Genomic DNA, 115,343 nt, shown 5'->3' with positions numbered 1-115,343 from the left:
CTAGCCTCGGGTTGTACTTGGCTTGATCAGCACAGTTTGAGAAATTCACATATTTTAGCTGATTATTTAAAAAGCTACTCAAATGTTAAAGCGATGCTATGTGGCCATATTCACCAAGAAATGGATGAAAACTGGCACGGTATTCGGTTGTTGGCAACGCCTTCTACCTGTGTGCAATTTAAGCCTCACTGTACTAATTTTGCGCTTGATACCGTCGCGCCAGGTTGGCGATATTTAGAATTAAGTATTAATGAACAAGGGCAAAGGCATATTACAACCCGCGTTCATCGCTTAGATACAAGGGAATTTAGCCCTGACCTTGACTCAGACGGTTATTAATTCGCTTATGTCAACTCTACTTTATATTCATGGTTTTAATAGTTCTCCTCAATCAGCTAAAGCTAATAACTTAAAGCAATGGATTGAGGTGAATTATCCGCAAATTAATATGATTGTACCGCAGTTACCGAATTACCCTCAGCAAGCTCAAGCTATGTTGGATGATATTGTCCAACAGCATCCGCATGAGAAAATGGGGTTAGTCGGCTCTTCGCTCGGCGGTTATTTTTCAATTTGGTTTTCAGAGCGTTATCAGCTTCCTGCTGTCGTCGTAAACCCTGCGGTACGTCCTTTTGATTTACTGCAAGATTACTTAGGCGACAATACAAACCCATATACTCATGAACAATATGTGTTGGAAGAAAAGCACATTAATGAGCTAAAATCCTTATACATTGAAAGATTAACATCCCCTCAGCTTATCTGGTTGTTACAACAAATGGGCGATGAAGTACTTGATTATCGAGAGGCTGTTGCCTATCTTTCAAAGTGCAAACAAACTGTGGAACCTGACGGTAATCATGCCTTTATTGGTTTTGACGCTTACTTTTCTCAAATTGTTGATTTCCTACAATTGGCAGAGAAATAGTGTCAAAACGTATGAACACTGTTATTATCAACAGTAACTCACTGATTGAATAGTTCAATTAATCACCTATTACCGCAGAATGACAACATGACTCAATCTAGTTATAACGCAGAGGCCATTGAAGTCCTCAGTGGTTTAGAGCCTGTTCGCCGTCGTCCGGGGATGTATACCGATACCAGTCGACCGAACCATTTGGCTCAAGAAGTAATTGATAATAGCGTCGATGAAGCGCTTGCGGGGCACGCGAGCCATATTGAGGTTATTTTACATGCCGATCAATCCCTTGAAGTAATTGATGATGGGCGCGGTATGCCTGTCGATATTCACCCAGAAATGAAAGTGTCAGCGGTTGAGCTGATCCTGGGGCAATTACATGCGGGGGGGAAATTCTCCAATAAAAACTACCAATTCTCAGGTGGTTTGCATGGTGTCGGGATTTCTGTCGTCAATGCGTTATCAAAACGTATTGAAGTTACTGTTCGTCGTGATAGCCAAGTGTATCAAATTGCCTTTGAAAATGGCGATAAGGTTGAAGATTTACATGTAATAGGGACTTGTGGAAAACGCAACACAGGGACTAGCGTGCATTTTTGGCCAGATGGCAGCTATTTTGATAGTCCAAAATTTTCAGTAACTCGTTTAACTCATAATTTAAAAGCCAAAGCTGTTTTATGCCCTGGCGTGAAAATCACGTTTAAGGATAAGCTCAACGATACAGAGCAAAGTTGGTGCTACAGTGACGGGTTGACCGATTACCTAATGGAGTCAATTGACGGCCTTGAAGCGTTACCTCCAAAGCCATTTACAGGTGAATTTTCAGGGGAAACAGAAGCCGCACAATGGGCGTTGCTCTGGTTGCCTGAAGGTGGTGAATTACTGACGGAAAGCTACGTTAACCTTATCCCAACAGCACTAGGTGGAACCCATGTTAATGGTTTACGCCAAGGGTTGCTCGATGCGATGCGTGAATTTTGCGAATTCCGCAATATATTGCCTCGTGGTGTTAAGCTCTCAGCAGATGATATTTGGGAGCGTTGTACTTATGTGCTTTCCGTTAAAATGCAAGACCCACAATTTGCGGGGCAAACCAAAGAGCGTCTGTCTTCTCGTCAATGCGCTGCGTTTGTTTCAGGCGTGGTAAAAGATGCCTTCAGTTTATGGCTTAACCAAAACGTGCAAGTGGCTGAACAGCTTGCAGAAATGGCAATTTCTAGCGCGCAGCGTCGAATGCGTGCAGCGAAAAAAGTGGTGCGTAAAAAACTCACCAGTGGCCCTGCTTTACCGGGTAAATTAGCTGATTGTAGCTCGCAAGACCTGAGTATGACGGAATTGTTCCTTGTAGAAGGGGACTCCGCAGGGGGCTCTGCAAAACAAGCGCGTGACCGCGAATACCAAGCTATCATGCCGCTACGCGGTAAAATTCTCAATACATGGGAAGTGTCTTCTGATGAGGTTTTAGCTTCCCAAGAGGTACATGATATCTCTGTTGCCATTGGAATAGACCCTGATAGCGAAGACCTTAGCCAATTACGCTATGGGAAAATTTGCATCCTTGCGGATGCGGACTCCGACGGCTTGCACATTGCTACATTGCTATGTGCGTTATTTGTCCGTCATTTCCCAACATTAGTAAAAGCAGGGCATGTCTATATGGCAATGCCGCCGTTATATCGTATCGATTTAGGCAAAGAAACGTTTTACGCCCTTGATGAAAGCGAAAAAAATGCTGTACTTGAACGCCTTAGCCGCAAGCGAGGTAAACCCAATGTTCAGCGATTTAAAGGGCTGGGGGAAATGAACCCACTGCAATTACGTGAAACGACATTAGATCCAAATACTCGTCGTCTTGTACAGCTAATTATCGATGATGAAAACTACCAAGAAACACTTGCGGTCATGGATATGCTTCTTGCGAAAAAACGCTCTGAAGATCGCCGTAATTGGCTGCAAGAAAAAGGCGATATGGCTGAAATTGATGTCTAATATCCGAATTGCGATGAGAAAGGAACGAATTGAATGAGTGAAATTACTCATGATGGCGTAGAGCGCTTACCGCTTCATGCTTTCACTGAAAATGCCTATCTGAACTATTCGATGTACGTCATCATGGATAGGGCATTACCGTTTATTGGCGATGGGCTTAAACCTGTTCAGCGCCGTATTGTGTATGCAATGTCAGAACTTGGCTTAAGCAACACTGCAAAATATAAAAAATCCGCCAGAACTGTGGGTGATGTTCTCGGTAAATATCATCCACACGGTGATATCGCTTGTTATGAAGCGATGGTCTTGATGGCGCAGCCGTTTTCTTACCGTTATCCGCTGGTGGATGGTCAAGGAAACTGGGGGGCACCGGATGACCCTAAATCATTCGCAGCAATGCGTTATACCGAATCACGACTATCCAAATACGCTGAAATTTTACTCAGTGAACTTGGTCATGGCACCGTCGATTGGGTACCAAACTTTGATGGTACGCTAAACGAGCCCAAAATGTTGCCTGCACGTTTGCCAAATATTTTGTTAAACGGTACAACGGGTATTGCGGTTGGGATGGCGACAGATATTCCACCACATAACGCCCGAGAAGTGGCTCAAGCTTTGGTTGCTTTATTGGATAAACCTACGCTAAATCTTGATGACATCATGGCATTTGTGCCGGGACCCGATTTCCCTACAGAAGCAGAAATTATTTCTTCCCGTGATGATATTCGTAAGATTTATCAAAATGGGCGCGGCTCTGTACGCATGCGTGCGGTGTGGGAAAAAGAAGATGGTAATGCTGTTATCACGGCTCTACCTCATCAAGTTTCTGGGGCGAAAGTTTTAGAACAAATCGCCAGCCAAATGCGCGCGAAAAAATTGCCTATGGTTGAAGATTTACGCGATGAATCTAACCATGAAAACCCAACACGTTTGGTGATAGTTCCACGTAGTAATCGTGTTGACCTTGAACAGGTTATGACGCATTTATTTGCTACAACGGATTTAGAGCGTAGTTATCGCGTTAACCTTAATATGATTGGTTTAGATAACCGACCTGCGGTAAAAGGGCTTGTTGAGATCTTAAATGAGTGGATTGCTTACCGTCGCCAAACTGTACGTAATCGCTTAAATCACAGGTTAGAAAAAGTATTAAGACGCTTACATATTTTAGATGGTTTATTGATTGCTTATCTGAATATTGATGAAGTCATTGAAATTATTCGTACAGAAGATGAACCCAAAGCGGTTTTAATGTCACGTTTTAATATCAGTGATACCCAAGCTGAAGCTATTTTAGAGTTAAAATTACGCCATTTAGCCAAGCTCGAAGAAATGAAAATTCGTGGCGAGCAAGATGAATTAGCCAAAGAGCGCGATGATTTACAAGCGATTCTTGGGTCTGAAAGACGTTTAAATACGCTGATTAAAAAAGAGATTCAAGCTGACGCCAAAGATTACGGTGATGACCGTCGCTCCCCATTGCATGAGCGTGAAGAAGCGAAAGCAATGAGCGAACATGAAATTTTACCGTCAGAACCGATTACCGTTGTGCTTTCTGATATGGGGTGGGTGCGAAGTGCTAAAGGGCATGATATCGAGCCGACTAACCTAAATTATAAAGCGGGAGATGGTTTTAAAGGGGCTGCGCGAGGTAAGTCAAATCAGGCGGCGGTGTTCCTTGATACGACAGGGCGCAGCTATTCTGTGGACCCACTGGAATTACCTTCAGCGCGTAGTCAAGGTGAGCCTCTAACGGGTAAATTAACTCTGCCTCCAGGTGCATCCATTGAACATGTATTGATGGCGCCTGACGAGCAAAAATATTTAATGGCTTCTGATGCAGGGTACGGTTTTATTTGTACCTTCAATGACTTAGTCACTAAAAATAAAACTGGTAAGGCCTTAATTTCTTTGCCTGAAAATGCAAAAGTATTGGCACCAATTGAACTGCATAATGAACAGGAAGATTTGCTGTTGGCAATTACCAAGGCAGGGCGTATGTTAATATTCCCTGTGGCGGATTTACCCCAACTTTCAAAAGGTAAAGGGAATAAGATTATCAATATTGCAGGTGCGCAAGCGGCAACTGGCGATGATTTATTGACTTGGTTGATGATTTTGCCTGTGGGGGCATCAATGACCTTGCATTTCGGTAAGCGGAAGCTGAAGTTTAAAGCAGAAGACTTACAAAAATATCGTTCAGAACGAGGTCGTAAAGGGACGTCGTTACCGCGTGGAATGCACAATATTGAGCGTATTGATATTGAGCCAGTAGAGTCTGAATAATTAACAAAGAACAAACCTTATAAACCTTTTTAGTATGAACTTCAAAAGGTTTATAAGTAGATAATATTTATCATGGAGCTGAAAAGCTTCTTACAATTTGGGGTTAGTATGTTAGCGCTTATTAGAGCGATCATTGTTATTATTTATACGATTGCGGTGTGTGTAGGGGGGGGGATTTACTGTCTATTTAGCCCTCGTAACCCAAAACACGTAATGACATTTGGTCACATGTTCGGGCGGTTATCAGTCGTTTTTGGGGTTAACATTATAAATCGTGTACCCGAGAAAGCTAAGAGCTATGGCCCGAGTATTTATATTGGTAATCACCAAAACAATTACGATATGGTGACTATGTCAAATGGGGTATTACCAAGAACGGTAACCGTTGGTAAAAAAAGCTTGGTTTATATACCTTTTTTTGGCTTTTTATATTGGATAACGGGTAATATTTTAATTGACCGCGCTAATCGCTCTAAAGCCCATAACACAATCACGCAAGTTGCTGACCAGATTAAAAAACGTAAAATTTCTGTGTGGATGTTTCCTGAAGGTACTCGCAGCCGTGGTCGTGGTTTACTGCCATTTAAAACGGGGGCATTTCATGCAGCGATTGCAGCAGGGGTACCGATTGTGCCTGTTTGCGTTTCTAGTACACAAGGTAAAATTAAGTTAAACCGTTGGAATAACGGTAGTGTCATTATTGAAATGTTAGACCCGATCGATACATCGCGTTATAGTCGAGAGCAAGTGAGGGAATTATCTGAACATTGCCATGCTTTAATGGAAGCAAAAATTAAAGAACTCGATCTCGAGGTTGAAGAAATGGCAAAGCAAGGGAAATAACCCTAACTAATTGAATTTATTTTAAAAATAGGCAATATATAAATATTGCCTATTTTTTTAGGTTGAACACAGAATACACCGACTTGATTATCGTCTACTCTTCTTATCTTCCCTTTTTAATTACTTACCTTACTATTTATAATTCTATTAATTAAATTTTTACATATTAGATAGATATTTTTAGAATTTAGCCTTTTTTCGCGATATCATGGCTCACAAATTATTATGGTCTTAAGTTGTTGCATCTAAGTAGTTATATTACTAGCGCCAACCTGAAATTAGCCATCTTATTGGCTGAAAATTTATAATATTAAATAATAAAATGCGCTGGAATTTTGTTTAGCGGAGAATTTATGTCATTCAATCGATGCCAAACCCTGATAGCGGCAGGGATGGCTCTATGTTTGTCTTATGCACCTATTTATGCGAGTGCAGAAGGGGCGACAGTTTTACCTGTGCCACCGTTATTAGAATCACGGTCGGGACAGCCATTATTTTTAACATTACAAAAAATTCATTGGTCTTTTGATGGAAAATATTCGGCTGATATTTGGGGAGTAAATGGTTCTTCCCCTGGGCCGACAGTCAAAGTAAAAAATGGTGATGATATTAAACTGATTTATAGTAATCGCTTACCTGAAGCGGTTTCGATGACAATCAGTGGGTTGCAAATACCAGGAACACAAATTGGTGGAGCGGCAAGGTTAATTTCACCTAATGCAGACTGGTCTCCGGTGATCCCAATACGCCAAAACGCGGCAACGCTTTGGTATCATGCCAACACTCAAGGAAAAATGGGTGAACAAGTCTATAATGGCTTATTGGGTATGTGGATCATCGAAGATGATGTGACGAAAAACCTGCGTTTACCTAAACACTATGGTGTTGATGATTTTCCTGTCATTATTCAAGATAAGCGTTTAGATAATTTTGGCGTCCCTGAATACAAAGCCGATGAAAATGGGTTTTTAGGCGATTCATTACTGGTTAATGGCGTACAAAATCCATACATTGAAGTTTCTCGAGGGTGGGTACGTCTACGGTTATTAAATGCGTCGAACTCCCGTTATTATGTAATGAAAATCAGTGATGGTCGCCCATTTTCATTGATTGCATCTGATCAAGGGTTATTAACCGTACCTGTTAGTGTTCAGGAACTCCCATTAGCGCCGGGTGAACGGCGTGAAGTCTTGATTGATATGGCGAAAACGCAAGAGTTAACCATTACTGCGGGCGAGTCGGCTACCTTTATGGACCGTTTAAAAGGGCTATTTGAACCATCGAATAGCTTAATTTCAACCAATGTATTAACTATCAAGGCAACTGGATTAATGTCATTGGTAACGGATGGTTTACCGGCACAATTAGTTGAAGATAAAACGCAAGTCACATCCAGTATTACACAACGTAATATTCACCTTAATGATGGTTTTGGTATTAACAATGCGACTATTGATACAAACAGGGTTGATTTTTCAAGCCGCCAAGGCAATTGGGAGCGTTGGGTTGTGACGACGAATGAACCGCAAGCATTTCATATTGAAGGTGTGCGCTTTAAGGTCTTAAACCGTAATGGTAAACCAACACCGCCAGAAGATTATGGCTGGAAAGATACAGTGTGGGTTGATAGCCGAGTTGAATTATTAGTTCAAATGATGCAACCGTCCTATAACCATTTCCCGTTCTTATTTTATAGCCACAATTTAGAGAAGGCGGATTTAGGGTCTGTAGGGCAGTTGGTTGTTGCACCGCAAGACACCATGCAATAATTCGTATTACAACAATATTGAATATCCAATAAGCAGGCATTTAGCCTGCTTTAGGTTGTTGACAAAGCTAGCTTAGCGCCACTCGAATACCAAAGGCGATTAATACAACGCCGAGAACCTTATCAACATATTTTTGCACTTTTGCTAGGCCTTTTCTTACAGGGGCACTTTGGATTAAAAACACTAAAATAGGCCAGTAGATGACGGCTAAACCCCAAATAATAAAGGCAAACCACAGCTTTTCGCCAACAGTGGAATTAATATCTAGCACTTGGGTAAAAACCGCTAAAAAGAACAGCGTGGCTTTTGGGTTTAATACATTACAGAGAAAACCTTGCATAAAGGCTTTTTTGAATGAAACAATTTCGTGTTTACTGGTCGTAAGATCAACGCTATGGCCGGATTGCGGAAGTAAGCTTTTGACACCGATCCAAATTAAATAGGCCGCACCTGCGTATTTTAAGATATTAAACAGCCAAGGTGTGGTGGTAATTAAAACAGCTAGGCCCGCAACGCAGTAGGACATATGCAACGCGATAGCGACTATCACACCACATGCAGACATTAATGCCGCAGAGCGTTGATAGCGAGCTGAGTTTTTGACAATTAAAAAGAAGTCAGGCCCTGGAGAAAGCATACCGAGTGCCGCGATGGTCGCAACCATAATACTCGTTTCGTACATTTTTGATCTTTTTTCCCGTTCAATGTTGGTAAATAAAAATGACCGACTAAATACTCGTATTTAGGCTGATATCAGAGGGTTCATTTTGTTTTTTCATGTTATTTTTAGTCGTAAGTTTATCAATTTGAGTATAAGTGATTCAAACCTGTTTAAGGAAGCTTAAATTTAGTCGACGAAACAATTCTCTTTCCGTATAGTGTGCTCAATTTTTATATCTTGTTTCTAAGGTGAATAGATGAATATTAGCTTAATCGCAGCAATGGCGATCGATCAGGTTATCGGCATGGAAAAAGCGATGCCTTGGAATTTGCCGGGGGATCTAGCGTGGTTCAAACGAAATACGTTAAACAAACCGGTTATCATGGGCCGTGTTACCTATGAATCAATTGGGCGCCCATTGCCACAACGTGTGAATATTGTATTAAGTAGTGCTCCTGGTACTGATTCTGATGTTATTTGGGTAACGTCAGTTGAAGAAGCATTAGCTGCAGCACAAGCAATTGAAAATGTTGAAGAAGTGATGGTAATTGGCGGTGGTAAAGTTTATCAACAATTTTTACCGCTAGCGAATAAATTATATTTGACTCACGTTGATGCTGAAGTTATCGGAGATACTCATTTTCCGGCTTATGAGCCTGATGAATGGGATTCTATTTTTACCGAATACCATGAGGCTGACGAAAACAATACCCATGGTTATTGTTTTGAGATCTTAACTAAAAGAGACTAATTTTTAGTTAGAATGCAAAAATGGCGCTTAATTGCGCCATTTTGCCATAACTTGCAATTAACTAGGCAAAAAATTACTCTTTACGGCTTTTTTGATATGACTTTTGCCGATGGTACTGCTTAGTTTCCCAATGGAATAGCGTTAATTCCCCTCCCCAGCAGCAACCCGTATCTAAAGCATAAACGTCATCAGGAGTGCATTTCCCTTCAAGGGATGCCCAGTGACCAAAAAACACTGAGTAATCCTCAGGAATTTTACTGGGTAGATCGAACCAGGGTTTTAGCGGAGCGGGCGCTTTTTTAGGGTTTTCCTTGCAAATCATATCTAGCTGTCCGTTTGGAAAACAGTAGCGCAGGCGTGTTAAGGCATTGGTACTAAAACGCAAACGAGCTAGCCCCATTAAGCTTTCAGACCAGTTATTTGGCATGTCACCATACATGGAGTCGATGAATAATGGATATGCATCACTAGACAGCACGGCTTCAACTTCCCTTGCACACATTCGTGCTGTTTCGATATCCCATTGTGGTGTTATACCTGCATGGGTCATCAAGATCTTTTTTTCTTCATCAATTTGTAATAAAGGTTGGCGACGTAACCAATTGATCAGTTCGTCAAGATCAGGTGCATGTAATAACTCATCGAGGTGATCTTTCGGCTTGTTACGACTAATTTTACAGTAAATACCCAACAGATGGAGATCGTGGTTACCAAGCACTAAACGTGCGGCAGAACCAAGGCTTTTTACATAGCGTAAAACTTGCAGTGATTCAGTTCCGCGGGCAATGAGATCGCCTGTTAACCACAATGTGTCTTTGGTTGGATCAAAATGGACACTTTCCATCAAGTCACGGAGCTCACGATAACAACCGTGAATATCACCTACTAAATATGTCGACATAATTAATTAATCAGTGTTGGGATAGCAAGACGAAAAGCAGGGATATCAACGTGGAAACTGTCCCCTTGTGTGCTTATCATCACATAATAACCTTCCATTGTACCCATTGGTGTTTCAAGGATTGCGCCACTGGTATAACGGTATTCTTTTCCTGGTGGGATAAGCGGTTGTTCACCAACCACGCCTTCACCTTGAACTTCGGTCTTATGGCCATCACTGTTAGTAATGAGCCAATAACGGCTCATTAATTGAATAGGCTCTCGTCCTAAATTACGAATGCAGATAGTGTAAGCAAACACATATCTCGCAATATCGGGTTGAGATTGGCTTTCTATATAGACACTCTGAACTTGGATGCTTACATTCGGCTCATTAAGCATAGTGCCTCCTTCAACAGACTATTCTGAACGGTTAGAGAGATAGTTTGCCATTTTACAATATTGTTCAACAGAAATATTTTCTGCTCGTGTGCTTAAATCAATACCCAGTTCTGTTAACTCTTCAACGCTGAATAAATCCCCTAAACTATTACGAATCGTTTTACGGCGTTGGTTGAAAGCTTGTGTGGTAATACGGCTTAAAAATTTAATATCTTTTACCGGATACGGGTTTTCACGATGAGGAATCAACCTAACAATGGCTGAATCTACTTTTGGCGCTGGTGTAAATGCGGTTGGTGGTACTTCCAACACAGGCACCACGTTGCAATAATATTGCGCCATAACACTCAAGCGCCCAAAGGCTTTGCTACCTGGTCCTGCAACCAGACGATTCACCACTTCTTTTTGTAACATGAAATTCATGTCAGAAATAGAATTGGTGAATGTGAATAAGTGAAACATTAACGGTGTGGAGATGTTGTAAGGCAAGTTACCAAAAACGCGCAGGGGTTGACCTGCTTGTTTGGCTAATTCACCAAAATCCACTGTCATTGCATCTTGCTGAATGATAGTCAATTTATCTTTTAGTTGAGGATGAACGTGTAAACGTGCAGCAAGGTCACGGTCAAGTTCAACTACGGTCATTTTATCGATTCGGCTACCGACAGGTTCGGTTAAGGCACCTAAGCCGGGACCAATTTCTACAATGGACTGACCTGGCTGCGGGTTCATGGCATCCACGATGCTGTCGATAATAAATTGGTCAGTTAAAAAGTTCTGCCCGAAACGTTTGCGGGCAAAGTGCCCCTGATGGACTCGATTATTCATGTATTCTTAGATGTCATTTGGATAGCTAACTTTAATGCGGTGATAAAACTTCCCGCATCAGCATGACCCGTCCCCGCAAGCTCAAGGGCTGTCCCATGGTCGAGAGAGGTACGGATAAAAGGCAGGCCGAGAGTGATATTTACTGCTCTGCCAAAACCTTGGTATTTTAACACAGGAAGGCCCTGATCGTGATACATTGCTAACACTGCGTCTGCATGGTCTAAATACTTAGCTTGAAATAGGGTATCTGCAGGCAATGGCCCAATCAAATTAATCCCTTTTGTACGTAGGCTTTCAAGTGCAGGCTCTATAGTATCAATTTCTTCGGTACCCATATGGCCGCCTTCTCCTGCATGTGGATTTAAACCACAAACATAGATGGCCGGTTTTTCAATACCAAATTTGGTTTGTAAATCATGGTGTAAAATGGTGATGACTTCATGAAGGCTTTGTTGGGTAATAGCGGCCGACACGTCCTTGAGTGGCAGATGCGTTGTGGCTAATGCAACACGCAGTTCTTCGGTAGCTAGCATCATAACAACGCGTTCACAGTCACTTCGTTGTGCAAAGAATTCCGTGTGACCACTAAATGACATGCCTGCATCATTAATAATCCCTTTATGTACGGGACCTGTTACAAGCGCTGAAAATTCGCCATTTAAACAGCCGTCACATGCTTTTGCTAAGCTCTCCACAACATAGTGGCCATTATCAACATTAAGTACACCTGCCTTTGCAGGCGTTACTAAATGAACAGGTAGAACGGATAAGTGACCTGCAGGCTGTTCTTCATTAATTGAATTGGGGGAATATTCAGTTAATGTCAGAGGCAAATTTAGCGCTTTGGCACGCTGGAGTAATAAATCAGGATCGGCACAAGCAACCAACTCAACAGGCCATTGCTGTTGAGCTAGCTGAATAAGTAGGTCTGGACCAACCCCGGCTGGCTCGCCGGGGGTGATAACAATAGGATTAATTTGTTTTTTCATCTGTAGATTGGCTGTCACGACCATCAACCATTTTCACGTAAGCAGAAGCGCGTTGTTCTTGCATCCAGCTTTGTGCTTCTTCGTTAAATTTACGATTAAACAGTAAACGGTAAGCTTGATCTTTTTGCGCCGCGTCTGTTTTATCAACGTTGCGTGTGTCTTCTAATTGAATTAGGTGCCATCCAAAGTTTGATTGAACAGGTTGGCTTAATTCGCCTTTATTCAGTCTCATTAGCGCATCGCGGAAAGCTGGGTCATAGATATCAGGCATATTCCAACCTAATTCACCCCCTTTTAACGCACTACCTGGGTCTTCAGAGTTTTCTTTTGCTGCATCTTCAAATGAGATTTTGCCTGAACGAATCTCCTGAGCAATTTTGGTTAATTTTTGTCTTGCCTGTGCATCATCCATAATTGGTGATGACTTAATCAAGATGTGGCGTGCTTTCACTTCTGTGACAGAAATAGGTTGGCTGCCACCACTGACATCGTTAACACGTAAAATATGGTAGCCGACACCAGAGCGAATAGGGCCGACAACATCACCTTTTTTCGCATTTTTCAGTTGTTCAGCAAACACAACGGGTAATTCTTGCAGGCGTGACCAACCCATATTACCGCCTTTCAGTGCTTGAGGATCTGCTGAATAAGCGATAGCTAACTTACCGAAATCTCCGCCTTTTTTCAGTTCAGCTAAAATTTTATCCACTAATGCTTCAGCGGTTTTTAGTTGTTCCTGTGTTGGATTTTCTGCTAATGGAATCAAGATATGGCTTAAATTAACGCCCATCTCATAATTTGCTTGTGAGCTCATTTGTTCAGCAAGAGAATCAACCTCTTGAGGTAAAATGGTCACTCGGCGGCGAACTTCATTGTTACGCACTTCAGCGATCAGCATCTCTTTACGAATTTCGCTACGATACTGATTCATATTGATGCCATCAGCGGTTAAACGTTGTTGCATTTGCTGTAGTGTTAAACCGTTTTGACGAGCGATATCAGTAATAGTTGCATCCACGGCTTCATCTGGAATATTGATTTGCATTTGGCTAGCCATTTGCAAAATGATGTTATCCATAACGAGACGCTCAAGGATCTGATGACGCAGAGTTTGATCATCAGGCACCTGTTGACGTGCGTTCTGAGCATTCAGTTTTACTGTGTTGATCATATTCTGGACGTCACTTTCCAGCACAACACCGTTATTGACGACCGCAGCCACTTTATCCATTTGCTGAGGCGCAGCCAAAGCAGTGGAGCTTGCGAACATCAGTCCCAGAATAAGCGTTCTCCAATTCTTCATAATGGTCCTATAAATATTGACTTTGATTCCGCAAAAGCGGGCTAATCTCTTTTTACTCGTCATACTTCAAGTTGCAGTGTTGTTGACTGCGCTCACTCGCACTAGTCACATACTTGTGTATGCTCCTAGCGACTCAGTCACTTGTCGCCTAACTGCCCCTGAGTTATTGACAGTAACTCTATGTTATTTTTATCAGAAAGCACGTTGATAAGGCATAATGCCACTTTCTAACATCTTCTGACTACCTAAACTATGATTGTTATTTAGGCCTCTAAGTTCCACATTGATTGACCATTTATTGTCATATTCACTGCTAAACTTCTCTTTTTGCCAACCAACTATCTTACGTTCATAGCCAAGATTGACTGCCCAGCAACAAGTATTGTATTGCAAACCAACAAGTTGGCTCGCAGGTTGCTGTTGTTTGGTATCATAATAATATGAGCCCACAAAACCCCAGCGCTCGCTTAATGGCCAACTCATGACAGCACCCACTTGTGAAATACCGCGTTGGTATTCAGGCAGTGTATAGGTATAGCCACCATTCGCAGTATCTTCACGACGGAAGGTTGCTTGAATATAATCGCGGTCAACGAAACGGTAGTTCAACTGAACTAAACGATCGGCATCTAAACGGTATTCTGCAACCGCATTCCCCATTGTGACATTACCGAGACGGCGGTCATATTGTAACCCACCACGCAAGCCCCAGTTATCATCAATTCGCCACATAGAGTCAGTGGCCCACAATAATGAACCTGTGTTGCTTTTATCATCTATTGGGCGATTTGAATCACCAGCACGTGGGCGTTCAAAGTAATAAATTTGCCCCACAGAGAAGTTAAAGCGCTCAGCTAAAGTATCGTCATAAACACGTGTTGTGACACCTGTGGTGAACTGGTTTGCAGAGGCGATACGGTCAAGGCCACTGTAAATCCGGTCACGGAATAAACCGCTATAGTCTGACTGCAGCAATGAAGAGTCAAAGTTATTGATATTATCTTGATCTTTATACGGAATATACAAATATTGGACACGTGGTTCTAATGTTTGAACGAAATCGCTGCCTTGGAAAAGGTCTCGTTCGAAGACAACTTTTGCATCGCTTTTAAACATGGGTAGAACACGCGTAACATTTTTTTCTAAGCTAGTATCCGTATTCGAGCGAGGAATATCTTGGTCGTAATGAGTCGCATACAATTTGATGCTGTTATTCATATTTGCCCAACCATTAGACAATGGCAGGTTTACTTCTGGCTCAATGTGTAAGCGAGTTGCGTCTGGGTTATTTTTACCCACACTCGTAAAACGAGCAGCTTGTGCGTAAGTATGCACATCAAAGGCACCTAAATTATTTTTATAATAATTGAAGTCCACTTGTGGCTCTGCTTTATAAGCGCGCTTGTTGGGGTTATCCGCAAAAATTTGGAATTGCTTGTGAGTGACTTTCGCATTCCAGTTTGTATCTGAATAACCTGCACTGAATTTTTGCGTAGCGTAGCCATCAGTGGTGCTACCGTACTGGGAACTAAAGTCAGTAAAATAGCTAGGGTCGCTCACTTTGGTATAGTCAGAGCTGAAGTTCCAATGCCCCGCGTAAGTCCCAGAATGGCGCCAGTAGAATAACCAACGGTCATCGCTATCACGATCTTCACGCTTACCACGTTCTTTGTCTTTGATATAAGCACGGTCATGATTTAGAAAATCAAAGGCCACGGTGCCTGTACCTGGAGCAATAAGGTAGCGGAATTCATTATTTAATTTTACACCACGGTGGGTCATAAATTGCGGTGTAATTGTGGCATCGTAGTTTGGTGCAATATTCCAATAATAGGGTAATGAGAACTCTAGCCCATCGTTACTTGAATAACTTCCCGTCGGAATTAAAAAACCTGAACGGCGCTTATTGCCAATCGGTAATTGCATATATGGGCTATAGAAAATAGGCACGTCACCCACTTTAAAGCGCGCATGCCAAATTTCAGCCACTTCTTCTTCGCGGTCGATAATGACTTCAGAGCCCGCGACGCTCCAGCTATTATTACCGGGTAAACAGGTTGTGAATGTACCGTTTTCCATAATAGAGTAACGGTTTTCACCACGCATTTTCATTTTCGTCGCATCACCACGTCCCTGACGGCCTACCATCATGTAGTTACCGTCATTCACATCAGTGTTTTTATTATCTAAGTTAGACCACGCAGAAGGGCCTTTTAAGATAATTTGTGGGTCATCGTAGTGCACATTACCAGTGGCTGTTACTTCACGCACAGGGAGTTCACCCGCTGTTTCTGTTTGGGTGAGTTTAACCTTATCAGCGGTTAATGTTTGGTTCCCTTGTTGAATATCGACATTACCTTCATATTCAACAAAATTAGGGTATTCACCACGGACATCTTCAGCGGTAATGTGAATCGGCAGGTCGTTAGGGTCACCTTTTACAATCGGTTTGGTGTAAACAGGGACACCCAGCATACACTGCTGTGCAAGGTCAGCATGCGCTTGCTGACTATAAATTGCCGCCCATACCATGGTGGCGAGTAGTGTTGGATAGCTTTTTTTCATCATTAAATATGGGGTTCCGTCATCATTGGCATCGCCAGCAAACGCTCAAAGACTAACTTAGCCAACCACTTTGCGCCAGTATAATGTAAGAAACTTTACGCGCGGGTAGTTATGCATAGAGCTGAATGAATAGTATGATAATGCAAAATTGCATTTTGAGCATTGAAGAATTGAGGGATATATGCACTATTGGGGCAAAATTATTGGCGTTATACTCGCAATCGTCTCTGGATTGGGTTTTTGGGGGGCGCTAGTTGGGTTAATTATTGGGCATGGTTTTGATAAAGCATCGATTCAACGTAAATTTGCAGGAAGAATGAATAAGCGAGATCGCCAAATCATTTTCTTTGCGAGCACCTTCCAAATTTTGGGGCATTTAACGAAGTCCAAAGGCCGTGTAACCGAGACAGATATTCAGCTTGCGACTAATTTAATGGACAGAATGCAATTACATGGAGAAACACGAAAAGCGGCTCAACAAGCGTTTAGAGAAGGCAAATCCCCTAACTTTCCATTGCGTGATGTATTAAAGCAATTACGTATGGCCTGTTATGGCCGTTTTGACTTGATTCAGATGTTTCTGGAAATTCAATTACAAGCTGCTTTTGCTGATGGGCAATTACACCCGAACGAACGAAAAGTGTTGTTTATTATTGCCGAAGAGCTCGGTATTTCTAAGGTTCAGTTTGAACAGTTCTTGGATATGATTCAAAGTGGTCGCCAATTTGGCCAAGGTTACTCTCAGCAGCAATCAGGAGGGTATTATCAGCAATCAAATGGCCCAACCCTTGAAGATGCTTGTAAAGTGCTTGGCGTGTCCCCGAGTGATGATCCAACAAAAATTAAGCGTGCCTATCGTAAATTAATGAGCGAACATCATCCAGATAAATTGGTTGCGAAAGGTTTGCCGCCAGAAATGATGGAAATAGCGAAGCAGAAAGCGCAATCAATCCAAGCAGCTTATGACTTAGTTAAGAAGGAGCTCGGCTTCAAATAAATTTCCCCGTCATATTTCGCGCCGCAGCGTTGTTGGCTGCGCTCGCGAACCCTAGTCACATATTACTGTATGCTCCTAGGAATTCGCTCTCTTGCCGCCTAGCTGCATCACGAACTATTTAGGGGAAATCAGGGGAATAATTAAAATGGATTATTTCGCTCCCGTTTTTTGTTGGCTGCGCTCGCGAACCCTAGTTACATAGTTATGTATGTTCTTAGGATAAAAACAAACGGAAAAATAATCAGCGCAAAAACAGAGTGAGTTAATTTCTGCACTGGTAATATTGAAATCTAATCAATCGATTAGAGACCGTTAAAAATCCGGTGGGCAGGTAAAATGCATTGGTGTGCCATATTCAGGATGGGTGATATATAACTCCTGAGCATGTAATTGTAAGCGAGGGGCGAGCGCTTTGGCTTCATCGTGAGCATAGAAACGGTCGCCTAATATTGGGTGGCCTAAAGCTAACATATGGACTCTAAGTTGGTGCGAACGACCCGTAATAGGGGAAAGCTTTACGCGAGTGGCTTGTTCTTCATATTGTAAAACTTGGTATTCAGTTTGTGCCGATTTACCCGTTTCAAAGCACACCTTTTGCTTAGGGCGGTTTGGCCAATCACAAATCAGCGGTAAATCAATCAAACCTTCTTCTTTTTCTAAATGACCCCAAACACGAGCAATATAGACTTTTTTAGGCTCACGCTCCCTAAATTGGCGTTTAAGCTCTCGCTCAGCCTTTTTGTGTAGCGCCACAACCATGACACCACTTGTCGCCATATCTAAGCGATGTACAGATTCAGCTACGGGAAAATCACGCTGAACACGGCTCATAATGCTGTCGTGGTGCTCAGGGGCTTTTCCGGGCACAGAAAGTAGCCCACTAGGCTTATTCACCGCAATAATATGGTCATCTTGGTATAGCACATGCAGCCAAGGTTCAACGGAGGGATGGTAGGGTTCCATCATAAGGTATATCGCTCCCAAAGCTCTTAAAATAAATTCTCCCTCTAATGAGGGAGAAATTGGTAATGATTTTAAGCTACGCTCATCATAATTTAAACAGCTAATAATAAGTGCATGAATGGTTTAGCACGTAATACGCTTATTGATGAGTCACCACAACTAAGCGGATGGCATCTAGTCGCCATGTAGCTTGGTCGATATTAGTCATCAGTTGTTGGCGTTCTTCCTCAATAATATCAAGTTCTTCATCACGGATATTTGGGTTGACCGCTTTTAGTGCTTCTAAACGAGAAAGCTCCAACGTTAGCGCCTTATCAGCCGCTTCTTTTGCATTCTCTATCAATGCTTTGGCTTCTTTTTCGATCATTGGCTCAGATAAGCGTAATACCGAATGAACCTCATTTTGTACTGCATTGACCAGTTTGCTTGCCATATGGCGGTTAATGGCATTTAATTGGCGGTTAAAACTTTCAAACTCAACTTGAGATGATAAGTTATTACCTTTTAAATCAATTAATAAGCGTACCGGAGTTGCGGGTAAGAAACGGCTAATTTGCAGGTTCTTAGGTGCTTGAGCTTCCACAACGTAAATCAGTTCAGTCAATAAGGTGCCAACAGGCAGCGCTTTGTTTTTCAATAAAGAAACCGCACAGCTGCCGGTATCGCCAGATAGCACTAAATCTAAACCATTACGAATAATAGGGTGCTCCCAGCTGATAAACTGCGTATCTTCACGAGAAAGTGCTTGCTCTCTATCAAACGTGATGGTGCAACCATCTTGAGGAAGCCCTGGGAAATCAGGGACTAACATATGGTCTGAAGGCGTTAGGATAATCAAGTTATCACTTTTATCTTCTTGATTAATACCCACGATATCAAAAAGATTGAGTGCAAAGTTAACCAATTCGGTATCGTTATCACCTTCACCAATTTCTTCAGCCAACAGATTGCCAGACTCGCCACCGTTTGAATGCATTTCAAGCAAACGGTCACGGCCTTGTTCCAATTGTAATTTCAAGCTGTCATGCTCTGCACGGCAGGTTTTAATAAAATCATCAAAACCTTCTGTGACTGTCGGTTCAGCCATAAATTGCAGTAATGGTTGGTAGTATTTATCGTAGATAGCTCGGCCTGTTGGGCAGGTATGTTCAAAGGCATCTAAGCCTTCGTGATACCAGCGGATCAACACAGATTGTGCGGTATTTTCTAAATAAGGCACATGAATGCTGATATCACGGCTTTGTCCAATACGGTCTAAACGGCCGATACGTTGCTCGAGTAAGTCTGGATTAAACGGCAGGTCGAACATCACCAACTGGTTAGCAAATTGGAAGTTACGCCCTTCAGAACCGATTTCAGAACATAATAGAACCTGCGCGCCTTCTTCTTGAGAGGCGAAATAGGCAGCAGCTCGGTCACGTTCTAATAACGATAACCCTTCGTGGAACACGGCAGCACGAATCGCTTCGCGTTCACGTAACACTTGCTCCAATTGTAGTGCAGTTGCGGCTTTCGCGCAGATCACTAACACTTTTTCATGGCGGTTTGCGGTCAAAAAGCCCATTAACCACTCAACCCGCGGGTCAAAGTTCCACCACGTGGCGTTTTCACCTTCGAACTCTTGGTAAATTTGCTCAGGGTAGAGCATTTCTTTTGCTCGTGTTTCAACGTCTTTTTTACTGCCCATAATACCAGCCACTTTAATTGCGGTTTGGTATTGGGTGGGCAATGGCATTTTTAACGAATGCAATTCACGACGAGGGAAGCCTTTGACGCCATTTCGGGTATTTCTGAACAACAGGCGGCTAGTACCATGGCGGTCCATTAACATGTTGATCAGCTCTTGGCGCGCGGCATTGCCATCTTCACCTTCAAGGTTTGCAGCCTTTAGCAGTGGTTCGATATCTTGTTCTTTGATTAATTCGTTAAGTAAATTTTGCTGGTCATTAGTCAGTTTGTCACCCGACAGCAACAGTGAAACCGCATCAGCAACAGGACGGTAGTTTTCTTGCTCAGCAATAAAGTCTTGGTAATCATGAAAACGGCTAGGGTCAAGTAAACGCAGGCGAGCGAAGTGGCTTTCTTGGCCAAGTTGCTCTGGTGTTGCCGTTAATAGCAAAATAGAAGGAATATTTTCAGCTAATGTTTCAATAACTTGATATTCACGGCTCGGGGCGGTCTCACTCCACTGTAAGTGATGAGCTTCGTCGACGACCATCATATCCCAGCCCGCTTCAACTAATTGGTCAAAACGCTGCTTGTTACGACGGACGAAATCCAGTGAACACAGAACGAGTTGTTCTGTTTCAAATGGGTTATCACTATCATGCTGTGCTTCACTGTAACGGCTATCATCAAACAAAGAAAAACGCAGATTAAAGCGGCGTAGCATCTCAACCAGCCATTGGTGCTGTAAGCTATCAGGAACAATAACTAAGACGCGCTCTGCACGGCCTGCCATTAATTGCTGGTGGATAATCATCCCCGCTTCAATGGTTTTACCTAAGCCGACTTCGTCAGCGAGTAATACGCGCGGATGGTGGCGTTTTCCCACTTCATTGGCAATATGTAATTGGTGTGGGATCAGGCTTGCACGAATACCGCGTAGGCCTGTCGCTTGATGTTTGACTTGCTCGCTTTGGAATTTGCGCGCACGGAAGCGTAAAGCGAAACGGTCCATACGGTCAATTTGCCCAGCAAATAGACGATCTTGCGGCTTATTGAATGTGAGCTTGCTGTCGAGGAACACTTCTCTAAGGCTCACACCGGTTTCTTGCGTATCTAAACGTGTGCCGATGTAAGTCAATAATCCTTTATCTTCTTCAATGCTTTCAACTTGAAGTTGCCAGCCTTCGTGGCTGGTAATGGTATCACCTTCATTAAACATCACTCGGGTAATAGGGGCATCACTGCTAGAGTAAAGGCGGTTTTCGCCACTAGCAGGAAAAAGCAACGTTACCATTCGGGCATCAATTGCCACGACGGCACCTAATCCAAGTTCGCTTTCTGTATCGCTGATCCAGCGTTGACCAAGAGTAAATGGCATAGATTTAACTTAATTCCATAAAATTGAGAGTTTATTTTTTAGATTTTTTAAGACAATTTTTATCAGTGTCTTCGCCCAGTGTTGGTGTAGCTCATTAATAGTTACACAAGGAAGAGTTCGAATTATTTTAAAAATAGTCGTTACCTGATGATTAATTATACACATTTTATTATTCAAATTGCAGCAAAGTGAGCACTAAGGCGTTTGCTGGGCTTGTGGCCGAGACAATGAGTCAGTCTATTTGAATTATAATGAGTATTGTTGATTATCACGCATAATTTGTGTAGCCAGACGTGCGAGACACCAAAGGGGCGATATATTAATTCAACCGAAGGCTATCGTCACCTGTTAAAAAAACATCAAAGGTAGAATAAATTTTAAAACAACAGGGTAATTTGCCCAGTTAGCAGGGTATCAAAGTCATCTTGTAAGAAAGGCAAGATAGCATCTGCTATTGGTTTGATTTGCTTGGAAATATAATGTTCGTAATCCGGTTTTGCCGTGATGATTTCCAGCGGTTCAGGCCCTGCCTGAGTGATAATATAGTTTATCCAACCACCATTTTGATATTGCAAAGGGCGCTGTAATTTTAAATTATAGCCATCAGCGGTACGAGCAGCTCGAACATGCGGAGGAACATTTTTTTGGTAATCAGTCAATTTTCGGCGCAGACGCTTACGATAAACTAAACGGTCATCATATTGGCCCGAACGAATATTTTGGACATACTCACGAATATATTCACGGTAAGGTTGGTGATAAAAAATACGAGTATAGAGCTCTTTTTGGAATATTTGAGCTAATGGTGTCCAGTCTGAACGAATGGTTTCCAGCCCTCTAAATACCATGGTGTCTTTACTCAATCCTGCATAGCGCTTTTTGCTCCCCATTTCGGCACCACGTACGGTGGGCATCAAAAATCGGCGGTAATGGGTTTCATACTCGAGCTCTAAAACACCTTCTAATTGCCATTCTTCTGCTAAATGTTTTTTCCACCAACTATTTACGTAATCACGTAAAGCAAAGCCAATTTTTTGTGCTTGTTCTTCATTGTGGGCATCACGTAACCATACAAACGTGGAGTCGGTATCTCCATAAATAACTTGGTAACCCTGTGACTCAATCAAGCGTTTGGTTGTACGCATAATTTCATGGCCACGCATGGTGATTGATGCGGTCAGTCTTGGGTCAAAAAAACGGCATCCTTCAGCTCCTAATACTCCAGCAAATGCGTTCATAATAATTTTTAGCGCTTGGGATAGTGGTGCATTATGCTCTTTTTTGGCTTTATCCCGCTCTTGCCAGATATGGCTGACAATATCGGGTAAACAGTGGGTTGTGCGAGAAAACCAAGCTTGGCGAAAACCGGGAACCGAATGTGCAAGGTTAGGGTGTGCTAACCCGTCAATCATACCTGCAGGGTCGATGAGAAAAGTTCTAATAATTGAAGGATATAGGCTTTTGTAGTCCAAAACTAATACGGAGTCATATAACCCGGGTTGGGAGTCCATGACAAAGCCCCCGGGGTTCAGTTGCATTTTTTGTTCTGTGAGGTTGGGTGCGACAAAGCCAAGGCGGTGTAGACGGGGAATATAAAGGTGTGAGAATGCTGCGACAGATCCGCCCATTTTATCAACAGCAAGGCCAGTTACTGTTGAACGTTCTTGCAAGAAAGCCATTAAATCCGTTTTTTCAAAGATCCGATGGACTAAAATACAATCTTGAATATTGTAGTGTGCTAGAGCGGGTTTATCGTGAGCAAAGCGGCGGTTGATTTCATCCATTCGGTCATAAGGGGTATCAATCGCTTTACCTTCGCCAAGGAGTTCTTGAGCGACAAACTCTAAACTAAATGATGAAAAACTCCATGTTGCTGCTTTTAATGCATCAATACCATCAATAATTAACCGGCCTTCAGCAGCGGCAAAAAATACCCCTTGCTTAAAGCCATGCTCTCGCCACTCCAATTTTTTGTTTTGTCGACCAAACAATAATTGGATGCCATAACGCTCAGCATGCTTTTGTAATACTTGTAAGTCGAATTGGATTAGGTTCCAACCAATGATGGCATCAGGGTCGTATTGGTGAAGCCATTCATTGAGCTTATGAAGTAATTGCGGGCGGCTATTCACATAGATTAAGCGATGTTCAGAGCTCAATGCAGGCCCTTGTTCTGGCCCTAACATAAATACCACATTGTCACCACAACCAGACAGCCCTATAGAATAGAGTTCACCATGTTGGCTGGTTTCGATATCAAGGGAAACAGCTTTGACTAGGGGACGGTAGCCTTCACAAGGTTTTAGTTGAAATTCTCCTTGCTGATTTTGAGAAAACCAGACAGAGGCCGCGATAAAGCGTTCCATTAGATACCGTTCACTTGGGCGAATATCTGTTTCTAATAATTCGACACCCAATTCGTTGCAGCTTTTTTCAAGATTCTGTAATTGTCGATATTGCTGGCAATAAATCGCATAGACCTTTTCACGTTTAAAATCAATTAATTCAAGAAGCCGATAGGTAATATTGGGTTGTTCATCTAATAGGTGTTTTACTCGAGGAAATTGAGATTCAGCTAAAAAACCAATCGCTTTTTGATATGGAACAGTGACCTTTTGTGGTTGGTTATCAGTGAGTAGCCAATAAGAGACCTCGACACCGTGACGGGTGTCTCTCCAGTGCCGGCTAAGAATAAAGCCTCTTTCCGCTGGGGCGATGAGTTGGGTCATTAGGCTACTCGCATAAAAAATAGTTACGATAAATATACGCGAATAGTGTGAATTTATACAGTGCTAATTATTGGAAACGCTTGTGATACTCAGTAAAGCAGACGCAGCGCTTTGTCCCTGTAATAGGTATTGAGTATCACCATCGTAGGCAATATTCCCTTCTGCAATAACCAGTGTCCGCGGGGCAATTTGTAAAGCATCATCAACATTATGCGAAATCATTAACAATGTGATTGATTTTTCTGCACAAATTTCCCTGAGTAATAGTAGCATTTCTCGGCGTAATGCAGGGTCGAGAGCAGAAAAGGGTTCATCGAGCAGTAAAATCGGTTGATTACGGATCATGCAGCGTGCTAATGCCGCACGTTGCCGTTGCCCCCCCGACAGTTGCGCCGGTAACCTATCTAAACATTCACTCAGGCTGACACGACTCGCCATTTGCTCAACTTGCTGAATTTGCGTTTTATTGAGGCGCAAATTGGGTTGTAACCCAAGGCCAATATTTTGCCGGATCGTCAGGTGTGAAAATAAATTATTTTCTTGAAATAGCATAGAAACAGGGCGCTTAGCGGGTGGGCTAAAGGTATGGTCTTCGCCATTAAGCTCAATCGTACCATTATTGGGGAATTGAAAGCCGCTAATCAAACTTAATAGCGTACTTTTCCCTGCACCACTAGGCCCCATAACAGCAACAGATTCACCAGATTGAACAGAAAAATCAAACGACATTGTCAGGTTGTCGTATTGGTAATCTAGCTGAGTCAATTTAATCATGATGTTTTCCTGAAATACGTTCAATCAAGCTAAATAAGCAAAAACAAAGCAATAACAATAGCATGGCTGTCACTGCACCATCGTTTGATCGGTAAGCCCCTATTTGCTGATAAAGATAATAAGGGAGCGTGCGGAAGTTATCATTGCCAAATAACGCGACGACACCAAAATCACCAATTGAGATAACACAAGCAAACGCAAGAGCTTGAGCGATTGGTTTGCGTAGTGCTTTCAGTTCAATAATTCGCAAACGATTAAAACCCGAAATATCGAGTGATTGGCATAACGGGTTATAGCGTTCAGCACTGTCTCGCATAGGGTTTTCTAATACTTTTAACGCATAAGGAATGGCCAACAAAGCGTTAGTCATGATAACTAATGGGTAAGGGGATTCAGGTAAGCCTATCGTTTCATTAAAAAAGATAAAAAAACCTGTCGCGAGGACGATACCCGGCATGGCTAAAATAATTAACCCGCTAAGCTCTATGGCTTGCCCTAAACGAGCTGCTTGGCGTAAGCGCAATTCGCGGCTGCTCCATAACAACATTAAGGTTAGTACCACACAGACAGCGCCAGCACACAGTGCAATAAACACAGAGGTTGCCGTGGCTTGCCATAAGGCGGGTTGCTGCAATACCGCCCAAAGTTGCCCATTTAACCCATCGAAAATAACCGCGAATAGTGGGGGAAGTAGCAATAACATGGCAGCGATAATGAGCAGCAGGTCACGAATACGACGAAATGCGTTATCAGCGGGGTCAACCCATTGTGCTTGGTGGCTAAAACCTACTGAAAATACACTATTTACTTTGTGGCAGATAAACATTAAACCGACACAGAAGAACAGCTGAATTAATGCTAAAATAGTGGCTCGCCCTAAATCAAAATCATAGTTAAGAGCTTGGTAAATAGCCAATTCGATAGTGGTTGCTGCAGGACCGCCTCCCAGAGCGAGCACAGTCGCAAAGCTGGCAAAGCACAGCATAAAAATTAACGCAGCAGTGGGTAATATTTGCCGCCGTAAATAAGGCCATTCTAAAATGGTAAATTGCTGCCACTCATTAAACCTCAGCTGTGCTGCAATTTGCCGTTGCTCAATAGCGATATTTTCTAAAGATTGTAATAGCATACGCGTTGCTAGCGGCATATTAAAGAAGACATGTGCTAGCAAAATCCCCTTTAGGCCATAAGGCGAAAAACTGTAATTAAGCCCCAATAATTGGCACAGTTTAGCCAGCCAACCCGTTTGCCCGTAAACCGATAAAATACCAAATACGGCAACTAACACAGGAAGAACCAACGTCATTGCACATAAGCGTAAAAATAGAGTTCGCCCAAAAAAACGACGGCGATGCAATGCTCTTGCAAGAAAAATAGCAGGGATTACAGAAAAAATAGCGGATAAAAAAGCCTGCCAGAAAGTAAAGCCAATCACATGCCACAAATAGCTATCGCTAATAATGTCAGTCATTGAAATTTCAGGTGCAAAAAACCACAGTGCACCAAAACTAATAAGTGCAACCGTAATCAGTAATCCGGAGGCCAACGCCCCCGGTAGTAGAGACAAATTAATTAGCGACTGACGGCGGTTTGCCATAAACGAGTCCAATTTTGGCGTTCTTTGGCCACTTCTTGAGAACTAAATTGTAAGGCTTTTTCAGGTAGAGGTAACTGGTTGTATACCTCAGGTAAGGGAATATCAATGACCGGATACATCCAGTTGGTTGTTGGTAAAGTATTTTGGAATTCAGGGGTTAAGACAAACTGTAAAAATTGTTTTGCCAATTCAGGCTCTGGACTGTTTTTTAACCTTGCAGCCACTTCAACTTGCATATAGTGCCCTTCATTAAATAAGGCGGCAGCATAGTTATCTTTTTGGTCATTAAGCATTTGATAACCCGGCGATGAGGTATAACTGAGTACAAAATCACCTTCCCCTTTTAAGAACAGGCCATAAGCTTCACTCCAACCTTTAGTTACGGTAAGTGTTTTGCCTGCCATTTTTTGCCATGCATCCGCAGACTTGTCGCCATACAGTTTTTCAATCCATAGCATTAAGCCAAGTCCGGGCGTACTGGTTCGAGGATCTTGGTAAATAATTTTCCAATTATTTTCACTATTTAATAATGCATCCATACTTGTTGGTGGTTGTTTAATTTTATTAGTGTCATATATAAATGCGAAGTAACCATAGTCATAAGGAATGAAAGTTGAGCTATCCCATGAAATAGGCAGCTTCAATGCGCTGGTATTAATGTCAGCAGGGGCAAACAGGCCTGTTTTTTCAGCAGAATCTAATAAATTATTATCTAATCCTAAAATTACATCTGCTTTACTTTTTTTTCCTTCCATTCTGAGTCTGTTTAGCAGAGCTACGCCATCCCCCAGTGCGACTATTTTTAATTCACAATCGCACTGCGCTTCGAAATTCTTTTTAATTTGTGGGCCCGGTCCCCATTCTGCTGCAAAGGAATCGTAGGTATAAACAGTAAGCGTTGGTTTATCAGCCCATGCCAATTGACTTAAACTGAGTGCACTAAAGGTAAGAATAGATGCTATAATTTTGTTTTTAAACATGCTTTTTCCTGCGCTAAAAGATAGTGACACAGGATTTGAGGAGGAACCGGTGCAGATATGCAGGCGGTGGCTCAAATCCCTACGCCGGTATTAACCGGATCAGGTTCTACGGGTTATTTCTCAGCCTAAATAAATTCGGCACCCCGTTGAGATGTTCACTATTGTAGTGACTTCAGGCATATCTGCAAACTGTATTGATATAGGTTTACCAGTTTAGGTATGTGTGAAACAATTAGGCATCTTTCAAATTTGGTTATTGAGGTAGTCTGTGATTGATGATGATGGCTACCGCCCGAATGTAGGAATTGTAATTTGTAATCGGCAAGGGCAAGTTTTATGGGCCCGCCGCTATGGTCAACACTCATGGCAGTTTCCTCAAGGAGGCATCAATCCTGGGGAATCGCCGGAACAGGCGATGTATCGTGAGCTATACGAAGAAGTCGGGCTACAGCGTAAGGATGTCAGGTTATTGGCATCTACCCGTAATTGGTTACGTTACAAATTACCCAAGCGTTTGGTGCGTTGGGATACAAAACCTGTTTGTATTGGGCAGAAACAGCGTTGGTTTTTACTTCAACTTCAATGCAATGATGCCGATATAAACGTGCAGCGCAGTAAATCGCCAGAATTTGATGGCTGGCGATGGGTCAGTTATTGGTATCCTGTTAGGCAGGTGGTTTCTTTCAAACGTGAAGTTTATCGGCGTGTCATGAAAGAATTCGCTCCCGTAGTTATGCCTTTACAGGAACAAAAATTACCACAACGGCCCTCTTTTAATAACCGTAGGCGTGGAGCAAAGTAGCCTATGTTGACGCGTTTACGTGAAATTGTCGAAAAAGTTGCAATGGCGACAAGTTTGACTGATGCGCTAGAAGTGTTGGTGAATGAGACCTGCAAAGCAATGAGAACAGACGTTTGTTCCATTTATTTAGCTGATCACCCTCGCCAATGCTATTACTTAATGGCAACCCGCGGGTTAAAAAAACCTAGCGGGATTGCTATTCGTCTAGGTTTTGATGAAGGTGTCGTAGGGGCCGTAGGGCGCCAGTCTGAGATGCTCAATCTAGCCGATATTCGTGAACACCCTCAATATAAATTCCTGCCTCAGCTTAAAGAAGAACAATTAAAAGCTTTCTTAGGTGTTCCCGTGGTATACCGTCGCCAATTATTAGGCGTGCTGGTCGTACAGCAACGGGAAAAACGGCTATTTAATGAAACCGAAGAATCTTTCATGGTAACGCTGTCGATGCAACTCGCCGTGATTTTGTCGCAAGCACAAGCAAAAGGTATTTTTGGGCAATATAGGCAAAATAGAATTAAAGCGATTCCTGTATCACAAGGAATTGCAATGGCTTATGGATGGCAAGATAGTTCCCAACCTTCTTTAGATAGTATTTTTCAAGCAAGCGCTATTGATATCGACAAAGAAAAACAACGCCTTGTCGCCGCCCTCGAAAGTGCTACAGCGGAATGTCGTCGTATTAGTAAACGTTTTATGGCGAGCTCGGCAAAAGAAAGTGCGGCGATATTTGATCTCTATAATCATTTACTGAGTGACCCGCAGCTAAAAAAACATCTGTTTGCCGCCATCAATGATAACGCAACTGCTGAATGGGCAGTTAAAACAGTTATTGAAAATTATGTAGAGCAGTTTTCTCGCCTGCGTGACCTTTATTTAAGGGAAAGAGGGGCAGATTTAAAAGCATTAGGTCAACGCTTATTATTTCATCTTGATGATTCACTTACCGAAAATGAGCAATGGCCAGAACGTTTTATTTTAGTTGCTGATGAATTAAGTGCTAGTGTATTGGCGGAGTTACCTATTGAGCAACTTGCTGGTGTGGTCGTGCGTGACGGAGCAACGCATTCTCATTCCGCTATCTTAATCAGAGCTATGGGAATTCCTGCAATTATGGGCGCGGATATTGAGCCTTCGTTATTACATAACCGCCATTTAATATTGGATGGTTACCGTGGTGAGCTCTTTATTGAACCTGAAAATTTAATTGTTCAGGAATACCAGCAAATCATTGAAGAAGAAAATGTTATTAGTCGCTTAGCGGAAGGAACTCTTGAACAAGATGCAACACTTAAAGGCGGCGAACACGTTCATATTTACCTTAATGCAGGTTTAAGTCCGCGCTACGAGCAACAGATTAACACAGGGGTTGACGGCGTTGGCCTGTATCGTACTGAACTGCCTTTTATGTTGCACAATGGTTTTCCCTCGGAAGATGAGCAAAAACAACTCTATAAAGAAGTTTTACAACTTTTCCCTACCAAGCCTGTAGTGTTAAGAACCCTTGATATAGGGGCGGACAAACAGTTGCCATACATGCCAATTAGCGAAGAAAACCCAAGCTTAGGCTGGCGCGGTATTCGCATCATGCTGGACCAGCCCGAGATTTTTTTAATCCAGCTAAGGGCTATGTTACGGGCGAATATGTTTTCAGGTAATTTACGTATTTTATTACCGATGGTGACCAGTGTTAATGAGATAGACGAAGCAATTTTGCTGATAAAAAGAGCAAGGGACGAAGTGAGTTTTTTATTAAAAATGCCAGTTGAGATGCCCCAAATTGGTATTATGCTTGAAGTTCCTTCTTTGCTATTTCTATTGCCGGAAATAAAAAAACGCGTTGATTTTATCTCTATCGGGACTAATGACTTTACACAATATTTACTTGCTGTTGACCGTAATAACACCCATGTAGCGGCGCTATATGATAATCTTCATCCCTCAATTGTGCGCTTTTTAGCAAAAGTAAGTGAAGAGTGCCAACGCCTTCAACTCCCTGTAAGTGTTTGTGGGGAAATGGCAGGGCAGCCACTCAGCGCAATGGTATTAATTGCTCTAGGATATCGCTCCTTAAGTATGAGTGGGCGTAGTGTTCCTCGCATGAAATATTTAATCCGCCAGCTTGACCCTGCCTTGATGTCGCAGTTAGTACCTAAGTTATTGGCTGCGGAAACGAGTGATAGTGTCAGGCTAGAGGCGAGTGAATTTATGGAACAACACCATTTAGGCGGTTTTGTACGTGGTGGGATTTAACTTACAACAAGATGTAAGTATTTAATTTGGTTTAGTTTGAAAAATATCAAGTATAAATGACTATACTTTTTGTTGTATGCTTCAGGGGCTTCACAAATTGAAGCCTGTTGAATACGTAATAGTCGACGAGTAGTTGGCTTAATGATTAAAAAGTGGGGAACAATGAGTAACAACTACTTAGCATTTCCGGAAATAGATCCTGTTATGTTCTCGATTGGGCCAGTATCGTTACACTGGTATGGCTTTATGTACCTTGTTGGCTTTGTTTTTGCCCTTTGGCTAGCAGGGCGTCGCGCTGCAAAACCCAATAGTGGCTGGACAAAAAACGAAGTAGAAAACTTGCTGTATGTTGGCTTTGTTGGCGTATTTGTCGGTGGTCGGTTAGGTTACGTTTTCTTTTATAATCTCCCTGTTTTTCTTGATGATCCTTTATATCTATTTAAGGTTTGGGATGGTGGCATGTCCTTCCATGGCGGCCTAATCGGTGTGATATGTGCCATGATGTGGTTTGCTCACCGTACTCGCCGTCGTTTCCTGCAAGTATCTGACTTTGTTGCACCATTGATCCCATTTGGCTTAGGCATGGGCCGTATTGGGAACTTTATTAATGGGGAGCTATGGGGACGAGTAACACTCGATACGCCATGGGCATTTTTATTCCCACATTCACGCAGTGAAGATATTCAACTTGCCGCACAGGACCCTTCGTTATTACCCATATTAGAGCAGTATGGTGTGCTACCAAGACACCCATCACAGCTTTATGAAATGTTCTTAGAGGGAATTGTTCTGTTCCTTATTTTGAACTTATTTGTGCGTAAACCTCGTCCAATGGGGAGTGTTTCTGGGTTATTCTTGATTGGTTATGGTGCATTTAGGATTATTGTTGAATTCTTTAGGCAACCAGACGCACAGCTTGGTTTATTTGGTGGTATTAGTATGGGACAAATTCTATCAATTCCGATGATTATTATTGGAGTTCTGATGATTGTTTGGGCTTACAAATATGGCAAAAATGTGCCAGCCCATAAGCCACTAAAAGAGCCTAAAAAGAGTTAATAAGTACAATTATTGGGGCTAACTTAGTCTGTTGAATATAACTATTTTGTAAATAAAGCAATGAAGTACAACAAGACAAAGGTTAGCCACTTAAGTTATTTTTTTAAAAGAGAGTCTCTATGAAGCCGTATCTTGATTTATGCCAACGTATTATTGATGAAGGGCAATGGGTTGAGAATAAACGAACAGGTGTTCGTTGTTTAACCGTTATTAACGCTGACCTTGAATATGATGTGGGCAATAATCAATTCCCCTTGATTACGACTCGTAAAAGCTTTTATAAAGCGGCGATAGCTGAGCTTCTTGGTTATCTACGTGGCTACGACAATGCGGCTCAATTTCGTGAAATTGGTTGTAATACATGGAATGCCAATGCAAATGAGAACCAAGCATGGCTGAATAACCCTTATCGCAAAGGTGAGGATGATATGGGCCGCGTATATGGTGTTCAAGGGCGCTCATGGCAACGCCCAGATGGAACACATTTAGATCAGCTGAAAAAAGTCGTCAATAACTTAAAAAATGGAATTGATGACCGCGCAGAAATTATCACTTTCTATAACCCTGGTGAATTTGAAATGGGTTGCTTGCGTCCCTGCATGCATACTCATACTTTTTCATTGTTAGGTGATACCTTACATTTAACATCTTACCAACGTAGCTGTGATGTACCGCTCGGTTTAAATTTCAACCAAGTACAATGCTTTGTTTTACTCGCTCTAATGGCTCGTATTACAGGGCATAAAGCAGGTAAGGCTTACCATAAAATTGTGAATGCACATATTTATGAAAACCAACTGACTTTAATGCGTGATGTCCAACTAAAACGTGAGCCGTTTGCTTCCCCTTCATTGTTTATTAACCCCAAAATTCAGTCATTAGAAGACCTCGAAACATGGGTGACTTCGGATGATTTTGCTCTCGAAGGGTACCAGTGCCATGAGGCTATCAAATATCCGTTTACTGTTTGATTAGCGAATAAATTGTTTACTAAGATGGTTTTATCGAAAAGCCATCTTAGTATTGTGTTTTTACATTTCATCAACCTCCCTCCTTTATCTATCCCATCTTTCTTAATGAATTTTATCTTGGTTCATAATTAATTTACTTTCTTGCATTTATTTTGAATTAACTATTTCTTTGCGAAGCAGCTCGCAAATTGACTTGTATTGTTATGCATTTATTTATTTTGTTGCGAAGCGTTATGCAGTTTGTAATGACAAACCTCGCTAGACAGATTTTTTTTGGCAATCTCTGTCTTGCATATAAAAAGTGGAGTCACAACAAAATGAAAGTTGAATTAAATACAACGCAGCGTGGTTTCACCTTAATTGAGATTATGATTGTTTTATTTATTTGTTCTTTTGTTATTTTTTCTGGTTTATATCAATGGCAACAGCAAGTAGAAAGGCAGCGGTTAATCGATGCGGCTAGGCAAGTATCTGAGTTTATTTATAGCCAAATGACAGAAGGTGTCTATTTAAATAGGTATCAAATATTATCCGTTAAGGCTGGTAGAAATGATTGGCAGCTTGATGTTAAAGATGCGAACAGCAAGCAAGAGGTTGGCAAGTTAACAGCAAAAAGGCACCAAGGAATAGAACTTAGTAAAGCAAGCCGTACTTCAATTCAGCTGTATGGTAAGCAGGGAACAATCCGTGCTTTTAGCATAGAGCTAAAAAATCAGGATCAGCAAATCACAATTTATATTTCTTCATTAGGCCGTATTAGAAGCTGTAGTCATAAAAAAATGACAGGGGTACCTAAATGTTGAATCCCTTAAATAGCGATAAATTAAAAAAACAGCAGGGATTTACACTCATTGAAATATTAATGGCAATGGCTATCAGTAGCATTGTTTGTGTATCAGCGATGAGTGCTATTCCTACATTATTTAAGCAAACCTATCGAACTTACATTCAATACCAAATAGACAAGGATATAAGGCAAACATTGATAAATATGGAAAAAGATTTTAGAAGGATAGGTTACTGTAGTAGCCTAAATTGTGGTGAAGAACCTTTAAAAATCACATCAAAATTTTTAAGCAAAGGGAATAACTCGTGCATTATTTTTGCTTATGACCAAGATTTATCGGGTAGGTGGGAAGATATTAAATCCAAATCTAAAGATTCTGATTATTTTGGTTATCGGTTAAATAATGAAAAATTAGAGTCCAATCGAAATGTCCGAAATTGTGATGGGACTCGTTGGCAATCATTATTTGATGAGAAGCTAATCAAAGTTAAAAAATTAGCATTTGATTGGCGGGAAAATACCCAATTACTTGAAATGGAAATAATCCTTAAAACAGAGTTATTACCTAATCAAACATTTAATTACCGAATAGCGGTCTTAGTTAGAAATCTATGAAGAATATAGAGCAACAACAGGGAAACGTTTCTCTGCTTATGGTTATTATTTTTATCACAATAGGCACATTATTGATTAAATCGGTGCATTTTTTCCAAGAACGAGCTCGGGATGAGTTGCATAAGGAAATTAAATATTTCGATGCTTTTAATAAAGCAGAGTCAGCTCTTGCTTGGGGGGGAACATTACATTGGGATAGTCAATATAGAGGATTAAAGCGTTGGGTTTGCCAGAAAGAGGAAAATCAACAATGGAAAAGTTGCTTAAAACATTACAAAGGGGCGGATTTCGTGCTGTCGGGGCAAAGTCATTATCTCTTAGGGAATGATATTAAAGTTTATCGATGGGTAGTATGGGATGCAAATAAGCAACAGTTTTTCTCTCGTAAAAAAGGGTGGTTAGATTATTGCCCAGTGATAAAAAAAGGATTTTGCTAATGAAAACAAAGCAGCAAGGATTTGCATTAGTAGAGGCAATGATTGGCGTGGTTATTTTTGCTATTTCACTGGTAGCTTTGGTAAACTATTCGCAATATATCATATTGAATTTTAATAAATTGTATATGAATTCTTCGGCCATTAGAGTGTTACATAGTACATTAGAGAAAAGCTCAATGTTAGGGGAACCAATATCAGGGGAGAAAAATTCTTCCATAGATCCAAATTTGCGTTACCCTGAGTGGAAAATACAAACAACTCGCTTACCGCGAGCCGATAACTGTACTGAGTTAATGGTATCGTTAACGATAAAAAAACAGCCATTTTCATTAAGCCGTTGGTATTGCTCAACAGGAGAGTACTATGTTTCAAGTGTATCATTCTAATCAATTAGATTTATTAAAAGATCTAATGACTCATTTAATGAAAAATGAACCACTTTCTCACCCTTTTGAGCAAGAAATAATTTTAGTACAAAGCCCTGGAATGTCACAATGGCTGCAAATCGAACTTGCTAAGCAGTTTGGTATTGTTGCAAATATTAGCTATCCCTTACCAGCAACGTTCATTTGGGACATGTTTAGGCGAGTCTTACCGGATATTCCAAAAGAAAGCGCTTATACCAAGCAAGCTATGACATGGAAACTAATGACAATATTGCCAACTGTCATTAATGAGGAAGAATTTGAACCTTTAAAGCATTATCTTCAAGAAGATACAGATAAACGTAAACTTCATCAGCTTGCTGGTAGGATTGCTGATTTATTTGACCAATATTTGGTTTATCGCCCACAATGGGTTGGAGTATGGCAAAAAAATGAACTAATAGAGGGGCTAAGTGAAAATCAACTATGGCAAAAACGTCTATGGCAGTGCCTTGTTGAATATTCAAATGAACTAAAACAGCCACCTTGGCATCGAGCTAATTTATATCAACATTTTATTGATACATTATCATTGAACCCTGATTTAGGAAAATTGCTGCCAAAGCGTATTTTTATTTGCGGTATCTCATCTCTTCCACCTGTTTATCTACAAGCTATCAATGCAATAGCAGAACATACAGATGTTCATTTAATGTTCACTAACCCATGTCGCTATTATTGGGGGGACATTCAAAGCGCGTCGTTTTTAGCTAGGTTGCAGCAAAGGAAACTTCGTCATTATCTTGATAAACATGAAATTTCACGCTTTAAACTCGAAGAGCATATTCCTAATTTATTTAATGAAAATGGCGAACAGGATATCGCAAATCCACTACTCGCCTCGTGGGGAAGGTTAGGTAGAGACAACCTATACTTTATTTCTCAAATCGATAATGCGAATGAAATTTCGGCCTATGTTGATACTGAACGAGCCAATTTATTAGAGAATGTTCAGCAGGATATTTTAGATCTCGAAAACCATGCTCAATTAGGGACAACATTAGAAAATTATGAAACGAGTATTGGTAAACGACCAATCAATGAGCTAGATGATTCGATAACATTCCATTTATGTCATAGCGCACAGCGGGAAGTTGAAGTATTACAAGATCATTTGCTTTCTCTCTTTGAGCAAGATTCATCGCTAACACCGCGTGATGTGATAGTCATGGTGGCCGATATTGACAGCTATGCACCCTATATTCAGGCTGTTTTTGGTAATACGGCATCAACTCGTTATATCCCATTTTCAATTTCAGATAGAAAAGCACTGCAAGCTCACCCAATTTTACAAGCATTTATTATGCTACTCGACTTACCTCAGAGTCGTTTTTCAACGGAGCAAGTTCTTAGCCTACTTGAAGTTTCTGCTTTTTCTCAACGTTTTGGTATTGATGAAAGCGAGTTAAGTTTATTACGCCGCTGGGTTAATGAATCAGGGATCCGCTGGGGGCTTGATGACGATAATGTACGTTCTTTTGCTTTACCAGTGATAGGGCAAAATACATGGGAATTTGGCTTAAGTAGAATGTTGCTTGGCTATGCAATGGATAGTAGAAATGGCCCGTGGAATGGTATTTTACCTTATGATGAGTGTAGTGGCTTAGCCGCCCAGCTTGCCGGGAAATTAGCGCTATTAATTAATACACTAAGAGAATGGCGCTCTTTATTAGCACAAGAACGCCTACTTGAAGAGTGGAAAGAACTTTGTCAGCAACTACTTGATAGCTACTTTATGGTTGATGGGGAAACTGAACTTGTTCTCGCACTATTAACAGAACAGTGGCATCAAATCATTGATAATACGATAACTTCAGGATATGAAGAACAAGTTCCATTGCGTTTAATTCGTGATGAACTTTCAGTTCGCTTTGATGATGAAAAAATTAGTCAACGTTTCTTGGCTGGAGCCGTTAATTTTTGCACTTTGATGCCAATGCGTTCAGTACCATTTAAAGTTGTCTGCTTACTGGGGATGAATGATGGTGCTTATCCACGAAATATACCACCATTAGGATTTGATTTGATGGCTGAAAAGCCTATGCGTGGAGACCGAAAACGCCGGGATGATGATAGATATCTGTTTTTAGAAGCATTGAATTCAGCATCTAAACAACTTTATGTTAGTTATATTGGGCTTTCTATTCGTGATAATCAGCCTTGTAATCCATCGGTATTAGTTACTGAATTAATTGATTATATTTGCCAAAGCTTTTGTTTAGTTGGTGATGAAACTTTGACTATTGATGAAAGCGCTAAACGATTAAGTGAGCATCTGGTCATCCAGCATAATAGAGTCCCATTCGCAAAAGAAAATTTCTTGCCTGAAACGCCTTATCAGAGTTTTGCGAGTGAATGGTTACCTGCCGCAAAAACAACAAATAAAGTTGATGAACCATTTTGTTCAATACTTGAAACTCGAGAGCCCATTACTGAAATTTCTTTAGAACAATTATTACGATTTTATCGTCACCCTATCAGGGCATTTTTTCAACAGCGTTTGAAAGTCCATTTTTCTATTGAAGAAACCGAACTGCCAGAAGAAGAGCCATTTAACTTAGGTAGATTACAACGATATAAAATTAATGATCAAATTTTAGATTTACTTGTCAAAGATAAGAACATTGAGCCTTTTTATTCTGCTTTAAAAGCATCGGGTCAGCTGCCTGCTAGGCAATTTGGTCAACTTTTTTGGGAACAGCAGTTGAACGAGATATCGCCATTAGCTGAAAAAGTTAAAGAATATGATATGCAGCTATTTGATTATCCATTAGATTTTCAGTTAAATGGGATAAAAATTACTGGTTTATTGAAAAATATTCATGAAACAGGAATGGTACGATATCGCCCGGCTTACTTAACTGCTAATGATGGGGTACAGCTATGGGTGGAACATTTGCTATTTAACTCGCAAATTGGTGAAGGGGAAAGCCTTGCACTAGGAAGAGATAATAGTATTTGGCAGTTTGCTGCTATTAGCAAAGAAGATGCATTGGCTTATCTACAAGATTTAGTCGTAGGCTATTGTGAAGGGTTTAATTCCCCGTTAATTCTTCTTTCTCAAAGTGGTTGGAGTTGGGTTAAAGCTTGCTTTGATAAAAAGACAAAACAGTACGATTTTTCGAGTGAAGAAATTCAACAAAAAGCATTATCTGCTTTGCTCCAAAGCTTACAAGGAAGTCAGATGCAAAAAGGTGAGATGGAAGACGATTATGTGTCAAGAACTTGTAGAAGCATTGATGATGCGATGATTAAATCTTTGTTATCAAACACTCAACGGTTTTTATTACCGATGACAAAATACTTGAAATGACAGGAGAGCAACAAAGGATGCAATATTTATCCAAAAATATCGCTCATCTATTTTTATTACTGATAATTTTTTTCGGTGGTCAAGCAATAGCAGAGCAACCACTTTGGCAAGTTTTGCCTGAAACAGTAAATAAAAGTGAAAGAGACCCTAGGGAATATAAAGCCATCAAACTTAGTAATGATATGACGGTTTTATTGGTATCAGATGCCAAAGCAACAAAATCATTGGCTGCGGTATTGATACCTGTTGGTAGTATTGAAAACCCGAATAGCCAATTAGGGCTGGCTCATTATTTAGAGCATATGGTTTTAATGGGTTCCAAAAAGTACCCAGAGCCAAGTAGTTTCTCTGAATTTTTGCAAAAACACGGTGGTAGCCATAATGCAAGTACCGCTTCTCATCGTACTGCTTATTACTTTGAAGTTGAAAATGGTGCATTAAAAGAAGCGACGGATAGGCTTGCAGATGCATTAGCTGAGCCACTTTTAGACCCGATTAATGCAGACAGAGAACGTAATGCAGTTAATGCAGAACTTACAATGGCACGTTCTCGTGACGGGATGCGTATATGGCAAGTACGTTCTGAAACATTGAACCCATTACACCCGAACTCACGTTTTTCGGGAGGGAATTTAGAGACTCTGAAAGATAAACCTAATAGCAAACTACAAGATGAGCTTGTGGGTTTTTACAAGCAGTATTATTCTGCAAACCTAATGAATGCAGTGCTTTACGGCGACCAATCTATCGAATCATTAGCGAATATTGCACAGGAAACATTTGGGCGTATACCTAATTTTAACGCAAGTGTTCCCGCTGTTAATATCCCAGCAGTAACGGATAATGAAAAAGGCATTATTATTCATTATGTGCCAGCGCAACCGCAAAAAGCCATACAAATTGAATTCAGTATTAAAAATAATATGGCAGATTTTCGCAGTAAAAGTGACAACTATATTAGTTACTTAATTGGTAATAGAAGCCCCGGAACATTGGCTGATTGGTTAATATCGCAAGGGCTTGCTGAAGGTATCAGTGCCTCTGCCACTCCAAATTTAGATAGAAACTATGGTTCATTCTCTATTTATGTGACATTGACTGATAAAGGGTTACAAGAAAGAGACGAAATTATTGCAGCTATCTTTTCTTATCTTGAGTTAATTAAAAATGATGGGGTCAATAAAAGTTACTTTGATGAAATAGCAAAAGTTCTCAATTTATCATTCCGTTATGGTTCAATTGTCAGGGATATGAACTACATTGAATGGTTATCAGACCAAATGATTGATGTTCCTGTTAATCATGTTCTTGATTCAGATTACATTGCAGATAAGTATGACCCTGAAGCGATTAAACAGCGTTTATCAGAGCTCACTGCGCAAGAGGCGAGGATTTGGTTTATTAGTCCAAATGAACCGAATAACAAAAAAGCCTATTTTGTCGATGCACCGTATCAGGTCAATAAAATCACAGCAAAACAATTTAAAACCTGGGCAAGTTTAGAATCTAAAATGAATTTTAAATTACCTGCTTTAAACCCGTATATTGCTGATAATTTATCACTAATTAAAGCTGATAAGGTTTATAAACACCCAGAATTCATCTATCAAGATGGCAATACACGAGTGTTATATATGCCAAGTCAATATTTTGCAGATGAGCCAAAGGCGAGTATCACTTTATCATTACGTTCTAACCAAGGTGATAAAGATGCTAAGCAACAAGTAACGGGCTCTTTATTACAATATATCGCTTCATTGAAAATGGATGAACTGCAATATCAGGCATCTGTAGCTGGCATGTCTGTCTCTGTTTCTCAGGGAATCGGTCTGCAATTAAATGCCAGTGGTTACACCCAACATTTACCTGAACTCTTTTTATCCATGATAAAGCTATACCTGAATTTTGAGCCAACGGAACAAGAATTAGTTCAAGCGAAATCTTGGTATAAAGAGCAAATTGAAGTTGCTAATAATGCGAAAGCTTATGAGCTAGCCATGCAGCCGCTTCAGCGTATTAATAGTGTACCTTATTTTGAACAAGAACAACGTTTAGCCGAGCTAGATAAAATTTCATTGCAAGACATCACTAACTACCGTGAAATGATAGTTAAAAGTGCAGCATTACAAGCGCTGGTCTTTGGTAATATGACTGAGTCGCAAAGCATTAAAACTATTAAAGATGCACAGCAATTATTAAAGAGCGAAGGTACCAACTGGTGGCGTGGTGATATTGTAGTTATCGACAAAAATTACCTAGCAGATTTCCATAAACAGGGGAATAGCTCAGATAATGCACTTGCTGAAATCTTTATTCCAGACGGTTATAGCCGCATTGATGGCGCAGTATTATCAGGTATTCTTTCTAAGGTAATTCAGCCTTGGTTTTATGACCAATTAAGAACCAATGAGCAACTGGGTTACGCAGTATTTGCTTTTAAAGCAGGGCTGGGGGATCAGTGGGGAATGGGCTTTTTAATTCAAAGTAATGCCAAAACACCGAGTTACTTGAATACTCGTTACCAACAATTTTATCTTCAAGCATTAGAGAAACTGAAAAAGCTGCCGATAGATGAATTTAATCAATATAAACAATCCATTATCACGGAGATGAATCAACCACCTCAAACATTCTATGAGGAGGTAGGCCGTTATTCATCTGATTTTTCGAGAAATATTTTCAGTTTTGATACTCGTGAAAAAGTTATTGCAACTTTAGGGGCAGCAACGAAAGAACAAGTCATTGAGTATTATGAAAATGCAGTTATAAAGCACAAGGGGTTAGCAGTAAGCTCCCAAGTTATAGGCCAAGGAGTTGATACTAAAGTAGGGTATGCTCATCTGAAAGATTGGGTGCTTTACCCAACAGCTTCTCAGTTGCAAAAGATTTTACCAATAAAGGAAGATGCTGAGTGAATAAAGTGCAGGTAGAGTCCCAATTACTGAATGTTTTTTCCTTACCTCTGCGTGGGCAGCGGTTAATCGAAGCATCTGCAGGAACGGGTAAAACATATACAATTGGTATACTTTATCTGCGGCTTTTATTAGGTCTGGGAGGCGTTAATGCGTTTCCTAGGCCGTTAAGTGTTGAAGAAATTTTAGTTGTAACATTTACTGAGGCTGCGACGAATGAGTTACGGGGACGTATTCGTCAACGTATTCATGATATGCGCTTAGTTTGCTTAAGAAATGGCGTTGGTTTCGAGTCGCAGCCTGAGTATCTTGAATTATTAGCTGAGCTTTCGGGGGAATCCCAAAGAAAATTCGCTGCGCAATGGTTGCAGGCAGCGGAAAGGCAAATGGATGAAGCCGCGATATATACTATCCATGGTTTTTGCCAAAGAATGCTAGTTCATAATGCATTTGAGTCGGGAGTATTGTTCGAACAAACAATGATTCAAGATGAATTTCCGATTCAAAAACAAGCTTGTGCAGACTTTTGGCGCCGCCATTTTTATCCTCTGAATTACTCCATGACGAAAGTCATTCAGTCACTGTGGACTAGTCCTGAAGCATTACTTTCGGAGATTAAACCTTTCTTGCAGGGTGACATTCCTTTAATTATTAACCAACCGAAACAAGTAGAAACTCTAGAAGAACGGCATCAGCGGCTAATCTTGTTAATTGAGTCAGTTAAAACGGCCTGGTTAGAAAACTCAGCGGATTTTGAGAAGCTTATCGCTGATTCAGATGTGGATAAACGAAGTTATAGTACTCGTTTTCTACCTACATGGCTGATAAAAATAGGCGAATGGGCTCAAGAAAAAACAGAAGATTATCAGCTTCCTAAAGATCTTGAACGTTTCTCACAAACGGTATTACATAAAAAATCAAAAAGTGGCTTAGGGCCAGAACATATTGTTTTCCAAAGTATAGATGAGCTACTTTCTCAATCATTAACTCTAAAAGATCTGGTTATTCCACTGGCCATTTCAGAGGTGAGGGAAGCGATTACTAATGAAAAACATAATCGTGGTGAAATGGGGTTTGATGATTTATTGACCCGTTTAGACGGTGCTCTTGTTCAAGAAAGTGGGAAATTTTTAGCTCAAGCTATTAGTCGACGCTTTCCTGTTGCGATGATAGATGAGTTTCAAGATACAGATGCACAGCAATACCGTATTTTTCAAAGAATTTATCGGGAAGTTAATGACAGCGCATTACTTTTCATCGGCGACCCTAAACAAGCTATATATGCTTTTCGGGGCGCAGATATTTTCACCTATATCGAAGCAAAAAATGAAGTTAGTGCTCACTACACATTAGAGACTAACTATCGTTCATCGCAAAATATGGTTGAAGCTATTAATCACTTATTTGGCCGCTGTCAGTCACCATTTATTTTTGAGCAAATTCCTTTTCAACCCGTTAATTTCGCTAAGCAAAATAGCGGTAAAAAACTTATTCATGATGGCGAAGTGGTCAAAGCACTTACATTTTGGCAAGTGGAGGCAGAAGGTGTCTCAGTTGCTGAATATGAACAGGCAACAGCTTCACAATGTGCGGTGCAAATCGCACAATATTTACAAGGCGGGTTTCAGGGTAGTAGCTATTTTGATAATAGAGGAACACATACTCCTGTAGAGGCTTCTGATATTACTGTGTTGGTTCGTAGCCGACGTGAAGCAGTATTGATTCGTGATGCTTTAAATCGGTTAAATATCCCTTCTGTGTTTCAATCTAATCGGGAAAGTGTATTTTCAACACCAGAAGCGAGAGATTTACTGTGGTTACTACAGGCAGTTTTAACACCAGAAAAAGAACGTGTTTTACGCAGTGCATTAGCGACAGGAATATTGGGTTTAACCGCTAAACAAATTGATGACCTAAACCATGATGAAAAATCGTGGGAAAAAATTGTAGATGAATTTGCTCGTTATGGCATGGTGTGGCAAAAACGAGGCGTGCTCCCCATGCTTAGAATGGTCATGGCGCAGAGGCAAATTGCAGAAACGTTGTTATCAGGTGCTGATGGAGAGCGTCGCTTAATGGATGTGATGCATATTGGTGAGCTGTTACAAGAAATGTCATTACAGCTTGAAGGTGAGCACACACTAACACGTTGGCTAGCGCAACAAATTGCCCATCCTGATCATCAATCTGACGTACAACAAATGCGTCTTGAAAGTGATAAACATTTGGTGCAGATCAGTACCATACATAAATCTAAGGGCCTTGAATATAAGATTGTTTGGTTGCCTTTTGCGAGCAATTTTCTACCCCAATCTAAAGGTTTATATCACGATAGAACGGATTATGCAGTACGGCTAGATTTAAACGATAGTGAAGAAAATGTTGCTCTAGCTGATGAAGAGCGTTTAGCAGAAGACCTACGCTTATTATATGTAGCACTCACAAGGGCTATCTATCACTGTAGTGTCGGTATTGCACCATTAATTAAAGGTAACAGAAAAAAAAGTGGTGAAACCGATTTACACTTATCTGCGCTGGGTTACGTCATCCAAAAAGGGCAAGCAGGAGATAGCCTACTACTGAATGATATGCTGGCTGAAATTAGCAATGACGTTATTGATGTTGCAGTGATTAATCAGCCTAAGTCGGAACGCGTATTGTTAGAACAAAATGATAGCGTAAACTTATCGGCAAGAGCAGTGACTCGTCATTTTAATGACCATTGGCGTGTTACCAGCTATTCTGGGTTAAGTTACGGTTCAAGCCATACTGAATCAGAAGAATCAGTTTCAGCATTGCAATTTGCTAATTCATTAGCCCCTAATATGGATATTGAGGCTAGTGTTGATGTGGAGCAACAGGATGACGAGTCTCTTATCCTAACTCCTCATCAATTTCCTAAAGGTGCATCACCGGGAACATTTTTGCATAGCTTGATGGAGGAGATTGATTTTAGTGGGCATGTTTCTCAAGAATGGTTGTCTGAAAAACTTGAGTCCTCAGGGTTTGACTTGCAGTGGGCACCAATGCTGCAAGAATGGCTGAATGTAATTGTACAGGCACCACTATCAGAAGACGGGTTATGCTTATCTGCGTTACAGGCTCAAGACCAATTGGATGAAATGCAGTTTTATCTCCCTATTGATTCTCTATTGAGTGCCAGTCATTTAGATAAGATAACGCACCAATATGACCCATTATCACAACGTTGTCCTCCACTAAACTTTGAGAAAGTTCAGGGTATTTTAAAGGGGTTTATTGACCTCACCTTTTACTGGAAAGGCAAATTTTATCTTCTTGATTATAAATCAAATTATTTAGGGAAAGATGCCAGTTTTTATACCCAAGAAGCCATGGCTGAAGCGATGATAGACCACCGCTATGATTTGCAATATCAACTATATTCGTTAGCGTTACATCGTTACCTCAAGCAAAGAATGCCTAATTATGATTATGAAACTCATTTTGGTGGCGTTTATTATTTATTTTTACGAGGCATAGATAATATTCACTCAAGTAACGGCATTTTCTTTTATCGCCCTATAGAGCCTTTTATTGAAGCGTTAGATAGCTTATTTAAAAATGTTCAGCAAGGGGAAGCAACTTAATGAAATCCCTATTTAATCAAGCTATTGAGAAGCATATCTTTACACCTCTAGATGTGCAATTTGCTTACAGCATTTCTGATGATAAGTGTCCTATAGTACTTATGATTGCCGCACTCCTTAGCGCAGAAACTATGGTTGGGCACGTTTGCCTAGCACTGGCGGATGTTGACCCCGAAAAATTGTTTGCGGGAAGGCACCCAGAGTTAGCAACTGCGTTTTGGCAAAAAATGGGAGAGCCGAGTGAGCAAGAGCTCTATCAAACGCTCAGACAAGCAAATGCAGTGTCATTATCAACAGAAAACAAAATCTCTCCTTTGGTGCTTTCAGGGGAATACTTATATTTTCAACGGATGTGGCAATATGAGCAGTATGTTGCGAAATTTTTCTCTAATACATTAATAGATAAGCAAAATAATGTTCAAATTAAGAATGTACTAGACAGCTTATTTCCCATTACTGATGATATAGATTGGCAAAAAGTTGCAGCAGCAGTTGCTGTAACGAGTAAGGTGTCAATTATATCAGGGGGGCCAGGAACAGGAAAAACCACAACAGTTGCGCGTATCCTTGCTGCATTAATTAAACTTGAAACTAAGTATCACCATAAAATTAGAATAGAGTTGGCGGCTCCAACCGGTAAGGCGGCAGCTAGGTTGACGGAGTCCCTCGGCGAGGCGATGAAAAAAATGCCTTTAACCGATGAAGAACGCGCTGTTTTGCCTAATCATGCAAAAACATTGCACCGTTTACTAGGGGCTCAACCTGAGAGCCAGCAGTTTCGCTATAACCGAGATAATCGTTTATCTCTTGATGTACTGATTGTTGATGAAGCCTCAATGGTAGATTTACCCATGATGAGCAAATTACTTGAGTCATTACCTGAAAATGCAAAGTTAATATTTCTAGGTGATAAAGACCAATTAGCCTCAGTCGAGGCAGGGGCAGTATTAGGGGATATCTGTCAGTTTGCTGATAACGGTTATAGTGCAGAAAGAGCGTCCCAACTTTCGGAGTTAACAGGGCATTCAGTTGAATCTTATGCATCACCAAGCGGCCCAGTTATTCGTGATAGCCTATGTTTGCTACGTAAAAGCTACCGTTTTTCGGCAGATTCAGGGATTGGCCAACTCGCTTTTGCTGTAAATGAAGGTAATGTTTCTAGAGTTCAACAGTTACTAAATCAGCAGCGGCCAGATGTACATAGTTATATTCAAGAAACCGCAGATGATTACGCGAAAATTTTATTAGATGCCGCTGAAAATTATAAGGAATATCTACTAGCGGTTAAAAATAAAGAAGATCCTGAGCAAGTTTTGAAAAAATTTAACCAATATCGGGTACTAACAGCTCTGCGAGAAGGCCCTTTTGGCGTCATTGGCCTTAACGATAAATTGGAAAAATTATTTCATAGGCAAGGGATAATAAACCGTCCATATAATTTATTGAATAAACACTATGCAGGCCGGCCAATTATGATTAGCCGTAATGACAGCCCATTAGGACTCTTTAATGGGGATATAGGCATCATTTTACCGGATGAAGAAAATGCACTGAGAGCCTATTTTCAATTTTCAGATGGGACTATTCGTGGGGTACAACCTAACCGACTTCCACAACATGAAACAGCTTATGCAATGACCGTTCATAAATCACAAGGTTCGGAGTTTGCTCATACCGCATTAGTTTTACCAAATGTATATTCTCCCGTAATGACCCGTGAGCTTGTGTATACGGCGATAACTCGAGCTAAAAAAGAGCTATCTCTTTATGGCAGCCCAAAGGTATTACGTCGAGCAGTTGAAACACCAACCAAGCGGCGAAGTGGTTTAGCGACCCAATTAATGTGACTAGTTTATATGTAAGTTACGTGAATATTTAACCCAAAAGTAAAGGTAATGAGATGGATAACCAGCAAGCAATGACGGCAATTACAGTAACATTAAATGCAAGACTTGAACCGATTAGGCGTGGTGATTTAGAAGATGCATTTAATGAAGTCATGAAAAGCATGGGTAAAAATATCCATGTTACAGGTGGTGGAACATTATTAAGTGATAATGGCGAAGCGCAAGAATGCGATATAGAAATAGCACTTGAAGAAGCTAGTGACGAAAATATCAGTTTAATTATTCAACTTTTTTCTTCAATGTTAGCTCCAAAGGGCTCTCGTTTATTCATTCATGGCGAAGATGTTCGAATCGATTTTGGGGCAGATGAAGGCATGGCTATTTATTTCAACGGGACAGAGCTCGCTGATGACGTTTATGAAAATGGGGATATCAATGAAGTATTCGATACTCTAGATGAAGCAGTGGAAGATATTGGGAGTATTCACGGGGTCTGGGATGGCCCGACAGAAACGGCATTTTATTTTTATGGTACTTCTTTCGCTGAGATGAAAGCTGCAATACAACCGCATTTAGACTCCATTCCTTTGTGTGAAAAAGCAAGGGTTATTCAGATAGCTTAGTGGCTATTCATTTGTGTTAAAGCCATAGCCCAAACTATGCATCCTTGTATAGTTTGGGGTTAAAGTAATTGACTAAATAGTGATCATTTTGAATGTTCTAATATTTACTTATCAGCTTGGTTTTTTAAATCTAAAATCAATATTTTAGAGCGGCGCTGGTAATTATATAAAGCCTGTTTTTTCATTGGTAACATCTCAATCTCCGCGGGGGTAAAGCCACGCTCTTGAAACCAATGGATGCTACGAGTTGTTAGTACAAATAGCTTGTCTAAACCAAATTGTTTTGCTTGTACGGCAATACGGTGCAGTAACTCCTCTCCCCTAGATGAACTACGGTAATCAGGATGAACAGCGACACATGCCATTTCACCTAATTTTTCTTCTGGGTAAGGGTAAAGCGCTGCGCAAGCGATGACTAAGTTATCACGTTCAATAATGGTAAATTTATCAATTTCCATTTCTAATTGCTCACGTGAACGTCTAACTAAAATCCCTTGCTGCTCTAATGGGCGAATAAGTTCTAATATTCCACCAATATCATTAATGTTTGCACGGCGGATTTGTTCCGCGCTTTCCATGACTATTTGGGTACCAATACCATCGCGAGAGAATAATTCTTGAATTAAAGAACCATTTTCTTGGTAGCTCAATAGGTGGCTACGGCGGACACCCCGGCGACAAGCTTTTGCGGCTCCACGTAGAAAACGCACGGTTCCTGAGTAGTAATCGCCCTCAGATTCCAGCTCTTGAATACGGTTTTCTGCTTCATTTGGGAATAATTCGGACAAAATATTGCCTTCTTTATCTACTACACCTTGTGAGGAGCAAAAACCGATCAGTTTTTCCGCTTTCATTTTTACTGCTAATTGAGTTGCAATTTCTTCAGAGGTCAGATTAAAACTTTCTCCTGTGACTGAGACTGCAACCGGCCCAATCAACACAATGGAACCATTATCTAACTGATTATTAATGGCTTCTTCATTAATACGGCGGATTCTTCCGCTGTGGCAATAATCAATGCCATCATCAACCCCTAGAGGTTGAGCAATAACGAAATTACCACTAACCACATTAATATGTGCGCCTTGAAGCGGGGTATTACCTAAGCTCATAGATAACCGAGCCGTGATATCTAATTGTAAAGCTCCAGAAGCTTGTTTTACATATTCAAGTGTATTCGCATCTGTTACGCGAGTATGTTTATGATAAACCGCATCATATTTGTGTTCAGCTAAGATATCCTCAATTTGAGGCCTAGCACCATAAACGACAATAATTCGGATGCCTAAACTATGCAATAATCCTATATCATTGACAATGCTAGGAAAATTTTCATGCGCAATCGCTTCACCACCAAGCATAATAATGAATGTTTTGCCGCGGTGGGCGTTTATATAAGGAACCGAATGGCGAAACTCATCAACCAACTCGGTGCTGCGCTCTTTCATAACAACCCTCTTAATTGAATTTTTATTCGTTAATAATGTATTTTTATTCTTTTTGTTGGGAAATATCAAGTAAAAGATGGGATAAAAAAAGTAACATTTTTATTTTTATCGTTTACATATCTCTAAATTTAACTAGATATACTCTACGAAAATTAAATTGCATAAAATTGACACAGAAAGTCACTCACAAATATTTTCTCTCGGTATGATTAGGTTATACTCATTAATGTAACTCTATAGATGCTTTGATATATTCTTAATGACAGAGTGCAAATGATTAGTTAGAGTGCGTATTTCAAGTCTAATTATTAGCAATTATCCTAAAATCACTTTATTTTTCAGTTCTAGGTTCGGAATTATTGATGAGTCACCAAGATCACAACCCATCGAAGCGTCGTTTTATTCAGGGCGCAGCTGCAGTTATGTTACTGAGCATTAGCCCATTCGGTTTTTCTGCGAGTAGCAGCGTGGTGGCTGTGCGCATTTGGCCTGCATCCAGCTATACCCGGGTAACATTGGAATCTAGTACTCCATTGAAGTACCGCCAGTTTGTGCTTAATAACCCTGAGCGTATTGTGGTCGATCTTGAAGGGGTGCAGTTAAATAATGTATTAAAGGATATGGGAACCCAAATTCAAACACGTGATCCTTACCTTAAACTGGTTAGAGTTGGGCAATTTGATCCGAAAACGGTTCGCTTGGTATTTGAAGTTAAAAATAAAGTTAGTCCTCAATTCTTCTCGATGGCCCCTGTTGCGGAATTTAAGCACCGCTTAGTTCTTGATTTTTATCCAGGTAAAGGTGTTGACACCAATGATGATCCTCTATTGGCATTACTTGAGGATTATAATAAAGGTGATCTTGAGGAAAGCATGCCTGCTCAAGCGAAGAAGCCTGGAAAAGCAGGAACGGATCGCCCCATTATTATTATGATCGACCCAGGGCATGGTGGTGAAGACCCTGGTGCGATAGGCAAATATAAGACACGTGAAAAAGATGTGGTTTTACAGATCGCACGGCGCTTAAAAGCTTTGATAGATAAAGACCCTAAAATGCGTTCCTATATGACTCGTAATGAAGATGTCTTTATTCCGTTAAAAGTCCGAGTGGCGAAAGCACGTAAAATGCAGGCTGATTTATTCGTTTCAATTCATGCAGATGCGTTTACTAACCGTTCAGCCCGCGGTTCTTCTGTTTTTGCGTTATCAACGAAAGGTGCGACCAGTAATACGGCTCGCTACCTAGCACAAACACAAAACGAAGCGGACTTAGTGGGCGGTGTGAGTAAAAGTGGAGATGTGTATCTCGACCATACGATGTTTGATCTCGTGCAAACAGCGACGATTAACGACAGTTTGAAATTTGGTGACGAAGTACTAAAACGGATGGGAAAAGTTAACAAGTTGCATAAAAACAGAGTTGATCAAGCCGGGTTCGCGGTGTTGAAGGCTCCAGAGATCCCATCAATTCTCGTTGAAACGGCTTTTATTAGTAATTTAGAAGAAGAGCGGAAATTGAAAACAGCTAAATTCCAACAACAAATGGCAGAATCCATTTTTGAAGGGGTAAAAGCTTATTTCCGTAATGGCGGTGCATTAGCAATTCGCAACTAATTAATTTAAATCAGATTAAAATAAAGAAAGGTGATAAACGTGTGTGAATCGCCTTTTTTTGTTTTTATCGATGGGTAAAAATAGAATTTATTATAGTGGTACTAAAAAGGTAATTGAATTAGAAAGGGTATTTGAAAGAATTGGTTGCGGGGGCTGGATTTGAACCAACGACCTTCGGGTTATGAGCCCGACGAGCTACCATGCTGCTCCACCCCGCGACTGAAGAGGTAAAAAATTGGTTGCGGGAGCTGGATTTGAACCAACGACCTTCGGGTTATGAGCCCGACGAGCTACCATGCTGCTCCATCCCGCGACTGAATTTTTACGACTTTATACTGCAGATTTTTTGTTAATTTACTGATTTAATCAGTAATTGGTTGCGGGGGCTGGATTTGAACCAACGACCTTCGGGTTATGAGCCCGACGAGCTACCAAGCTGCTCCACCCCGCGTCCGATGCGGGCACTATACTCGGGATGAGATCTGATGCAAGTTTTTTCGTGTTTTTTTTTCAAAATTTAGCATTTACAGAACAAAATCTGTTCTGTCTGGCTGTTTTTTGCTCTTTAGTGAGTAGAGAGAGGAAAATAACCTAACTAAATATATTTACACGTTTCATTCCCTAATTGGGTTTGCTATTGTGCGCTTCATATTGGATTGTTGGATTTATTTGGGTGGTAGAGCATGAATATAGGGCTAACAAAAATCGTCAATAAACAAATAGTAAAAAAATGGTTAGTAACCAGCGTATTTCTTTCCTTATTAGCTGGATGCCAAACCCATCCAACGGATAAAGGCCAACAATATAAAGATGGTCGCTTAGTGCAAGATTTACAGAAAGTAAATCAAGTGAATGTACAGGGGCGACCAATAAATGCACCAGATTTTAATCAACAAGTTAATGAAATTAAAAATGCATCACCGCGATTGTTTAAAAATAACAACGATACCTATCATGCTATAGAAAACTGGTTGATGGCGGGGGGGAACCCGGCTCAATTGGCAAATTTCAATTTAACCGCTTTCCAAATGGAAGGCGCTGATAATTATGGAAACGTACAATTTACAGGGTATTACACGCCTGTGATCGAGGCGCGCCGTATGGCTCAAGGTGAATTTCGTTATCCGTTGTACGGTATGCCGCCAAAAGGAAAAACACGCTTACCTAGCCGAGCGGCAATTTATAATGGTGCCCTGAGTGATCATTTAATTTTAGCTTATAGTAATTCGCCGGTTGAAAATTTTATGATGGAAGTTCAGGGAAGTGGTTATGTTGATTTTGGGGATGGCAGCCCACTGAATTTCTTTGGTTATGCAGGTAAAAATGGTCACGCCTATAAAAGTATCGGAAAAGTGCTGGTAGACCGCGGTGAAGTTCCTTTGAGCCAAATGTCATTACAAGCTATCCATGATTGGACGAATCAGCATAGCGAGCAAGAAGTTCGCCAGCTATTAGAAGAAAATCCGTCATTTGTATTTTTTAAACCGCAATCATTTGTCCCCGTTAGAGGCGCAAGTGCGGTTCCTTTAATTGCTAAAGCATCTGTTGCATCAGATAAAACCCTCATTCCACCGGGAACAGCCTTACTCGCGGAGATCCCTGTGTTAGATAATAATGGGAAATTTACGGGGCAGTACGAAATGCGTATGATGATAGCCTTGGATGTTGGTGGTGCGATTAAAGGGCATCATTTTGATATTTACCACGGTATAGGCCATGAAGCCGGAAAAATGGCCGGTTTTTATAACCATTACGGGCGAGTTTGGGTGCTGAAAAAAAGCCAGCCGCTATTTGGTTCAATGTAGTTACAGTTTTAACTGAGGTTGTTCGTTATTATGCAAGCTAAGCTTTCTGATGCTTGGATGCAGCGTTTTGCTGGGATCGGGCGTTTATATGGGCAACATGCTCTTCATCTTTTTGCACGTTCCCACATTTGTGTCATTGGCATTGGTGGGGTAGGCGTGTGGGCCGCGGAGGCGCTTGCTCGTTCAGGTATTGGGTATATCACATTAATTGATATGGATGATATTTGTGTGACTAATACCAATCGCCAATTACATGCCATCAAGTCGACAGTTGGGCAACCAAAAGTTGATGTGATGAAAAATCGTATTTTAGAAATTAACCCCGAATGTGTAGTGAATGTTATTGATGATTTTATTACTGTTGATAATGTCGCTCACTACCTTAGCACGGGGTTTGATTATGTCATTGATGCCATTGATAGTGTAAGGCCTAAAGCAGCGTTGTTAGCGTATTGTAGACGCTTTAAAATACCCATTATCACCACAGGTGGGGCTGGTGGACAAATCGACCCAACACAGATTCAAGTGACAGACCTAGCTAAAACGGTTCAAGACCCTTTAGCCGCTAAGTTGCGCGAACGCTTAAAATCCGATTTTAACGTTGTTAAAAATGGCAAAGGAAAGCTCGGGATTGACTGTGTTTTTTCTACTGAACAGCTTGTTTATCCGCAAAGTGATGGCACTGTGTGTGCGGCAAAAAGCACTGCGGATGGCTCTAAGCGTATGGACTGCGCTTCAGGCTTTGGTGCGGTGACTATGGTTACAGCCAGTTTTGGGTTTATTGCTGTCTCACATGCACTTAAAAAGATGATAGCAAAATCACAACGGGAAATGGAACAGCAGTAAAGTGAATGAGGCTATTGCGATAGATAGCCTCATTCAATGAATTACGCAGGTGTCATTTCATTGGCAATATTTTGAATTGCCGTAATGAGTGATTGAATACCATTTTGGCGGGATTCGCTGAGCTGGCTAGGTAAGCCGGTTTGAGCTAATAAGTTATTAAAATCAATTTCCATGATTTCTTTCGCTGTTTTTTGCTCTATTGCCGCTAACAAAATGGTAAATAACCCTTTCACCACTCGGCCTTCACTATCCCCATAAAAATGAAATGTTTCATCATCATTGAGAAGTGCTCCAATCCAAACTCGGTTTTCACAGCCTTTAACCTCTTGAGTTTGCAGCTTTTCATCATCAGACAGCGCCGGCAATTTTCTCGCAAATTGAATTAATAAACGGTATTTATCTTCCCATGCTTTATGTGTGGAAAACTGTTCAACTATTTCTTGAATTTTAATCTCTGTACCGAATGGGTGCGGAGCAAGTTCATGGTTAGTCGAAGTCATTAGGCTTCCTTTATTGATTTATTCATTGAGTATAGAAAGTGAAACGGTGACTGCATCGATAAATTTATCGACGTCTTCCCGGTTGTTGTACGGCATCATTGAGATACGCAAGCAGCCACTGATATTTAATGCATCCATTAATGGTTGGGTGCAATGTTGACCATAGCGTAATGCAATATTTTGTTCGGTCAAGAGGGCACCTAGATCACTATGGTGAATATCTTTGAAGTTAAATGATAGCAAAGGAGAATCAGGCACACTATAGCGAATAAAGCCGGGAAGTGCCGATAGTTTTTTAGTGGCATATTCGATTAGTGAGCAAGTATATGTTTCTGCTAGTGTTAAATTTATTCCTTCCAGCCACTCTAGGGTAGCAGAAAAGGCAATTACCCCTGCAATATTCGGTGTTCCGGCTTCGAATCGTTGTGGAATAGGTGCAAGAGTGAAATCGTCAAATGTGACGTGGGTCAACATTTTCCCTCCACCATGCCAAGGGGTCATTTGCTCTAAAAGTTCTGTTTTGGCGTAGCAAACTCCAAGCCCAGTTGGCCCATATAACTTATGTGCTGAAAATGCATAGAAATCAATATTCAGCTCACTGACATTAATCGGGCTATGAACGACACCTTGTGCGCCATCAACAACGACTAAAGCTCCTACTTGGTGAGCGAGCTGAGTCACCGTTTGTATATCGGGTTGATAGCCAGTTACATTGGACATTTGAGTGATAGCGATGACTTTCGTTTTTTCAGATAATTTAGATTGGAGTACATCAAGACTCAATGTCAGGTTCTTTTCAACCGGCCATTTTATAATTTTTGCGCCAGTTTGCTGTGAAAGCATAATCCAAGGTAATAAATTTGAATGGTGTTCTATTTCACTGACAATAATTTCATCGTCAGGTTTTAATGTTGAGCGAAAATAACCTTGTGTAATTAAATTAATTGACTCAGTTGTTCCGCGTGTCCAAATAATATTTTTTTCACTGGAAGCATGAATATATTTTGCAGCACGGATTCGCCCCTGCTCATAATCACGTGTTAATTTCAATGATTCAGATGACTGCCCTCGATATACCGAACTGCCCGACAAGCGATAATAGTCATTAGATACATTGATCATGGCGATAGGCTTTAATGCCGTTGCCGCACTATCAAAAAATAGTGTTGATGAGTCTATCGCTGGGAAGGCGAGGCGAAATGTGGTGGCGCTAAAATGATCCATGAGTATTTTCTTTTTAGTCAAAATTTCAATGTGTTTTGATTTTACTGAGTGCGGTATTAGTTGATTGTACATTTATTAGTACATTTATAGTTACTTTCTGATTAATTTAAACTTATCATTTTTTAATCTAGCCATTGAAATATTTTGTTACGTTTGGTATTAATTGTTAGCAATTCTTCTAGATGTGGTTTCAAGATGATTCAGTGTTTTGCGTTGCAATGCAATGCCTTTTGTTTATAAATTTATTTTTTTAAGTACTTAGTAAATAATTTTCAAGATTTATCTTAAATATCTTACTGAAAGTTTTTTCGGTACACTTACAATTATCTATAGTTATTTGTATTTATTAAGTTAAATTGCTTAAGTAAATACCGAAATAGCATTAAAAAAAGAGTAAAAAAAAGCACCGCGCGTTGGCGGTGCACTATATAAAATCACTATGGACAGACAGGGTAAATGTACAGGAAGTGAAAAAACAGTAGCTAAAGCTACAAAGGTCTGGTTCAACCAGACAACTTGCAAACACAACATCACAACCACAAAGCCAAAAGTTTCAAAGTAACTAAACTCTGTAACTTTTCGTTCCGGCTTAGGAAGTGTGCATACTATAGGTATTTACTAGCGTATCCTCAAGGGACAAATTATAATGCTTCGGATGAAAAAAACTAATGCATAACAAGATGCCAAGTAGAAGTGATTATGTCTAAAAGATTACCGCCCCTAAATGCACTGAGAGTCTTTGATGCTGCTGCTCGTCATTTAAGTTTTACTAAGGCAGCAGAAGAATTATTTGTAACTCAAGCAGCCGTTAGCCACCAAATGAAAAGTTTGGAAGATTTCCTTGGGCTGAAATTATTCCGTCGGCGCAACCGATCATTGTTATTGACAGAAGAAGGTCAAAGTTATTACCTTGATATTAAAGAGATTTTCTCTTCTTTAAACGAGGCGACGCGTAAGTTGCAAGCCAGAAGTGCAAAAGGGGCATTAACGGTTAGTTTATCCCCAAGTTTTGCGATTCAGTGGCTGGTGCCAAGGCTTTCAGGCTTTAACCAGGCCTATCCAGGAATTGATGTGCGGATCCAAGCTGTAGATAGAGAAGAAGATAAATTGGCAGATGACGTTGATGTCGCTATTTTCTACGGTAAAGGTAATTGGCCAGGGCTAAGAACAGATAGGCTTTATGCTGAATATTTAATGCCGGTATGTTCACCATCTTTATTAACTGGAGATAGCCAACTAAAAATTCCTGAAGATTTAGCAAAACATACGTTACTTCACGATTCTTCACGAAGAGACTGGCAAGCGTATGTTAAGCAACTAGAGTTACAAAATGTCGTTAATGTACAGCAAGGTCCCATTTTTAGTCATAGTGCGATGGTTATTCAAGCTGCTGTTCATGGTCAGGGAGTTGCACTGACGAATAATGTTATGGCTAAAAATGAAATTGACGCAGGGCGCTTAGTTTGTCCCTTTAGTGAGGTGTTAGTTAGTAAAAATGCATTCTACTTAGTTTGCCAAGAAAATCAGGCAGATTTAGGCAAAATAGCTGCATTTCGCCAATGGATTCTTGGGCAGGCGGCAAGTGAACAAGAGAAATTAGGTTTTATTACGGGTGACCAAGATGTGGCGCTTATTCAGTAATCAAGTATTTAAATAAAAGGTGTTACTGTGAATAGTCGTTTGATGTTAATTTTTGCAGGAATTAGTGGCTTCTTTACTGTTGCTTTTGGAGCTATTGGTTCACATGCGTTATCGTCAATTATGAGTGTCCATCAAATGGACTGGATTGAAATAGGGCTACGTTATCAAATGTTGCATACTGTTGCACTAATGGTGCTAGGGGCAATTTTATTACGTAAAATAATTCTGTGGTTCTATTGGTCAGGTGTGTTTTTCTCTGTTGGGATACTTCTTTTTAGCGGTAGCCTTTATTGTATGGCACTATTGCAGGTAAAATACTTCTCTTATTTTACGCCAATAGGTGGTGTATGTTTCCTAATTGGTTGGCTGTTAGTGGTTATTGGCGCTATGCGTCTAAGGAAATCGGCGTCACGCAATGAGTAATAAAATTGCACTATATTGCCGTCCAGGCTTTGAAAAAGAATGTGCAGCAGAAATTACAGATAAAGCAGGGCAAAAAGAAATTTATGGTTTTGCCCGCGTAAAAGAAAACAGTGGTTATGTTATTTTTGAGTGCTACCAAGCAGAAGATGCGGACAAACTCGCACGAACGTTGCCTTTTCGAGAATTAATTTTTGCTCGTCAAATGATTGTAATAGGGGATTTACTTAAGGATTTACCGCCTGAAGACCGTATTACCCCGATTGTAAATGCATTGAGTCAGCAAGTTGTGCGGGCAGGAGATCTCCGTGTTGAAGTTGCTGATACCAATGAATCGAAAGAACTCTTGAAGTTTTGCCGCAAGTTTACGGTACCTTTGCGTAATGCATTACGTAAAGAAAAAATCTTATTGCCACTCGAAAACTTTAAGCGGCCCGTTATTCATGTATTCTTTATTGCCCCTGGTTGCTGCTATACCGGGTATTCGTATACCAATAATAGTTCAAATTTCTATATGGGGATCCCAAGGTTAAAATTCCCATCAGATGCACCGAGCCGTTCAACCTTAAAACTTGAGGAAGCTTTCCACGTCTTCATTCCTTATGAAGAATGGGAAGAACGTCTAGCTAGTGGGATGAAAGCTGTCGATCTTGGTGCATGCCCAGGGGGATGGACTTATCAATTAGTGAAACGCAGTATGATGGTGGATGCTGTAGATAACGGCCCAATGGCGGAAAGCCTTATGGATACAGGGCAAGTTAAGCATCACCGTGAAGATGGTTTTAAATTTAAGCCTACTTCCCATAATATTACTTGGTTAGTCTGCGATATGGTTGAAAAACCAGCTAAAGTTGCTGCGCTAATGACTGATTGGCTTGCTCAAGGTTGGTGCCGAGAGGCCATTTTTAACTTAAAATTGCCGATGAAAAAGCGCTATGAAGAAGTTTCACATATCTTAGAAAAGATGAAAACACAGCTTAAAGAGCAAGGTGTTAATGTGTTGATTCAAGCTAAACAGCTTTATCATGACCGCGAAGAAGTAACTGTACATGTGATGAGGATATGGTCGGCAAATCCAATGGCACGTGAGTATTATTAATTTATAGAATCAGTTAATAAAAAAGCCACTTCATCATTAAGTGGCTTTTCTGTTTTCTATTAGTTGGGTGCATAACGCAACTGATTCAGATTCCCTCGTATCGGGATATCGGTTCTTAAAGTCGCAATATCTCGGCAAATCAATGCAATTCCCTGCTGATTGATGAGCTTTTTCTGCCATTTCTCTTCAAGGTTATCTAAATTGGCAAATATATTTTCAATAGAGTGATATTGTTGCAATAGTGTCGTGGCACTTTTAGGACCAATCCCTGCAACACCGGGAACTTTACTACTACTGATCCCTACAAGCCCCCAATAATCAGGAAGTTGATTAGGAGAAACGCCAAATTCCTTTTCGATAAAAGGGATATCTAGCCAGCGCTTTTGAAAATAATCGCGAATTCTTAAGTTAGGGGAAAGTAGTTGGCAGTAACCTTTGTCTGTGGATACGATGGTAACTGTGTGCCCCGATCCCGCAATGCGTGTTGCTAAGGTAGCGGCTAAATCATCGGCTTCATCCCCTTCAGACTGCCAGCAGTGAACCCCTTTTTCTTTAAATAAGGCTATTAGAGTGGGGAGTTCAGCATGCAAATCTTCAGGCATAGGTTGTCGGCCCGCTTTATAATCGGGGAGTTTTTCATGGCGCCAGCTTTGGTGACGTCCTTCTTCATCAAACACTGCAACAATGTGCGTGGCATCAGTATGAGCGATCAACTGCGATATTGCAGATAAACAAGTTTCTCCACACGGGCTTCCTTGCACCGCATGGATACGGCGTATTAAGTTTAATGCATCAATAATTAATAAGTGGATCATAAATACGCCAACATTTACTTATTTCACGATTTCATAGCAAGGTTCGTATGCCGTACCACCCGGTAATTTCATACGATGTTGCTCAACGAAGCCTTGTAATAACACATCCATACGCTTCATTAGCTCACTATCGCCGTGAATTTTGAATGGCCCATGTTTTTCGATGGCTTTCATACCAAATTCCTTCACGTTACCAGCCACAATACCGGAGAAAGCGCGGCGTAAATCTGAAGCCAGTTTCTCAGGTGCTTGCCCTGGGTGGAGGTTCAGTGATGCCATATTTTCATGCGTTGGTTCGAATGGATGTTGTAAATCGTGAGCAATTTTAATTGACCAGTTGAAGCTATAGGCATCACCTGTGCTACGGCGATTTTCTTTAACTTGTGGCATGCTACGTTTCATTACACGAGCGACTTCTGGTGCATCGTCAATAATAATTTGGTAATGCTTACTGGCTTCATCACCTAAAGTGTGACGAATAAAATCGTCTAACACTTCAAAGTATTCTGCACTTTCTTTTGGACCCGTTAAAATCAATGGTAGAACTTGTTCACTGTTGGCTGGGTCCATCAAGATACCAAGTAAATAAAGCAACTCTTCAGCGGTACCAACACCACCAGGGAAGATAATAATCCCATGACCTAATCGAACGAATGCCTCTAAACGTTTTTCGATATCAGGCATAATGATGAGCTCGTTCACTAATGGGTTTGGTGGCTCAGCAGCGATAATTGAAGGTTCAGTTAAACCGATAAAACGGCTATTTTTGTATTGTTGTTGGGCATGGCCAACAGCGGCACCTTTCATTGGTGCTTCCATCGCTCCCGGGCCACAACCAGTACAGATATTGAGTTCACGCAAGCCAAGCTCATTACCTACCTTACGGCCATATTGGTATTCAATTTCATTAATTGAGTGGCCCCCCCAGCAAACAATCATACTCGGGTCTTCATCGATATGCAGGGCACGGGCATTACGCAAGATAGAGAAAATCATATTGGTAATATGTGTGCCATTTTCGAGGTCTAAATTAAATTGTTCTTTGGCATGCGTAATTTGCGCATGGACGAATAGAATGTCACGCAATACGGCAAATAGGTTTGCTTGTAAGGTGCGAATAATTTTACCATCAACAAAAGCTTTTTCTGGTGGGTCGATAAGTTCAAGCTTAACGCCACGCTCACGGCGTAATACATTGATATCAAAATCTTTACTTTTTTCTAATAGCTCTTTACTGCTATCAGTTAAGCTGCCTGAATGCAAAACGGCTAAAGAACAATTTCGAAATAATTGGTACAAATCGCTACTGGCCGTGCGTTTTAGCATATCAACTTCAAGTTGAGAGAGTAGATCCATAGATCCTAATGGACTGATATGAGTAATCAAGTAGTACTCCTTTACCCCATGGGTTCTTGATATGTGAATTGTACTGCAAATGTATTAATTACACTTACTTTTCAACTATATATACTTATTGTCGTGATAAACGACCTAGTTCTGGCGTAAATTCTTCATTACTACGCCATGGGTTTATATCAAGCCCTCCACGGCGAGTATAGCGTGCATAAACACTTAATTTTTCAGGTTTACACAATTGCATAATATCAGTGAAAATGCGTTCAACGCATTGTTCGTGAAACTCATTATGATGGCGAAATGAGACCAAGTAGCGTAATAAGGCTTCACGATCAATTTTGGGTCCACAATAGTGGATCTGCACAGAGCCCCAGTCAGGTTGGTTGGTAATTAAACAGTTTGATTTTAATAAATGGCTCACCAACGTTTCGTCAACAACCTGTTGTTGGGTGCTATTCGCCAAATAATCTCGATTAAACTCATAATTATCAATATCAATCTCTTGTTCATCAATACATTCGCCAAGTAATGGCTGGATAGGTTGATGAGCAAAGTGCTCTAATTTATGAAGTGTAACGCTTACTTGGCCATTAGCACAGCGGCATAAATCATTTTGCAAAGCGCTTCGCACATTTTCCCAAGTTTCAAAACGTGTTTGGTTAAAACTATTTAGGTAAAGCTTAAAGCTCTTAGATTCAATTAAGTTTTCGCTATTTGCATCAACACTAATCGAGCCGATTGCTACTTGGGGAACACCGCGCTGATTTAGCCATGAAAGCTCATACATTGTCCAAATGTCAGCACCGTGAAATGGAAGTGCTTTAGCGTGAATGGCTAAAGGATCACGATTTAAGCTACGAGGGACAGCTTGTAATAATGTGGCATCATACTGATCATGATAATCCGTTTTCTTTCCAAGAGTTAAATTATTAAGTGCGGGATTATTCTGGTAGTGTGACATATAGGTCCTTATACTTCATAAACTGAAAATGAGGCTAATAGGTAAAATTGGGATATTTTCTTCGTCTGTGAACTTCTGTCATAATACCATTTATCGACAACATTGACGCCTTTCTCTTTAAATTGACGACAAAAAACACATAATTATGAATACTTCACATTCTGCCGCACTACATAATTTTACTCAGAAATATGTTTCACAATGGCACCAACAAACGGGGTTACCTCCCGCCTCAACAGACTTATATGGTATTCCATCGCCATGTATTGTCCGCACAGGTGAAAACTGGGTTTACTGGGAACCTCAACCATTTCCAATAAAGGATGCGAGCTTAGATAAAGTTGCGACAGCATTGGAGATTAATTTACAAGGTGATATCCATGCTTTTTATACTGCACAGCTTGCTGGCGATATGAAAGCCACATTTCGTGATATTACGTTGAGTTTAGTACAGGTGTGGAATGAAGATGATTTCATCCGTTTGCAAGAAAATTTAATTGGTCATTTAGTGACTCAAAAGCGTTTAAAACTATCACCCACGCTATTCATTGCAACGTTGGAATCAGAGATTGAAATGATATCAATGTGTAATCTCACGGGGGAAATTATATTAGAAAAATTTGGTAGTCAGGAAAGGCGTGTACTTTCTTCGAATTTAACAAGTTTTCTCGATGAGCTAGTGGTTGTTGTTGAGCCTCAGGGGTAAGTGTTTTTAAGCGGGTTTGTGTGAGTAAATGCCTACAATTAAGCTAAGTAATTTCTTAAAAAATGTTCTTTATATTGTAATGATAATTATTTAACTTTTAATTTCATGGCGTTACTATCTGGTTTGTACTTTTTGCGTATTTTTACCGTGTTATTGTTTATTTTGCTAGGTTGTTTCATTAATAGATTTAATGCATTCTTATCGCGCTGGACAGGGTAAACTCGTTTAGCTTTTTATACCTTCATGTGAGGTGTAAAAATTGTTTAAAACAAGGCGATGGAACGCGATTAGGTGATAAATCTATAAATTTGTTTTAATCAACAGGATGTTGAATGACGGGAAGTCATTAGCAGGATGCGTAAATTTTAAAGTATGAGCCAGTCAGCTTCGGTTGACTGGCTTTTTTAGTTAATACCTATTGTAGCGGAGTGATGTGAAAAAATTAAAGATACTTTAATTTATTTAAATCAATGTTCTAATCTAATTGAATTTTTAGTTAGCGAAGCAATAATATCTTGGGTCATGGAATCTCGGAGCGCTTCTCGGCGGCGAAATTCAGCACGACGCTGGCTTTTCACTGACTCTATATCTCGTACGGGTTCTTGAATAGGTAATTGGAACCAACCATCAGGTGTTTTCGTGGCACCGCATTCTTGCCAAAACGTATCATAGCTTGATTTCAAATGCTGGCTCTTAATATGACACTGGTTTGAAATTCCTAATATTGATTTTACATCAAAGAAGGCTACTACTGCATAAACCGCTGACATTAATAAATTTTTGGGCCTCATACCGTGCATTTGCTTAGTTATCAACCTAACTTGATCGACACTTTGTTCAGTGGAAGGGCCTTGCAAAGAGCACACGTACAATTGTCCTTCTGGGCCGAAGGAAAAACTCATTAAATAAATATCGTCACCGGTCTCATTTCTCAAGTGTAAAGTGAGGTCGCCTTCTCGAGGGTATTGAGAGTAAATCAATGTTAATTGAGCGAACTCTCCTGATTTTAATTCAATGTTTGCCACGAGAAGCCCTTCTCGCTTAGCAGAAAACATAGCTTCAATAGCTTCGGGCTTGAATGTACTTTCAATTAAATTGAGCGTGTAGCTGGCGGTTGATAGTTTTTGTTTTCCGCTCCAGCTTTTATGTAGATACTTATTTATAGGGCGTTCGATAAAATGAGGAACGCCTTCAATAACTGAAGAAAATTGCGCACTACGGTAGTTTTGGCACATAACTTGATAATGCTGATATTGTGACGAAGGCAGCTTTGAAATACGTATTTTTCTTTTTAATTCAATATAGTTAGAGTTTAAAGTTTTCCAGACTTTATTTTCCTTGCGCCACTGTTTTAGTCGTCCCATAGATAAACCATTTTGTTGTTAATTATTCTGTAAGTACTAAATTGATAAAACATTTAATCTTACATGTGCTATCTGCAACAAAATATAAACGAATCTTATTAAATGAATTGTTCGATTAATAGCTACGATAATAATTATTATCGATATGCAAAATAAATAAACTTGTATTTGCTGAGGCTTAACCCCATGTATCCGACAGAATTATGATAGAAAATACCGTATATTTGCTGCAGCCATCACTAAATGAGTTTAAGTATGAATATTGAACAACGTATTATTGAGAAACTTCGTCACTTAGAAGAGGAAATGAAATTAAAATCTCTTTGGAATGAACAGCCACCTTCACCCGAGGCTTTTAACAGTGTAGAGCCTTTTTGTATTGATACGATGGAGGCTATAGAGTGGCTGCAGTGGATTTTAATACCTCGTCTACAAATGTTAATTGAACAAGGGGCTACGCTGCCAACTAATTTTGCGGTCGCTCCTTATTTTGAAGAAGCGTATAAGCATGATGAAGAAGAACAATACACGCTACTTATCAATTATTTGCGTGAGTTAGATGGTTTTTTCTCCACTAAGACCTGCGGGTAATTTATTGATGCTGGAAATTATTTATCACGATGAATATATGGTAGCGGTTAATAAGCCTGCTGGTATGTTAGTGCATCGCAGTTGGCTGGACAGTAAAGAAACCGTATTTGTGATGCAGACACTACGTGACCAAATTGGCCAGTATGTTTACCCCATTCATCGCTTAGATAGGCCAACCTCAGGTATATTACTTTTTGCATTATCGAGTGAGGTTGCAAGGCTGTTGTCGGCTCAATTTGAAAACCATCAGTTAGAAAAAGTGTATCATGCCATTGTTCGTGGCTATTTAACTGAAGAGCAAACCATCGATTATCCGTTGTTAGAAGAGTTAGATAAAATTGCGGATAAGCATGCATCACGTGAGCCTGTTTTGCAGGAGTGTGTTACCCACTGTAAACCGATAGCAACAGTTGAATGTCCCATTGCGATTGGGCGATATGAAACATCAAGATTTAGTTTGGTTGAATTAAAACCTGAAACTGGTCGTAAACATCAATTGAGAAGGCATATGTCTCACCTTCGCCATCCTATTATTGGAGATAGCAAGCATGGCGACTTACGCCAAAATAGAGGCGTGAATACGCATTTTTCAGTATCGCGCTTGATGTTACATGCCAGCGTATTAAATTTAAACCATCCAATAACAAAAGAAAATATATCGTTGGTTGCCACATGGGATACACAATGGTTATCATTAATTGAGCAATTTGGATGGTCAGATACAGTTGCAAAATTAGGGATAAACGTTATTAACTCATCAAGTTAACTATGAAATAGAGGGAATGTTATGTCAAAAATAGGCATTTTTGTTGGAACTGTCTATGGTAACTCTTTAGCTGTTGCTGAAACGGCACAAGAAATTTTAGAGCAGCAAGGGCATGAAGTGGTTGTTTTTGATGAGCCCACCTTGAGCGATTGGCAACTTTATAATTCAGGTAATGAAATTGCACTTATTGTGACTTCGTCTACAGGGCAAGGGGATATACCTGACACCATCGCTCCGTTATATAGTGAAATCAAAGATGTTGTCGGTTATCAACCTGATTTACGTTACGGAATAATTGCTTTAGGTGATAGCAGTTATGAAAGTTTTTGTGGCGCAGGTATTCGTTTCGATGAACTGTTAGCTGAACAATCAGCGACCCGTATTGGCGATATTTTATTTATTGATGCAATTGAGGTGGATGTTCCTGAGGAGTTTGCTAAGCCTTGGGTTGAAGCATGGGCGGAGCTGCTTTAAATGTCTGCACCGTAGTATTACCTATATTAATGATAAATATTGGCAGTGCTACGGCGCAGTAAATTAATCATTTCACCTGTAAATTATTTACGGGTCAATTTTTCTAGATCTGCTTCAATTTCTGCGATCTTATTTGAAACCACATGTTCAAGATGGCGTAAGTCATCGAGAATTTTGTGTTTTAAATCAATGTCAGTTTGATCTGTTTGGCAAATTTGATCTAGTTCTTCAATGGCGTAACGTAGGTTAGTGTTAATTTCATTAATTTCTTTGAAATTATTATTACCATCCGCAATAGTTTTACGCTGGCGTGGGTATTTAAATTTCACGCTTTTAGCGAAAAACTCCCCTTTATCTTTGCGAAAATAAATTTTTAAAATGTCATTATTCGCTTCTTGGCGTAAGGTGTAGCGGTCAATATCTTGAGGGTTACTGATGCCTAAACTTTTCAAATTATCGTACATGTTAGCTCGCTTTACTGTAGAGACAGAGTCGGTGAACAAAGTGATAGTGTGAGCAGGCCGTAACAATATCGGTCTATTTCTCGTTAATAAGCTATCTATCCCATTCGCTTGGGTGATAGATTGAATGATGTTATTACACAAACAGCATCATTATAATGAAAAATAAAATAATACAGTTTTATTAGAGGTAAACGGCAAAAGCCACGGACATATTATGCGCGATTTGTAGAAATTGACAAACTTCTCTTTGCAATTAATGCGCTAATATTAAAAAGTAACACTGATATGGCCACCCGAGTTGCATACGGAGGTATGCGATTCGGGATAGCTTTAGTTTTTTAACCTAATTACAGTGGCTCACTATAAAAGTTTATTATAAAAACCAGTAACAGGTTTGGCGTGAGATTTTAGGCGCTTAATTACTCATCAATCGTTCTTAATAATTCATTAATACCCACTTTACCGCGAGTTTTCTCATCAACTTTTTTTACAATGACGGCGCAATACAGGCTGTAGCGACCATCTTTAGATGGCAAATTACCTGAAACAACTACGGAGCCAGCAGGGACTCGGCCGTAATGAATTTCACCTGTTTCACGGTCATAGATTTTGGTGCTTTGCCCCAGATAAACCCCCATTGAAATGACGGAGCCCTCTTCAATAATCACCCCTTCGACCACTTCAGAACGAGCACCAATAAAGCAGTTGTCTTCAATAATTGTTGGGTTAGCTTGCAATGGCTCTAATACGCCACCGATCCCTACACCACCAGATAAATGCACGTTTTTACCAATCTGTGCACATGAACCAACGGTTGCCCATGTATCTACCATTGTGCCTTCATCGACGTAAGCACCAATATTGACATATGACGGCATTAATACGCTATTTTTAGCGATATAAGCGCCTTTACGAACAGCGGCAGGAGGAACGACTCGGAAGCCTTCTTTTTCGAAGCGAGCTTGGTCATAATCCGCAAATTTCATTGGAACTTTATCGAAATAACGGCTTTCTGCACCGTCAATCACTTGGTTATCTTGAATGCGAAATGATAACAAAACAGCTTTTTTCAGCCATTGATGGGTAACCCAAACACCGGCAATTTTCTCAGCTACACGTAATTCTCCGCTATCGAGTAATGCAATGGTATCTAACACGGCTTGTTTTACTGAGTTTGATACCGTATTTGGTGTGATACTGGCTCGCTCTTCGAACGCTTGTTCAATGATCGCTTGTAAATGCTGCATTGATTGTATTTTCCTCTTGAATGTTATAAAAAGTGAACGTTCACCATAAAGATGTGATGGACGCTATATTTTATCCTTCGATTTTAGGGCCTCTGTCAACCTTTCTGATAACTCTTGTTGCATATTTTTAGTCAACGCTTTGTGTTCCTTATCAGCTAAAACAAAGAAATCTTCCACTTTTTCGCCAATTGTCGTGATGCGTGCGCCATATAGAGAAATTTCCATTTGAGCAAAAATATGACCGATGCGAGCCAATAAACCTGGTTGATCTAAGGCGAACAGTTCCATATAGGTGCGACGGTCGTTGGTGGAATGTAGAAAATTGACTTTTGTTGGCACGGTAAAGTGACGTAATTTTGACGGTAGAGTACGTGGCTTAGGCAGTGATATTTCTGGTTGCTGAACGGCTAATAACAACATTTTTCGGATGTGGTCGTATCTGTCTTTGGACAGAGGACTACCGTTAGGCTCAAGAACGACGAAGGTATCCATGGCCATATTGTCTTTGTTAGTAAAAATTTGAGCACTGTGAATGCTTAAATTTCGCCGATCCAATTCGCTGGCGACAGCGGCAAATAAATGGGGTTTATCATGGCACCAAATAAAAATTTCTGTTCCGCCATGTTTAGGTTGTGTGCTGATTAATACCAAAGGCTGGCTCAAGTCGTGGGCTAGTAAGTGCTTAGCATGCCATGCTAATTGGGATGGCGTATGACGTAAAAAATAATCGGCATGGCAGCGGGACCATAACCCCTGCAGTTTTTCTTCATCAATTGATGATTGGCGTAGTAATGATAAAGCTTGATAACGATGATGACGAATGCGTTCGCGTAAGTCAGGGGTGCTCTGCATGCCTTGATTTAATTGATGCTCTGTAGATAAAAAAAGTTCACGAATTAAACTTTGTTTCCAGCTATTCCACAGTGTGCTATTTGTCGCGCAAATGTCTGCAACCGTTAAACACATCAAGTAGTTAAGCCGTGAAACAGTTTTAACTTCCCCTGCAAATTGTTTAATGACATCGGGGTCTTGAATATCACGCCGTTGAGCTGTCACCGACATCAATAAGTGGTTTTTAACCAACCATGAAGCTAATTCAGCTTCTTTGACAGAAAAATCATGCAGTAAGGCAAAATCATAAACAAAATCAGAGCCAAGGTCGGAATGATCTCCTGATCGGCCTTTAGCTATATCGTGAAAAATGGCAGCTAATCGTAAAAGTTCAGGTTGCAATAATTTGGGATAAACACTGACACACAGTGGATGATCACGACGATTTTCTTCTAACGTAAAGCTATCAATTTTTTGCAGCACACGAATAGTATGTTCATCAACGGTATATGCATGGAATAGGTCGAATTGCATTTGACCAACGATATTGCTCCAGAGTGGGGTATAAGCGCTCAGTACACTATGAAGGTGCATTGGGACAAATGCACCTTTGATGGCGCGAGGGTGGCGTAGAATTTTGATAAACAGTTTTCGGGCTTCAGGGATTTCACATAATGGCACTGAAAGGTTGCGCCGCGCATAACGTAGTTGCCGTAAAGTAGTGGAATAGATCCCTGTAATATTTGGGTAGCGAGCCATTTGGTAAAACATTTTTAAAATAGCGGCTGGCTGCTTGATAAATAACTCTTCATCAATAACGTCAATCAATGATCCGCGTAATTGGAATAGAGAATCAATAGGACGGGGCTTTTCGTTGGGGTTAAGCGTTAAAATAGCTTCATCAAATAACTGCAATAGCATTTGATTGAGTTCCCGAACACGGCGAGTGACGCGATAAAAATCTTTCATCATTCGTTCAACGGGTTGGTTTTTTTCGCCTTCATAACCCAGTAACCGAGCCACACTAAACTGGCGGTCAAATAGCAGGCGATTATCATGACGTTTCACCACTAAATGGAGCGCAAAGCGAATTTTCCATAAAAATATTAGGCACTCTTTGAGTTCTTGGCGCTCTTCTTCAGTGAGAAAACCAAAACCTACCATTTCATCGACGGTGGTTGCACCAAAATGACGCCGCCCGACCCATAGTAAGGTATGGATATCCCGTAATCCCCCAGGGCTACTTTTAATATCGGGTTCTAAATTATAGCTAGTGCTATGGTAGCGTTGATGGCGTTCTTGTTGTTCTTCAATTTTTGCAGCAAAAAAGACCGCGGAAGGCCAAAAATCATCGCTAAAAATAGTTTTTTGTAATTGTAAAAACAGGGCGACATCACCACAAATTAACCGTGATTCAATGAGATTAGTTGCGGTGGTTAGATCTGCATTTCCGGCTTCGATGCATTCAGCGAGGGAACGGACGCTGTGGCCGATATCAAACCGCAAATCCCATAATAGAGTGATAAATTGCCCAATTTCGTTAGCGATGTGTTCTGGAAGCGGTTTTTTACTTAAAACTAAAATATCAATGTCAGAAAGTGGATGTAGTTCATGGCGCCCGTAACCCCCAACGGCGATTAGTGACATATCAGGCTGCTTATCAAATTGAAAGGATTGCCATAATCGAGTGAGTAACGCATCAAGGTAATCACTTCGCAAGTGAATAAGGTCGACAACATCTTTACCTTGGTTGAAAGCCTCTTCCAGCCACTGATCGAAATCATCGACATGTTGTCTTAATAAATTAAGTTCAAGGTCATGAGTACTAAATTGATTAGGGGGGAGGTAGAAAGCTGAATTTACAGTCATCTTTATCTTTCCATATTGATAGCAATAGGGGGTTAGCTACCAGCTTACGGTTTTTTGATAAAAATGAACAGAGGAAGAGCCTTCGGTTAGGAAGGCTCAATGGAGCAGATTATTCGTTAACTAATACTGCAGAGATAAACGGCTCTTCTTCTTTACGTAGAGTGAGGATTTCACAGCCGTTATCCGTCACAACTAACGTGTGTTCATATTGTGCAGACCAACCTCGGTCTTTGGTTTTAACTGTCCAGCCATCTTTCATGGTGCGAATACGGTGATCGCCTGTATTGACCATAGGCTCAATGGTAAAAGTCATCCCTTTTTGTAGAACCACGCCACTGTCGTCAGCATCATAGTGCAGAACTTGTGGTTCTTCATGGAAACCTTGGCCAATGCCGTGGCCGCAATATTCACGCACAACTGAGAAATCTTGTTTTTCGACAAACTCTTGAATGGCTTTACCTAAAGTACGTAAGCGAATACCCGGTTTAACCATTCGGATTGCTAAATATAAGCTGTCTAGTGTGACTTGGCAAAGGCGCTCACCTTGAATGGTTGGTTTACCAACAATAAACATTTTGGAGGTATCGCCATGGAAACCATCTTTAATAACGGTGACGTCAATATTAACAATATCGCCATCTTTTAAGATTTTATCATCACTAGGAATGCCGTGGCAGATGACATCATTGACAGAAATACAAACAGATTTAGGAAAACCGTGATAATTCAGGCACGCAGGGATAGCTTGCTGTACGTCAACAATATGTTGATGACATAGGCGATCTAATTCACCCGTACTAACTCCCGGCACAACGTGCGGAGCAATCATTTCTAACACTTCTGCTGCTAAGCGGCCAGCAACACGCATTTTCTGAATATCTTCTTCAGTTTTGATAATAATAGCCATGAATTTAGTCCATTCATGCCAACATTGAATTTGATGGCATGTTAAAAAAGAGGGGGAAAATAGGTAGCCCATTTTACATCGATGAGATATATGGTAACAGCCACCGCATTTTCTGCCAACTAGCTATCGAGCGGACTCGAAAGTCGAAGTCACTTTATAGTAGATAAGGAAAGGAGTGGAGCTTGTTCATTTTGAGCTTTTAACAGCACAAAATGCAAAATAGTAACGAAGGCCATCTAGAAGGTATTGCAAAAATAAGGCTTTTTTATCTTACCGAATAGCGTCTATAATTGACCTGAGCAATGGTTAAATATTGCTCAGGTCAATGGCTTTAAATCAAAACCACTTTTAGGCATTTTTGTGAGCGAAAAAAGCAACAAAAGTTGGCTTCTAGGTTGGTTTTATGGTATAAAGCGCGCCGGCAATCCATTTATTTCTAATCACCATCATCGAAATGTCATTTTATGGCATCAAGATAAAGTCGTTGATAAAATATTGGATGTGCGAAACTTAAAACTCAATTGTGTAATAACACACACAAATCGACACGTGCACCGGGGTGCTCTTATGCGTTTTAACGCAGCTTTGGAGTCGGTAGCATGGGATTTGTGGAGGCATAACCCCAATTACTTAAATACAGAGGTATTAAATGGCAACTGTTTCCATGCGCGATATGTTACAAGCAGGCGTACACTTTGGTCACCAGACTCGTTACTGGAACCCAAAAATGAAACCTTTCATTTTCGGTGCGCGTAACAAAGTTCATATCATCAACCTGGAAAAAACTGTTCCAATGTTCAACGAAGCTCTGGCTGAGTTGACTAAAATTGCTTCTCGTAAAGGCAAAATTCTGTTTGTCGGTACTAAACGTGCTGCAAGCGAAGCCGTTCAAGAAGCTGCTAACAGCTGTGATCAGTATTTCGTTAACCACCGCTGGTTAGGCGGAATGTTGACTAACTGGAAAACCGTTCGTCAGTCAATCAAACGTCTGAAAGATTTAGAAGTTCAGTCACAAGACGGTACTTTCGACAAACTGACTAAGAAAGAAGCGCTGATGCGTACTCGTGAACTTGGTAAGTTAGAAAACAGCTTAGGCGGTATCAAAGATATGGGCGGTTTACCTGACGCTCTGTTCGTTATCGATGCAGACCACGAACACATTGCTATTAAAGAAGCAAACAACCTGGGTATCCCAGTATTTGCTATCGTTGATACTAACTCTGATCCAGACGGTATCGACTTCGTTATCCCTGGTAACGATGATGCAATCCGTGCAATCAAACTGTATCTGGGCGCTGTAGCAAGCACCGTTCGTGAAGGTCGTTCACAAGATCTGGCTGTTCAAGCAGAAGAAAGCTTAGTAGAAGCTGAGTAATAAGGCCCAAACCCTTATTTAGGTATTGCTATACAGGTACTGCTATATGTTAGAAGGGGCCTGATTTAGGCCCCTTTTATATATGAATCAGAACTATCCACGTGGGGAAGACTCCCACGGGGAATATCGAGGAATAAATCACATGTCTGGAATTACCGCTGCATTGGTAAAAGAACTGCGCGAACGTACTGGCGCAGGTATGATGGAATGTAAAAAAGCACTCGTTGAAGCTAATGGCGACATCGAATTAGCGATTGATAACATGCGTAAATCAGGTCAAGCAAAAGCGGCTAAAAAAGCAGGTCGCGTTGCAGCTGAAGGTGTTATCCTGACTGAAGTTTTCAACGGTGGTAAAACAGGTGCTCTGGTTGAGCTGAACTGTGAAACTGACTTCGTTGCTAAAGACGCAGGCTTCTTAGCATTCGGTAAAGAAGTTTTGGCTTCTGTTGTTGCTGACAAAAATGCTGACATCGATGCGCTGAAAGCAAAATTCGAAGAAGCTCGTACAACATTAGTTGCGAAAATTGGTGAAAACATCAATATTCGTCGCGTTGCTATTCTGGAAGGCGCACAAGTAGGTAGCTACCTGCACGGTGCTCGTATTGGTGTTTTAGTTGCGGCTGAAGGCGCTGACGAAGAATTACTGAAACACATCGCTATGCATATCGCTGCAAGCAAACCTGAATATGTGACTCCAGATGATGTTCCTGCTGATGTTGTTGCTCATGAGCACCAAATCCAGTTAGACATCGCAATGCAATCTGGCAAACCACGCGAAATCGCTGAAAAAATGGTTATCGGTCGCATGAACAAATTCACTGGCGAAATCTCTCTGACTGGCCAGCCTTTCGTAATGGACCCAAGCAAATCTGTTGGTGACTTACTGAAAGAGAAAGGTGCTACTGTTTCTGGTTTCCTTCGTTTCGAAGTAGGTGAAGGTATCGAGAAAGTTGAAACTGACTTTGCAGCAGAAGTTGCTGCAATGAGCAAGTAATCAACTAAGGGCCGCCAATTGGCGGCTCTGTTTTATATACGTATATTCCCTGCGATGTTAGCGTCATAGGCATTGCGCTAGAATTCTTGTGTATAAAAAAATTATATTTAAACTAATTCAAAATTTAGGTACGTAGAACACTGTAATTCTACGTGTGTTACCCCAATAAATATCTGTTAGGACAGAACACCATGGCAACCAATGCAAAACCCGTTTATCAGCGTATTCTGCTTAAATTAAGTGGCGAAGCCTTACAAGGGGCAGAAGGTTTTGGTATCGATGCTAGCGTTTTAGATCGTATGGCTCAGGAAATTAAAGAACTCATAGAACTGGGTATACAGGTCGGTGTGGTTATTGGCGGTGGTAACCTGTTTCGTGGTGCTGGTTTGGCACAAGCTGGAATGAACCGTGTTGTCGGAGACCACATGGGGATGCTAGCAACTGTGATGAACGGACTCGCAATGCGTGATGCATTACATCGCGCCTATGTGAATGCAAGACTGATGTCTGCGATCCCACTTAACGGTGTCTGTGATAACTATAGCTGGGCAGAGGCCATTAGCTTGTTACGTCACGGCCGTGTCGTTATTTTTTCTGCAGGAACAGGCAACCCATTCTTTACAACAGACTCCGCTGCATGCCTACGTGGTATTGAAATTGAAGCGGATGTCGTGTTAAAAGCGACAAAAGTTGATGGTGTGTATTCAGCAGACCCTGCTAAAGACCCAGACGCAGTCCTTTATGAAAATCTGAGTTACCAAGAGGTTTTGGAACGTGAACTTAAAGTGATGGATTTAGCGGCATTCACATTAGCACGTGACCATAACTTACCGATTCGCGTATTCAATATGAATAAACCGGGCGCTTTACGTCGCGTTGTTATGGGCGAAAATGAAGGAACTCTGATTTCTCACAATTAATACTCAGAGACATGACCTGAGTTTAAATGTATTATCTAATATAAATTCAGACAATTTAAGCGAGGTCGCATGCGGCCTTTAATAACCAGTTCTTAAGGGTTGAAAACGTGATTAACGAAATCCAAAAAGATGCTCAAGACCGTATGGAAAAGAGCCTTGAAGCATTCAAAAGCCAAATTAGTAAAGTTCGCACAGGCCGTGCATCTCCAAGCCTATTAGACGGTATCACTGTTGAATACTATGGTTCAGCGACACCTTTGCGCCAATTAGCTAACGTCACTGTTGAAGATTCACGCACATTAGCTATTTCTGTTTTTGACCGTAGCATGTCACCTGCGATTGAAAAAGCAATCATGGCATCTGATTTAGGCTTAAACCCATCATCAGCGGGTACTGTTATCCGTGTTCCACTTCCTCCATTAACGGAAGAGCGTCGTAAAGACTTAATTAAAGTGGTTCGTGGTGATGCAGAGCAAGGCCGTATCGCAGTCCGTAACGTTCGCCGTGATGCTAACGACAAAGTGAAAGCATTACTGAAAGATAAAGAAATCAGTGAAGATGACGAGCGTCGTTCACAAGATGATATCCAAAAGCTGACTGATAGCTACATCAAAAAAGTTGATGAAGCATTAGCGCAAAAAGAAGCAGAGTTGATGGAATTTTAATCCATCATAATAATAAAGCCACCAATGCAAACTGTAAAAGTGTGCGTTAGCGTGGCTTTATTATTTTTCAAGCTTATTAAAAAATCCTTTCTAACCTCTAAGCTGATATAATCTCAGTATTGAATTAATACAGAGTACTCAATCACTATGAAATGTCTGACAATCCTAGGTTCTACAGGCTCAATTGGTACAAATACACTTTCTGTTGTTCGCCAAAATCCCGAAAAATTTCAAATCGTTGCTCTAGTGGCAGGAAAGAATGTCACTGAAATGGCGAAACAGTGCCTTGAGTTTAATCCGAAATATGCCTCAATGGCGGATGAATCGTCAGCAAAAGCGCTAAGAACTATTTTGACTGAGAATAATTGTATAACTGAAGTTTTGTCAGGAAAACAAGCTGCAATTGACCTTGCTGGTCTGGATGATGCTGACCAAGTTATGTCAGCCATTACTGGGGTTGCCGGTTTACTTCCTACTTTAGCGGCAATACGCAAAGGTAAAAGAATATTATTAGCGAATAAAGAGTCTTTAATTACTAGTGGCCGTTTATTCTTTAATGAGATTCGCAAGCACAATGCAACAGTATTTCCTATTGATAGCGAGCACAATGCTATCTTCCAGAGTTTACCTGAAATTATTCAACTGAATTTAGGTTTTGCCGATTTATCAGCTTCCGGTATCTCAAGTATTGTTTTAACCGGATCAGGTGGGCCATTTAGGGATACACCGTTATCGCATCTTGATAATGTGACTCCTGATGAAGCATGTAACCACCCAAATTGGTCGATGGGGCGAAAAATATCAGTCGATTCAGCGACAATGATGAATAAGGGTCTAGAATATATTGAGGCTTGCTATTTTTTTAATGCGAGCGCCGAGCAAATGGAAGTGATTATCCATCCTCAATCTGTAATTCATTCCATGGTTCGGTATAAAGATGGCAGCGTAATAGCACAACTGGGCACGCCTGATATGCGAACTCCAATTTCATACAGTATGGCTTATCCTCAGCGTATCATGTCTGGTGCAAAACCTCTTGATTTTGCAACACTTTCATCATTAACATTTGTTCAGCCTGACTATCAACGCTATCCTTGCTTGAAACTCGCAATCGATGCCTGTCACCAAGGGCAAGCCGCTACGACGGCACTTAATGGTGCGAATGAAATGACAGTTGCTGCTTTTCTCGAAGGCAAAATACGCTTTACGGATATAGCAAAAATTAATCGCAATGTGTTAGATAGCCAAGTTTTTTCTGAACCTGTTTCGATCGAAGAGGTCTTAGAAATCGACGAACGAGCGCGTAAAAATGCAGAAAAAATAATCGCTCAGACAATTTAACGCTGGTATGTGTTTTATTTAGTTGCTGATAGCCATAATAACTCTTTAATATGTGATGTGTTTAAAAAAAGAAAAATAACATAGTACCTCTTAGAGATTTAAGGATGTGTCTTATCAGCAAATTCAATAATAGTAGTTATTATTGGTCTGTATACTCAAAGTGGTACTCACAAGGATTAATATTTAATGAACTCTAGTGGTGAAAATCTCTCTGACTCAATGATGCCTAAGCACGTTGCTATCATTATGGATGGTAATGGCCGATGGGCTAAACAAAGAGGGAAGCTCAGAATTACAGGTCATAAGGCAGGCGTTGAATCTGTCCGTAATTCTGTGCGCTTTGCGGTAAAAAATAAAATTAGTTCGCTCACATTATATGCTTTTAGCAGTGAAAACTGGAGAAGGCCAGAGAAAGAAGTCAGTTCTCTCATGGAGCTATTTGTTTTTGCTCTTGATAATGAAGTTAAGAACCTACATAAAAACAATGTAAAACTAAAAGTCATTGGTGATATTAGCCGTTTTAGTGAACGCCTCAGAAAAAGAATTGATAAGGCAGAAGCATTAACGCAAAACAACACTGGGCTAAAACTGAATATTGCAGCGAACTATGGTGGCCGCTGGGATATTAGTAACAGTGTAAAACAAGTATTTGCAAAGGTACAAAGTGGTGAGCTTTCTATTGATGACATCAATGAAGAAAGTATCGATAACCATATTTGTATGCATGACCAAGAAAATGTCGATTTAGTCATAAGAACTGGGGGGGAGCATCGCATAAGCAACTTCCTATTATGGCAAGTCGCATATGCGGAATTTTATTTCACCAACGTTTTGTGGCCAGATTTTGATGAAATGGTGTTTCAGAGTGCAGTTGATGCTTTTAGTAAGCGTGAGCGCCGTTATGGTGGAGCTGAATCAGATGATGAACTGGGCAAAGAATAGGGGAAAGATGTGCTGAAATATCGTTTGCTTACTGCGATAATTTTAATACCAATTGTTATTGCGGCGCTGTTTTTACTTTCCCCAGCGAATTTTGGGCTTGTCGTGATTGCGGTTTGTGCTTTAGGTGCTTGGGAATGGGCACAATTTGTCGGCTGGTACTCTCAAGCTAAGCGCATAGGCTTAGCGGTTGTTTTTGCTGCAATATTACTTGCAATGCAATTTTCTATTTCCGATATAAATCAGTTCTCCTCTGAGCCTATGATTTTGTATGGTTTATGGGCTGGCCTTATTTGGTGGGGGATAGCGATTATTTTAGTTGTTACCTATCCCGCCTCCGCTTCTTGGGGCAAATCAGTTGTTATTCGCTTATTATTTGGCGTGTTAACGATTATCCCATTTTATTGTGGAATGATGGTTTTAAGAACCGTTGGTTATCAAAGTGATACATTCTTTGGAGCTTGGTGGTTATTGTATGTCATGTTGCTAGTTTGGGGGGCTGATTCAGGTGCCTATGCATTTGGTCGTACTATCGGGCGCAACAAAATGGCACCGAAGGTATCTCCTGGTAAAACATGGGAAGGCTTGGTGGGTGGCCTTATAACTGCTGGGATTATTTCATGGTTATTTAGCGCCTTTGCGCCAATCCCCGTGATGCCTGATTATTTGCTAGTGACTTCAATTATTGTTGTTGTAGTATCTGTGTTTGGTGATTTAACTGAGAGTATGTTTAAGCGCCAATCAGGTATTAAAGATAGTAGCCACTTAATTCCAGGGCATGGCGGTATCTTGGATCGTATTGATAGCCTAACAGCGGCAATCCCAGTTTTTGCTGGGCTAAATTTGTTAGTTTTTAACGGTTTTGGTCTTTAGGAAGATACATGGGATTTATTTGGAGTTTAGTTGCATTTATTATCGCAATAGGTGTGTTAATTACAGTACACGAGTTCGGCCATTACTGGGTTGCTCGCCGCTGTGGTGTTTATGTTGAGCGCTTTTCTATAGGGTTCGGCAAAACCTTATGGCGCAAAGTCGATAAGAATGGTACCGAATTTGTTTTGGCGATAATCCCCTTAGGGGGGTATGTCAAAATGCTTGATGAGCGAGTTGGTAGCGTTTCTCCTGAACGTCGCCATCAAGCGTTTAACAATAAAACTGTCGGTCAACGAGCTGCCATTATTGGTGCAGGGCCAATCGCGAACTTTTTATTAGCAATTGTTGTCTATTGGATAGTCTTTATGATTGGTGTTCCTTCTGTGAAACCTGTCATTGAAGACGTAAAGCCAGGCTCTATTGCGGCAATTGCAAATTTTGAACCAAAAATGGAACTAAAATCTATTGATGGCATCGAAACTCCTGATTGGAATTCAGTTCGTTTAGCATTGGTCGGTAAAATCGGTGACCGTGAACTGACAGCGCAAGTATTACCCAGTGGTTATAATGAACCGATTACTAAAACGGTTGATTTAACCACTTGGCAGTTTGATCCAGAGAAACAAGATCCGATTTTGTCGGTAGGTATAATGCCTGTCTCTGCAAGAATTGACCCTGTTATCCAAAAAGTAACGCAAGGGTTAGCTGGTGAACGGGCAGGTTTGCAGAAAGGCGACAGAATAGTGAGTGTTAACGGGGAAGTTCTGGGCCTGTGGGATCCCGTTACACGAATTATTCGTAATAACCCGGGCGTCCCGTTAAAACTTGAAGTGCAACGGTCGCAGCAATTGATTTCACTCACGTTGACCCCTGATAGCCAAGATGGGCCGCGTGGGGAGAAAATTGGGTTTGCAGGCGTAGAACTTTCAGTGTTACCGTTAGCAGATGAATATAAGATGGTGCAACAATATGGGCCATTTTCTGCGTTTTACCAAGCCAGTGATAAGACGTGGCAGTTAATGAAGTTGACGGTCAATATGATGGGTAAACTGGTTGTTGGGGATGTCAAACTCAATAACTTAAGCGGTCCGATATCTATCGCTAAAGGTGCGGGGGTATCCGCCGAGTCAGGCTTGGTATATTATTTGATGTTTATTGCGCTTATTAGCGTCAATTTAGGTATCATCAATCTGTTTCCATTGCCTGTTTTAGATGGGGGGCACTTGCTCTTCTTATTAATTGAAAAAATTAAAGGAAGTCCGGTGTCTGAGCGAGTACAAGACTTTAGTTTTCGGATAGGTGCAATGGCATTGATTCTGTTAATGGGACTTGCACTTTTTAATGATTTCTCTCGCTTCTAATTTTTGTAAGCTGGGGACCAGTAAGGAATACGCATAACAACGATGGCGATGAAAAAGTTGCTCATAGCGTCGCTGCTTTTCGGCAGCGCCACTGCATACGGTTCAGACGGATTCGTAGTTAAAGACATTCGTTTCGAAGGTCTACAACGCGTCGCCGTTGGTGCAGCATTATTGAACATGCCAGTTAGGGTTGGCGATTCAGTTGATAACGATGATATCAGCCGTTCGATTCGTTCCCTATTTTCAACCGGTAACTTCGAAGATGTTAGGGTCCTGCGTGATGGAAACACGCTGATCGTTCAAGTTAAAGAGCGGCCAACGATTGCAAGTATCACCTTTACAGGCAATAAGTCTGTTAAAGATGATATGCTCAAGCAGAACTTGGAAGCTTCAAATATCCGCGTTGGTGAGGCACTCGACCGCACGACAATTGCAAATATCGAAAAAGGTTTAGAAGACTTTTACTATAGCGTTGGTAAATATAATGCAACAGTAAAAGCTGTTGTAACGCCTTTGCCACGTAACCGTGTGGATTTAAAATTTGTTTTCTCTGAAGGTGTTTCAGCTCAAATTCAGCAAATTAATATTGTAGGTAATAAAAATTACACTACAGCAGAATTAGTTAATAAGCTGCAATTGCGTGATGATGTTCCTTGGTGGAACCTCGCTGCTGACCAGAAATATCAGAAGCAAAAACTGGCGGGTGACTTAGAAACTCTGCGCAGTTTTTATCTTGATCGTGGTTATGCGCGTTTTAATATAGACTCCACGCAAGTCAGTCTGACCCCAGACAAAAAAGGTATTTATATTACTATTAACATTACTGAAGGCGACCAATATAAAATATCGGGTGTCGAAGTTAATGGTAATACGGCTGATCATTTAACTGAAATCCAAGAGCTTATCACTATTACACCGGGAGAATTATATAACGGTGCTCAAGTGACAAGTATGGAAAACAAAATCAAAGATATGTTTGGCCGCTATGGTTATGCATATCCTCGAGTAATGACACAACCTGAAATCAACGATGCAGATAAAACAGTTAAATTGCACTTAAATATTGATGCAGGTAACCGTTTCTATGTGCGTGAGATTCGTTTCCAAGGTAATGACACCAGTAAAGATACTGTTTTACGTCGTGAAATGCGCCAAATGGAAGGTGCATGGCTCGGAAATGATTTAGTTGAACTAGGTAAAGAACGTCTGAATCGTACAGGTTATTTCGAAACTGTTGATGTAGAGACTCAACGTGTACCTGGTAGCCCTGACCAAGTAGATGTTATCTACAAGGTTAAAGAGCGTAATACTGGTTCAATGAACTTTGGTATCGGTTTTGGTACTGAAAGTGGTGTGAGCTTCCAAGTTGGGGTTACACAAGATAACTGGTTAGGTACAGGTAACGCAGTTGGTATTAACGCAAGTAAAAATGACTACTCAACTAACGTTGAATTCTCATTTACTGACCCGTACTTCACCGTTAATGGTGTGAGCTTAGGCGGTCGTATTTTCTATAACGACTTTAGTGCGAAAGATGCTGATCTATCAGGCTATAACAACAAAACGTATGGCCTAGACAGTTTCTTGAGCTTCCCATTTAATGAAAATAACTCTTTCCGCGTCGGTGCCGGTTATGTTCATAACCGACTTTCGGATATGCGTGCTCAAGCTGCCATGTGGGATTACCTTGATTCTATGGGTAAAAATCCACCAGTTACAGAGAACGGACGTAATAAAGAAAGCTTTGATGCGGATGACTTCACACTTAACTTAGGTTGGACTTATAACTCGTTAAACCGTGGTTTCTTCCCGACATCGGGTAATAAAACGAACGTATCGGGTAAAGTGACAATTCCTGGTTCTGATAACGAATACTATAAACTACGCTTTGATACAGCGCAGTATTATCCACTGGACGAAGACGAAACTTGGGTAGTTCTGGGGCGTGCACAAGCAGGTTATGGTGATGGTATTGGCAGTAAGCAAATGCCATTCTATGAAAACTTCTATGCGGGTGGTTCAAGCACCATTCGTGGTTTCCGTTCGAATAATATCGGTCCAAAAGCGGTTTATTTGAAGAAAATTAATGGAAAAGATGGCCCAGAGCCTGGAAGCCCATCAAGTGATGCGGTCGGTGGTAATGCGATGTACGCGGCATCATTTGAGTTAATCACTCCGACTCCATTTATTGACGAGAAGTATTCGAACTCCGTTCGTACCTCTCTCTTTGTTGATGCAGGTACGGTATGGGACACTAATTGGAACAGTATTCCTGCGGCTTGGCGCGAAGGTATGCCTGACTATGGTAAGGCAAGCAATATCCGAGCTTCTGCGGGTGTGGCTTTACAATGGATGTCTCCACTTGGACCACTGGTCTTCTCTTATGCGCAGCCGATTAAGGACTACGAAGGGGATAAATCAGAACAGTTCCAATTTAATATTGGTAGAACGTGGTAATCTATTCCAGTTTCTATCTATGAAGGCTCCCATTTTTTTGTGGGAGCAACCAAAATTTCCAGCCATACGTATGGGTTAAGGAGTTTAGTGTGAAAAAATTGTTGTGTGCAGCGGGTGTGAGTATTGCTTTAGCAATGTCTGCGGGGGCTTATGCTGAGAAAATCGCTATCGTCAATGTTGGTGAAATTTTCCAAAATATGCCAGCGCGTGAAGCCGTTGCTAAACAGCTTGAAAGTGAATTCAAAAGTCGTGCGACTGAGTTACAAAATCTAGAAAAAGATTTGCAAACTCGTGTTGAAAAATTGCGTCGTGATGGTGCAACAATGAAACAAAGTGAGCGCGAAAAGCTTGAATCTGAACTCATGACTAAACGTGATCAATTCGCTGAAAAAGCTCAAAAATTTGAAGAAGACAACCGCCGTCGCCAAGGCGAAGAGCGTACTAAAATTTTAACTCGTATTCAGAACTCTATTAAGGCTGTTGCAGCTAAAGAAGGCTATGATGTCGTTATCGATGCAAATGCAGTTGCTTATGCAAAAGATAGCGTTGACATTACAAGTCAGGTTCAAAAACAGGTTAAATAATAGATGTCTTCAATTCGATTGGCTGACCTTGCTCAGCAGTTGAATGCGCAATTACACGGTGATGGTGATATTACCATCACCGGTATTGCTCCAATGCATTCAGCGAATAATCAACAGATTACTTTTCTATCTGACAGCCGTTATAGTGACAAATTGGCAGATTGCCAAGCTGCAGCGGTGGTTCTCACAGCAAAAGATCTTGAAGCATGCAAAGTGGCTGCTCTGGTAGTGGATAACCCATACCTTGCTTATGCACGCATGGCTCAAATTATGGATACAACGCCAAGCCCAGCTGAAGATATCCATGCATCAGCGGTAATTGCTGATGATGCAAAACTTGGTAAGAATGTCGCAATTGGCGCAAATGCCGTTATCGAAAGTGGTGTTGAGCTTGGCGATAATGTGGTGATTGGCGCAGGTTGTTTTGTGGGCAAAAATACGCGTATTGGTACAGGAACCCGTTTGTGGGCGAATGTCAGCGTATACCACAATGTTGAGATTGGCGAACACTGTTTAGTTCAATCTGGCACAGTCATTGGCTCTGATGGTTTCGGCTATGCGAATGATCGTGGTAATTGGATCAAAATTCCTCAATTAGGCACAGTGATCATCGGCGATCGTGTTGAGATCGGTGCGAGTACAACCATTGACCGAGGTGCTTTAGACAACACAGTAATTGGCAATGGGGTTATTATCGATAACCAGTGCCAAATTGCACACAATGTCATAATTGGTGATAATACCGCAGTTGCTGGTGGTGTTATCATGGCTGGTAGTTTAAAAATCGGCCGTTACTGTATGATTGGTGGTGCCAGTGTCATCAACGGCCATATGGAAATTTGCGATAAGGTCACAGTAACAGGAATGGGGATGGTCATGAGACCTATCACTGAACCAGGAGTATATTCTTCAGGGATTCCTTTACAGCCTAATAAAACTTGGCGTAAAACAGCTGCTTTAGTCTTAAATATCAATGAGATGAATAAGCGACTGAAACATGTTGAGCGTGAATTAGATAGCCAAAATCAAAAAAAACAGTAATCATTTTGTAATTCAGGCTAAAATAGTTATCTGAGTTACGTTTTCCGGCCTGCCAGTTAACCTAATTTAAGGTTAAAGCAGGCCGATTCATTAATTAAACCGTATTAATAGACAGGAAGAGTATTTCGATGAGTGATAATCATACTCTGAATATAGAAGAAATCTTAGAACTGCTTCCGCACCGTTACCCATTCCTTCTGGTTGACCGTGTATTGGATTTTGAAAAAGGCAAATCATTACGTGCAGTGAAAAATGTGTCATTTAACGAGCCATTTTTCCAAGGACACTTCCCTAGTAAACCTATTTTCCCTGGTGTATTGATTTTAGAAGCCATGGCGCAAGCGACAGGAATTCTTGCGTTTAAAAGCGTTGGAAAATTAGAGCCGGGTGAGTTGTACTATTTTGCAGCGATAGACAATGCGCGTTTTAAACGTCCCGTTCTACCAGGAGACCAAATGGTCTTAGAAGTAGAATTTATCAAAGAACGTCGCGGAGTTGCACGTTTTAAAGGTGTTGCTAAAGTTGATGGAGAAGTGGCCTGCGAAGCAGAAATGATGTGCGCCCGTCGTCGTGAGGTCTGATATGATTGATAAAACAGCCTATATTCATCCATCCTCTATCGTAGAAGATGGAGCTATCATCGGTGCCAATGTTCATATTGGCCCTTTTTGTTATATTGGCGCGAATGTTGAAATTGGTGAAGGCACTGAACTGAAATCTCATGTTGTGGTTAATGGCCATACAAAAATTGGTCGTGACAATGTGATTTTCCAGTTCGCTTCCATTGGTGAGATTAATCAAGATCTTAAATACCAAGGCGAACCAACGCGAGTTGAAATCGGGGACAGAAACCGTATTCGTGAAAGTGTAACCATTCACCGTGGTACTGTTCAAGATGTTGGCCTGACAAAAGTGGGCAATGATAACTTACTGATGGTGAATGTGCATATTGCTCATGATTGTATCATTGGAAACCGTTGTATTATTGCAAATAACGGTACTCTAGGTGGTCATGTAACACTTGGTGATTATGCCATTATTGGTGGGATGACCGCAGTTCACCAGTTTTGTAAAATTGGTGCTCATGTTATGGTTGGTGGCTGCTCTGGTGTCGCACAAGATGTGCCGCCTTATGTCATTGCACAAGGTAACCACGCGACACCATTTGGTTTAAATCTTGAAGGTCTAAAACGCCGTGGTTTTGAAAAAGAATCACTACATGCTATTCGTAATGCATACAAGGTGTTATATCGTTCAGGTAAATCGTTAGAAGAAGCTCGTGAAGAAATCGCAGAAGCGGCAAAAGCGAATGAACACGTTAAAGTGTTTAGTGATTTCTTAGAGGATTCAGCGCAGTCTAAACGTGGTATTATTCGTTAATCTAGTATTAATGAATCGAGGCCTTTAATAAGGAGCGAATTTCGGTGAATAATAGCCGCCCACTTACTATTGGCCTTGTTGCCGGAGAAACATCTGGTGATATTCTCGGTGCGGGGCTTATCCGTGCACTTAAAGAGCAAATACCAGATGCTCGCTTTGTTGGTGTTGCTGGTCCTTTAATGCAAGCCGAAGGTTGTGAAGCTTGGTATGAAATGGAAGAGCTTGCCGTCATGGGCATCGTTGAAGTCCTCGGCCGCCTACCTCGGTTATTATCCATCCGTAAGGATCTAACCCAGCGTTTTACCGAATTACAGCCAGATGTTTTTGTTGGAATTGATGCCCCTGATTTTAATATTACCCTTGAGGGGCGCTTAAAATCGAAAGGGATTAAAACCATTCATTATGTTAGCCCATCAGTTTGGGCATGGCGTCAAAAACGAGTATTTAAAATCGGTCGTTCAACGAATTTAGTATTAGCTTTCTTACCTTTTGAAAAAGCCTTTTACGATCGTTTTAATGTTCCTTGCCGTTTTATCGGACACACAATGGCGGATGCCATTCCATTACACCCTGATAAACAAGCCGCTCGACATCGGCTGAATATTCCTGAGCATGTTAAATGTTTAGCCTTACTGCCAGGAAGTCGTCATTCAGAAGTCGAAATGCTAAGCGCAGATTTTCTTAATACAGCGAAAATATTACAGCGTAATATCCCGGATTTACATATTGTGGTGCCGTTGGTGAATGAAAAACGCCGCCAGCAGTTTCATGAGATAAAGCAAAATACTACGCCTGAACTGCAAATTCATACTTTAGATGGCCAAGCTCGTGATGCAATGATTGCAGCAGATGCGACTTTATTAGCATCAGGAACGGCAGCACTTGAATGTATGCTAACAAAATGCCCAATGGTGGTGGGGTATCGTATGAAACCTTTCACCTTCTGGTTGGCAAAACGGTTAGTGAAAACGCCGTATGTTTCTTTGCCTAATTTGTTAGCAGGAAAAGAGATTGTCAAAGAGTTACTACAAGAGGATTGCCAGCCTGATAAACTTGCACAGCAGTTGCTTCCACTCCTAGAGGGTGGCGAGCGGGTTGAAAACCTGAAAGAAACTTTTTTACAATTACATCAGCTTATTCGTTGTGATGCAGATAAACAAGCTGCTGAAGCTGTATTAGATATGGTCAAAAATTAATGGAATTTATCTATCCAAAAGCAAATTTAATCGCGGGTGTTGACGAAGTGGGTCGAGGCCCATTAGTCGGAGCTGTAGTGACTGCAGCGGTGATTCTTGATCCCAATAACCCTATTATAGGGTTGGCAGACTCAAAAAAACTCACCGAAAAAAAACGTGAGAAATTATTTGATGAAATTCAAGAAAAAGCATTGTGTTGGTGTATTGGTCGCGCAGAACCAGAAGAAATTGATAATATAAATATATTACATGCAACTATGTTAGCTATGCAGCGCGCTGTTGCCGGTTTATCCATTATTCCTGAGTATGTTTTAATTGATGGTAACCGTTGTCCTGAATTGCCAATGCCTTCACAAGCAGTAATTAAGGGCGACAGCCTAGTACAAGAAATTAGCGCAGCATCCATTTTAGCTAAAGTGATTAGGGATAGGGAAATGGTTGAGTTGGACAAAGCTTTTCCTGAATATGGTTTTGCGAAGCATAAAGGCTACCCAACCGCGTATCATTTAGAAAAATTGGCGCAGTATGGTGCAACCGAATTCCATCGTAAAAGCTTTGCTCCTGTGAGAAGAGCTTTAGACAGCAATAAGTAGGTATTAGGTCGATGGCATCACCTCGTTTTATTCATTTACGTGTTCATAGTGACTATTCCATGATTGATGGGCTAGCCAAAACAGGACCACTGGTTAAAAAAGTGGCTTCAATGGGTATGCCTGCATTCGCGATCACCGATTTTACTAACCTTTGCGGGTTAGTCCGGTTTTATGGTGCAGCGCATGGTGCAGGGATCAAACCCATTATTGGCGCTGATTTTTATGTGGAAAGTGAATTATTAGGTGATGAAATATCTCACCTAACTGTTTTAGCACGTAATAATGAAGGCTATCAAAACCTTACCTTACTAATTTCTGAAGCATACCAAAAGGGCTATGGTGCGGTTGGGCCAACGATAAAACGAGAATGGCTGGCCAAGCACAAAGACGGCTTGATTCTGCTGTCCGGTGGCCGTAAAGGGGATGTCGGGCAATTTCTATTAAGGGGAAACCAATCCTTAGTGGATGAGTGCCTTGCATTCTATGAAACTCATTTCCCAGATAGCTACTATTTAGAGTTAGTCAGAACAGGGCGGCCTGATGAAGAAAGTTATCTACATGCGGCTGTCGAGTTAGCGACTAAAAAAGGCCTACCTGTCGTTGCAACGAATGATGTTTGTTTTATTGAAAGTAGTGATTTTGACGCTCATGAAATACGTGTTGCTATCCATGATGGTTTTACATTAGCAGATCCAAAAAGGCCTAAAAATTATAGCCCTCAGCAATATTTACGTTCCGAAGAAGAGATGTGTGAGCTGTTTGCTGACATCCCTGAAGCGCTAGAAAACAGTGTAGAGATTGCTAAGCGTTGTAATGTGACGATCCGTTTAGGTGAATACTTCTTACCTCAATTCCCAACAGGGGATATGAAAACAGAAGACTTTTTAGTCATGCGCTCTAAAGAGGGGCTCGAAGAGCGTTTAGAATTTCTGTTTCCTGATGAAAAAATCAGGGCAGAAAGGCGTCCTGAGTATGATGAGCGTTTAGATATCGAACTCAACGTAATCAACCAAATGGGTTTCCCTGGCTACTTCTTGATAGTTATGGAGTTTATCCAATGGTCGAAGGATAACGGCGTACCCGTTGGGCCTGGACGAGGTTCGGGGGCAGGTTCCCTTGTTGCCTACGCACTCAAAATTACTGACCTTGACCCGTTGGAGTTCGATTTACTATTTGAGCGTTTCTTGAACCCTGAGCGTGTTTCGATGCCTGACTTTGACGTCGATTTCTGCATGGAAAAACGCGACCAAGTCATTGATCACGTAGCCCAAATGTATGGGCGTGATGCCGTTTCACAAATCATTACCTTTGGTACGATGGCGGCAAAAGCGGTTATCCGCGACGTGGGGCGTGTACTTGGGCACCCATATGGTTTTGTTGATAGAATTTCTAAATTAGTGCCGCCAGATCCCGGTATGACACTAGAAAAAGCATTCGAAGCAGAGCCACAGCTCCCTGAAATTTATGAAGCTGATGAAGAGGTTAAAGCGCTTATCGATATGGCGCGTAAACTCGAAGGGGTCACTCGAAATGCCGGTAAACATGCGGGTGGGGTGGTTATCGCTCCAACTAAAATTACTGACTTTGCGCCACTGTATTGTGATGCGGAAGGTAATAACCCCGTCACGCAATTCGATAAAAACGATGTCGAATATGCAGGGCTAGTGAAGTTTGACTTCCTCGGCTTACGGACGTTGACGATCATTAACTGGGCGTTGGAAATGATCAACGCGCGCCGTGCTAAGAAAAACTTAGAGCCGGTTGATATTGCGGCGATTCCGCTGCACGATCAAAAAAGCTTTGATATGCTGCAGCGCTCAGAAACCACGGCAGTATTCCAGTTGGAATCCCGTGGAATGAAGGACTTAATTAAGCGATTACGTCCCGACTGCTTTGAGGATATGATCGCTCTGGTAGCATTATTCCGCCCCGGGCCATTACAATCAGGCATGGTAGATAACTTTATTGACCGTAAGCATGGTCGTGAAGAAATTTCGTATCCAGATGTACAATGGCAACATGAATCATTAAAACCTGTTCTAGAGCCCACATATGGTATTATTTTATACCAAGAACAGGTTATGCAAATTGCTCAGGTTTTAGCCGGTTACACGCTTGGCGGTGCAGATATGCTGCGTCGTGCGATGGGGAAAAAGAAACCTGAAGAAATGGCGAAGCAGCGTTCTGTTTTTGAAGAAGGAGCAATCAAAAACGGGGTAGATGGCGAGTTATCAATGAAAATCTTTGACTTGGTAGAGAAATTTGCCGGTTATGGGTTTAATAAATCGCACTCAGCAGCTTATGCTTTAGTTTCTTATCAAACATTATGGTTAAAAGCGCACTATCCCGCTGAATTTATGGCTGCTGTAATGACCGCTGATATGGACAACACGGAAAAAGTGGTCGGTTTAGTTGATGAATGTTGGCGAATGGGCTTAAAAGTATTGCCACCAGATATCAATAGTGGGCTTTATCACTTCCATGTGAATGATGAAGGTGAGATAGTTTACGGTATCGGTGCAATTAAAGGGGTCGGTGAAGGCCCGATTGAAGCGATTGTTGAAGCGCGTCAACAAGGCGGGATATTTAAAGAGATTTTTGACCTTTGTGCGCGAGTCGATATTAAAAAAATTAATCGTCGTGTGATGGAAAAGCTTATCATGGCAGGGGCATTTGACCGATTAGGCCCTCACCGTGCGGCATTGATGTCTTCCCTTGAAGATGCATTAAAAGCGGCTGACCAACACGCTAAAGCAGAGGCAATAGGCCAAGCAGATATGTTTGGTGTATTAGCGGAAGCACCTGAACAAGTCGAAAGTTCATACGCCAGTGTGCCTAAATGGCCAGAGCAGGTGGTATTGGATGGTGAACGCGAAACGCTTGGTTTATATTTAACAGGGCATCCAATAACGCGATACTTGAGCGAAATAGAGCGCTATACTAATGGGCTTAGATTAAAAGATGTGAACCCCACCCCTCGTGGTCAAGTGACAACTGTGGTAGGTTTAGTACTTTCAGCTAAAGTCATTACAACCAAGCGTGGAAATAGAATAGGTATTTGTACGCTTGATGATCGTTCCGGTCGTCTGGATATTATGTTATTTTCAGATGCACTCGATAAATACCAACATATGTTGGAAAAAGACAATATCCTGATAGCCACCGGTCAGGTCAGCTTTGATGATTTCAATGGTGGTAATAAAATGACAGTGCGTGAGTTAATGGATATTAGTGAAGCAAGGGAGAAATATGCACGAGGACTTGCAATTTCACTGTCAGATAAACAAATTAACGATCAATTGCTGAACCGGCTTCGCAGTACTCTTGAACCTCATCGTTCAGGAACGATCCCGGTTCATCTGTATTACCAGAAGGATGATGCCAGAGCCAAGCTTAAATTTGGTGTTGTTTGGCGTGTGACGCCAGTGGATCCCCTTCTGAACGATCTTCGAACTCTGCTGGGTAGTGAGCAGGTAGAATTAGAATTTGACTAAAATAGGAATATTATGAGTCTGGATTTTCTTGATTTTGAACAGCCAATCGCGGAATTAGAGGCGAAAATTGATTCTCTAACAGCGGTTAGCCGTCAAAATAACAACTTAGAAGTCAACCTAGATGAAGAGGTTGCTCGTTTACGTGAAAAAAGTGTTGAACTGACACGTAAAATTTTCTCTGATCTAGGAGCTTGGCAAATCGCTAAACTCGCTCGTCATCCACGTCGTCCATATACATTGGATTATATTTCTCGCATTTTTACTGATTTCCAAGAATTAGCAGGTGATCGTGCTTATGCAGATGATAAAGCCATTGTGGGTGGAATGGCGCGTTTAGATGGTCGCCCAGTTATGATTATTGGGCATCAGAAAGGGCGTGAGACAAAAGAAAAAATCCGTCGTAATTTTGGTATGCCAGCCCCAGAAGGTTACCGTAAGGCATTGCGTCTGATGGAACTGGCTGAGCGTTTTAACTTGCCTATTATTACCTTTATTGATACTCCTGGGGCTTATCCGGGCGTTGGTGCTGAAGAGCGTGGTCAGTCAGAGGCTATCGCACGTAATTTACGTGAAATGTCACGTTTATCTGTCCCAGTCATTTGTACTGTTATTGGTGAAGGTGGCTCTGGCGGTGCTCTTGCCATCGGTGTTGGTGATAAAGTCAATATGCTGCAATACAGTACTTATTCTGTTATTTCACCAGAAGGCTGTGCTTCCATTCTATGGAAAAGTGCAGATAAAGCACCACTAGCAGCAGAGGCGATGGGGATTACTGCTCCACGTCTTAAAGAACTGAAATTAATTGATAATGTTATTCCTGAGCCATTAGGCGGTGCACATCGTAATTATGATGAAATTGCGGAACAGCTAAAAGCACGCCTGAATGAGGACTTAAACGAATTAGATGCATTAGATGCCGAAGCGTTGAAAAACCGCCGCTATCAGCGTCTGATGGACTATGGTTATTGCTAATTATTAACCGCTAATCGTTAATAAAAACGGGAGTTTGCTTTTTGCCAGCTCCCGTTTTTTTATTTTTAAGCTAGTCATTTTTAATGATAACAGAGTGTTTTGATTTAAATTATTCATCTGCTGAAAATAATAATAGATAGGAACTAGGATGCGACAATATAATTATTTGTTATATGCTTTTACTTGCGTATTGATATGGAGCTTTATTCCTATTGTCTCTCGTTTTGGGCAAGAAGGTATGGATAGCTTCCAATTCCTTTTTTGGTCAAACTTAATTTCAGCGATATCTGTAATTATTGTTGCACTTGCTTCTGGGTATCGGCTGACAAAACTGTTTATCTTGCCAAGAGATGTACTAATCAAAGTCTTTGTTCTTGGTTTTCTTGATTGTTTATTCTACTTGTTACTGTATTACGGATATTCCATTGAAAATGGTATCGTCGTATTGGTCATTCAATATAGCTGGCCATTAGTTATTATCTTGTTATCAGTAGTATTGCTAAAAGATAAATTAGCTGGAAGACAAATAATTGGCATCATAGTTGGTTTTATTGCGGTGATTATTACTTTTACTAAAGGGCAAATTACACAGCTACATGTTGAAAACCCAACAGCGTTATTACTGGTTTTTAGTGGTGCATTTTGCTTTGCACTAATGTCAGTTTTTTCTCGCCAATATTCGATAGACCCCTATATTAGTACTGTGTGGTTATTTATTTTTTCAACGCTAACTTCTTTTGCCTTACTGATACTATTTAGTGAAATGCAGTTACCTTCAAAAGCAGCTTTTTGGCCAACACTGGTTAATGGCATTTTAATCAATGGGGTGTCTTATATTTTGTGGTTTAAGGCGATGAATACAGGTCATTCAGCGAAAATAGCTTCTGTGGTATTTTTATCTCCCGTATTATCGGTACTCTGGTTAGTGTTAATCTTAAATGATGTTTTTGAAATTGCGTATGCAATTGGGGTATTACTGGTAATTATTTCTGGTGTTCTGTGTGTTGGCGCAAAAAGCCAAAGTCAGAAGTCGTAAGAAGGGCGAATAAATGGCGCAGCATTCGCAAGTAATTGTTGAACAAGTTCTTAATAAAATAAGTGGTATTCAAAAAATTCTAGTGGGATTCAGTGGTGGTATTGACTCTACAGTTTTATTACATGCACTTTATCTTATTCGGCAACAACGGCTTCCTTCACTAGAAATTCGTGCTATTCATATTCATCATGGCTTGAATAGAAAAGCAAACGAATGGGAGCAGCATTGTGCTCAATTATGTTCACAATGGGACATTCCTTTTATTTGCCGACATGTCGTGGTTGATTCAAGCCAAAAAGGTATTGAAGCAGCAGCACGAGAAGCTCGTTATCAGGCTTACCGAGAAGAATTACAAGAAGGCGAGGTATTAGTTACGGCTCAACATCTTGATGACCAAGCAGAAACTTTCATGTTAGCGTTAAAGCGTGGTAGTGGGCCAGCAGGGTTGTCTTCAATGCCTGAATTATTGGGTTTTTCAGCATGTTGCGGTTCAACATGGCTATTACGCCCATTACTTTCAACACCCCGTATAGCGCTAGAAGCTTATATGCAAGAACAACAATTATCGTGGGTTGAGGACGATAGTAACCAAGATGACCGTTATGATAGAAATTTTTTACGTCTTCATATTATGCCGACTTTGTCTGAGCGCTGGCCACATTTTTCTCATGCTGTCGCGCGCAGTGCCGCGTTATGTGCTGAGCAAGAATCATTACTCGATGAGTTATTAAAAGAGACCCTTGAAGGTATGATGGATTACCGAGGGGGCCTATTTATAGATGATTTGCAAGGGTGTTCATCTTCCAAACGTAATGCGTTAATTCGTCGTTGGGTTGGTTTGCACCAATTGCCAATGCCGCCATTTAACCAATTGGAACGTATTTGGCAAGAAGTCGCGTTAGCTCGGCATGATGCAGACCCTATTTGCCGCTTAGGGCGATTTGAAATTCGTCGTTATCAAGGCGCATTGTGGGTTGTTAAGCGCATTAATAGTCTATTAAATAAACAGTTTGAATGGGTTTTTCCTGAGGTTTTTGAGTTACCTGAATCCTTAGGAGTATTACAAGTTATGGAAGGAGAGGGGCAAATACGGCCACCACTTTCGCATGAAAATGTGACAATCCGTTTTGGGCTGCAAGGCACATTGAAAATAGTAGGGCGCCATCGTTCCAGAAGCAGTAAGAAGATCTGGCAAGAATTAGGCGTAGCTCCATGGATGAGAGAAAGAGTGCCATTAATTTATTATAACGACCAGCTAATTACCGCAGTAGGGTGCTTTATTACCCCTGAGGGGGTGGTTGATGAAGCGTCTCTGGGTATTGCCATCGATTGGCAAAAAGAGGGTGAATTTAAGGTATTAAATTAATGAGAAGCCCCTTATGACTGTGATTACCATAAGGGGCTATAGAAGGACTCAAAATCGTGAGTATTAGTGAGAGTGGTCGACAACAATTGTGCCGATTTCAGGATGACTGAAGGAAATTATGCAATCCAATCTTAACTCCTTGGTTCCATCATGTGTCTCAACAATCAGGTACTCAACTTTTTTTCGTAGGAGTAAATCACTGGCCTTCCCCTCAATATTCACACCGTCATTAAGTATTATTTGCAACTTTAGCTGACGTTGGCATGCGATTTCTAGATATTCGTAATCATCACAATTGATAGGTTGATATTCAGTATCTGTAGACATATTCCCTCACCACTGTGTTAGTGGCGGTTATTGCCGCCTTGAACATGTTGTACTAAGCAAAAATGTGCTTAGTACGATAATAGCACAGTAACTTTAATAACTATAATCACAGCGCAGGGAAAAAGACAATTCTTATTCACTAAATCAATACACAACGTATTTTATCAGTAATGTCCGAATTTTCTTATGTTTGACATATTTTTATTAGATGAAATGCTATGATGTTTATATTGGTTAACAAGTTAAAACACATGGTTTTAAGGGAATTATAATGAAAAAATCACTAATGTTAGTCTTAATGGCGGTTGGAAGCATTACGTTAGCTGGCTGCCAGAGTGCGACAAAAAATATTGATGCAGCACCAGTCGATAAAGTCTATACAGGGGTTTTACCTTGCGCGGATTGCTCTGGTATTGAGGCGACATTGTTAGTTAACCAAGATGGTAGTTATGTTGAACAGCTCGTTTACTTAGGAACGAAAGATGGTGATACAGCTTTCCATGATACTGGTAAATGGGATATAGAAAATAATAAACTACGAGCAACTAATCCTAAAGGTGAAAGTACTTATTTTGCCCAATCAGCAGATGGTCAATCAGTGACCTTGCTGGATTTAGACGGTAACCCGATTGAAACACAGATGAATTATACGTTAGACCAAGTTAAGCCAAGTAAAAAAGTGGGGCAGTACCGCTATATGGCTGATGCAGCTGTTTTCAAAGAGTGCGATAGTGGTCGCCAATACGCTGTTTCTGGTGTTGAATTAGAAAAAGCGTATGGAGAAACTGGGGTAGATGGTGGTACACCTGTCTATGCTGAAATTGAAGGTTATTATACCATTCGACCTTCAATGGAAGATGGCCAGTTTGATTCCGCATTAGTCCCAACAGGTGCAATTAAGTTCGACAAATCTGCTTCTTGCAACTAATTCGTACTTTTTTCTTTCTTAAGAAGACCCACTTCAACTGAAGTGGGTCTTTTTCTTTTTGGGCTGTAAATTACCAATTAAAACGCCGTATTACCCATCTTTAATTTTTTTCTTATCATTATTTGATATCAATATAACTTTTTTATTGACGCAAAATATTTATATAAATGTGAGGATTGTCATGGCTGTTGGTCAATGGGAGACAATTGTTGGTTAGTTTGAATTATCGAAAATGCTGGTAAGGCAGTATACTCAATTCAACTAGAGATAATTAATTGCTTTAGTGTGTAGGGTTGGGTTAGATGATAAGTCTATAAGAAAACTTATAAGTTATAGCGGTAATAAAAATAGAACGAATCAAAGGATAAGGAATGAATAAGAAAAATATTTATCTATTTTGTTCTGCAGGAATGTCTACCTCACTGCTAGTTAACAAAATGAGACAGCAAGCAGAAAAATATGATGTACCTGTCAATATAGAGGCCTTCCCTGAAAGCTTAGCTTCAGAAAAAGGTGTAGATGCGGATGTGATATTACTCGGCCCGCAAATTGCTTGGATGTTATCGGATATCCAAAAATTATTACCTAACAAGCCAGTTGAAGTTATTGATTCACTTTTGTACGGAAAAGTGGATGGGCTCGGTGTACTAAAAGCTGCCGTTGCAATTATAAAAAAACAAACTGCAAGCTAATACCAAAAAGCTATTTACAACCTCTACAACATAATAACTCCATCAACATTAACGTTATTAACATAACGTAATTAGTTAAGAATGGAGCATACTCAAAAAATTGAGGGTATTTTTATGAGTCTTTTTATCACTTCGCTTGAAAAGGTACTCCTTCCATTCGCTGTTAGATTGGGAAAGCAACCTCATGTTAATGCAATAAAGAATGGTTTTATTCGAATTATGCCTCTGACCTTAGTTGGGGCAATGTTTGTGTTAATTAATAATGTTTTTCTGAGTTTTGATACAGGGTCATTTTTCTATTCTTTGGGGGTTAGACTAGAGCCTTCAACGATAGAAACACTAAATGGTTTTAAAGCCATTGGTGGAAACGTTTATAACGGGACATTGGGAATTATGTCCTTAATGGCACCTTTTTTTATTGCGATGGCACTGGCGGAAGAACGTAAGGTTGATCCACTTGCTGCTGGTTTGTTAGCTGTTGCTTCTTTTATGACAGTCACACCATATGACGTCAATGGTGCTTATGCCGTTGGTGCTAATTGGCTCGGTGGGGCTAATATCATTTCAGGGATCATTCTAGGGTTAGTCGTTGCTGAAATGTTCACTTTTATTGTTCGCCGTAATTGGGTGATTAGATTACCAGATAGCGTACCACCATCCGTATCTCGTTCATTCTCTGCACTTATTCCTGGTTTTATCATCTTATCAATTATGGGAATTGTGTCGTGGGCGCTAAGCGGTATTAGTAGTAATTTCCATCAAATCATTATGGACACAGTATCCACACCACTTGCTTCTATGGGAAATGTTGTTGGCTGGGCATATGTTGTATTTACCTCTCTATTATGGTTCTTTGGTATCCATGGTTCTCTCGCATTAACCGCATTAGACAGCGGTATAATGACACCGTGGGCATTAGAAAACGTGTCTTTATATGCAGAGTATGGTTCAGTTGATGCTGCGATTGCTGCGGGTAAATCCTTCCATATGTGGGCAAAACCGATGCTTGACTCCTATGTATTCTTAGGTGGAACGGGCGCTACATTAGGATTAATTATCGCTATTTTTATCGCATCACGTCGTGCCGACCATCGTCAGGTTGCGAAATTAGCGTTACCGGCAGGTATTTTCCAAATTAATGAGCCGATTATTTTTGGTCTACCGATCATTATGAACCCGGTTATGTTTATTCCATTTATTCTTATTCAGCCTATATTGGCAGGAATAATGGTCGCGGCTTATTATTTAGGGATTATCCCACCAGTGACGAATATCGCACCATGGACAATGCCGACGGGGCTTGCTGCATTCTTCAATACTAATGGTAGTATCGCTGCCTTACTACTTGCATTATTTAACCTTGGTGTGGCTGTACTCGTTTATCTTCCGTTCGTTGTGATTTCTAATAAAGCACAAAACACAATCGATGAAGAAGAGAGTGAAGAAGATATTGCTAACGCACTTAAGTTTTAAAATAAGGGGGAGCTTGCTCCTCCCATCAAAATAGAGATAAAAGTATGTTTGAACTTAATGATATCCAAGAAGATGCGACTATGGATGAACTTGAAGAAGTTGTCATGGGGCTGATTATTAATGCAGGGCAAGCAAGAAGCTTGGCTTATACTGCATTAAAAAAGGCGAAAGAAGGTGATTTTGTGACGGCAAAAAGTTTAATGGCACAATCGCACTCTTCGCTGAATGAAGCGCATAAAGTGCAAACTCAATTGATTGAAAGTGATATGGGTGAAGGACGAATCAAAGTTAGCTTAGTTCTGGTTCATGCACAAGATCATTTAATGAATGCCATGTTAGCCCGTGAATTAATTACAGAGTTAATTGAGTTACATGAAAAATTAAACCATTAGAGAGGGAGCCATGATGCAGGCACTGATGAATAGAACCGACACTAATGCTGAAATTAAACTCGTTCAAGAAAGTGAACTTTTTAATAATAAAACCTTTCATGTCTTTATTTATAATAAAGTTGAGAGTGCAAGTGGACTGCATCAACATGATTATTATGAATATATGATTGTTCTAACGGGGCGTTGTTATCAAATAATTAATGGGAAAAAAGTTTTATTAGAGCGGGGAGATTTTATTTTTCTCCCAATAGGGTCGCATCATGAAAGCTCTTATGATTTTGGGCCTACACGGATACTCAATGTTGGAATTAGTAAATCATTTTTTGATAAACATTATTTACCACTATTACCAAGTTATTTTGTTGCATCGCAAGGCTATCAATTAAAAAATGAATTTATGGCTTATATAGAGTCCGTGATTGCATCATTAAATTTTCGTGATAGTGAATTTAATGAATTTATTGAGTTGGTTACATTTAATGTCGTAAATCGATTACGCCATTATCGTGAAAAAAGTATGCGAGATGATGCCCCTCAATGGCTAAAAAATACATTGGAAGAAATGCATGATATCGCTATGTTTAGTGAAAGTGCTCTACAAAATATGATTTTGATAACGGGAAAATCACAAGAGTACTTAACTCGGGCAACAAAACGCTATTATGGCAAAACGCCAATGCAGATTATTAATGATATCAGAATTAATTTTGCTAAAAAGCAACTCGAAATAACTAATTATTCAATTACGGATATTGCTTTTGAATCCGGTTATAGCAGTCCAAGTTTATTTGTTAAAAAATTTAAAGAGCTAACTTCATTAACGCCAAGTGATTACAGAAAAAATCTATTTAGTGTTGAACAAAAAATGGTAGGTTAAATTATTACCTAAATAATCTTCCCATTTCTATGCGTCTCAAGCATATCCATCTTTTTCTATAAAGATGGTGTGCTTTTCTATGTCTATTATAAAGGTACAATGAGGTTAATATGACTCAGAATCAGAAATTAAAAGTTGTCACCATTGGGGGAGGGAGTAGCTACACTCCTGAATTACTAGAAGGTTTTATTAAACGTTACCATGAGTTACCTATTACTGAATTATGGTTAGTGGATGTTGATGAAGGTAAAGAAAAATTAGATATTATCTATAATTTATGCGAGCGCATGGTTAAACATGCCAATATACCACTCAAGATATTTAAAACGCTTGATAGGCGAGAAGCATTAAAAGACGCTGATTTCGTGACGACTCAATTAAGAGTTGGGCAATTAAAAGCACGTGCGTTAGATGAATCAATCCCCTTAAAACATGGTTATTTGGGGCAAGAAACTAATGGTGCTGGTGGGTTATTCAAAGGGCTGCGAACAATACCTGTGATTTTTGATATTATTAAAGATGTCGAAGAAATTTGCCCGAATGCTTGGGTAATTAATTTCACCAACCCCGCAGGTATGGTAACTGAAGCTGTTTATCGCCACACTAACTTCAAACGTTTTATTGGTGTTTGTAATATACCTATCGGTATGAAAATGTTTATTACCGATGTTTTGAAACTATCCGATAGCGATGAATTATCTATCGACTTATTTGGTTTAAATCATATGGTTTTTATCAAAGACGTTATTGTAAATGGTTCATCACGGTTTAATGAGTTATTAGAAGGGATTGCTTCTGGAACATTAAGCGCAAATTCAGTTAAAAATATTACAGACCTTGCTTTTGATGAAGGATTAATTCGTGGATTAAATCTGATCCCATGCTCTTATTTATTGTACTATTTTAAACCTAAGGAAATGCTAGCGATTGAGCTTGGCGAGTATTATAAAGGGGGGGCTAGGGCTCAAGTCGTGCAAAAAGTTGAGCATCAACTCTTTGAACTATATAAAAATCCAACATTAGATGTAAAACCTAAAGAGCTTGAATTAAGAGGTGGAGCTTATTATTCAGATGCCGCTTGTGAAGTCATCAATGCAATATACAATGACAAACAAACGGAGCACTATGTTAATATTCCACATCATGGGCATATTGATAATATTCCTGAAGACTGGACAGTCGAAATGACATGCTTATTAGGTCGTGATGGCGCAAAACCGCACCCACGAGTAAAGCATTTTGATGATAAAGTACTTGGTTTAATTTATACCTTAAAAACTTTTGAAATTACCACTAGCCAAGCTGCAGTAAATGGTCAGTTTAATGATGTTTTATTGGCGATGAATCTAAACCCATTAATTCATTCTGATAACGATGCGCGTTTAATTTCTAAGGAATTACTTATCGCCCATAAAAAACACCTACCGAACTTCGCTAAAGCAATACAACAGCTTGAGCAAGAAGGTTAATTAGCCAAATAGCTTATAGTGTCAAGGGAGAGCATATGGCTGTATTACTTATTGTAAATGCCGATGATTTTGGACTCTGCGAGGCCGTTAATTACGGCATCATTGAATCTCATCGTAATGGAGTTGTTCATTCAACAAGCGCGATGATGAATATGCCTGCAATATCCCATGCGGCTAAATTAAGCCAAGAGAATCCGAATCTGGCAGTGGGGATGCATTTTGTTTTAACGGCTGGGAAGCCTTTCTCATCAATGCCTACTCTCAGCCGTGATGGGCTGTTGGGTAAATGGCTTTGGAATATTGATATTAATGATTTACCATTGATTGAGATTGAACAAGAACTAAATTTGCAATATCAAAAATTTATCGAAATTTTTGGTCAAAAACCGAGCCATATCGATAGCCATCATCATGTTCATATGATTGAGGGTATTTTTCCAATTGTAGTTGCTTTCGCCCAAGAAAAGGGTATTGCATTACGTGTTGATCGCCAATTAGAGAAAAATTGGCCGCCATTATCATATCAAGTGCTAAGCACTGACTGTTTTAGTAGTGAGTTTTATGGTGATCAAATCTCAGAAGCGTTATTTTTGAAGATTATTAATGAAGCTAAAGCACAAGGTAATAATTCTATTGAAGTTATGAGCCATCCTGCTTTTATTGATAATGCGCTATTAAAAAGTAACTATGCTTATCCACGTTTAAATGAATTGGAAGTATTAACATCTGAAAATTTAAAATCACAGATTTTGGCGGATGGTTTTAAGATTGGTTCGTACCGAGACATCTAAAAAAAGAAGCCCAAATTCAAATAACCGAAATTTGGGCTTTATTTTCTAGCTTTTAACTTATTTTATTTACCGAGCTTTCCTTTTAGGAAGCTAATAACATTTTCTAAGCCAACCAATTCTTTATCATCACTACGGCGTGATTTATATTCAATTTGGTTGTTGTCTAAGTTACGGTCACCAATAACGATAGTGTATGGAACACCAATCAGCTCCATATCGGCAAACATCACGCCTGGGCGCTCTTTACGGTCATCGAAAATCACATCAATACCATTTGTTTTTAAGTCAGCGTAAAGTTTTTCTGCAACTTCTTTAACACGATAAGATTTGTGCATATTCATTGGTAAAATAGCCACTTGGAACGGAGCAATTGCATCCGGCCAAATAATTCCGCGGTCATCATGGCTTTGTTCAATAGCAGCGGCAACAATACGCGTTACACCAATGCCATAACAGCCCATGGTGACGATTTGGTTATGTCCATCTTCATTTTGGACTGAAGCTTTCATTGCTTCTGAGTACTTAGTCCCTAATTGGAAAATATGGCCAACTTCGATACCACGTTTAATTTGCAGTACACCTTTACCATCTGGGCTTGGGTCTCCTTCAACAACGTTGCGTAAATCAAAAGCTTCTGGTAACGCCAAATCACGTTCCCAGTTGATGCCAAAATAGTGTTTACCATCAATATTTGCGCCTGCACCAAAGTCGCTCATTACTGCAACGCTACGGTCGATAACAATCGGTAGAGGCATATTGACAGGGCCTAAAGAGCCCGGGCCTGCATTCACTGCATTTCTGATTTCAGCTTCCGTGGCGAATTCTAATGGGCTAGCCACTAATGGGTGTTTTTCTGCTTTGATTTCATTTAACTCATGGTCGCCACGAATTAATAAAGCGACGAGCGTGTGACCTGAATCTTTTTTCGCATGAACAATCAATGTCTTAACAGTTTTTTCAACAGGTAAATTGAATTGTTCAACAAGCTCTGCGATTGTTTTTGCATTTGGCGTATCCACCAAGCGCATCTCTTCTGTTGGAGCGCAACGTGGTGTTGTTGGTGCTAATGCTTCTGCAAATTCAATGTTAGCTGCGTAATCAGATTCAGTAGAGAAAATGACGTCATCTTCACCATTTTTCGCTAATACTTGGAATTCGTGGGATGCGCTACCACCGATAGAGCCAGTGTCAGCTTGAACAGCACGAAAATCAAAGCCAATACGCGTAAAAATTTTGCTGTAGGCTTCGTACATCGCATCATAGGTTTCTTGCAATGATTCTTGGCTAGTGTGGAAAGAGTACGCATCTTTCATAATAAATTCACGCGAGCGCATCACGCCAAAACGTGGGCGAACTTCATCACGGAATTTGGTTTGAATTTGAAATAAATTCAATGGCAATTGTTTGTAAGACGTGATTTCGTTACGCACTAAATCTGTAATCACTTCTTCATGAGTCGGACCGAGAACAAACGGGCGCTCACCACGATCAACAAAACGCAGCAATTCAGGACCATACTGTTCCCAACGACCACTTTCTTGCCATAAATCTGCAGGTTGAACGACGGGTAAAGATACCTCTATAGCGCCTGCATTTTCCATTTCTTCACGGACGATGGTTTCTACTTTACGTAGAACACGCACACCAGTGGGTAACCAGTCATACAGACCAGAAGCAAGTTTACGGATCATTCCTGCACGCAGCATCAGCTGATGGCTGATAACTTCTGCATCCGCAGGGGTCTCTTTTAGAGTTGAGAGCAGATATTTGCTAGTACGCATTGTATAGGTTCCATTAGAACAATAAGTTATGGCAAACGATTTATTTGCCAAGGTATATAGTGAGCTAGTCTACCAGTGACGGAGGCTTGCCAAAAGGGGTTAACGTGATTTTTCGCATGGTTCGATAGCGAATACTTCAGTCACACCACCAATTACTCGCCAACGAATATTAAAATCTAATAAATGAACGGCATAGTCACGTGTTTCAGTAGATTGTTTTTTGTATGCGGGGCGAGGGTCTTGCATTAAGACTTGTGAAATAAATTGTTTAATACCCGGATACTGATTTTGATAAACATCTAATTCAGTTTCTAGTTGTGGGGTAAATATAACCTGCATATCATCTGAAGGTGTGTCTTGTGCATATCCTGCGGTTGCGTTTGATACTGCTTCAGCAAAAGGTAAATAAGGTTTTATATCGATAACCGGGGTGCCATCAACTAAATCAAGGCTACCAAGCTCAAGGATCACCTGGTTGTTTTTGGTTGTTATTCCACGTAATTCAACAAGTGACATACCTATTGGGTTTGGCCTAAAAGTTGAACGGGTCGCAAAAACACCCATTTTTTCATTCCCCCCGAGTCTTGGAGGGCGCACTAGTGGTTTCCAACCATTTTCCATCGTTTGATGAAAAACGAATAAAATCCACACATGGCTAAATTGATTGAGTCCTCGTACTGAATTAGGGTCGTTAAATGGCGAATGCAAATGTAAGCGGCCCACACCAGCCTGAACAAGTCCAGGTTGGCGAGGGATTGCAAACTTTTCTTTATAAGGTGATTCAATGTGCCCAATAACATTAAACTGAAAAGATTGCATAAGATATTTATTCAACAATTTGTAATGCACTGCCTTCACAGATAGTTGCCTGATAACAACCTGGAGAGGTCATGGTTTGGCACTGGTGTAAAAGTACGGCATCAGCCGCAATATAGGCAGCTTGTGTTAACATACTGTTTTTTGCGGTATTCAAATTTGCCGGAGGGCTTTGAACGCTTTCTCGACAAGATTCCCCAGAAACAACACCTAAATCTTTGAAAGGCATCCCTAATAATTCTTCTGGGCTATTCATTAATTTAACGTTTGCTGTGTCTGGCTCTGTTACTTTCGGTACAGGTTTAGACAATTTCATACTAGTGAAACCTTTATTTTGCCCTGGACTCGTGTATTGGTTAATTCCACACCCGGCTAACACAAATGTTACCAAAGTGAGCAATAACAGTCTCATAAGTTATACCTTTCTTATATGATTCAAAATAATGCTGCGTTGTTTTTATAGTCTATAAATTACAAAAAATACTAGACGGCGTTAAGCCGTCTAGTATTTTAATCGTTTTTTAAATAATAAAAAAGATTACCAACCTTTAACTGCACCACCATCGAAGACTTCATTAGCTTTGTTTGCTACTTCATCTGATTGATATGCCTGAATAAATTTTTTCACGTTCTCACTATCTTTATTATCTTCACGAGCAACAATAATATTTACGTACGGAGAATCTTTATCTTCAACAAATAAACCATCTTTTGCAGGTGTTAATTTAGGTGTAGCACTACTTGCCCAAGTCGTATTGATAATCGCTAATGCAATTTTTTGGTCATCTAAAGCACGAGGTAATTGAGGCGCTTCTAACTCAACAAATTTCAGGTCTTTCGGGTTTTCAACCACATCTAAAACAGTTGGCATTAAGCCAGTACCATCTTTTAATTTAATTAAACCTTGTTGTTGTAATAACAGCAATGAACGGCCTAAGTTAGTTGGGTCATTTGGTAACGCAATTTGAGAGCCATCAGCGAGTTCATCTACCGACTTAATTTTTTTAGAGTAAGCCGCAATTGGATAAATAAAGGTATTTCCAACAGGAACTAATTTGTAGTTACGATCTTTAATTTGTTGATCAAGATAAGGCTTGTGTTGGAATGCGTTCGCATCGATATCGCCTTTACTTAATGCTTCATTAGGTAAAACGAAGTCATTAAATGAAACGAGCTCAACATTTAAACCGTACTTTTCTTTAGCAACTTTCTGTGCGACTTCAGCAACTTCTAATTCTTTGCCCATGATCACACCAACTTTGATGCTGTTGGCATCTTTCTCTTTTTCACCACAACCAGTGAGAACGAGTGTGCCTAATAGCGCGCCGACAACTGCGATAGATTTTAATTTAATAGACATTGGTTTACCCCTTTAAAACGGACTTTATAAGCACCTTAACGGCGCAGCTATTTTACTAACTATCGATGTGAAACTTTTTTCATTAAATACTCGCCACCAAACTGAATTAGGTTTACTAAAATGACGAGGAGAACAATAACGGTATTCATCACAACAGGGTTATAGGTTTGATAACCATATTGTAGTGCGATTTGACCTAAACCACCTGCACCAACTGCACCACCCATTGCAGAATATCCGACTAACATAATTAACGTGATAGTGGCTGCATTAATTAAACTTGGCAATGCTTCAGGGATCAAAATCTTACGAATAATCTGAAGAGGAGTTGCACCCATCGCACGGGCTGATTCAATTAAACCGCTTGGAATTTCTAATAACGCATTTTCAACCATACGAGCGATAAATGGTGCAGCGCCAATTGTTAAAGGAACGATTGCCGCTTTTAAACCAATAGTCGTTCCAACAAGAAACGAAGTTAATGGAATAATCCACACCAGTAAAATAATAAATGGCACAGAGCGGAAAATGTTTACTACAACTGCAAGAGCACGATATAGCCCTACATTCTCCATTACTTGGTCTTTGCGTGTAATATAGAGCAATACACCTAATGGTAAACCTAAAACAAAACCCAAAAAGCCGGAAACAAAGGTCATTGTGATAGTGTCAATTGTGCCGTTAATCAGCAGGTAAATCATTCTCTCAGACATAACCCAAAACCTCTACTTTCACATGATGCTCTTTTAAAAATGCAATTGTGGATTCAACCCCACCATTGATGCCATGTAGCTCTGCGAGCATCACACCAAATTTCACGCCGCCGGCGTAGTCAATTTGTGAACTTAAAATATTAATATCAATATCAAATTTGCGTACAGCCATTGAAATTAAAGGTGCATCAACAGACTGCCCTGTAAATTCGAGCTTGAGTAATGGTGATAATTCCTTCCCTGGCTCCGTTTTTAATCGTTCTTTATAATCATCTGGAATATCAATAACTAATGTTGATTGAATAAACGCTTGAGCAACAGGTGTTTTTGGGTGAGAGAATACTTCACTCACTTTGTCTTGCTCAATTAATTGACCGCCACTTATTACAGCTACTTGATCACAAATACGTTTTACAACATCCATTTCGTGGGTAATTAATAAGATAGTTAAGCCTAATCGACGGTTAATATCTTTTAATAATTCTAAAATTGAACGGGTTGTCGCGGGGTCTAATGCACTTGTCGCTTCATCACATAGTAATACTTTTGGTGAATTAGCTAATGCGCGAGCTATAGCAACACGTTGCTTTTGTCCGCCCGAAAGGTTTGCTGGGTATGCATCTTTCTTTTCAGTTAACCCAACTAAATCGAGTAATTCACTTACACGCTCTATAATTTTTTCTTTAGGCGTATTATCAAGTTCTAAGGGGAGAGCAACGTTATCAAAGACGGTACGTGAAGATAACAGGTTAAAATGCTGGAAAATCATGCCAATGCCGCGACGTGCTCTCGTCAACGTTTTTTCAGTCATTGATGTTAAATCTTGTCCATCAACAATAACTTGGCCTGAAGTTGGGCGTTCAAGCATATTCACGCAACGAATAAGCGTACTTTTACCCGCACCTGAAGCACCAATAACGCCATAGATCTGACCAGCAGGCACATGCAAGCTAATATCAGTAAGCGCTTGAATGTTACGGCTTCCTTGCTGGAAAACTTTATTAATATTTGAGAGCTTTATCATTTATAGTTTCTAACTTTATCTGAATTGTTTTTAGATAGTGTATCTAATAAGGTTGGATGTTAAGGCGTCTAGACGTCTAAGTCAATAAAGATTGTTCTATTTATTCTATTCTCCTTTTATTTCTTTTCATGAGATACTAAAAAGATACTAAATTTTAGGAGTAAACAGGTGAGTAACGGGATCCCAGCAGTCTTTTTAGATAGAGATGGAACAATTAATATCGATCATGGTTATGTACATAAAATTGATGATTTCGAATTTATTGAAGGGTCAATTGAAGCGATGCTCGAATTAAAAAAGATGGGTTATGCATTAGTTATTGTAACTAACCAGTCAGGTATTGGTCGGGGAATTTATACAGAAGACCAGTTTATGCAACTCACAGAATGGATGGATTGGTCATTAGCAGATCGCGGTATCGACTTAGACGGTATTTATTTTTGCCCTCATCATACTGAGGCTACAGTAGAAGAATATCGCCAAGACTGTAATTGCCGTAAACCAAAGCCAGGAATGCTACTAGACGCGCAGGCTTTTTTAAAAATAGATATGGCATCATCTATTATGGTGGGTGATAAACTTGCTGATATGTTGGCAGGCAAAGCCGCTAAAGTCGGTACAACTATATTAGTGAAAAGTGGTGAGCCAGTCACCGATGAAGCAATCAATAATGCAGATATTGTTATTAACAGTATCGCAGAGTTGCCAGAAACGCTAAAAAGAATCAAAAAGTAGCCTTTTTGGGTGGTAAATAGGCAGTTAGAAAAAAAATGTAAAAAAACACTTGCCAGATTTTTCTGACTCCCTATAATGCGCCACCACTGACCGAGAACAAGACAGCGCAAAGCGCGATGAACACTGAAACGGCAGCGAGAGATTCTGAAAAGAAAAAAGCAAAAAATTGCTTGACTCTCACGGAGGAAAACGTAATATACGCCTCCTCGCAGCAACGACCGAAAGGTTGGTTTTCATAAAGAAAAGCTGCAACGCTCTTTAACAATTTATCAGACAATCTGTGTGGGCACTCACAGGACACTATCAAAAAAATATTTGATTTTAAGTCTTGAAGAGTGACTAACACGTTAATTCATATATATGAAATAAGGTAGTAACGCTTATTTTGGAAGGATAACGCGAAGGCGAGCAAAGATAACCCGAGACAGTACTTAGGTACGGCGAGGGGAAGCGATGCGAAGCCGACAAAGTTAGCCGAACAAAAGAACGTTACGGTCAGTAAGACATTCTTTGAGCATCAAGCTTTTTAATTGAAGAGTTTGATCATGGCTCAGATTGAACGCTGGCGGCAGGCCTAACACATGCAAGTCGAGCGGTAACAGGGGAAGCTTGCTTCTCGCTGACGAGCGGCGGACGGGTGAGTAATGTATGGGGATCTGCCCGATAGAGGGGGATAACTACTGGAAACGGTAGCTAATACCGCATAATCTCTAAGGAGCAAAGCAGGGGAACTTCGGTCCTTGCGCTATCGGATGAACCCATATGGGATTAGCTAGTAGGTGAGGTAATGGCTCACTAGGCGACGATCCCTAGCTGGTCTGAGAGGATGATCAGCCACACTGGGACTGAGACACGGCCCAGACTCCTACGGGAGGCAGCAGTGGGGAATATTGCACAATGGGCGCAAGCCTGATGCAGCCATGCCGCGTGTATGAAGAAGGCCCTAGGGTTGTAAAGTACTTTCAGTCGGGAGGAAGGCGTTGTTGCTAATATCAACAACGATTGACGTTACCGACAGAAGAAGCACCGGCTAACTCCGTGCCAGCAGCCGCGGTAATACGGAGGGTGCAAGCGTTAATCGGAATTACTGGGCGTAAAGCGCACGCAGGCGGTTGATTAAGTTAGATGTGAAATCCCCGGGCTTAACCTGGGAATGGCATCTAAGACTGGTCAGCTAGAGTCTTGTAGAGGGGGGTAGAATTCCATGTGTAGCGGTGAAATGCGTAGAGATGTGGAGGAATACCGGTGGCGAAGGCGGCCCCCTGGACAAAGACTGACGCTCAGGTGCGAAAGCGTGGGGAGCAAACAGGATTAGATACCCTGGTAGTCCACGCTGTAAACGATGTCGATTTGAAGGTTGTTCCCTAGAGGAGTGGCTTTCGGAGCTAACGCGTTAAATCGACCGCCTGGGGAGTACGGCCGCAAGGTTAAAACTCAAATGAATTGACGGGGGCCCGCACAAGCGGTGGAGCATGTGGTTTAATTCGATGCAACGCGAAGAACCTTACCTACTCTTGACATCCAGAGAACTTAGCAGAGATGCTTTGGTGCCTTCGGGAACTCTGAGACAGGTGCTGCATGGCTGTCGTCAGCTCGTGTTGTGAAATGTTGGGTTAAGTCCCGCAACGAGCGCAACCCTTATCCTTTGTTGCCAGCGACTCGGTCGGGAACTCAAAGGAGACTGCCGGTGATAAACCGGAGGAAGGTGGGGATGACGTCAAGTCATCATGGCCCTTACGAGTAGGGCTACACACGTGCTACAATGGCGTATACAAAGAGAAGCGACCTCGCGAGAGCAAGCGGAACTCATAAAGTACGTCGTAGTCCGGATTGGAGTCTGCAACTCGACTCCATGAAGTCGGAATCGCTAGTAATCGTAGATCAGAATGCTACGGTGAATACGTTCCCGGGCCTTGTACACACCGCCCGTCACACCATGGGAGTGGGTTGCAAAAGAAGTAGGTAGCTTAACCTTCGGGAGGGCGCTTACCACTTTGTGATTCATGACTGGGGTGAAGTCGTAACAAGGTAACCGTAGGGGAACCTGCGGTTGGATCACCTCCTTACCATTGAAGTGTTTTTGTGAAGTGCTCACACAGATTGTCTGATGAAATAGAGTAGCGGTATCGATAGGCTTGTAGCTCAGGTGGTTAGAGCGCACCCCTGATAAGGGTGAGGTCGGTGGTTCAAGTCCACTCAGGCCTACCACTTTTCTCTTATGCTGCGTTATGGCTCAGCTCGTTTACCCAAAAGTAAACTTCGCTAATCCACGCCTTGCCTAAGAAAAAAGACCTCCGAATAAGAAAATCTTATAAAGAGATTCATTGATACCGAAAATACCTTTATGGGGCTATAGCTCAGCTGGGAGAGCGCCTGCCTTGCACGCAGGAGGTCAGCGGTTCGATCCCGCTTAGCTCCACCATAATTTTTCTGATTATTCAGAATAGATTAGTAATAGTCTATTGCGAATAATTATGCTCTTTAACAATCTGGAACAAGCTGAAAATTGAAAACAACGCACATTGTTTATCGCTTAAACAATGTGAGAGTCTCTCAAAATTTCAGACCTGAAATTTTCGGTCACTTTAGCGAGTGGCATGAGCGAGCAGTCAGTCCTTCGCGGCGGCCAGCGCACAGCAAGCGCACATACATAAGTATGTGAGCATTGCGAGCACTGCCCAACAAAGAAGGAATGCACGCACAGCCATGACAGTAAGGTGAACGTTGAAACAATTTCGGGTTGTGAGGTTAAGCGACTAAGCGTACACGGTGGATGCCTAGGCAATCAGAGGCGATGAAGGACGTGCTAATCTGCGATAAGCGTCGGTAAGGTGATATGAACCGTTACAACCGACGATTTCCGAATGGGGAAACCCAGTGCAATTCGTTGCACTATCGTTTGATGAATACATAGTCAAACGAAGCGAACCGGGGGAACTGAAACATCTCAGTACCCCGAGGAAAAGAAATCAACCGAGATTCCCCTAGTAGCGGCGAGCGAACGGGGAGCAGCCCAGAGTCTTAATCAGCATTAGCATCAGGAGAACGGTCTGGAAAGTCCGGCAGTAAAGGGTGATAGCCCCGTATCCGAAGGTGTTAGTGTTGTGAACTCGACGAGTAGGGCGGGACACGTGTTATCCTGTCTGAATATGGGGGGACCATCCTCCAAGGCTAAATACTCCTGATTGACCGATAGTGAACCAGTACCGTGAGGGAAAGGCGAAAAGAACCCCGGCGAGGGGAGTGAAATAGAACCTGAAACCGTGTACGTACAAGCAGTGGGAGCCCCATCACTCAAGTGCCTCGGCAATTGAGTGAGGGTGTAAAACCATCACAATAACAGCGCAGGATTTGCCAACAAGATTGGCTGATTTTTTCAAGCCGCAGCGCAGTGGACATCGAAGTCCATGAGCAGCGGAAGTTAAAAAATCGGGCAAGATTGGCCGCAAAGCCAAGCGGGACATTTGAGGATGGGGTGACTGCGTACCTTTTGTATAATGGGTCAGCGACTTATATTCTGTAGCAAGGTTAACCGTATAGGGGAGCCGTAGGGAAACCGAGTCTTAACTGGGCGAATGAGTTGCAGGGTATAGACCCGAAACCCGGTGATCTAGCCATGGGCAGGTTGAAGGTTGGGTAACACTAACTGGAGGACCGAACCGACTAATGTTGAAAAATTAGCGGATGACTTGTGGCTGGGGGTGAAAGGCCAATCAAACCGGGAGATAGCTGGTTCTCCCCGAAAGCTATTTAGGTAGCGCCTCGTGAACTCATCTTCGGGGGTAGAGCACTGTTTCGACTAGGGGGTCATCCCGACTTACCAACTCGATGCAAACTACGAATACCGAAGAATGTTATCACGGGAGACACACGGCGGGTGCTAACGTTCGTCGTGAAGAGGGAAACAACCCAGACCGCCAGCTAAGGTCCCAAAGTCATAGTTAAGTGGGAAACGAAGTGGGAAGGCTCAGACAGCCAGGATGTTGGCTTAGAAGCAGCCATCATTTAAAGAAAGCGTAATAGCTCACTGGTCGAGTCGGCCTGCGCGGAAGATGTAACGGGGCTAAACTATGCACCGAAGCTGCGGCAGCGAACGTATCACTTAAACTGATTAAGTGATACTCAAATGTATCAAAACGATTGACGGAGCGAAGCGACGTCAATGCGTCCAACAAAGTCGAGGCGGAAACGTCAGGCAGTCAGTTTAAGGATACGTTCGTTGGGTAGGGGAGCGTTCTGTAAGCCTGTGAAGGTGTGCTGTGAGGCATGCTGGAGGTATCAGAAGTGCGAATGCTGACATAAGTAACGATAATGCGGGTGAAAAACCCGCACGCCGGAAGACCAAGGGTTCCTGTCCAACGTTAATCGGGGCAGGGTGAGTCGACCCCTAAGGCGAGGCAGAAATGCGTAGTCGATGGGAAACGGGTTAATATTCCCGTACTGGTGATAATTGCGATGGGGGGACGGAGAAGGCTAGGCTATCCGGGCGACGGTTGTCCCGGTTTAAGGATGTAGGCAGGTGAATTAGGCAAATCCGGTTCACTATATGCTGAGGTCCGACGACGAGTCACTACGGTGATGAAGTAGCTCATGCCCCGCTTCCAGGAAAAGCCTCTAAGCTCTAGATTATCATTAATCGTACCCCAAACCGACACAGGTGGTCAGGTAGAGAATACTCAGGCGCTTGAGAGAACTCGGGTGAAGGAACTAGGCAAAATGGTGCCGTAACTTCGGGAGAAGGCACGCTGGCATTAGGTGAAGTGGTTTACCCATGGAGCTGAAGCCAGTCGCAGATACCAGCTGGCTGCAACTGTTTATTAAAAACACAGCACTGTGCAAACACGAAAGTGGACGTATACGGTGTGACGCCTGCCCGGTGCTGGAAGGTTAATTGATGGGGTTATCCGTAAGGAGAAGCTCTTGATCGAAGCCCCAGTAAACGGCGGCCGTAACTATAACGGTCCTAAGGTAGCGAAATTCCTTGTCGGGTAAGTTCCGACCTGCACGAATGGCGTAATGATGGCCAGGCTGTCTCCACCCGAGACTCAGTGAAATTGAACTCGCTGTGAAGATGCAGTGTACCCGCGGCAAGACGGAAAGACCCCGTGAACCTTTACTATAGCTTGACACTGAACATTGAGCCTTGATGTGTAGGATAGGTGGGAGGCTTTGAAGTGTGGACGCCAGTCTGCATGGAGCCAACCTTGAAATACCACCCTTTAATGTTTGATGTTCTAACGTTGCCCCATTATCTGGGGTGCGGACAGTGTCTGGTGGGTAGTTTGACTGGGGCGGTCTCCTCCCAAAGAGTAACGGAGGAGCACGAAGGTTGGCTAAGCATGGTCGGACATCATGCGGTTAGTGCAAAGGCATAAGCCAGCTTGACTGCGAGAGTGACGGCTCGAGCAGGTACGAAAGTAGGTCTTAGTGATCCGGTGGTTCTGAATGGAAGGGCCATCGCTCAACGGATAAAAGGTACTCCGGGGATAACAGGCTGATACCGCCCAAGAGTTCATATCGACGGCGGTGTTTGGCACCTCGATGTCGGCTCATCACATCCTGGGGCTGAAGTAGGTCCCAAGGGTACGGCTGTTCGCCGTTTAAAGTGGTACGCGAGCTGGGTTTAGAACGTCGTGAGACAGTTCGGTCCCTATCTGCCGTGGGCGTTGGAAGATTGAAAGGGGCTGCTCCTAGTACGAGAGGACCGGAGTGGACGCACCACTGGTGTTCGGGTTGTCATGCCAATGGCATTGCCCGGTAGCTAAGTGCGGAAGAGATAACCGCTGAAAGCATCTAAGCGGGAAACTTGCCTTGAGATGAGTCTTCCCTGACTCTTTAAGAGTCCTAAAGGAACGTTTAAGACTAAGACGTTGATAGGTTGGGTGTGTAAGCGTAGCGATACGTTGAGCTAACCAATACTAATGAACCGTGAGGCTTAACCTGACAACACCGAAGGTGTTTTAGAGAGATGGAGTTGTTTTCGAGAAGTGAGAAGCCGGAAGGTGAAGGACACAGCAGCTTGTTCAAGATTGAAGTTTAGGTTTAGCAAATACCGAAAGTGTGTTGAGCTAAACGTGAACAAACAGAATTTGTCTGGCGGCAATAGCGCGGTGGTCCCACCTGACCCCATGCCGAACTCAGCAGTGAAACGCCGTAGCGCCGATGGTAGTGTGGGGTCTCCCCATGTGAGAGTAGGGAACTGCCAGACATTAATTAAAGGTTTATTGCTCAATAAGCAGTAAACAGCCGAAAGGCAAAAGAATAAGTGGAGCGGTAGTTCAGTTGGTTAGAATACCTGCCTGTCACGCAGGGGGTCGCGGGTTCGAGTCCCGTCCGTTCCGCCACTTATCAAAGCCTCGTGATAAAAATCACGAGGCTTTTTTGTATTACTAACATACTGGATTTTATGGATAATAACCTATTGTAGGTGACTTGGGGCATTGTTTGGAGAAATACAGTTTTACGTCTGCTTTTAATTAGTAATTAGCTTGGTAAGTATATTATCAAATCGTTCTAGGGGTGTTCGTTATTTTGTTGGGGGGTTAAGCTATATTAATATTAAAAATACGCTTTAAAGCTTTCTTACCGTAGGTAGTAAAAGTAATTTCTCGATAACCTTTTGTTTTCTCTATCCATTCTTTTTCTGCAAAAAATTTTAATAGTAAGGTTCCTGCTAGTCCCCCTAGGTGCATACGTCTTTCACTCCAATCCAAACAAGCACATGCTATTTTTCGTTTTGTATTAGGAGCAATGTCGATACCTAATTTTTTAAATTGATTGGCACCAATCATTGATAATTTATTTTCTCTAGCTGTAAACCAGCCATTTTTATCCATAAATTCGTAGATCTGAACGGCAATTTCTCCGGCTAAGTGATCATAGCAAGTACGTGCCTTTCGCAGATGAATAGGTGTTGTTATAGGTGGGGTGTACTCCAATTTCATGGATACCCCCATTAATGTTTCTAATAATTCGGCAATGTCTGTGCCTGCAAGCCTATAATAACGGTGTCTTCCTTGAGATAGACAACTAATTAAGTGGCTGTTTAAAAGTTTAGTTAAGTGTGCACTCGTTGTTGATGGGGCTATATTTGCAGCTACGCTTAATTCTGTTGCTGTCCAAGCCCTGCCATCCATTAATGCACACAAAATACTGACCCTTGAAGGGTCAGCAATCGCAGAGGCAACTTTTGCGATAGATTGTTCTAATGGCTCTTTTTCTTCAATGGGAATACTATCTTTGCTTGGTATCATGGTTGGCTTTCCCACTTTTTTGTTACTTCAGCGGCTAATATATTGTTGTCTGTTATTAATATTAACCTGTTATTGTGGTCGCTGTATTGAACAAGGATATTAATTTGGTGAAGTGCGAGTTGAGAAACAATTTCTCCAAGTTCGCCAGGACGTTCTTGTTTTAATTTGCGGATCACTGGTTGTATGATACTTTCAACCTGTAAACCCTCAGTAGTTAAGGCATCTCGTGCTTTTTCTGGCTGGGTAACAAGAAAGTGAGCATGACTTTTTTCTTCGATAGAAAAAACGCCACCACCTTCAAGGCCAATACCATGTTTCCCTAATGTTGTCGCCAATAGTGCTAAAGCACCTACTTGGTTTTCAATAATCACATGAATATCATACATCAAAGCTATCCTCGTTATTGTATGAGTAATCCTTTAAGGTATGGGCAACTCGAATTCGATAATGGGAAAAAATGGTTTGTTGTCCTTCAACTTGTGCATCGATATGCATGAAATGGTTTTTCCATTGTTTTACTGCTTCTTCTGTTTCCCACCATGAAAGTGAGAGAATTTTTCCTTCTGTTGTAATAGATTGAAAGCGTTCGATAGCAATAAACCCGTCAATGTGCATAAGTTCAGATTTAAGTTTGGCTGCCAATTCAAAATAACGCTCTTTTTGCGCTGGTATTGGGATGGCTTCAAAAATTACGGCAATCATAAAACTCTCCTTAATGTAGAAGCTCAACTATAACGGTTTAATTTATAGATACTTCGATGGTGAGCGAAATATTAAAAATAGGAGAGAAATGTAAAAAATGAGAAAGAAGTGCGTGGGTTACTTTAAGGACTGATATAAACTATAACCTGCTATTGACCCTGCAACATCATAGGCAAAATCATGCCAACTCCACCCAGTACCATTAGGCCTGCTGTCATAAAGCTCTTTTGCTGCGCCAAGAGAAACTGAAAATAGAATACCAAATATGGCAGCATCGCGGTGTTGTATGTTTTGTTTATCTGCATAAGCATTACCAGCCGCAGCCATCGCGGCTGAAAATGCGAAATGCTGCGCTTTATCTTTACCTTGCCAATTATCATTAGCCCAATGAAAACCAGTACATCCTGTTGAAATGAATATAAGTAAGCTAATGATCAGTGATTTAAACATTTTTGGTAAGATACCTAAAAAATTAAAGTAGCAAAGTAAAAGCGCCACCGAAGTGACGCTTTGTTTAAATTCTAAAGGATGCGGCTAATTAACCGGTCGACTCGTATTCGACGTAGTCGTCGGATTAATTTTTTCACTTTAACAGGATAGGTTTGGATGCTATCTAGTTCGCGAAAATGGCTAACAACCTTAGTATGAGTTCGAATGCACTCTAGCTCGTGATTGCGTTGCTCTTGTAGCTGTTGTTTTGGATCGTGAATTAATACTGCGTTTTCAAGATCTAGCCCCCAAGCGCGTGGGTTTAAGTTGTTACCCGTGATCAATTGCCAGTGATTATCAACCCACATCCCCTTTAGATGATAGGTATTGTCTGCGTCTTTCCAGAGCCTTACTGTTAATTGCTGGCTATCAATAAAGCGTTGCAAGCGACTAACAAAACGGCGCAGATTGATCTCATAAAGGTATGGTAATGCACCAATAATTTTAAATGGCTCTTCAGGTGGGATATAGAAGTCATTGGCAGTTTTGTCACCAATGATAATTTCTACTTGTTTGCCATCACGCAGTAACCGACTAATAACTCTAACTAATACCGCAGGCAAATTAAAATAAGGTGTACAGATTGTTAGTTTATTATTTGTTGCACCCATTAAATGCGTGATAACACGGTTTAAATCGTTTTTCTTGCCTAGACCAACAAAGGGAGTGACGGACAGCTCATCATTAGTTGCATTCCCTGAAAACTGATAGGACGCTCCCCGTAAGCCCAAACGAAATTGTTTAATTAAATGCTTAAACTCAGCTGTTTTTGGCCGAGTTGGCGTATTTAATAAATGAATGGCATCAGCTTGTAGTAATGCGTCATCAATAAATTTTTTCATTGATGCGGTAAGTTGGCTATTTTTGATCAGGTGATAGCGGTCGTAACGGTATTTACTATGACGTTGTAAATAGACGTCATTAATACTTGCCCCGCTATAGAGTAGAGTATCATCAAATAAAAAGCCTTTTAGATGCAAAACACCCAGAGCTTCCCGTGTATTTACAGGGATGCCGTAGATAGGGATTTCAATTTCAGGGTAATGTTTTGCAACATCATAA

At 41.0% G+C, this 115,343-nt stretch carries 94 protein-coding genes, 6 tRNA genes, 3 rRNA genes and 1 riboswitch (2 of these 104 running past the window's edge); of the genes, 64 read left to right on the top strand and 39 right to left on the bottom strand.

Translation table 11 applies throughout. The features are described 5' to 3' along the window. The 6 genes from cpdA to ftsP all read left to right on the top strand — a co-directional run. Positions 1 to 339 carry the 3' portion of a 3',5'-cyclic-AMP phosphodiesterase gene (gene cpdA, locus M1F26_RS14790; protein ID WP_004257710.1) on the top strand. It extends 501 nt beyond the left edge of the window, so only the last 339 of its 840 coding nucleotides appear in the window; its start codon lies off the left edge, out of view; it ends in the stop codon at positions 337 to 339. Between the two features lie 7 nt (positions 340 to 346). Next, entirely contained in the window at positions 347 to 928 is a 582-nt protein-coding gene (gene yqiA, locus M1F26_RS14785; protein WP_004257706.1) for an esterase YqiA, read from the top strand. Positions 929 to 1,015: 87 nt separating this feature from the next. Next, on the top strand, positions 1,016 to 2,911 hold the full coding sequence (parE, locus tag M1F26_RS14780; RefSeq protein ID WP_094961099.1) for a DNA topoisomerase IV subunit B: 1,896 nt from the start codon (positions 1,016 to 1,018) through the stop codon (positions 2,909 to 2,911). Between the two features lie 33 nt (positions 2,912 to 2,944). Beyond that, positions 2,945 to 5,200 carry a DNA topoisomerase IV subunit A gene (gene parC, locus M1F26_RS14775; protein ID WP_096864070.1) on the top strand — a complete coding sequence of 752 codons (2,256 nt, stop codon included), beginning with the start codon at positions 2,945 to 2,947 and terminating at the stop codon, positions 5,198 to 5,200. Positions 5,201 to 5,308: 108 nt separating this feature from the next. Then, the gene (locus M1F26_RS14770; protein ID WP_140171577.1) at positions 5,309 to 6,043 is read left to right on the top strand and encodes a 1-acylglycerol-3-phosphate O-acyltransferase; all 735 of its coding nucleotides are present in this window, start codon (positions 5,309 to 5,311) and stop codon (positions 6,041 to 6,043) included. A gap of 353 nt (positions 6,044 to 6,396) precedes the next feature. Further along, on the top strand, positions 6,397 to 7,812 hold the full coding sequence (gene ftsP / locus M1F26_RS14765; protein WP_140171578.1) for a cell division protein FtsP: 1,416 nt from the start codon (positions 6,397 to 6,399) through the stop codon (positions 7,810 to 7,812). Between the two features lie 67 nt (positions 7,813 to 7,879). On the opposite strand, the gene M1F26_RS14760 is transcribed toward ftsP, so the two are convergent. Further along, positions 7,880 to 8,494: a LysE family transporter gene (locus M1F26_RS14760; protein WP_004257687.1), complete on the bottom strand. Its 615-nt coding sequence runs from the start codon at positions 8,492 to 8,494 to the stop codon at positions 7,880 to 7,882. A gap of 235 nt (positions 8,495 to 8,729) precedes the next feature. Here M1F26_RS14760 and folA point away from each other — a divergent pair, with 235 nt between their 5' ends. Further along, positions 8,730 to 9,224, top strand: a complete 495-nt coding sequence (gene folA / locus M1F26_RS14755; protein WP_140171579.1) for a type 3 dihydrofolate reductase — start codon at positions 8,730 to 8,732, stop codon at positions 9,222 to 9,224. Positions 9,225 to 9,297: 73 nt separating this feature from the next. Here the strand turns inward: folA and apaH are convergent, their stop codons facing one another. From apaH to lptD, 6 genes are all read right to left on the bottom strand, one after another. Then, positions 9,298 to 10,125 carry a bis(5'-nucleosyl)-tetraphosphatase (symmetrical) ApaH gene (gene apaH / locus M1F26_RS14750; protein ID WP_140171580.1) on the bottom strand — a complete coding sequence of 276 codons (828 nt, stop codon included), beginning with the start codon at positions 10,123 to 10,125 and terminating at the stop codon, positions 9,298 to 9,300. Between the two features lie 2 nt (positions 10,126 to 10,127). After that, on the bottom strand, positions 10,128 to 10,505 hold the full coding sequence (apaG, locus tag M1F26_RS14745) for a Co2+/Mg2+ efflux protein ApaG (protein WP_004257676.1): 378 nt from the start codon (positions 10,503 to 10,505) through the stop codon (positions 10,128 to 10,130). Between the two features lie 18 nt (positions 10,506 to 10,523). Then, positions 10,524 to 11,333, bottom strand: a complete 810-nt coding sequence (gene rsmA / locus M1F26_RS14740) for a 16S rRNA (adenine(1518)-N(6)/adenine(1519)-N(6))-dimethyltransferase RsmA (protein ID WP_140171581.1) — start codon at positions 11,331 to 11,333, stop codon at positions 10,524 to 10,526. After that, a complete protein-coding gene (gene pdxA / locus M1F26_RS14735; protein WP_140171690.1) occupies positions 11,330 to 12,322 on the bottom strand; it encodes a 4-hydroxythreonine-4-phosphate dehydrogenase PdxA in 993 nt (330 codons plus the stop codon). Before pdxA ends, rsmA begins: the two co-directional genes overlap by 4 nt. Then, the gene (gene surA / locus M1F26_RS14730) at positions 12,306 to 13,625 is read right to left on the bottom strand and encodes a peptidylprolyl isomerase SurA (protein WP_094961104.1); all 1,320 of its coding nucleotides are present in this window, start codon (positions 13,623 to 13,625) and stop codon (positions 12,306 to 12,308) included. The genes pdxA and surA overlap by 17 nt, the downstream gene beginning before the upstream one ends. Before the next feature lie 192 nt (positions 13,626 to 13,817). Continuing rightward, positions 13,818 to 16,193, bottom strand: a complete 2,376-nt coding sequence (gene lptD / locus M1F26_RS14725; protein ID WP_140171582.1) for an LPS assembly protein LptD — start codon at positions 16,191 to 16,193, stop codon at positions 13,818 to 13,820. A gap of 178 nt (positions 16,194 to 16,371) precedes the next feature. Here lptD and djlA point away from each other — a divergent pair, with 178 nt between their 5' ends. Beyond that, the gene (gene djlA, locus M1F26_RS14720; protein WP_004908636.1) at positions 16,372 to 17,187 is read left to right on the top strand and encodes a co-chaperone DjlA; all 816 of its coding nucleotides are present in this window, start codon (positions 16,372 to 16,374) and stop codon (positions 17,185 to 17,187) included. A gap of 312 nt (positions 17,188 to 17,499) precedes the next feature. On the opposite strand, the gene rluA is transcribed toward djlA, so the two are convergent. The 6 genes from rluA to thiB form a co-directional block, all read right to left on the bottom strand. Next, positions 17,500 to 18,153: a bifunctional tRNA pseudouridine(32) synthase/23S rRNA pseudouridine(746) synthase RluA gene (gene rluA / locus M1F26_RS14715; protein WP_140171583.1), complete on the bottom strand. Its 654-nt coding sequence runs from the start codon at positions 18,151 to 18,153 to the stop codon at positions 17,500 to 17,502. A 136-nt stretch (positions 18,154 to 18,289) separates the two neighbouring features. Then, positions 18,290 to 21,196 carry an RNA polymerase-associated protein RapA gene (gene rapA / locus M1F26_RS14710; RefSeq protein ID WP_110591267.1) on the bottom strand — a complete coding sequence of 969 codons (2,907 nt, stop codon included), beginning with the start codon at positions 21,194 to 21,196 and terminating at the stop codon, positions 18,290 to 18,292. Positions 21,197 to 21,573: 377 nt separating this feature from the next. Then, positions 21,574 to 23,925: a DNA polymerase II gene (locus tag M1F26_RS14705; RefSeq protein WP_140171585.1), complete on the bottom strand. Its 2,352-nt coding sequence runs from the start codon at positions 23,923 to 23,925 to the stop codon at positions 21,574 to 21,576. A 63-nt stretch (positions 23,926 to 23,988) separates the two neighbouring features. Continuing rightward, the gene (thiQ, locus tag M1F26_RS14700; RefSeq protein ID WP_140171586.1) at positions 23,989 to 24,699 is read right to left on the bottom strand and encodes a thiamine ABC transporter ATP-binding protein ThiQ; all 711 of its coding nucleotides are present in this window, start codon (positions 24,697 to 24,699) and stop codon (positions 23,989 to 23,991) included. Beyond that, positions 24,692 to 26,296: a thiamine/thiamine pyrophosphate ABC transporter permease ThiP gene (gene thiP / locus M1F26_RS14695; RefSeq protein WP_140171587.1), complete on the bottom strand. Its 1,605-nt coding sequence runs from the start codon at positions 26,294 to 26,296 to the stop codon at positions 24,692 to 24,694. The genes thiQ and thiP overlap by 8 nt, the downstream gene beginning before the upstream one ends. Then, positions 26,272 to 27,276 carry a thiamine ABC transporter substrate binding subunit gene (gene thiB / locus M1F26_RS14690; RefSeq protein WP_140171588.1) on the bottom strand — a complete coding sequence of 335 codons (1,005 nt, stop codon included), beginning with the start codon at positions 27,274 to 27,276 and terminating at the stop codon, positions 26,272 to 26,274. Before thiB ends, thiP begins: the two co-directional genes overlap by 25 nt. Before the next feature lie 58 nt (positions 27,277 to 27,334). Next, positions 27,335 to 27,432, bottom strand: a riboswitch (TPP riboswitch). A 112-nt stretch (positions 27,433 to 27,544) separates the two neighbouring features. Between thiB and rppH the strand changes: the two genes are divergently transcribed. From rppH to M1F26_RS14625, 13 genes are all read left to right on the top strand, one after another. After that, positions 27,545 to 28,078, top strand: a complete 534-nt coding sequence (gene rppH, locus M1F26_RS14685; protein ID WP_004257639.1) for an RNA pyrophosphohydrolase — start codon at positions 27,545 to 27,547, stop codon at positions 28,076 to 28,078. Between the two features lie 3 nt (positions 28,079 to 28,081). After that, a complete protein-coding gene (gene ptsP / locus M1F26_RS14680; protein ID WP_140171589.1) occupies positions 28,082 to 30,328 on the top strand; it encodes a phosphoenolpyruvate--protein phosphotransferase in 2,247 nt (748 codons plus the stop codon). Between the two features lie 162 nt (positions 30,329 to 30,490). Continuing rightward, positions 30,491 to 31,387, top strand: coding sequence for a prolipoprotein diacylglyceryl transferase (gene lgt, locus M1F26_RS14675; protein ID WP_112307518.1), 897 nt, complete (start codon positions 30,491 to 30,493; stop codon positions 31,385 to 31,387). 119 nt (positions 31,388 to 31,506) lie between these two features. Then, entirely contained in the window at positions 31,507 to 32,358 is an 852-nt protein-coding gene (locus M1F26_RS14670; protein WP_140171590.1) for a thymidylate synthase, read from the top strand. 317 nt (positions 32,359 to 32,675) lie between these two features. Continuing rightward, positions 32,676 to 33,161: a prepilin-type N-terminal cleavage/methylation domain-containing protein gene (locus M1F26_RS14665; RefSeq protein ID WP_036957998.1), complete on the top strand. Its 486-nt coding sequence runs from the start codon at positions 32,676 to 32,678 to the stop codon at positions 33,159 to 33,161. Continuing rightward, positions 33,155 to 33,760: a prepilin peptidase-dependent protein gene (locus M1F26_RS14660; RefSeq protein WP_140171592.1), complete on the top strand. Its 606-nt coding sequence runs from the start codon at positions 33,155 to 33,157 to the stop codon at positions 33,758 to 33,760. The genes M1F26_RS14665 and M1F26_RS14660 overlap by 7 nt, the downstream gene beginning before the upstream one ends. After that, the gene (locus tag M1F26_RS14655; RefSeq protein ID WP_004257609.1) at positions 33,757 to 34,197 is read left to right on the top strand and encodes a DUF2509 family protein; all 441 of its coding nucleotides are present in this window, start codon (positions 33,757 to 33,759) and stop codon (positions 34,195 to 34,197) included. The genes M1F26_RS14660 and M1F26_RS14655 overlap by 4 nt, the downstream gene beginning before the upstream one ends. Next, entirely contained in the window at positions 34,197 to 34,583 is a 387-nt protein-coding gene (locus M1F26_RS14650; protein WP_140171593.1) for a prepilin-type N-terminal cleavage/methylation domain-containing protein, read from the top strand. Before M1F26_RS14655 ends, M1F26_RS14650 begins: the two co-directional genes overlap by 1 nt. Continuing rightward, positions 34,561 to 37,935 (top strand): exodeoxyribonuclease V subunit gamma, encoded by a 3,375-nt coding sequence (recC, locus tag M1F26_RS14645; protein WP_140171594.1) that lies wholly within the window; start codon positions 34,561 to 34,563, stop codon positions 37,933 to 37,935. The genes M1F26_RS14650 and recC overlap by 23 nt, the downstream gene beginning before the upstream one ends. A gap of 17 nt (positions 37,936 to 37,952) precedes the next feature. Then, positions 37,953 to 40,850, top strand: a complete 2,898-nt coding sequence (gene ptrA / locus M1F26_RS14640) for a pitrilysin (RefSeq protein ID WP_140171595.1) — start codon at positions 37,953 to 37,955, stop codon at positions 40,848 to 40,850. Next, positions 40,847 to 44,455, top strand: a complete 3,609-nt coding sequence (gene recB / locus M1F26_RS14635) for an exodeoxyribonuclease V subunit beta (RefSeq protein WP_140171596.1) — start codon at positions 40,847 to 40,849, stop codon at positions 44,453 to 44,455. The genes ptrA and recB overlap by 4 nt, the downstream gene beginning before the upstream one ends. Beyond that, positions 44,455 to 46,302 (top strand): exodeoxyribonuclease V subunit alpha, encoded by a 1,848-nt coding sequence (gene recD / locus M1F26_RS14630; protein ID WP_140171597.1) that lies wholly within the window; start codon positions 44,455 to 44,457, stop codon positions 46,300 to 46,302. The genes recB and recD overlap by 1 nt, the downstream gene beginning before the upstream one ends. Positions 46,303 to 46,355: 53 nt before the next feature. Further along, positions 46,356 to 46,925 carry a hypothetical protein gene (locus M1F26_RS14625; protein ID WP_140171598.1) on the top strand — a complete coding sequence of 190 codons (570 nt, stop codon included), beginning with the start codon at positions 46,356 to 46,358 and terminating at the stop codon, positions 46,923 to 46,925. 104 nt (positions 46,926 to 47,029) lie between these two features. Here M1F26_RS14625 and argA read toward each other — a convergent pair whose 3' ends face one another. Further along, complete coding sequence (argA, locus tag M1F26_RS14620) at positions 47,030 to 48,373, bottom strand: amino-acid N-acetyltransferase (RefSeq protein ID WP_036957996.1); 1,344 nt, start codon at positions 48,371 to 48,373, stop codon at positions 47,030 to 47,032. 362 nt (positions 48,374 to 48,735) lie between these two features. Between argA and amiC the strand changes: the two genes are divergently transcribed. After that, positions 48,736 to 49,986, top strand: a complete 1,251-nt coding sequence (gene amiC / locus M1F26_RS14615) for an N-acetylmuramoyl-L-alanine amidase AmiC (RefSeq protein WP_004257585.1) — start codon at positions 48,736 to 48,738, stop codon at positions 49,984 to 49,986. A gap of 141 nt (positions 49,987 to 50,127) precedes the next feature. On the opposite strand, the gene M1F26_RS14610 is transcribed toward amiC, so the two are convergent. The 3 genes from M1F26_RS14610 to M1F26_RS14600 all read right to left on the bottom strand — a co-directional run bounded on the left by M1F26_RS14610 (position 50,128) and on the right by M1F26_RS14600 (position 50,437). Next, a tRNA-Met gene (locus tag M1F26_RS14610) sits at positions 50,128 to 50,204 on the bottom strand. A gap of 18 nt (positions 50,205 to 50,222) precedes the next feature. Further along, positions 50,223 to 50,299 (bottom strand) — tRNA-Met (locus M1F26_RS14605). Positions 50,300 to 50,360: 61 nt separating this feature from the next. Beyond that, positions 50,361 to 50,437, bottom strand: a tRNA-Met gene (locus M1F26_RS14600). Positions 50,438 to 50,669: 232 nt separating this feature from the next. Here M1F26_RS14600 and mltA point away from each other — a divergent pair. Then, positions 50,670 to 51,791: a murein transglycosylase A gene (mltA, locus tag M1F26_RS14595; RefSeq protein ID WP_140171599.1), complete on the top strand. Its 1,122-nt coding sequence runs from the start codon at positions 50,670 to 50,672 to the stop codon at positions 51,789 to 51,791. A 30-nt stretch (positions 51,792 to 51,821) separates the two neighbouring features. Continuing rightward, positions 51,822 to 52,637, top strand: coding sequence for a tRNA cyclic N6-threonylcarbamoyladenosine(37) synthase TcdA (gene tcdA / locus M1F26_RS14590; protein ID WP_140171600.1), 816 nt, complete (start codon positions 51,822 to 51,824; stop codon positions 52,635 to 52,637). A gap of 41 nt (positions 52,638 to 52,678) precedes the next feature. Here the strand turns inward: tcdA and csdE are convergent, their stop codons facing one another. Both csdE and csdA read right to left on the bottom strand, forming a co-directional pair. Further along, positions 52,679 to 53,137, bottom strand: coding sequence for a cysteine desulfurase sulfur acceptor subunit CsdE (gene csdE / locus M1F26_RS14585; protein WP_004257574.1), 459 nt, complete (start codon positions 53,135 to 53,137; stop codon positions 52,679 to 52,681). Positions 53,138 to 53,155: 18 nt separating this feature from the next. Then, positions 53,156 to 54,361, bottom strand: coding sequence for a cysteine desulfurase CsdA (gene csdA, locus M1F26_RS14580; RefSeq protein WP_140171601.1), 1,206 nt, complete (start codon positions 54,359 to 54,361; stop codon positions 53,156 to 53,158). A 699-nt stretch (positions 54,362 to 55,060) separates the two neighbouring features. On the opposite strand from csdA, the gene M1F26_RS14575 reads away from it, so the two are divergent. The 3 genes from M1F26_RS14575 to rlmM are packed head-to-tail and all read left to right on the top strand — an operon-like array spanning position 55,061 to position 57,521. Next, the gene (locus M1F26_RS14575) at positions 55,061 to 56,002 is read left to right on the top strand and encodes a transcriptional regulator GcvA (protein WP_004257564.1); all 942 of its coding nucleotides are present in this window, start codon (positions 55,061 to 55,063) and stop codon (positions 56,000 to 56,002) included. 27 nt (positions 56,003 to 56,029) lie between these two features. After that, a complete protein-coding gene (locus M1F26_RS14570) occupies positions 56,030 to 56,425 on the top strand; it encodes a DUF423 domain-containing protein (protein ID WP_004908716.1) in 396 nt (131 codons plus the stop codon). Further along, positions 56,418 to 57,521: a 23S rRNA (cytidine(2498)-2'-O)-methyltransferase RlmM gene (rlmM, locus tag M1F26_RS14565; protein WP_004257556.1), complete on the top strand. Its 1,104-nt coding sequence runs from the start codon at positions 56,418 to 56,420 to the stop codon at positions 57,519 to 57,521. Before M1F26_RS14570 ends, rlmM begins: the two co-directional genes overlap by 8 nt. A gap of 59 nt (positions 57,522 to 57,580) precedes the next feature. Here rlmM and xni read toward each other — a convergent pair whose 3' ends face one another. The 3 genes from xni to queF form a co-directional block, all read right to left on the bottom strand. Further along, entirely contained in the window at positions 57,581 to 58,336 is a 756-nt protein-coding gene (xni, locus tag M1F26_RS14560; RefSeq protein WP_140171602.1) for a flap endonuclease Xni, read from the bottom strand. An 18-nt stretch (positions 58,337 to 58,354) separates the two neighbouring features. Further along, positions 58,355 to 59,722: a nucleotide 5'-monophosphate nucleosidase PpnN gene (gene ppnN, locus M1F26_RS14555; protein ID WP_140171603.1), complete on the bottom strand. Its 1,368-nt coding sequence runs from the start codon at positions 59,720 to 59,722 to the stop codon at positions 58,355 to 58,357. 85 nt (positions 59,723 to 59,807) lie between these two features. Beyond that, a complete protein-coding gene (gene queF / locus M1F26_RS14550) occupies positions 59,808 to 60,653 on the bottom strand; it encodes an NADPH-dependent 7-cyano-7-deazaguanine reductase QueF (RefSeq protein ID WP_096864085.1) in 846 nt (281 codons plus the stop codon). Between the two features lie 145 nt (positions 60,654 to 60,798). On the opposite strand from queF, the gene syd reads away from it, so the two are divergent. Beyond that, positions 60,799 to 61,359 (top strand): SecY-interacting protein, encoded by a 561-nt coding sequence (syd, locus tag M1F26_RS14545; RefSeq protein WP_004257535.1) that lies wholly within the window; start codon positions 60,799 to 60,801, stop codon positions 61,357 to 61,359. Between the two features lie 467 nt (positions 61,360 to 61,826). On the opposite strand, the gene M1F26_RS14540 is transcribed toward syd, so the two are convergent. Further along, positions 61,827 to 62,723 carry a DUF535 family protein gene (locus M1F26_RS14540; RefSeq protein ID WP_140171669.1) on the bottom strand — a complete coding sequence of 299 codons (897 nt, stop codon included), beginning with the start codon at positions 62,721 to 62,723 and terminating at the stop codon, positions 61,827 to 61,829. A 255-nt stretch (positions 62,724 to 62,978) separates the two neighbouring features. Here M1F26_RS14540 and M1F26_RS14535 point away from each other — a divergent pair, with 255 nt between their 5' ends. From M1F26_RS14535 to M1F26_RS14525, 3 genes are read left to right on the top strand one after another with little or no spacing between them, the layout of a single operon-like run. Further along, positions 62,979 to 63,314 (top strand): YqcC family protein, encoded by a 336-nt coding sequence (locus M1F26_RS14535; protein WP_004257526.1) that lies wholly within the window; start codon positions 62,979 to 62,981, stop codon positions 63,312 to 63,314. Between the two features lie 7 nt (positions 63,315 to 63,321). Next, entirely contained in the window at positions 63,322 to 64,080 is a 759-nt protein-coding gene (truC, locus tag M1F26_RS14530) for a tRNA pseudouridine(65) synthase TruC (protein ID WP_140171670.1), read from the top strand. A gap of 21 nt (positions 64,081 to 64,101) precedes the next feature. Then, positions 64,102 to 64,554: a flavodoxin gene (locus M1F26_RS14525; protein WP_004257522.1), complete on the top strand. Its 453-nt coding sequence runs from the start codon at positions 64,102 to 64,104 to the stop codon at positions 64,552 to 64,554. An 83-nt stretch (positions 64,555 to 64,637) separates the two neighbouring features. Here the strand turns inward: M1F26_RS14525 and M1F26_RS14520 are convergent, their stop codons facing one another. From M1F26_RS14520 to map, 4 genes are all read right to left on the bottom strand, one after another. Then, positions 64,638 to 65,018, bottom strand: coding sequence for a DUF3461 family protein (locus M1F26_RS14520; protein ID WP_004908747.1), 381 nt, complete (start codon positions 65,016 to 65,018; stop codon positions 64,638 to 64,640). Between the two features lie 419 nt (positions 65,019 to 65,437). Beyond that, entirely contained in the window at positions 65,438 to 66,265 is an 828-nt protein-coding gene (gene dapD / locus M1F26_RS14515; protein WP_140171671.1) for a 2,3,4,5-tetrahydropyridine-2,6-dicarboxylate N-succinyltransferase, read from the bottom strand. Positions 66,266 to 66,328: 63 nt separating this feature from the next. Next, positions 66,329 to 68,965 (bottom strand): bifunctional uridylyltransferase/uridylyl-removing protein GlnD, encoded by a 2,637-nt coding sequence (gene glnD / locus M1F26_RS14510; protein ID WP_140171672.1) that lies wholly within the window; start codon positions 68,963 to 68,965, stop codon positions 66,329 to 66,331. Between the two features lie 109 nt (positions 68,966 to 69,074). Then, entirely contained in the window at positions 69,075 to 69,872 is a 798-nt protein-coding gene (gene map, locus M1F26_RS14505; RefSeq protein WP_036957992.1) for a type I methionyl aminopeptidase, read from the bottom strand. A 649-nt stretch (positions 69,873 to 70,521) separates the two neighbouring features. Between map and rpsB the strand changes: the two genes are divergently transcribed. From rpsB to tilS, 19 genes are all read left to right on the top strand, one after another. Then, positions 70,522 to 71,247 (top strand): 30S ribosomal protein S2, encoded by a 726-nt coding sequence (rpsB, locus tag M1F26_RS14500; RefSeq protein WP_004257504.1) that lies wholly within the window; start codon positions 70,522 to 70,524, stop codon positions 71,245 to 71,247. Positions 71,248 to 71,389: 142 nt separating this feature from the next. Next, positions 71,390 to 72,241, top strand: coding sequence for a translation elongation factor Ts (gene tsf, locus M1F26_RS14495; RefSeq protein WP_004908761.1), 852 nt, complete (start codon positions 71,390 to 71,392; stop codon positions 72,239 to 72,241). A gap of 191 nt (positions 72,242 to 72,432) precedes the next feature. Continuing rightward, positions 72,433 to 73,161 carry a UMP kinase gene (gene pyrH / locus M1F26_RS14490; protein ID WP_004257499.1) on the top strand — a complete coding sequence of 243 codons (729 nt, stop codon included), beginning with the start codon at positions 72,433 to 72,435 and terminating at the stop codon, positions 73,159 to 73,161. Positions 73,162 to 73,268: 107 nt separating this feature from the next. Continuing rightward, a complete protein-coding gene (gene frr, locus M1F26_RS14485) occupies positions 73,269 to 73,826 on the top strand; it encodes a ribosome recycling factor (RefSeq protein ID WP_004257496.1) in 558 nt (185 codons plus the stop codon). A 147-nt stretch (positions 73,827 to 73,973) separates the two neighbouring features. Continuing rightward, positions 73,974 to 75,167, top strand: coding sequence for a 1-deoxy-D-xylulose-5-phosphate reductoisomerase (gene ispC / locus M1F26_RS14480; RefSeq protein WP_140171673.1), 1,194 nt, complete (start codon positions 73,974 to 73,976; stop codon positions 75,165 to 75,167). A 186-nt stretch (positions 75,168 to 75,353) separates the two neighbouring features. Continuing rightward, positions 75,354 to 76,109, top strand: coding sequence for a polyprenyl diphosphate synthase (uppS, locus tag M1F26_RS14475; RefSeq protein WP_004257489.1), 756 nt, complete (start codon positions 75,354 to 75,356; stop codon positions 76,107 to 76,109). A 9-nt stretch (positions 76,110 to 76,118) separates the two neighbouring features. Next, positions 76,119 to 76,979: a phosphatidate cytidylyltransferase gene (gene cdsA / locus M1F26_RS14470; RefSeq protein WP_140171674.1), complete on the top strand. Its 861-nt coding sequence runs from the start codon at positions 76,119 to 76,121 to the stop codon at positions 76,977 to 76,979. A gap of 8 nt (positions 76,980 to 76,987) precedes the next feature. Next, a complete protein-coding gene (rseP, locus tag M1F26_RS14465; protein ID WP_004257481.1) occupies positions 76,988 to 78,340 on the top strand; it encodes a sigma E protease regulator RseP in 1,353 nt (450 codons plus the stop codon). A 42-nt stretch (positions 78,341 to 78,382) separates the two neighbouring features. Then, positions 78,383 to 80,797: an outer membrane protein assembly factor BamA gene (gene bamA / locus M1F26_RS14460; RefSeq protein ID WP_004257462.1), complete on the top strand. Its 2,415-nt coding sequence runs from the start codon at positions 78,383 to 78,385 to the stop codon at positions 80,795 to 80,797. 89 nt (positions 80,798 to 80,886) lie between these two features. Next, complete coding sequence (gene skp, locus M1F26_RS14455; RefSeq protein ID WP_036957991.1) at positions 80,887 to 81,381, top strand: molecular chaperone Skp; 495 nt, start codon at positions 80,887 to 80,889, stop codon at positions 81,379 to 81,381. Positions 81,382 to 81,384: 3 nt separating this feature from the next. Further along, positions 81,385 to 82,422, top strand: coding sequence for a UDP-3-O-(3-hydroxymyristoyl)glucosamine N-acyltransferase (gene lpxD / locus M1F26_RS14450; RefSeq protein WP_094961138.1), 1,038 nt, complete (start codon positions 81,385 to 81,387; stop codon positions 82,420 to 82,422). A 128-nt stretch (positions 82,423 to 82,550) separates the two neighbouring features. Next, positions 82,551 to 83,003: a 3-hydroxyacyl-ACP dehydratase FabZ gene (gene fabZ / locus M1F26_RS14445; RefSeq protein ID WP_004257450.1), complete on the top strand. Its 453-nt coding sequence runs from the start codon at positions 82,551 to 82,553 to the stop codon at positions 83,001 to 83,003. A 1-nt stretch (position 83,004) separates the two neighbouring features. Next, entirely contained in the window at positions 83,005 to 83,802 is a 798-nt protein-coding gene (gene lpxA / locus M1F26_RS14440) for an acyl-ACP--UDP-N-acetylglucosamine O-acyltransferase (protein WP_004257444.1), read from the top strand. A 44-nt stretch (positions 83,803 to 83,846) separates the two neighbouring features. After that, positions 83,847 to 84,998 (top strand): lipid-A-disaccharide synthase, encoded by a 1,152-nt coding sequence (lpxB, locus tag M1F26_RS14435; RefSeq protein ID WP_094961140.1) that lies wholly within the window; start codon positions 83,847 to 83,849, stop codon positions 84,996 to 84,998. Further along, positions 84,998 to 85,591, top strand: coding sequence for a ribonuclease HII (gene rnhB, locus M1F26_RS14430; RefSeq protein WP_004257437.1), 594 nt, complete (start codon positions 84,998 to 85,000; stop codon positions 85,589 to 85,591). The genes lpxB and rnhB overlap by 1 nt, the downstream gene beginning before the upstream one ends. Positions 85,592 to 85,602: 11 nt before the next feature. Then, positions 85,603 to 89,085, top strand: coding sequence for a DNA polymerase III subunit alpha (gene dnaE, locus M1F26_RS14425; protein ID WP_036957990.1), 3,483 nt, complete (start codon positions 85,603 to 85,605; stop codon positions 89,083 to 89,085). Between the two features lie 12 nt (positions 89,086 to 89,097). Then, a complete protein-coding gene (gene accA / locus M1F26_RS14420; protein WP_140171675.1) occupies positions 89,098 to 90,057 on the top strand; it encodes an acetyl-CoA carboxylase carboxyl transferase subunit alpha in 960 nt (319 codons plus the stop codon). A gap of 148 nt (positions 90,058 to 90,205) precedes the next feature. Next, the gene (locus M1F26_RS14415) at positions 90,206 to 91,093 is read left to right on the top strand and encodes a DMT family transporter (protein WP_140171676.1); all 888 of its coding nucleotides are present in this window, start codon (positions 90,206 to 90,208) and stop codon (positions 91,091 to 91,093) included. Between the two features lie 13 nt (positions 91,094 to 91,106). Beyond that, positions 91,107 to 92,459 carry a tRNA lysidine(34) synthetase TilS gene (gene tilS, locus M1F26_RS14410; protein WP_140171677.1) on the top strand — a complete coding sequence of 451 codons (1,353 nt, stop codon included), beginning with the start codon at positions 91,107 to 91,109 and terminating at the stop codon, positions 92,457 to 92,459. Positions 92,460 to 92,522: 63 nt separating this feature from the next. On the opposite strand, the gene rof is transcribed toward tilS, so the two are convergent. Then, complete coding sequence (gene rof / locus M1F26_RS14405; RefSeq protein WP_004257417.1) at positions 92,523 to 92,786, bottom strand: Rho-binding antiterminator; 264 nt, start codon at positions 92,784 to 92,786, stop codon at positions 92,523 to 92,525. A 271-nt stretch (positions 92,787 to 93,057) separates the two neighbouring features. Here rof and M1F26_RS14400 point away from each other — a divergent pair, with 271 nt between their 5' ends. From M1F26_RS14400 to chbG, 7 genes are all read left to right on the top strand, one after another. Further along, positions 93,058 to 93,714, top strand: coding sequence for a copper resistance protein NlpE N-terminal domain-containing protein (locus M1F26_RS14400; protein ID WP_094961144.1), 657 nt, complete (start codon positions 93,058 to 93,060; stop codon positions 93,712 to 93,714). 371 nt (positions 93,715 to 94,085) lie between these two features. Further along, positions 94,086 to 94,406: a PTS sugar transporter subunit IIB gene (locus M1F26_RS14395; protein ID WP_094961145.1), complete on the top strand. Its 321-nt coding sequence runs from the start codon at positions 94,086 to 94,088 to the stop codon at positions 94,404 to 94,406. 114 nt (positions 94,407 to 94,520) lie between these two features. Then, a complete protein-coding gene (gene chbC, locus M1F26_RS14390; RefSeq protein WP_140171678.1) occupies positions 94,521 to 95,879 on the top strand; it encodes a PTS N,N'-diacetylchitobiose transporter subunit IIC in 1,359 nt (452 codons plus the stop codon). Positions 95,880 to 95,923: 44 nt separating this feature from the next. After that, a complete protein-coding gene (chbA, locus tag M1F26_RS14385; RefSeq protein WP_004257393.1) occupies positions 95,924 to 96,271 on the top strand; it encodes a PTS N,N'-diacetylchitobiose transporter subunit IIA in 348 nt (115 codons plus the stop codon). Positions 96,272 to 96,281: 10 nt separating this feature from the next. Then, a complete protein-coding gene (chbR, locus tag M1F26_RS14380) occupies positions 96,282 to 97,148 on the top strand; it encodes a transcriptional regulator ChbR (protein WP_140171679.1) in 867 nt (288 codons plus the stop codon). A gap of 110 nt (positions 97,149 to 97,258) precedes the next feature. Further along, entirely contained in the window at positions 97,259 to 98,617 is a 1,359-nt protein-coding gene (locus M1F26_RS14375; RefSeq protein ID WP_004257387.1) for a 6-phospho-beta-glucosidase, read from the top strand. A gap of 35 nt (positions 98,618 to 98,652) precedes the next feature. After that, positions 98,653 to 99,408, top strand: a complete 756-nt coding sequence (gene chbG / locus M1F26_RS14370; protein WP_140171680.1) for a chitin disaccharide deacetylase — start codon at positions 98,653 to 98,655, stop codon at positions 99,406 to 99,408. Positions 99,409 to 99,470: 62 nt separating this feature from the next. Here chbG and proS read toward each other — a convergent pair whose 3' ends face one another. The 6 genes from proS to metN form a co-directional block, all read right to left on the bottom strand. Beyond that, on the bottom strand, positions 99,471 to 101,189 hold the full coding sequence (gene proS / locus M1F26_RS14365; protein ID WP_140171681.1) for a proline--tRNA ligase: 1,719 nt from the start codon (positions 101,187 to 101,189) through the stop codon (positions 99,471 to 99,473). A 99-nt stretch (positions 101,190 to 101,288) separates the two neighbouring features. Continuing rightward, positions 101,289 to 102,008: a tRNA (N6-threonylcarbamoyladenosine(37)-N6)-methyltransferase TrmO gene (gene tsaA / locus M1F26_RS14360; RefSeq protein ID WP_140171682.1), complete on the bottom strand. Its 720-nt coding sequence runs from the start codon at positions 102,006 to 102,008 to the stop codon at positions 101,289 to 101,291. Between the two features lie 7 nt (positions 102,009 to 102,015). Beyond that, positions 102,016 to 102,417, bottom strand: coding sequence for an Rcs stress response system protein RcsF (gene rcsF, locus M1F26_RS14355; RefSeq protein ID WP_004257380.1), 402 nt, complete (start codon positions 102,415 to 102,417; stop codon positions 102,016 to 102,018). A 126-nt stretch (positions 102,418 to 102,543) separates the two neighbouring features. Next, positions 102,544 to 103,365 (bottom strand): MetQ/NlpA family lipoprotein, encoded by an 822-nt coding sequence (locus tag M1F26_RS14350; protein WP_004257378.1) that lies wholly within the window; start codon positions 103,363 to 103,365, stop codon positions 102,544 to 102,546. 59 nt (positions 103,366 to 103,424) lie between these two features. Next, on the bottom strand, positions 103,425 to 104,078 hold the full coding sequence (metI, locus tag M1F26_RS14345) for a methionine ABC transporter permease MetI (protein WP_004257375.1): 654 nt from the start codon (positions 104,076 to 104,078) through the stop codon (positions 103,425 to 103,427). Continuing rightward, the gene (gene metN, locus M1F26_RS14340; RefSeq protein ID WP_110591296.1) at positions 104,071 to 105,102 is read right to left on the bottom strand and encodes a methionine ABC transporter ATP-binding protein MetN; all 1,032 of its coding nucleotides are present in this window, start codon (positions 105,100 to 105,102) and stop codon (positions 104,071 to 104,073) included. The genes metI and metN overlap by 8 nt, the downstream gene beginning before the upstream one ends. A 168-nt stretch (positions 105,103 to 105,270) precedes the next feature. On the opposite strand from metN, the gene gmhB reads away from it, so the two are divergent. The 7 genes from gmhB (at position 105,271) to M1F26_RS14305 (ending at position 112,181) form a co-directional block, all read left to right on the top strand. After that, positions 105,271 to 105,837, top strand: a complete 567-nt coding sequence (gene gmhB, locus M1F26_RS14335; RefSeq protein ID WP_110591297.1) for a D-glycero-beta-D-manno-heptose 1,7-bisphosphate 7-phosphatase — start codon at positions 105,271 to 105,273, stop codon at positions 105,835 to 105,837. 527 nt (positions 105,838 to 106,364) lie between these two features. Continuing rightward, positions 106,365 to 107,903: ribosomal RNA gene (locus M1F26_RS14330) — 16S ribosomal RNA — on the top strand. 65 nt (positions 107,904 to 107,968) lie between these two features. Continuing rightward, positions 107,969 to 108,045 (top strand) — tRNA-Ile (locus tag M1F26_RS14325). A 138-nt stretch (positions 108,046 to 108,183) separates the two neighbouring features. Next, positions 108,184 to 108,259 (top strand) — tRNA-Ala (locus M1F26_RS14320). Between the two features lie 324 nt (positions 108,260 to 108,583). Next, positions 108,584 to 111,780, top strand: a 23S ribosomal RNA gene (locus tag M1F26_RS14315). Between the two features lie 149 nt (positions 111,781 to 111,929). Then, a 5S ribosomal RNA gene (gene rrf / locus M1F26_RS14310) occupies positions 111,930 to 112,045 on the top strand. Together the 16S, 23S and 5S rRNA genes with 3 tRNA genes alongside form the textbook arrangement of a ribosomal RNA operon. A 59-nt stretch (positions 112,046 to 112,104) precedes the next feature. Then, positions 112,105 to 112,181, top strand: a tRNA-Asp gene (locus M1F26_RS14305). Between the two features lie 198 nt (positions 112,182 to 112,379). Here the strand turns inward: M1F26_RS14305 and M1F26_RS14300 are convergent. From M1F26_RS14300 to pssA, 5 genes are all read right to left on the bottom strand, one after another. Further along, a complete protein-coding gene (locus tag M1F26_RS14300) occupies positions 112,380 to 113,090 on the bottom strand; it encodes an ArsR/SmtB family transcription factor (protein WP_140172830.1) in 711 nt (236 codons plus the stop codon). Further along, entirely contained in the window at positions 113,087 to 113,476 is a 390-nt protein-coding gene (locus M1F26_RS14295; protein WP_004257151.1) for a hypothetical protein, read from the bottom strand. Before M1F26_RS14295 ends, M1F26_RS14300 begins: the two co-directional genes overlap by 4 nt. Next, a complete protein-coding gene (locus M1F26_RS14290; protein WP_140172828.1) occupies positions 113,469 to 113,792 on the bottom strand; it encodes an antibiotic biosynthesis monooxygenase family protein in 324 nt (107 codons plus the stop codon). The genes M1F26_RS14295 and M1F26_RS14290 overlap by 8 nt, the downstream gene beginning before the upstream one ends. A 117-nt stretch (positions 113,793 to 113,909) precedes the next feature. Further along, positions 113,910 to 114,242, bottom strand: a complete 333-nt coding sequence (locus tag M1F26_RS14285) for a YfiM family lipoprotein (protein WP_165880257.1) — start codon at positions 114,240 to 114,242, stop codon at positions 113,910 to 113,912. Between the two features lie 71 nt (positions 114,243 to 114,313). After that, a protein-coding gene (gene pssA, locus M1F26_RS14280) for a CDP-diacylglycerol--serine O-phosphatidyltransferase (RefSeq protein WP_140172827.1) crosses the window boundary here: on the bottom strand, positions 114,314 to 115,343 show its 3' portion. It continues 326 nt past the right edge of the window; only the last 1,030 of its 1,356 coding nucleotides appear in the window; its start codon lies off the right edge, out of view — the gene reads right to left on this strand; it ends in the stop codon at positions 114,314 to 114,316.

The sequence above is a fragment of the Providencia sp. PROV048 genome, assembly GCF_033688165.1.
GTDB lineage: Bacteria > Pseudomonadota > Gammaproteobacteria > Enterobacterales > Enterobacteriaceae > Providencia > Providencia hangzhouensis.
The sequence above is the reverse complement of the archived record's forward strand: the minus strand, read 5'-3'. Positions and strand labels throughout refer to the sequence as shown.

Excerpts from the sequence above, each read along its gene's own strand:
- amiC (WP_004257585.1), top strand. The coding sequence starts at position 48,736 with ATGAGTCACCAAGATCACAACCCATCGAAGCGTCGTTTTATTCAGGGC.
- map (WP_036957992.1), bottom strand. The coding sequence starts at position 69,872 with ATGGCTATTATTATCAAAACTGAAGAAGATATTCAGAAAATGCGTGTT.
- rof (WP_004257417.1), bottom strand. The coding sequence starts at position 92,786 with ATGTCTACAGATACTGAATATCAACCTATCAATTGTGATGATTACGAA.
- ptrA (WP_140171595.1), top strand. The coding sequence starts at position 37,953 with ATGCAATATTTATCCAAAAATATCGCTCATCTATTTTTATTACTGATA.
- syd (WP_004257535.1), top strand. The coding sequence starts at position 60,799 with ATGAATACTTCACATTCTGCCGCACTACATAATTTTACTCAGAAATAT.
- M1F26_RS14285 (WP_165880257.1), bottom strand. The coding sequence starts at position 114,242 with ATGTTTAAATCACTGATCATTAGCTTACTTATATTCATTTCAACAGGA.
- csdA (WP_140171601.1), bottom strand. The coding sequence starts at position 54,361 with ATGGATCATTTTAGCGCCACCACATTTCGCCTCGCCTTCCCAGCGATA.
- thiP (WP_140171587.1), bottom strand. The coding sequence starts at position 26,296 with ATGGCAAACCGCCGTCAGTCGCTAATTAATTTGTCTCTACTACCGGGG.
- parE (WP_094961099.1), top strand. The coding sequence starts at position 1,016 with ATGACTCAATCTAGTTATAACGCAGAGGCCATTGAAGTCCTCAGTGGT.
- chbC (WP_140171678.1), top strand. The coding sequence starts at position 94,521 with ATGAGTCTTTTTATCACTTCGCTTGAAAAGGTACTCCTTCCATTCGCT.
- M1F26_RS14770 (WP_140171577.1), top strand. The coding sequence starts at position 5,309 with ATGTTAGCGCTTATTAGAGCGATCATTGTTATTATTTATACGATTGCG.
- M1F26_RS14660 (WP_140171592.1), top strand. The coding sequence starts at position 33,155 with ATGTTGAATCCCTTAAATAGCGATAAATTAAAAAAACAGCAGGGATTT.
- truC (WP_140171670.1), top strand. The coding sequence starts at position 63,322 with ATGCTGGAAATTATTTATCACGATGAATATATGGTAGCGGTTAATAAG.
- M1F26_RS14350 (WP_004257378.1), bottom strand. The coding sequence starts at position 103,365 with ATGTCTATTAAATTAAAATCTATCGCAGTTGTCGGCGCGCTATTAGGC.
- metN (WP_110591296.1), bottom strand. The coding sequence starts at position 105,102 with ATGATAAAGCTCTCAAATATTAATAAAGTTTTCCAGCAAGGAAGCCGT.
- pdxA (WP_140171690.1), bottom strand. The coding sequence starts at position 12,322 with ATGAAAAAACAAATTAATCCTATTGTTATCACCCCCGGCGAGCCAGCC.
- lgt (WP_112307518.1), top strand. The coding sequence starts at position 30,491 with ATGAGTAACAACTACTTAGCATTTCCGGAAATAGATCCTGTTATGTTC.
- pyrH (WP_004257499.1), top strand. The coding sequence starts at position 72,433 with ATGGCAACCAATGCAAAACCCGTTTATCAGCGTATTCTGCTTAAATTA.
- argA (WP_036957996.1), bottom strand. The coding sequence starts at position 48,373 with ATGAAAGAGCGCAGCACCGAGTTGGTTGATGAGTTTCGCCATTCGGTT.
- xni (WP_140171602.1), bottom strand. The coding sequence starts at position 58,336 with ATGATCCACTTATTAATTATTGATGCATTAAACTTAATACGCCGTATC.
- dapD (WP_140171671.1), bottom strand. The coding sequence starts at position 66,265 with ATGCAGCATTTACAAGCGATCATTGAACAAGCGTTCGAAGAGCGAGCC.
- tcdA (WP_140171600.1), top strand. The coding sequence starts at position 51,822 with ATGCAAGCTAAGCTTTCTGATGCTTGGATGCAGCGTTTTGCTGGGATC.
- djlA (WP_004908636.1), top strand. The coding sequence starts at position 16,372 with ATGCACTATTGGGGCAAAATTATTGGCGTTATACTCGCAATCGTCTCT.
- M1F26_RS14400 (WP_094961144.1), top strand. The coding sequence starts at position 93,058 with ATGAAAAAATCACTAATGTTAGTCTTAATGGCGGTTGGAAGCATTACG.
- M1F26_RS14295 (WP_004257151.1), bottom strand. The coding sequence starts at position 113,476 with ATGTATGATATTCATGTGATTATTGAAAACCAAGTAGGTGCTTTAGCA.
- M1F26_RS14665 (WP_036957998.1), top strand. The coding sequence starts at position 32,676 with ATGAAAGTTGAATTAAATACAACGCAGCGTGGTTTCACCTTAATTGAG.
- thiQ (WP_140171586.1), bottom strand. The coding sequence starts at position 24,699 with ATGATTAAATTGACTCAGCTAGATTACCAATACGACAACCTGACAATG.
- M1F26_RS14575 (WP_004257564.1), top strand. The coding sequence starts at position 55,061 with ATGTCTAAAAGATTACCGCCCCTAAATGCACTGAGAGTCTTTGATGCT.
- folA (WP_140171579.1), top strand. The coding sequence starts at position 8,730 with ATGAATATTAGCTTAATCGCAGCAATGGCGATCGATCAGGTTATCGGC.
- parC (WP_096864070.1), top strand. The coding sequence starts at position 2,945 with ATGAGTGAAATTACTCATGATGGCGTAGAGCGCTTACCGCTTCATGCT.
- dnaE (WP_036957990.1), top strand. The coding sequence starts at position 85,603 with ATGGCATCACCTCGTTTTATTCATTTACGTGTTCATAGTGACTATTCC.
- rluA (WP_140171583.1), bottom strand. The coding sequence starts at position 18,153 with ATGATGGAACCCTACCATCCCTCCGTTGAACCTTGGCTGCATGTGCTA.
- rlmM (WP_004257556.1), top strand. The coding sequence starts at position 56,418 with ATGAGTAATAAAATTGCACTATATTGCCGTCCAGGCTTTGAAAAAGAA.
- M1F26_RS14520 (WP_004908747.1), bottom strand. The coding sequence starts at position 65,018 with ATGTACGATAATTTGAAAAGTTTAGGCATCAGTAACCCTCAAGATATT.
- rpsB (WP_004257504.1), top strand. The coding sequence starts at position 70,522 with ATGGCAACTGTTTCCATGCGCGATATGTTACAAGCAGGCGTACACTTT.
- ftsP (WP_140171578.1), top strand. The coding sequence starts at position 6,397 with ATGTCATTCAATCGATGCCAAACCCTGATAGCGGCAGGGATGGCTCTA.
- chbA (WP_004257393.1), top strand. The coding sequence starts at position 95,924 with ATGTTTGAACTTAATGATATCCAAGAAGATGCGACTATGGATGAACTT.
- chbR (WP_140171679.1), top strand. The coding sequence starts at position 96,282 with ATGATGCAGGCACTGATGAATAGAACCGACACTAATGCTGAAATTAAA.
- rcsF (WP_004257380.1), bottom strand. The coding sequence starts at position 102,417 with ATGAGACTGTTATTGCTCACTTTGGTAACATTTGTGTTAGCCGGGTGT.
- M1F26_RS14760 (WP_004257687.1), bottom strand. The coding sequence starts at position 8,494 with ATGTACGAAACGAGTATTATGGTTGCGACCATCGCGGCACTCGGTATG.
- M1F26_RS14625 (WP_140171598.1), top strand. The coding sequence starts at position 46,356 with ATGGATAACCAGCAAGCAATGACGGCAATTACAGTAACATTAAATGCA.
- yqiA (WP_004257706.1), top strand. The coding sequence starts at position 347 with ATGTCAACTCTACTTTATATTCATGGTTTTAATAGTTCTCCTCAATCA.
- rnhB (WP_004257437.1), top strand. The coding sequence starts at position 84,998 with ATGGAATTTATCTATCCAAAAGCAAATTTAATCGCGGGTGTTGACGAA.
- csdE (WP_004257574.1), bottom strand. The coding sequence starts at position 53,137 with ATGACTTCGACTAACCATGAACTTGCTCCGCACCCATTCGGTACAGAG.
- queF (WP_096864085.1), bottom strand. The coding sequence starts at position 60,653 with ATGTCACACTACCAGAATAATCCCGCACTTAATAATTTAACTCTTGGA.
- recC (WP_140171594.1), top strand. The coding sequence starts at position 34,561 with ATGTTTCAAGTGTATCATTCTAATCAATTAGATTTATTAAAAGATCTA.
- rsmA (WP_140171581.1), bottom strand. The coding sequence starts at position 11,333 with ATGAATAATCGAGTCCATCAGGGGCACTTTGCCCGCAAACGTTTCGGG.
- recD (WP_140171597.1), top strand. The coding sequence starts at position 44,455 with ATGAAATCCCTATTTAATCAAGCTATTGAGAAGCATATCTTTACACCT.
- uppS (WP_004257489.1), top strand. The coding sequence starts at position 75,354 with ATGAACTCTAGTGGTGAAAATCTCTCTGACTCAATGATGCCTAAGCAC.
- M1F26_RS14705 (WP_140171585.1), bottom strand. The coding sequence starts at position 23,925 with ATGACCCAACTCATCGCCCCAGCGGAAAGAGGCTTTATTCTTAGCCGG.
- lptD (WP_140171582.1), bottom strand. The coding sequence starts at position 16,193 with ATGATGAAAAAAAGCTATCCAACACTACTCGCCACCATGGTATGGGCG.
- bamA (WP_004257462.1), top strand. The coding sequence starts at position 78,383 with ATGGCGATGAAAAAGTTGCTCATAGCGTCGCTGCTTTTCGGCAGCGCC.
- M1F26_RS14670 (WP_140171590.1), top strand. The coding sequence starts at position 31,507 with ATGAAGCCGTATCTTGATTTATGCCAACGTATTATTGATGAAGGGCAA.
- surA (WP_094961104.1), bottom strand. The coding sequence starts at position 13,625 with ATGAAGAATTGGAGAACGCTTATTCTGGGACTGATGTTCGCAAGCTCC.
- lpxA (WP_004257444.1), top strand. The coding sequence starts at position 83,005 with ATGATTGATAAAACAGCCTATATTCATCCATCCTCTATCGTAGAAGAT.
- apaG (WP_004257676.1), bottom strand. The coding sequence starts at position 10,505 with ATGCTTAATGAGCCGAATGTAAGCATCCAAGTTCAGAGTGTCTATATA.
- chbG (WP_140171680.1), top strand. The coding sequence starts at position 98,653 with ATGGCTGTATTACTTATTGTAAATGCCGATGATTTTGGACTCTGCGAG.
- M1F26_RS14290 (WP_140172828.1), bottom strand. The coding sequence starts at position 113,792 with ATGATTGCCGTAATTTTTGAAGCCATCCCAATACCAGCGCAAAAAGAG.
- M1F26_RS14655 (WP_004257609.1), top strand. The coding sequence starts at position 33,757 with ATGAAGAATATAGAGCAACAACAGGGAAACGTTTCTCTGCTTATGGTT.
- ptsP (WP_140171589.1), top strand. The coding sequence starts at position 28,082 with ATGTTGACGCGTTTACGTGAAATTGTCGAAAAAGTTGCAATGGCGACA.
- M1F26_RS14540 (WP_140171669.1), bottom strand. The coding sequence starts at position 62,723 with ATGGGACGACTAAAACAGTGGCGCAAGGAAAATAAAGTCTGGAAAACT.
- M1F26_RS14375 (WP_004257387.1), top strand. The coding sequence starts at position 97,259 with ATGACTCAGAATCAGAAATTAAAAGTTGTCACCATTGGGGGAGGGAGT.
- M1F26_RS14650 (WP_140171593.1), top strand. The coding sequence starts at position 34,197 with ATGAAAACAAAGCAGCAAGGATTTGCATTAGTAGAGGCAATGATTGGC.
- rapA (WP_110591267.1), bottom strand. The coding sequence starts at position 21,196 with ATGCCATTTACTCTTGGTCAACGCTGGATCAGCGATACAGAAAGCGAA.
- apaH (WP_140171580.1), bottom strand. The coding sequence starts at position 10,125 with ATGTCGACATATTTAGTAGGTGATATTCACGGTTGTTATCGTGAGCTC.
- fabZ (WP_004257450.1), top strand. The coding sequence starts at position 82,551 with ATGAGTGATAATCATACTCTGAATATAGAAGAAATCTTAGAACTGCTT.
- M1F26_RS14525 (WP_004257522.1), top strand. The coding sequence starts at position 64,102 with ATGTCAAAAATAGGCATTTTTGTTGGAACTGTCTATGGTAACTCTTTA.
- proS (WP_140171681.1), bottom strand. The coding sequence starts at position 101,189 with ATGCGTACTAGCAAATATCTGCTCTCAACTCTAAAAGAGACCCCTGCG.
- thiB (WP_140171588.1), bottom strand. The coding sequence starts at position 27,276 with ATGTTTAAAAACAAAATTATAGCATCTATTCTTACCTTTAGTGCACTC.
- accA (WP_140171675.1), top strand. The coding sequence starts at position 89,098 with ATGAGTCTGGATTTTCTTGATTTTGAACAGCCAATCGCGGAATTAGAG.
- M1F26_RS14395 (WP_094961145.1), top strand. The coding sequence starts at position 94,086 with ATGAATAAGAAAAATATTTATCTATTTTGTTCTGCAGGAATGTCTACC.
- lpxD (WP_094961138.1), top strand. The coding sequence starts at position 81,385 with ATGTCTTCAATTCGATTGGCTGACCTTGCTCAGCAGTTGAATGCGCAA.
- M1F26_RS14415 (WP_140171676.1), top strand. The coding sequence starts at position 90,206 with ATGCGACAATATAATTATTTGTTATATGCTTTTACTTGCGTATTGATA.
- metI (WP_004257375.1), bottom strand. The coding sequence starts at position 104,078 with ATGTCTGAGAGAATGATTTACCTGCTGATTAACGGCACAATTGACACT.
- mltA (WP_140171599.1), top strand. The coding sequence starts at position 50,670 with ATGAATATAGGGCTAACAAAAATCGTCAATAAACAAATAGTAAAAAAA.
- tsaA (WP_140171682.1), bottom strand. The coding sequence starts at position 102,008 with ATGCAATCTTTTCAGTTTAATGTTATTGGGCACATTGAATCACCTTAT.
- tilS (WP_140171677.1), top strand. The coding sequence starts at position 91,107 with ATGGCGCAGCATTCGCAAGTAATTGTTGAACAAGTTCTTAATAAAATA.
- rseP (WP_004257481.1), top strand. The coding sequence starts at position 76,988 with ATGGGATTTATTTGGAGTTTAGTTGCATTTATTATCGCAATAGGTGTG.
- ispC (WP_140171673.1), top strand. The coding sequence starts at position 73,974 with ATGAAATGTCTGACAATCCTAGGTTCTACAGGCTCAATTGGTACAAAT.
- glnD (WP_140171672.1), bottom strand. The coding sequence starts at position 68,965 with ATGACTGTAAATTCAGCTTTCTACCTCCCCCCTAATCAATTTAGTACT.
- tsf (WP_004908761.1), top strand. The coding sequence starts at position 71,390 with ATGTCTGGAATTACCGCTGCATTGGTAAAAGAACTGCGCGAACGTACT.
- M1F26_RS14535 (WP_004257526.1), top strand. The coding sequence starts at position 62,979 with ATGAATATTGAACAACGTATTATTGAGAAACTTCGTCACTTAGAAGAG.
- M1F26_RS14300 (WP_140172830.1), bottom strand. The coding sequence starts at position 113,090 with ATGATACCAAGCAAAGATAGTATTCCCATTGAAGAAAAAGAGCCATTA.